The 115,343-nt window shown below is 34.2% G+C and carries 120 protein-coding genes, 5 pseudogenes and 2 other annotated features (2 of these 127 running past the window's edge); of the genes and pseudogenes, 26 read left to right on the plus strand and 99 right to left on the minus strand.

The window, feature by feature from the left end; all coding sequences use genetic code 11:
• The 8 genes and pseudogenes from MHH96_RS21640 to MHH96_RS21675 form a co-directional block, all read right to left on the minus strand.
• On the minus strand, nt 1-667 hold the 5' portion of the coding sequence (locus tag MHH96_RS21640) for a class I SAM-dependent DNA methyltransferase (protein ID WP_047941321.1). Its footprint begins 80 nt before the window's first position; the window shows 667 of its 747 coding nt (coding positions 1-667); it begins with the start codon at nt 665-667; its stop codon lies beyond the left edge, outside the window.
• Nucleotides 664-1,020 carry a ribosome silencing factor gene (gene rsfS, locus MHH96_RS21645; protein WP_047941322.1) on the minus strand — a complete coding sequence of 119 codons (357 nt, stop codon included), beginning with the start codon at nt 1,018-1,020 and terminating at the stop codon, nt 664-666. The genes MHH96_RS21640 and rsfS overlap by 4 nt, the downstream gene beginning before the upstream one ends.
• On the minus strand, nt 1,021-1,590 hold the full coding sequence (gene yqeK / locus MHH96_RS21650; RefSeq protein ID WP_047941323.1) for a bis(5'-nucleosyl)-tetraphosphatase (symmetrical) YqeK: 570 nt from the start codon (nt 1,588-1,590) through the stop codon (nt 1,021-1,023).
• Nucleotides 1,580-2,149: a nicotinate-nucleotide adenylyltransferase gene (locus MHH96_RS21655; RefSeq protein ID WP_047941324.1), complete on the minus strand. Its 570-nt coding sequence runs from the start codon at nt 2,147-2,149 to the stop codon at nt 1,580-1,582. Before MHH96_RS21655 ends, yqeK begins: the two co-directional genes overlap by 11 nt.
• Nucleotides 2,150-2,171: 22 nt before the next feature.
• Nucleotides 2,172-2,465 carry a ribosome assembly RNA-binding protein YhbY gene (yhbY, locus tag MHH96_RS21660; RefSeq protein ID WP_016202941.1) on the minus strand — a complete coding sequence of 98 codons (294 nt, stop codon included), beginning with the start codon at nt 2,463-2,465 and terminating at the stop codon, nt 2,172-2,174.
• Nucleotides 2,459-3,295: a shikimate dehydrogenase gene (gene aroE, locus MHH96_RS21665; RefSeq protein ID WP_047941325.1), complete on the minus strand. Its 837-nt coding sequence runs from the start codon at nt 3,293-3,295 to the stop codon at nt 2,459-2,461. The genes yhbY and aroE overlap by 7 nt, the downstream gene beginning before the upstream one ends.
• A 43-nt stretch (nt 3,296-3,338) precedes the next feature.
• Nucleotides 3,339-4,442 (minus strand): ribosome biogenesis GTPase YqeH, encoded by a 1,104-nt coding sequence (gene yqeH, locus MHH96_RS21670; protein ID WP_047941326.1) that lies wholly within the window; start codon nt 4,440-4,442, stop codon nt 3,339-3,341.
• 3 nt (nt 4,443-4,445) lie between these two features.
• Nucleotides 4,446-4,985: pseudogene (locus MHH96_RS21675) on the minus strand (YqeG family HAD IIIA-type phosphatase); the annotation flags it as partial.
• Between the two features lie 555 nt (nt 4,986-5,540).
• Between MHH96_RS21675 and MHH96_RS21680 the strand changes: the two are divergent.
• Entirely contained in the window at nt 5,541-5,681 is a 141-nt protein-coding gene (locus MHH96_RS21680; RefSeq protein ID WP_016202937.1) for a sporulation histidine kinase inhibitor Sda, read from the plus strand.
• A 68-nt stretch (nt 5,682-5,749) separates the two neighbouring features.
• On the opposite strand, the gene MHH96_RS21685 is transcribed toward MHH96_RS21680, so the two are convergent.
• Nucleotides 5,750-6,556, minus strand: coding sequence for a phosphatidylserine decarboxylase (locus tag MHH96_RS21685; protein ID WP_144546685.1), 807 nt, complete (start codon nt 6,554-6,556; stop codon nt 5,750-5,752).
• Nucleotides 6,557-6,683: 127 nt separating this feature from the next.
• On the opposite strand from MHH96_RS21685, the gene pssA reads away from it, so the two are divergent.
• Nucleotides 6,684-7,223, plus strand: coding sequence for a CDP-diacylglycerol--serine O-phosphatidyltransferase (gene pssA / locus MHH96_RS21690; protein ID WP_047941329.1), 540 nt, complete (start codon nt 6,684-6,686; stop codon nt 7,221-7,223).
• Between the two features lie 156 nt (nt 7,224-7,379).
• Here pssA and MHH96_RS21695 read toward each other — a convergent pair whose 3' ends face one another.
• The 4 genes from MHH96_RS21695 to MHH96_RS21710 form a co-directional block, all read right to left on the minus strand.
• Nucleotides 7,380-9,161: a M3 family oligoendopeptidase gene (locus MHH96_RS21695; RefSeq protein WP_047941330.1), complete on the minus strand. Its 1,782-nt coding sequence runs from the start codon at nt 9,159-9,161 to the stop codon at nt 7,380-7,382.
• Between the two features lie 236 nt (nt 9,162-9,397).
• The gene (locus MHH96_RS21700) at nt 9,398-9,598 is read right to left on the minus strand and encodes a hypothetical protein (RefSeq protein ID WP_047941331.1); all 201 of its coding nucleotides are present in this window, start codon (nt 9,596-9,598) and stop codon (nt 9,398-9,400) included.
• Nucleotides 9,599-9,719: 121 nt separating this feature from the next.
• Entirely contained in the window at nt 9,720-10,484 is a 765-nt protein-coding gene (locus MHH96_RS21705; protein ID WP_047941332.1) for an N-acetylmuramoyl-L-alanine amidase, read from the minus strand.
• Between the two features lie 163 nt (nt 10,485-10,647).
• Nucleotides 10,648-11,103 (minus strand): hypothetical protein, encoded by a 456-nt coding sequence (locus MHH96_RS21710; RefSeq protein WP_144546687.1) that lies wholly within the window; start codon nt 11,101-11,103, stop codon nt 10,648-10,650.
• A gap of 311 nt (nt 11,104-11,414) precedes the next feature.
• On the opposite strand from MHH96_RS21710, the gene MHH96_RS21715 reads away from it, so the two are divergent.
• Entirely contained in the window at nt 11,415-11,735 is a 321-nt protein-coding gene (locus tag MHH96_RS21715) for a hypothetical protein (protein ID WP_047941334.1), read from the plus strand.
• Between the two features lie 137 nt (nt 11,736-11,872).
• Here the strand turns inward: MHH96_RS21715 and MHH96_RS21720 are convergent.
• Nucleotides 11,873-12,265: pseudogene (locus tag MHH96_RS21720) on the minus strand (sigma-70 family RNA polymerase sigma factor); the annotation flags it as partial.
• A 17-nt stretch (nt 12,266-12,282) separates the two neighbouring features.
• Nucleotides 12,283-13,782 carry a recombinase family protein gene (locus MHH96_RS21725; protein ID WP_341117992.1) on the minus strand — a complete coding sequence of 500 codons (1,500 nt, stop codon included), beginning with the start codon at nt 13,780-13,782 and terminating at the stop codon, nt 12,283-12,285.
• A gap of 392 nt (nt 13,783-14,174) precedes the next feature.
• Here MHH96_RS21725 and MHH96_RS21730 point away from each other — a divergent pair, with 392 nt between their 5' ends.
• The 5 genes from MHH96_RS21730 to MHH96_RS21750 all read left to right on the plus strand — a co-directional run bounded on the left by MHH96_RS21730 (nt 14,175) and on the right by MHH96_RS21750 (nt 17,519).
• The gene (locus tag MHH96_RS21730) at nt 14,175-14,603 is read left to right on the plus strand and encodes a CBO0543 family protein (protein ID WP_341118145.1); all 429 of its coding nucleotides are present in this window, start codon (nt 14,175-14,177) and stop codon (nt 14,601-14,603) included.
• Between the two features lie 217 nt (nt 14,604-14,820).
• Entirely contained in the window at nt 14,821-15,309 is a 489-nt protein-coding gene (locus MHH96_RS21735; protein ID WP_341117994.1) for a hypothetical protein, read from the plus strand.
• A gap of 525 nt (nt 15,310-15,834) precedes the next feature.
• Nucleotides 15,835-16,332, plus strand: a complete 498-nt coding sequence (locus tag MHH96_RS21740; protein ID WP_341117995.1) for a hypothetical protein — start codon at nt 15,835-15,837, stop codon at nt 16,330-16,332.
• A gap of 189 nt (nt 16,333-16,521) precedes the next feature.
• The gene (locus MHH96_RS21745; RefSeq protein ID WP_341117996.1) at nt 16,522-16,662 is read left to right on the plus strand and encodes an SHOCT domain-containing protein; all 141 of its coding nucleotides are present in this window, start codon (nt 16,522-16,524) and stop codon (nt 16,660-16,662) included.
• A gap of 143 nt (nt 16,663-16,805) precedes the next feature.
• Nucleotides 16,806-17,519: an Ltp family lipoprotein gene (locus MHH96_RS21750; RefSeq protein ID WP_321198357.1), complete on the plus strand. Its 714-nt coding sequence runs from the start codon at nt 16,806-16,808 to the stop codon at nt 17,517-17,519.
• A gap of 92 nt (nt 17,520-17,611) precedes the next feature.
• Here the strand turns inward: MHH96_RS21750 and MHH96_RS21755 are convergent, their stop codons facing one another.
• The gene (locus MHH96_RS21755) at nt 17,612-17,839 is read right to left on the minus strand and encodes a WYL domain-containing protein (RefSeq protein ID WP_412973485.1); all 228 of its coding nucleotides are present in this window, start codon (nt 17,837-17,839) and stop codon (nt 17,612-17,614) included.
• A 107-nt stretch (nt 17,840-17,946) separates the two neighbouring features.
• On the opposite strand from MHH96_RS21755, the gene MHH96_RS21760 reads away from it, so the two are divergent.
• The 3 genes from MHH96_RS21760 (at nt 17,947) to MHH96_RS21770 (ending at nt 19,933) form a co-directional block, all read left to right on the plus strand.
• Nucleotides 17,947-18,276 (plus strand): YolD-like family protein, encoded by a 330-nt coding sequence (locus tag MHH96_RS21760; RefSeq protein ID WP_095259006.1) that lies wholly within the window; start codon nt 17,947-17,949, stop codon nt 18,274-18,276.
• Nucleotides 18,277-18,290: 14 nt separating this feature from the next.
• The gene (locus tag MHH96_RS21765; RefSeq protein WP_095259007.1) at nt 18,291-18,653 is read left to right on the plus strand and encodes a hypothetical protein; all 363 of its coding nucleotides are present in this window, start codon (nt 18,291-18,293) and stop codon (nt 18,651-18,653) included.
• Between the two features lie 398 nt (nt 18,654-19,051).
• Nucleotides 19,052-19,933 (plus strand): hypothetical protein, encoded by an 882-nt coding sequence (locus MHH96_RS21770; protein ID WP_095259009.1) that lies wholly within the window; start codon nt 19,052-19,054, stop codon nt 19,931-19,933.
• A gap of 531 nt (nt 19,934-20,464) precedes the next feature.
• Here the strand turns inward: MHH96_RS21770 and MHH96_RS21775 are convergent.
• Nucleotides 20,465-21,202 (minus strand): annotated as a pseudogene (locus MHH96_RS21775) (PBSX family phage terminase large subunit); the annotation flags it as partial.
• Nucleotides 21,189-22,109: pseudogene (locus tag MHH96_RS21780) on the minus strand (terminase small subunit). The pseudogenes MHH96_RS21775 and MHH96_RS21780, both read right to left, overlap by 14 nt.
• Before the next feature lie 137 nt (nt 22,110-22,246).
• Here MHH96_RS21780 and MHH96_RS21785 point away from each other — a divergent pair.
• Together MHH96_RS21785 and MHH96_RS21790 are read left to right on the plus strand one after the other, a co-directional pair.
• Nucleotides 22,247-22,567 carry a transposase gene (locus MHH96_RS21785; protein WP_341117997.1) on the plus strand — a complete coding sequence of 107 codons (321 nt, stop codon included), beginning with the start codon at nt 22,247-22,249 and terminating at the stop codon, nt 22,565-22,567.
• 82 nt (nt 22,568-22,649) lie between these two features.
• On the plus strand, nt 22,650-23,438 hold the full coding sequence (locus MHH96_RS21790; RefSeq protein ID WP_445669012.1) for an IS3 family transposase: 789 nt from the start codon (nt 22,650-22,652) through the stop codon (nt 23,436-23,438).
• A gap of 48 nt (nt 23,439-23,486) precedes the next feature.
• Here MHH96_RS21790 and MHH96_RS21795 read toward each other — a convergent pair whose 3' ends face one another.
• From MHH96_RS21795 to MHH96_RS21850, 12 genes are all read right to left on the minus strand, one after another.
• Nucleotides 23,487-24,119, minus strand: coding sequence for a hypothetical protein (locus MHH96_RS21795; protein ID WP_341117998.1), 633 nt, complete (start codon nt 24,117-24,119; stop codon nt 23,487-23,489).
• Nucleotides 24,120-24,128: 9 nt separating this feature from the next.
• Nucleotides 24,129-25,076 carry a hypothetical protein gene (locus MHH96_RS21800; protein WP_341117999.1) on the minus strand — a complete coding sequence of 316 codons (948 nt, stop codon included), beginning with the start codon at nt 25,074-25,076 and terminating at the stop codon, nt 24,129-24,131.
• Nucleotides 25,077-25,129: 53 nt separating this feature from the next.
• A complete protein-coding gene (locus tag MHH96_RS21805; protein WP_341118001.1) occupies nt 25,130-25,363 on the minus strand; it encodes a hypothetical protein in 234 nt (77 codons plus the stop codon).
• Nucleotides 25,364-25,494: 131 nt separating this feature from the next.
• Nucleotides 25,495-25,710, minus strand: coding sequence for a hypothetical protein (locus MHH96_RS21810; RefSeq protein ID WP_341118002.1), 216 nt, complete (start codon nt 25,708-25,710; stop codon nt 25,495-25,497).
• Nucleotides 25,711-25,713: 3 nt separating this feature from the next.
• Nucleotides 25,714-25,947 carry a hypothetical protein gene (locus tag MHH96_RS21815; protein ID WP_341118003.1) on the minus strand — a complete coding sequence of 78 codons (234 nt, stop codon included), beginning with the start codon at nt 25,945-25,947 and terminating at the stop codon, nt 25,714-25,716.
• 6 nt (nt 25,948-25,953) lie between these two features.
• Nucleotides 25,954-26,142, minus strand: coding sequence for a hypothetical protein (locus tag MHH96_RS21820; RefSeq protein WP_445669001.1), 189 nt, complete (start codon nt 26,140-26,142; stop codon nt 25,954-25,956).
• A gap of 93 nt (nt 26,143-26,235) precedes the next feature.
• Nucleotides 26,236-26,940, minus strand: a complete 705-nt coding sequence (locus MHH96_RS21825; protein ID WP_341118004.1) for a hypothetical protein — start codon at nt 26,938-26,940, stop codon at nt 26,236-26,238.
• Between the two features lie 125 nt (nt 26,941-27,065).
• Nucleotides 27,066-27,875, minus strand: coding sequence for a hypothetical protein (locus MHH96_RS21830; protein ID WP_341118005.1), 810 nt, complete (start codon nt 27,873-27,875; stop codon nt 27,066-27,068).
• Between the two features lie 197 nt (nt 27,876-28,072).
• On the minus strand, nt 28,073-28,822 hold the full coding sequence (locus MHH96_RS21835) for a UPF0489 family protein (protein WP_341118006.1): 750 nt from the start codon (nt 28,820-28,822) through the stop codon (nt 28,073-28,075).
• A gap of 24 nt (nt 28,823-28,846) precedes the next feature.
• Complete coding sequence (locus tag MHH96_RS21840) at nt 28,847-29,563, minus strand: hypothetical protein (protein ID WP_341118008.1); 717 nt, start codon at nt 29,561-29,563, stop codon at nt 28,847-28,849.
• A complete protein-coding gene (locus MHH96_RS21845; protein WP_341118009.1) occupies nt 29,505-29,705 on the minus strand; it encodes an XtrA/YqaO family protein in 201 nt (66 codons plus the stop codon). The genes MHH96_RS21840 and MHH96_RS21845 overlap by 59 nt, the downstream gene beginning before the upstream one ends.
• Nucleotides 29,706-29,794: 89 nt before the next feature.
• A complete protein-coding gene (locus tag MHH96_RS21850; protein WP_445669002.1) occupies nt 29,795-30,022 on the minus strand; it encodes an ASCH/PUA domain-containing protein in 228 nt (75 codons plus the stop codon).
• Nucleotides 30,023-30,160: 138 nt separating this feature from the next.
• Between MHH96_RS21850 and MHH96_RS21855 the strand changes: the two genes are divergently transcribed.
• Entirely contained in the window at nt 30,161-30,562 is a 402-nt protein-coding gene (locus MHH96_RS21855; protein ID WP_172867332.1) for a VOC family protein, read from the plus strand.
• A 98-nt stretch (nt 30,563-30,660) separates the two neighbouring features.
• Here the strand turns inward: MHH96_RS21855 and MHH96_RS21860 are convergent, their stop codons facing one another.
• From MHH96_RS21860 to MHH96_RS21880, 5 genes are all read right to left on the minus strand, one after another.
• Complete coding sequence (locus MHH96_RS21860) at nt 30,661-31,434, minus strand: DNA-methyltransferase (protein WP_341118011.1); 774 nt, start codon at nt 31,432-31,434, stop codon at nt 30,661-30,663.
• 101 nt (nt 31,435-31,535) lie between these two features.
• Nucleotides 31,536-32,093, minus strand: a complete 558-nt coding sequence (locus MHH96_RS21865; protein ID WP_341118012.1) for a hypothetical protein — start codon at nt 32,091-32,093, stop codon at nt 31,536-31,538.
• Between the two features lie 53 nt (nt 32,094-32,146).
• Nucleotides 32,147-32,650 carry a DUF1064 domain-containing protein gene (locus MHH96_RS21870; RefSeq protein ID WP_341118013.1) on the minus strand — a complete coding sequence of 168 codons (504 nt, stop codon included), beginning with the start codon at nt 32,648-32,650 and terminating at the stop codon, nt 32,147-32,149.
• Nucleotides 32,651-32,876: 226 nt separating this feature from the next.
• On the minus strand, nt 32,877-33,446 hold the full coding sequence (locus MHH96_RS21875) for a DnaD domain protein (protein WP_341118014.1): 570 nt from the start codon (nt 33,444-33,446) through the stop codon (nt 32,877-32,879).
• Nucleotides 33,447-33,625: 179 nt separating this feature from the next.
• The gene (locus tag MHH96_RS21880; RefSeq protein ID WP_095259024.1) at nt 33,626-34,504 is read right to left on the minus strand and encodes a recombinase RecT; all 879 of its coding nucleotides are present in this window, start codon (nt 34,502-34,504) and stop codon (nt 33,626-33,628) included.
• Between the two features lie 665 nt (nt 34,505-35,169).
• Between MHH96_RS21880 and MHH96_RS21885 the strand changes: the two genes are divergently transcribed.
• The 5 genes from MHH96_RS21885 to MHH96_RS21905 all read left to right on the plus strand — a co-directional run bounded on the left by MHH96_RS21885 (nt 35,170) and on the right by MHH96_RS21905 (nt 38,404).
• Entirely contained in the window at nt 35,170-35,583 is a 414-nt protein-coding gene (locus tag MHH96_RS21885; protein WP_341118015.1) for a helix-turn-helix domain-containing protein, read from the plus strand.
• Between the two features lie 248 nt (nt 35,584-35,831).
• Entirely contained in the window at nt 35,832-36,320 is a 489-nt protein-coding gene (locus MHH96_RS21890) for an ImmA/IrrE family metallo-endopeptidase (RefSeq protein ID WP_341118016.1), read from the plus strand.
• Nucleotides 36,321-36,380: 60 nt separating this feature from the next.
• Complete coding sequence (locus tag MHH96_RS21895; RefSeq protein WP_341118017.1) at nt 36,381-36,923, plus strand: ATP-binding protein; 543 nt, start codon at nt 36,381-36,383, stop codon at nt 36,921-36,923.
• 2 nt (nt 36,924-36,925) lie between these two features.
• On the plus strand, nt 36,926-38,011 hold the full coding sequence (locus tag MHH96_RS21900; protein ID WP_341118018.1) for a hypothetical protein: 1,086 nt from the start codon (nt 36,926-36,928) through the stop codon (nt 38,009-38,011).
• Between the two features lie 24 nt (nt 38,012-38,035).
• The gene (locus tag MHH96_RS21905) at nt 38,036-38,404 is read left to right on the plus strand and encodes an ASCH domain-containing protein (RefSeq protein ID WP_341118019.1); all 369 of its coding nucleotides are present in this window, start codon (nt 38,036-38,038) and stop codon (nt 38,402-38,404) included.
• A gap of 41 nt (nt 38,405-38,445) precedes the next feature.
• On the opposite strand, the gene MHH96_RS21910 is transcribed toward MHH96_RS21905, so the two are convergent.
• The gene (locus MHH96_RS21910) at nt 38,446-38,829 is read right to left on the minus strand and encodes an ASCH domain-containing protein (protein WP_341118020.1); all 384 of its coding nucleotides are present in this window, start codon (nt 38,827-38,829) and stop codon (nt 38,446-38,448) included.
• Nucleotides 38,830-39,143: 314 nt separating this feature from the next.
• Nucleotides 39,144-39,482 (minus strand): annotated as a pseudogene (locus MHH96_RS21915) (sigma factor); the annotation flags it as partial.
• A gap of 350 nt (nt 39,483-39,832) precedes the next feature.
• Here MHH96_RS21915 and MHH96_RS21920 point away from each other — a divergent pair.
• Nucleotides 39,833-41,764: a fructose-bisphosphatase class III gene (locus MHH96_RS21920; RefSeq protein ID WP_047944050.1), complete on the plus strand. Its 1,932-nt coding sequence runs from the start codon at nt 39,833-39,835 to the stop codon at nt 41,762-41,764.
• A 217-nt stretch (nt 41,765-41,981) separates the two neighbouring features.
• Here the strand turns inward: MHH96_RS21920 and MHH96_RS21925 are convergent, their stop codons facing one another.
• From MHH96_RS21925 to MHH96_RS21945, 5 genes are all read right to left on the minus strand, one after another.
• The gene (locus tag MHH96_RS21925) at nt 41,982-42,119 is read right to left on the minus strand and encodes a YrzI family small protein (protein ID WP_082138421.1); all 138 of its coding nucleotides are present in this window, start codon (nt 42,117-42,119) and stop codon (nt 41,982-41,984) included.
• Nucleotides 42,120-42,140: 21 nt separating this feature from the next.
• Nucleotides 42,141-42,293 carry a YrzI family small protein gene (locus MHH96_RS21930; protein WP_082138420.1) on the minus strand — a complete coding sequence of 51 codons (153 nt, stop codon included), beginning with the start codon at nt 42,291-42,293 and terminating at the stop codon, nt 42,141-42,143.
• 26 nt (nt 42,294-42,319) lie between these two features.
• On the minus strand, nt 42,320-42,460 hold the full coding sequence (locus MHH96_RS21935; protein WP_095258117.1) for a YrzI family small protein: 141 nt from the start codon (nt 42,458-42,460) through the stop codon (nt 42,320-42,322).
• A gap of 949 nt (nt 42,461-43,409) precedes the next feature.
• Nucleotides 43,410-43,733, minus strand: a complete 324-nt coding sequence (locus MHH96_RS21940; RefSeq protein WP_047944105.1) for a cupin domain-containing protein — start codon at nt 43,731-43,733, stop codon at nt 43,410-43,412.
• A 482-nt stretch (nt 43,734-44,215) separates the two neighbouring features.
• Nucleotides 44,216-44,467 carry a hypothetical protein gene (locus MHH96_RS21945; protein ID WP_061800755.1) on the minus strand — a complete coding sequence of 84 codons (252 nt, stop codon included), beginning with the start codon at nt 44,465-44,467 and terminating at the stop codon, nt 44,216-44,218.
• A gap of 474 nt (nt 44,468-44,941) precedes the next feature.
• On the opposite strand from MHH96_RS21945, the gene MHH96_RS21950 reads away from it, so the two are divergent.
• Nucleotides 44,942-45,730: a MerR family transcriptional regulator gene (locus tag MHH96_RS21950; protein ID WP_047944044.1), complete on the plus strand. Its 789-nt coding sequence runs from the start codon at nt 44,942-44,944 to the stop codon at nt 45,728-45,730.
• Between the two features lie 126 nt (nt 45,731-45,856).
• Here MHH96_RS21950 and MHH96_RS21955 read toward each other — a convergent pair whose 3' ends face one another.
• The 3 genes from MHH96_RS21955 to MHH96_RS21965 are packed head-to-tail and all read right to left on the minus strand — an operon-like array spanning nt 45,857 to nt 48,936.
• Nucleotides 45,857-46,960, minus strand: a complete 1,104-nt coding sequence (locus tag MHH96_RS21955) for a Gfo/Idh/MocA family protein (protein WP_047944043.1) — start codon at nt 46,958-46,960, stop codon at nt 45,857-45,859.
• Nucleotides 46,961-47,011: 51 nt separating this feature from the next.
• Nucleotides 47,012-47,749 (minus strand): ThuA domain-containing protein, encoded by a 738-nt coding sequence (locus MHH96_RS21960; RefSeq protein ID WP_047944042.1) that lies wholly within the window; start codon nt 47,747-47,749, stop codon nt 47,012-47,014.
• Nucleotides 47,750-47,775: 26 nt separating this feature from the next.
• Nucleotides 47,776-48,936: a Gfo/Idh/MocA family protein gene (locus tag MHH96_RS21965; protein ID WP_047944041.1), complete on the minus strand. Its 1,161-nt coding sequence runs from the start codon at nt 48,934-48,936 to the stop codon at nt 47,776-47,778.
• 133 nt (nt 48,937-49,069) lie between these two features.
• On the opposite strand from MHH96_RS21965, the gene MHH96_RS21970 reads away from it, so the two are divergent.
• A complete protein-coding gene (locus tag MHH96_RS21970; RefSeq protein WP_047944040.1) occupies nt 49,070-49,873 on the plus strand; it encodes a helix-turn-helix transcriptional regulator in 804 nt (267 codons plus the stop codon).
• Between the two features lie 555 nt (nt 49,874-50,428).
• Here the strand turns inward: MHH96_RS21970 and MHH96_RS21975 are convergent.
• The 6 genes from MHH96_RS21975 to MHH96_RS22000 all read right to left on the minus strand — a co-directional run bounded on the left by MHH96_RS21975 (nt 50,429) and on the right by MHH96_RS22000 (nt 55,622).
• A complete protein-coding gene (locus MHH96_RS21975; protein ID WP_061800758.1) occupies nt 50,429-50,968 on the minus strand; it encodes a hypothetical protein in 540 nt (179 codons plus the stop codon).
• A gap of 695 nt (nt 50,969-51,663) precedes the next feature.
• Nucleotides 51,664-51,903 (minus strand): YrhC family protein, encoded by a 240-nt coding sequence (locus MHH96_RS21980; RefSeq protein WP_082138418.1) that lies wholly within the window; start codon nt 51,901-51,903, stop codon nt 51,664-51,666.
• 180 nt (nt 51,904-52,083) lie between these two features.
• Nucleotides 52,084-53,217, minus strand: coding sequence for a bifunctional cystathionine gamma-lyase/homocysteine desulfhydrase (locus MHH96_RS21985; protein ID WP_047944038.1), 1,134 nt, complete (start codon nt 53,215-53,217; stop codon nt 52,084-52,086).
• On the minus strand, nt 53,218-54,141 hold the full coding sequence (gene cysK / locus MHH96_RS21990) for a cysteine synthase A (RefSeq protein ID WP_341118021.1): 924 nt from the start codon (nt 54,139-54,141) through the stop codon (nt 53,218-53,220).
• Between the two features lie 136 nt (nt 54,142-54,277).
• Nucleotides 54,278-54,970: a 5'-methylthioadenosine/S-adenosylhomocysteine nucleosidase gene (mtnN, locus tag MHH96_RS21995; protein ID WP_061800761.1), complete on the minus strand. Its 693-nt coding sequence runs from the start codon at nt 54,968-54,970 to the stop codon at nt 54,278-54,280.
• Between the two features lies 1 nt (nt 54,971).
• Nucleotides 54,972-55,622 (minus strand): class I SAM-dependent DNA methyltransferase, encoded by a 651-nt coding sequence (locus tag MHH96_RS22000; protein WP_061800766.1) that lies wholly within the window; start codon nt 55,620-55,622, stop codon nt 54,972-54,974.
• 232 nt (nt 55,623-55,854) lie between these two features.
• Between MHH96_RS22000 and MHH96_RS22005 the strand changes: the two genes are divergently transcribed.
• The gene (locus MHH96_RS22005; RefSeq protein WP_061800767.1) at nt 55,855-56,067 is read left to right on the plus strand and encodes a YrzA family protein; all 213 of its coding nucleotides are present in this window, start codon (nt 55,855-55,857) and stop codon (nt 56,065-56,067) included.
• Between the two features lie 38 nt (nt 56,068-56,105).
• Here MHH96_RS22005 and MHH96_RS22010 read toward each other — a convergent pair whose 3' ends face one another.
• The 39 genes from MHH96_RS22010 to MHH96_RS22200 all read right to left on the minus strand — a co-directional run bounded on the left by MHH96_RS22010 (nt 56,106) and on the right by MHH96_RS22200 (nt 100,859).
• Nucleotides 56,106-56,744 (minus strand): DUF1510 family protein, encoded by a 639-nt coding sequence (locus MHH96_RS22010; protein WP_053215773.1) that lies wholly within the window; start codon nt 56,742-56,744, stop codon nt 56,106-56,108.
• A 131-nt stretch (nt 56,745-56,875) separates the two neighbouring features.
• Nucleotides 56,876-58,639 carry a peptidoglycan D,D-transpeptidase FtsI family protein gene (locus MHH96_RS22015; protein WP_061800770.1) on the minus strand — a complete coding sequence of 588 codons (1,764 nt, stop codon included), beginning with the start codon at nt 58,637-58,639 and terminating at the stop codon, nt 56,876-56,878.
• A 95-nt stretch (nt 58,640-58,734) separates the two neighbouring features.
• Entirely contained in the window at nt 58,735-59,211 is a 477-nt protein-coding gene (gene greA, locus MHH96_RS22020) for a transcription elongation factor GreA (protein WP_047944032.1), read from the minus strand.
• A 410-nt stretch (nt 59,212-59,621) separates the two neighbouring features.
• A complete protein-coding gene (gene udk, locus MHH96_RS22025; RefSeq protein WP_047944031.1) occupies nt 59,622-60,257 on the minus strand; it encodes a uridine kinase in 636 nt (211 codons plus the stop codon).
• A 5-nt stretch (nt 60,258-60,262) separates the two neighbouring features.
• Nucleotides 60,263-61,531 carry a peptidase U32 family protein gene (locus MHH96_RS22030; RefSeq protein ID WP_341118024.1) on the minus strand — a complete coding sequence of 423 codons (1,269 nt, stop codon included), beginning with the start codon at nt 61,529-61,531 and terminating at the stop codon, nt 60,263-60,265.
• A 21-nt stretch (nt 61,532-61,552) separates the two neighbouring features.
• On the minus strand, nt 61,553-62,482 hold the full coding sequence (locus MHH96_RS22035; protein WP_095322641.1) for a peptidase U32 family protein: 930 nt from the start codon (nt 62,480-62,482) through the stop codon (nt 61,553-61,555).
• Between the two features lie 2 nt (nt 62,483-62,484).
• A complete protein-coding gene (locus MHH96_RS22040; RefSeq protein WP_047944028.1) occupies nt 62,485-63,126 on the minus strand; it encodes an O-methyltransferase in 642 nt (213 codons plus the stop codon).
• 306 nt (nt 63,127-63,432) lie between these two features.
• On the minus strand, nt 63,433-64,581 hold the full coding sequence (gene mltG / locus MHH96_RS22045; protein ID WP_082138417.1) for an endolytic transglycosylase MltG: 1,149 nt from the start codon (nt 64,579-64,581) through the stop codon (nt 63,433-63,435).
• Nucleotides 64,582-64,762: 181 nt separating this feature from the next.
• Nucleotides 64,763-65,050: a DUF1292 domain-containing protein gene (locus MHH96_RS22050; RefSeq protein ID WP_047944340.1), complete on the minus strand. Its 288-nt coding sequence runs from the start codon at nt 65,048-65,050 to the stop codon at nt 64,763-64,765.
• A 12-nt stretch (nt 65,051-65,062) separates the two neighbouring features.
• Nucleotides 65,063-65,479 carry a Holliday junction resolvase RuvX gene (gene ruvX, locus MHH96_RS22055; protein WP_047944339.1) on the minus strand — a complete coding sequence of 139 codons (417 nt, stop codon included), beginning with the start codon at nt 65,477-65,479 and terminating at the stop codon, nt 65,063-65,065.
• A 4-nt stretch (nt 65,480-65,483) separates the two neighbouring features.
• The gene (locus tag MHH96_RS22060) at nt 65,484-65,750 is read right to left on the minus strand and encodes an IreB family regulatory phosphoprotein (protein ID WP_047944338.1); all 267 of its coding nucleotides are present in this window, start codon (nt 65,748-65,750) and stop codon (nt 65,484-65,486) included.
• Between the two features lie 74 nt (nt 65,751-65,824).
• Complete coding sequence (gene alaS, locus MHH96_RS22065; protein ID WP_061800775.1) at nt 65,825-68,452, minus strand: alanine--tRNA ligase; 2,628 nt, start codon at nt 68,450-68,452, stop codon at nt 65,825-65,827.
• An 85-nt stretch (nt 68,453-68,537) separates the two neighbouring features.
• Nucleotides 68,538-68,769, minus strand: a binding site (T-box leader).
• Between the two features lie 59 nt (nt 68,770-68,828).
• The gene (locus MHH96_RS22070) at nt 68,829-69,908 is read right to left on the minus strand and encodes an AI-2E family transporter (protein ID WP_047944336.1); all 1,080 of its coding nucleotides are present in this window, start codon (nt 69,906-69,908) and stop codon (nt 68,829-68,831) included.
• A 288-nt stretch (nt 69,909-70,196) separates the two neighbouring features.
• On the minus strand, nt 70,197-70,328 hold the full coding sequence (locus tag MHH96_RS22075) for a YrzQ family protein (RefSeq protein WP_082810098.1): 132 nt from the start codon (nt 70,326-70,328) through the stop codon (nt 70,197-70,199).
• A 54-nt stretch (nt 70,329-70,382) separates the two neighbouring features.
• Nucleotides 70,383-70,571 carry a hypothetical protein gene (locus MHH96_RS22080; RefSeq protein ID WP_047944344.1) on the minus strand — a complete coding sequence of 63 codons (189 nt, stop codon included), beginning with the start codon at nt 70,569-70,571 and terminating at the stop codon, nt 70,383-70,385.
• Nucleotides 70,572-70,865: 294 nt separating this feature from the next.
• Entirely contained in the window at nt 70,866-73,292 is a 2,427-nt protein-coding gene (gene recD2, locus MHH96_RS22085; RefSeq protein WP_341118025.1) for an SF1B family DNA helicase RecD2, read from the minus strand.
• Between the two features lie 43 nt (nt 73,293-73,335).
• Nucleotides 73,336-73,986 (minus strand): tetratricopeptide repeat protein, encoded by a 651-nt coding sequence (locus tag MHH96_RS22090; RefSeq protein WP_047944334.1) that lies wholly within the window; start codon nt 73,984-73,986, stop codon nt 73,336-73,338.
• A gap of 157 nt (nt 73,987-74,143) precedes the next feature.
• Entirely contained in the window at nt 74,144-75,259 is a 1,116-nt protein-coding gene (gene mnmA, locus MHH96_RS22095; RefSeq protein ID WP_061800780.1) for a tRNA 2-thiouridine(34) synthase MnmA, read from the minus strand.
• A gap of 47 nt (nt 75,260-75,306) precedes the next feature.
• Nucleotides 75,307-76,449 (minus strand): cysteine desulfurase family protein, encoded by a 1,143-nt coding sequence (locus MHH96_RS22100; protein WP_047944331.1) that lies wholly within the window; start codon nt 76,447-76,449, stop codon nt 75,307-75,309.
• A 143-nt stretch (nt 76,450-76,592) separates the two neighbouring features.
• Nucleotides 76,593-77,012, minus strand: a complete 420-nt coding sequence (cymR, locus tag MHH96_RS22105; RefSeq protein ID WP_047944330.1) for a cysteine metabolism transcriptional regulator CymR — start codon at nt 77,010-77,012, stop codon at nt 76,593-76,595.
• Nucleotides 77,012-77,695: a YczE/YyaS/YitT family protein gene (locus MHH96_RS22110; protein WP_341118026.1), complete on the minus strand. Its 684-nt coding sequence runs from the start codon at nt 77,693-77,695 to the stop codon at nt 77,012-77,014. The genes cymR and MHH96_RS22110 overlap by 1 nt, the downstream gene beginning before the upstream one ends.
• 268 nt (nt 77,696-77,963) lie before the next feature.
• The gene (locus MHH96_RS22115; RefSeq protein ID WP_341118027.1) at nt 77,964-79,106 is read right to left on the minus strand and encodes an amidohydrolase; all 1,143 of its coding nucleotides are present in this window, start codon (nt 79,104-79,106) and stop codon (nt 77,964-77,966) included.
• Between the two features lie 41 nt (nt 79,107-79,147).
• On the minus strand, nt 79,148-79,948 hold the full coding sequence (locus tag MHH96_RS22120; RefSeq protein ID WP_061800786.1) for a GNAT family N-acetyltransferase: 801 nt from the start codon (nt 79,946-79,948) through the stop codon (nt 79,148-79,150).
• 18 nt (nt 79,949-79,966) lie between these two features.
• Entirely contained in the window at nt 79,967-81,088 is a 1,122-nt protein-coding gene (gene menC, locus MHH96_RS22125; protein ID WP_047944342.1) for an o-succinylbenzoate synthase, read from the minus strand.
• Between the two features lie 430 nt (nt 81,089-81,518).
• Complete coding sequence (locus MHH96_RS22130) at nt 81,519-83,753, minus strand: helix-turn-helix transcriptional regulator (protein ID WP_095258107.1); 2,235 nt, start codon at nt 83,751-83,753, stop codon at nt 81,519-81,521.
• Between the two features lie 153 nt (nt 83,754-83,906).
• Nucleotides 83,907-87,014, minus strand: a complete 3,108-nt coding sequence (locus tag MHH96_RS22135; RefSeq protein WP_341118029.1) for an alpha-mannosidase — start codon at nt 87,012-87,014, stop codon at nt 83,907-83,909.
• 6 nt (nt 87,015-87,020) lie between these two features.
• Nucleotides 87,021-87,851, minus strand: a complete 831-nt coding sequence (locus MHH96_RS22140) for a carbohydrate ABC transporter permease (protein ID WP_047944325.1) — start codon at nt 87,849-87,851, stop codon at nt 87,021-87,023.
• Between the two features lie 10 nt (nt 87,852-87,861).
• The gene (locus MHH96_RS22145) at nt 87,862-88,764 is read right to left on the minus strand and encodes a carbohydrate ABC transporter permease (protein ID WP_201781404.1); all 903 of its coding nucleotides are present in this window, start codon (nt 88,762-88,764) and stop codon (nt 87,862-87,864) included.
• A 106-nt stretch (nt 88,765-88,870) separates the two neighbouring features.
• Nucleotides 88,871-90,244 (minus strand): extracellular solute-binding protein, encoded by a 1,374-nt coding sequence (locus MHH96_RS22150; protein ID WP_047944323.1) that lies wholly within the window; start codon nt 90,242-90,244, stop codon nt 88,871-88,873.
• 313 nt (nt 90,245-90,557) lie between these two features.
• Nucleotides 90,558-91,841 (minus strand): replication-associated recombination protein A, encoded by a 1,284-nt coding sequence (locus tag MHH96_RS22155; protein ID WP_047944321.1) that lies wholly within the window; start codon nt 91,839-91,841, stop codon nt 90,558-90,560.
• A gap of 97 nt (nt 91,842-91,938) precedes the next feature.
• Nucleotides 91,939-92,889: an ABC transporter permease gene (locus MHH96_RS22160; RefSeq protein ID WP_047944320.1), complete on the minus strand. Its 951-nt coding sequence runs from the start codon at nt 92,887-92,889 to the stop codon at nt 91,939-91,941.
• A complete protein-coding gene (locus tag MHH96_RS22165; protein WP_047944319.1) occupies nt 92,889-93,806 on the minus strand; it encodes an ABC transporter ATP-binding protein in 918 nt (305 codons plus the stop codon). Before MHH96_RS22165 ends, MHH96_RS22160 begins: the two co-directional genes overlap by 1 nt.
• A 17-nt stretch (nt 93,807-93,823) precedes the next feature.
• Complete coding sequence (locus MHH96_RS22170; RefSeq protein ID WP_047944318.1) at nt 93,824-94,516, minus strand: ABC transporter ATP-binding protein; 693 nt, start codon at nt 94,514-94,516, stop codon at nt 93,824-93,826.
• Entirely contained in the window at nt 94,517-94,894 is a 378-nt protein-coding gene (locus tag MHH96_RS22175; RefSeq protein ID WP_047944317.1) for a GntR family transcriptional regulator, read from the minus strand.
• A 6-nt stretch (nt 94,895-94,900) separates the two neighbouring features.
• Nucleotides 94,901-95,662, minus strand: a complete 762-nt coding sequence (locus MHH96_RS22180) for a hypothetical protein (RefSeq protein WP_047944316.1) — start codon at nt 95,660-95,662, stop codon at nt 94,901-94,903.
• A 252-nt stretch (nt 95,663-95,914) separates the two neighbouring features.
• Nucleotides 95,915-96,682: a tRNA threonylcarbamoyladenosine dehydratase gene (locus tag MHH96_RS22185; RefSeq protein ID WP_047944315.1), complete on the minus strand. Its 768-nt coding sequence runs from the start codon at nt 96,680-96,682 to the stop codon at nt 95,915-95,917.
• A 432-nt stretch (nt 96,683-97,114) separates the two neighbouring features.
• On the minus strand, nt 97,115-98,884 hold the full coding sequence (gene aspS, locus MHH96_RS22190) for an aspartate--tRNA ligase (RefSeq protein WP_061800799.1): 1,770 nt from the start codon (nt 98,882-98,884) through the stop codon (nt 97,115-97,117).
• A gap of 110 nt (nt 98,885-98,994) precedes the next feature.
• Complete coding sequence (gene hisS, locus MHH96_RS22195) at nt 98,995-100,269, minus strand: histidine--tRNA ligase (RefSeq protein ID WP_047944313.1); 1,275 nt, start codon at nt 100,267-100,269, stop codon at nt 98,995-98,997.
• Nucleotides 100,270-100,367: 98 nt separating this feature from the next.
• Nucleotides 100,368-100,600, minus strand: a binding site (T-box leader).
• A gap of 82 nt (nt 100,601-100,682) precedes the next feature.
• Nucleotides 100,683-100,859 carry a hypothetical protein gene (locus MHH96_RS22200; RefSeq protein WP_047944312.1) on the minus strand — a complete coding sequence of 59 codons (177 nt, stop codon included), beginning with the start codon at nt 100,857-100,859 and terminating at the stop codon, nt 100,683-100,685.
• A 202-nt stretch (nt 100,860-101,061) separates the two neighbouring features.
• On the opposite strand from MHH96_RS22200, the gene MHH96_RS22205 reads away from it, so the two are divergent.
• Nucleotides 101,062-102,606, plus strand: coding sequence for an N-acetylmuramoyl-L-alanine amidase (locus MHH96_RS22205; protein WP_053215790.1), 1,545 nt, complete (start codon nt 101,062-101,064; stop codon nt 102,604-102,606).
• Nucleotides 102,607-102,746: 140 nt separating this feature from the next.
• On the opposite strand, the gene dtd is transcribed toward MHH96_RS22205, so the two are convergent.
• From dtd to MHH96_RS22240, 7 genes are all read right to left on the minus strand, one after another.
• A complete protein-coding gene (gene dtd, locus MHH96_RS22210; RefSeq protein ID WP_047944311.1) occupies nt 102,747-103,187 on the minus strand; it encodes a D-aminoacyl-tRNA deacylase in 441 nt (146 codons plus the stop codon).
• Nucleotides 103,188-103,199: 12 nt separating this feature from the next.
• Nucleotides 103,200-105,395 carry a RelA/SpoT family protein gene (locus MHH96_RS22215; protein WP_047944309.1) on the minus strand — a complete coding sequence of 732 codons (2,196 nt, stop codon included), beginning with the start codon at nt 105,393-105,395 and terminating at the stop codon, nt 103,200-103,202.
• 298 nt (nt 105,396-105,693) lie between these two features.
• Nucleotides 105,694-106,206, minus strand: a complete 513-nt coding sequence (locus MHH96_RS22220) for an adenine phosphoribosyltransferase (protein ID WP_047944308.1) — start codon at nt 106,204-106,206, stop codon at nt 105,694-105,696.
• A complete protein-coding gene (gene recJ, locus MHH96_RS22225) occupies nt 106,197-108,560 on the minus strand; it encodes a single-stranded-DNA-specific exonuclease RecJ (protein ID WP_341118030.1) in 2,364 nt (787 codons plus the stop codon). The genes MHH96_RS22220 and recJ overlap by 10 nt, the downstream gene beginning before the upstream one ends.
• A gap of 215 nt (nt 108,561-108,775) precedes the next feature.
• Entirely contained in the window at nt 108,776-109,075 is a 300-nt protein-coding gene (locus MHH96_RS22230) for a LapA family protein (protein WP_047944306.1), read from the minus strand.
• A gap of 130 nt (nt 109,076-109,205) precedes the next feature.
• The gene (gene secDF / locus MHH96_RS22235) at nt 109,206-111,458 is read right to left on the minus strand and encodes a protein translocase subunit SecDF (protein WP_047944305.1); all 2,253 of its coding nucleotides are present in this window, start codon (nt 111,456-111,458) and stop codon (nt 109,206-109,208) included.
• A 360-nt stretch (nt 111,459-111,818) separates the two neighbouring features.
• Nucleotides 111,819-112,124, minus strand: a complete 306-nt coding sequence (locus MHH96_RS22240; RefSeq protein WP_047944304.1) for a post-transcriptional regulator — start codon at nt 112,122-112,124, stop codon at nt 111,819-111,821.
• Nucleotides 112,125-112,384: 260 nt separating this feature from the next.
• On the opposite strand from MHH96_RS22240, the gene spoVB reads away from it, so the two are divergent.
• Nucleotides 112,385-113,929: a stage V sporulation protein B gene (gene spoVB, locus MHH96_RS22245; protein ID WP_047944303.1), complete on the plus strand. Its 1,545-nt coding sequence runs from the start codon at nt 112,385-112,387 to the stop codon at nt 113,927-113,929.
• Between the two features lie 84 nt (nt 113,930-114,013).
• Here the strand turns inward: spoVB and MHH96_RS22250 are convergent, their stop codons facing one another.
• Nucleotides 114,014-114,655, minus strand: a complete 642-nt coding sequence (locus MHH96_RS22250; RefSeq protein ID WP_047944302.1) for a DUF421 domain-containing protein — start codon at nt 114,653-114,655, stop codon at nt 114,014-114,016.
• A 198-nt stretch (nt 114,656-114,853) separates the two neighbouring features.
• Here MHH96_RS22250 and MHH96_RS22255 point away from each other — a divergent pair, with 198 nt between their 5' ends.
• Nucleotides 114,854-115,231 (plus strand): TIGR04086 family membrane protein, encoded by a 378-nt coding sequence (locus MHH96_RS22255; protein WP_082138430.1) that lies wholly within the window; start codon nt 114,854-114,856, stop codon nt 115,229-115,231.
• A gap of 67 nt (nt 115,232-115,298) precedes the next feature.
• Here the strand turns inward: MHH96_RS22255 and yajC are convergent, their stop codons facing one another.
• On the minus strand, nt 115,299-115,343 hold the end of the coding sequence (gene yajC, locus MHH96_RS22260; protein WP_047944300.1) for a preprotein translocase subunit YajC. The gene runs 258 nt beyond the window's last position; the window shows 45 of its 303 coding nt (coding positions 259-303); the start codon falls outside the window, past its right edge; the stop codon is at nt 115,299-115,301.

Consider the following 115,343-nt stretch of genomic DNA (forward strand, 5'->3'; position numbering starts at 1 on the left):
ATAAAGTAAACCCTGTTTGTTCGAGCCATTTCGAATACTGTTCAACAGAATAAGTTCGTTGAAAATGGAGTTCATCATAACGACGATACAAACCTGAGGCTTCATCCAATTCAAAGAAACTTAAATCATGTTCGACGCTATTAGGATATTCTCCTTCATAGCATTGCCATATAAGGCTTAAATCCTCATCATTGACTGTATAGGTTTGATTGATAAATAATTGATTCATTTTATATAAGGAATGTACATCAAATATAAATAAGCCTTTTTCATCTAAATGGGCATAAACACTTTTAAAAGTGTTTATGACTTCTTCTTCCGTTCTTAAATAATTGATGGAATCACAGCAAATACAAATAAGATCGAAAACAGGTAAGCCCTCTAGCTGAGACATATCTTGTTCTATATAAAATACTGATTCTCCTGCTTCCATCGTCTTCGCTTGAGCAACACTCAGCATATCCTCCGATAAATCAACCCCAGTTACATTATAACCAGTCTGGGCCAGCCTAATCGATAACTCTCCTGTTCCACAGGCTAGGTCTAAAAGGTTTGCTCCATTAACTTTATAATCATCTGCTGCCTTTTTGATAAGCTGTATCCACTTTTCATAAGGTACATCATTCATTAATCGATCATAAAGATAGGCAAACTGCTCATAACTCATTGACTGATCACACTTTCCACATTTTCCACTGGTGCATCTCCCCAAAGACGTTCTAAATTGTAATAGGTTCTTTCATCCCGGTGAAAGACATGGACAATAATATCTCCTAAATCAACTAAAATCCATTTTGCCTCATTATAACCTTCAAAACGTTTAACCGTAACTCCAAGTTCACCAGACTTTTCTTTAATTTCATTCGCAATAGCCTGTACTTGCTTGTCAGAATTACCATGACAGATTACGAAATAATCAGCAACAAGAGATATACCTTTCATATTTAGGGCAACAATATTCTCTGCTCTTTTGTCATCAGCTGCCTTTACAGCAGTCCATAATAAAGTACGTTCATCCATTCAATCAACCTCCATTTTTATACAATAACTGTTATATGTTTCAAAGCTTAAAGGAAATACAGCTCGATTATTCCGAATAAGAAACATAATCGTGTTTTTCACCGCTTGCAAAAAGGCTCTCTCCAAACTCACTTCGGCCAATTCTCTTACTTCATCTACTCCTGGAAAAGCTCGGCCAGGTTCAATATAATCGGCTAAATAGACTATTTTTTCTAGCATACTCATTTCAGGTCTTCCTGATGTATGGTATCTAATAGCATCTAATATTTCTCTATCTTTTATTCCGACTTCTTTCTCAACTAAAAAGGCACCGACTGGAGCATGCCAAAGTTCAAAATGAAATAACAAAAGATTAGGATCCATATTTTGCTGTATGATAATCTTTTTCATTTCCTCCTTTGGGCGGAATTTTGCGTAATCGTGAAAAATCGCTGCTATTTCAGCCTTTTTAGCATCTCCACCATACTTATTCGCTAACTTAATTGCTGTTTCCATTACACCGATTGTATGAATATAACGCTTTTCCGTTATTTGTTCTTTTACTATTTGTAATGCTTCTTCACGATTCATATAGACGATTCTCCTCAATATATCTCTTTACTTCATCTCTGACTAAAAAGGAAATGGTTTCCCCTTCCTTAACTCTTTCACGAATTAAGCTCGAAGAAATATTTATATCAGGAACCTTTACATACTGCACTGGGTATTCCGTTTCTAGTTGATATTTTGGGCGGTTTACACTTATGAATTGTACGATTTCCATAAGTTCTTGAATTTTATACCATTTTGGCAAATATTCTACCATATCGGCTCCAATTATAAAATAAAAATCATTGTTTGGGTAAGCCTCATTTAAAAGCTTCATTGTATCATACGTATACGATTTTCCCTCTCTGTCTAATTCCATCGTTTCGATGCGAAAAGAGGAAGTAGATTCTATCGATAATTGTAACATTTCTACTCGTTGAGTATTTGTTACTGTCCCTGTTTTTATTTTATGTGGAGGTTCTTGATTTGGCATAAACCATATTTCATCTAATTTTTTTGCGTGCAGTACTTCATTTGCTATAATTAGATGCCCTATATGAGGAGGATCAAACGTCCCTCCTAATATTCCAACTTTTTTCAAAAAAATCGCCTCTTCTACCGACTTATGATGGTAAATTTATCGTTTTATTTTCTTTTGATTCTTTATATAATACAATTGTATTTCCTATAATTTGAACTAGCTCACTTTTTGTTCCGTTTACTAACTCACTTGCTACCGTATCTTTATCTTCATCACAGTTTTGCAAAATACTTATCTTTAATAGCTCTCTTACCTCTAAAGCTTCACTTATTTGTTTAATCATATTGTCATTAACGCCACCTTTTCCTACTTGGAATATAGGGCTTAAATGGTGTGCCTTTGCTCGTAAAAACCTTTTTTGTTTACCTCTTAACATGATGATCCTCCTAATTGTGTTAAAACATTTTGTCTCATTCTAGCTGTATCTGGGAAAATTCCTTGCCATTTCTCAAATGCTAAAGCTCCTTGATATACAAACATATCAATCCCATTTTGGGTTATAGCGCCCTTGGCTTTTGCATCTTTTAATATTTTTGTTTCTAATGGATTATAGATAATATCACTAACGAATGTGCCCTTCTTCAAATTGCTTACTTGAATAGGCGAAGCATCTATCTTTGGTGACATTCCAATGGAAGTTGTTTGGATGATAAGTTCATATTCCTCAAGATTTTTTTCCACTGAAGCAACTTCCAGTATATTAGTTACGACTGGAAAAGGACAGGCTTCTTTCAGCCTTTCTGCATTTGAAAGCGTACGATTACAAATATCTATTTGGTGTACTCCATAATTAGCTAATGAAAAATAGATCGCTCTTGCGGCACCACCACTACCAATAATCAATGTTTTTTTCTGCTTCAAGTCGGTAAGCTGGTCTAATAGACTTCTTAAATACCCATCTCCATCCGTATTATACCCAACCCACTTTCCATTTTTACAAACCACCGTATTAACAGCGCCAATTGCTTCACTCAATGGGTCTAGTTCGTCCAAAAAGGGAATGATTGCTTGTTTATGGGGGACGGTCACATTAAAGCCATCTATATTACTATCCCTCAAACTTTTTAGTCCCATTTCGAGCATCTCTGTTTTAATATGCATTTTTTTCATTTCAGCATCGAAACCATAGAAATGAAAAAGGTCATTATGCATAACAGGTGACATCGAATGTTGAATTGGATCACCAATTACTGCATAGTTCTTCATAAATAGCCGCTCTCCTTTTCCCCTTGCTTTATTGCAAAACAGATTATATTAATGATTTACGCAACAAGGCATGTACCCCTTTAGGCACATAAACAGAAACTTGAATATTCGGTTCATTCATCGTTATCCAGCCTAATCCGGAAAACACAATATCTGTTTTTGGTTCTTTTATAGAAAAATCATGCCTTACCAACTCAGGAAAAGCATCCAAATGCTCTCTTTTAGGAGGTGTCAATAATTCACCCGCATGTTTTTTATACAGCTCGTCTGCTTTTTCCAACTTCGTCCGATGGATTGTTATTTCATTAGAGAAATAGCATACAAAGCTACTGCGCTCGCCTTTTACAAAATCAAATCGAGCCAGGCCGCCAAAGAATAACGTTTGTTGATCGTTTAATTGAAAAATTCTTGATTTTATTTCTTTTTTTGGCGTAATAATTTTTAAATCCTTTTTATCTACAAAATGAGCCATTTGATGGTGATTAATAATTCCAGGGGTATCCACTAGATATTTACCATCCGACAATGGAATTTCAATAATGTCTAGCGTTGTACCAGGAAAATGTGATGTAGTAATTACATTTTCTTCTCCAGATACCTCTTTTAGAATTCGGTTAATAAAAGTAGATTTTCCTACGTTTGTGCAGCCCACTACATAAACATCTTTTCCGTTGCGATGATATTCAATAGCATCCAGTACTTCTTTAATATTCTTTCCTTTTTCTGCACTGACAAGGTATACATCCTCTGGTCTTAATCCTAAATCCTTCGCTTCTTTTTTCATCCAATTGATAACCTTCTGATGTTTCACTGATTTTGGTAAAAGATCTACTTTATTTCCTATTAGTATAACTTTATTGTTCCCAGTAAAACGATGAAGGCCAGGTAGCCAGCTTCCATTGAAATCAAAAATATCTACTATTTTTACAATTAAGCTGTCACTTTTCCCTATTTCATTTAGAATCTTTAAAAAATCATCATCTGTTAAAGAAACATCTTGTACTTCGTTATAATGCTTTAAACGGAAACATCTTTGACAAATAACCTCATCTTTTTCTAATGAAGAAGAAGGTGCATAGCCTAATTCATTCTTGTTCTCTGTCTGAATAACTACTCCACAGCCGATACAATGTATTCTTTCTGTCACGTATTAATCCTCCCAAGTTAATTTTCCGTTTCTACGAAACCAATTTAAAATTCTTCTTTCGATTCTACGATTAATTCTGGTCATAAACCCATCTGTTTGCGCAACAGGCACGACTAAAATGGTATGAAACCCACTACGATTCCCACCTAGAACATCTGTTAATAATTGGTCCCCAATTACAACTGCTTCTTCTTTTTTTATATTCATTTGCATGATAGCTTTTTTAAAAGCACGGCCAAGCGGCTTTCTAGCAGCAAAAATAAAAGGAATATGCAACGGGTCAGAAAATGACTTTACTCTTGCTTCTTTATTATTGGAAACAATTGTGACTTTAATGTCATTTCTCTTCATTTCTGCAAACCATTCAATTATTTGTGGAGTCGCAAGCGGGCGATCCCATTCTACTAACGTATTATCTAAGTCTGTTATGATGCCTTTTATTCCTTTTTTCTTTAAATCATCTGGGGAAATTTCAAATATATTTTTAACAAACTGATTTGGCAAAAATTGATTTAACACTAAAAAACACCTCTTAACTCTTTCATTTCTATAGTTTAACCAGTATGTCTTCCTATTGTTATGGTAACCATTTTTGCGATAGAAGAAAATAATATTATACCGTTTTTCTTCTTAAAGAAGATACCATATTCTTGCTTTTTTTAATAATAGCAAAATAATTTTCGACAAAATACGCATTTTTCAACATATGTGGATAACATTATACACATAATACCCATTGATTTACATATAGTCCACATAGTTCTCAACAAAATAATCACAGGTTATCCACTGAGCGCTGTGGATAAACGAACAGTTGTTCTCTATGTTTATTTTTGTTAAAGTAAGGATACAATATAATATCCAAAAAACTTCCAAGATTAATTTACTAAAAAAGAAGATTAAAAGTGTTTTCTACATAGCAAATTTTTTACATAGACAAGCTCGTTTTCTGATAAACATTGTCGATTGATCCATCTTGTATGCACTTTTTAATCAGCAAATTTTTTTAAAACCTTATTTCAACACTGAAAACAACTACATTTATATATGTTTTCTATGAAAATCTTCTCATTATATTCGAATGGAGGTGTTTCTGGCATGCGAAAACTGTCAGATGAATTATTGATTGAGTCCTATCATAAAGCAAGGGAATTAAATTTAAGCCCTGAATTTATTCGTCTCATCGAAACAGAGATTCACCGACGTTCTTTAAGCAACAAGATAAAAGTCTCCTCTTAACCCAATAAAAGTAATTATATATTCCATTTGAAAACAGCCTTGTACAAGGCTGTTTTTCTTTTAAACTATTAATTTTTGTATTCATTGCGCTTTGCGAAGCTCTCTCCAATAACCTCTCCTATTTTAACTGGATATGGAATGGAATGAAAGCCTTTCTGTTTAAATGTATTTTTTTCAAATAGTAACACAACAGTTGAACCAAATGAAAAATAAGCTATTTCCTCTCCCTGAACTACGCGGTCTTTCTTATGGTTTAGGACGATAGAGTTAATAAACATGGCACCAACCTTCACAATACAGATCCCGTTTCCTTCCTCTGTCTTTAATTCCGTTATAGACCGATAATTTTTGGAGAGGGTGGATTTACCCCACTTTAAACCATATTTATTAACAGGATACGATTTATTTCCAAGTGTCCAACGATTTGTTACAGTACCTGTGACAGGACAGTGAATGCGATGATAATGACTTGGGCTTAAATAAAATATTAAATAAGTTCCACCAATATATTTATCCACTGTTTTTTCATCCCCAAGCATTTCATGAATAGAATACGTTTTTCCTTTAACTAAAATAGAGCTATCTTCTCTTACTTCTCCAATATCCTCAATCACTGCATCAACAGGACTAATTATTTCTCTATGATCAGCATGAATATTTCGGCAGTTGGCTTTTAATTTTCTAATAAAAAATTCATGCAAGGATCCGTATTCCTTTAGTTGTTTGTCCATTTCCTCTATATTTATTTTATAAACTTTTGCAAAGGAAGGAATTAAATATCGGCTCCATCTAGAATAAGCAAATTTCTTAATCATATAGGAACTCCATCTTCCATTTGTCAGTTCAATACAAAGTCGATAAATTGTTTCTTTCAATGAAGCAATCCTCCAATAAATAAAAATTTTTCTTTACGAATGATCATATACTAATTAGAATTATATATGATTATATAAAAAAATGGTTGTATGAAATGCAAAACATTTCATACTAGGAGTGAATCTAATGTTTTTACATGGAGTTTTAGAACAAACTATCAAGAAAATTAAAACTCAACTCGCTAATGTGTTAACTTTAACAAATATTTCATTAGGTGCTTTTGCAATTATCTATAGTTTAAAGGGACATCTCCAATTAAGTCTACTGCTTATTTTTATCGCTGCATTAGCAGATAGACTGGATGGAATGACTGCCAGAAAATTCAATATCGAATCAGAGCTTGGCAAACAGCTTGATTCTATGAGTGATATCATTTCATTTGGGGTAGCACCGGCATTATTAGTGTACCAAGGTATTTTATTTGAGTTGGGAGCACCAGGATCTTTCTTTACAGTCCTTTATATTGTGTGTGGCGCTTTTCGATTAGCTCGATTTAACATTACGGAAAGTCATGGTTTTTTTACAGGCCTGCCGATAACTGCAGCTGGATGTATTTTAACCTTTAGCTGTCTATTTTTCACTTTTATACCGAGCCATATTTATTTATTTCTTATGCTTATTCTTTCCATTCTGATGATTGGAAGTTTCAAATGGAGAAAAATCTAAGCATTTACTAAAGCTATTCATCAAAAAATTAAGACCTCCTACACACCAGCAGCTTTTGGTATGTAGGAGGTCTTTTATCTACATTTTTCCTTTTAAACGAATGCCTGTAATTCTATTCCTTACTGTATCCTTTGAAAAATCAGATTAAAAGCTCTTTCATTCATTCGTTAACGCTAAAAATTCTTCTACATCCTTAATACAAAGATCTATGGCACTATTCCAGAAATCCTCTTTTGTTAAATCAATTTGAAGGTGCTTAAATGCCAATTCTTCTACTGTCATGCTTGCTGTATCTCTTAATAGGGCAATGTATTTCTCTTCATAGCCTTTTCCTTCATCCAATGCTTTTGCATAGATTCCAAGTGAAAATAGAAAACCAAATGTATAAGGGAAATTATAAAAAGGTACACCTGTAATATAAAAATGCAATTTTGAGCCCCAGAAAGAAGGATGATATTCATCTAAAGCGTCCCCATATGCTTCTTTTTGTGCGTTAAGCATTAACATATTTAATTGCTCTTTTGAAATTAATCCATTTTGACGTTCTTCATAAAATCTTGTTTCAAAAAGAAAACGAGCATGAATATTCATTAACAATGCTATAGATCGCTGAATTTTATCTTCTAATAAGACCAGCTTTTCATCCTCTGATGATGCAGCCTTTAATGCTGCATCTGATACTATCATTTCCGCAAATGTAGACGCTGTTTCTGCCACATTCATTGCATAATTTCTATTTAATGTGTGCATATCCCGCATAGCGTATGTATGAAAACCGTGGCCCAATTCATGGGCTAAAGTTGAAACATTTGACGGCGTACCAGAATACGTCATAAAAATGCGTGACTGAGCACTTTCAGGGAAATAGGTGTGAAAGCCCCCTGGCCTTTTCCCTTTTCTATCTTCTGCTTCAATCCATCTCTCTTCGAACGCTTTCTTTGCGAATCCTGACATTTCCGTACCAAATTGCTCGAAATGTTTAATAATAAATTCGGCACCTTCTTGGTAAGACATTTTTGTTTCTATTTTACCAAGAGGAGCATCCAGATCATACCAGCTTAATTTTTCTAATCCTAACAATTTAGCTTTTCTATTTAAAAATTGTACAAATGGCTGTTTTTTCTTTGAAATTGCATTCCACATTGCCTGCAATGTTTCTTCTTGCATCCGATTAATCGCTAACGGTTCTTTTAAGAAATTAGTCCAGCCTCTCATCCCATAAACATTTAATCGGAAACCAGCTAAATGGTTTAATGTTTTGGCAAGAATTTCCCCATTTGCGTCCCATGCTTTTTCCCATTCTCTAAACACCTTTTTTCTAACTGCGCGTTCAGGATTTGAAAATTTATTGGCAGCTTGTCCAACGGAGAGATTTTCTTCATCAAAAGGAATCTGAATTTTCCCAACGACGGTATCATACATTTGGCCCCAGCCATAATAGCCATCAACACTTAATTTATTTATCAATGTTTCTTCTTCTTCAGATAATTTTTCTTTAGCAGCCGCTCTTCTTTCTGACAGCACAAAATAAAGTTCTTCTAGATTATTTCCTTTAAATAAGGAATCCCATTCCATATCACTATATAAGGATAATTTCCCATCAAGAACCGTTAACACATTTTGAAACACAGCACTTAATTCAGTTACTCTACCTCTTAATGTACTTGCTCCTTTATCCTCCATATTCTGCGCCTCTAAACAGCTGACAAAAGCACCTGCTTGTCTTACTTTTTTTACGACAACTTCAAACTGATTCACAATTTGCTGCAAAGAATCTTTGTCCGTCTCCTGTAATGGCTCATACTTATGTACATATGCTGATAATTTTTCGATTTCATCCATTGACATAGCTAAATGCTCTCTAAACTCTTGAGAATTACTTCCTCCAGGAAATAAACCCTCTAAATCCCATGTAGCTTGATATTCTTCTATCTTCACTTTTCTCCACTCCTTTCACTGCTACTACTATGTCATTATAGTTTGACTATCGAAATATTTCCATTCTTTCTGTAAAAATAGTAAAATATTTCTGATAACAAAAGAAAAAGCATCGTTATCTTAAAAAGATACATGATGCTAGAGTCGATATGAAGCAGCTTGCTTGTATTGTCCATTATTTCATCAGCAATCACTATATTTACTATTCCAACATCTAAATTTTTTTTCTATTTCCCTTAGCGATAAAAACTACCAAATGCCCAAAAACCCCAAAATAAAATGATAACAATAAAAAGAATGATTAAAAATGCGTACCAGAAACCACCATATACACCGCCATAAGCAGGATAAGGGGCACCATAGCCAAATGGTGCAGGTCCCATTCCACCAAGCGGAACAGCTGCTGGTACTTGGTTTGGGTATCCATAACCAGCCATTTATTCTCCTCCTCTCTTTCTATAAAATATTCTTAATTTGTTGTGAATGTTTTAGGCAATTGTCCCGTTTCTAACTTTTTCCTATATATCCACTAATTATTTAAAAATGTTATTTCTCTTTCTAAGGAGATATAAACGTATGAAATCCAGCTTCCTTCGCTTTTTCTGCTAAACGCTCCGCATTCGTTCTATTACTAAATGCACCGATTTGTACTTTAAACAGATTGTTTTGAAATAAAATAGCTGTATCAAATCCCTTTTCAGCTGCTTCCATTGCTTTTTTTTCTGCGTTTTCCTTTTCCTTAAATGCTCCAATTTGTACACGATAGATTGGTGATTGACTTTTCTTCTTCTGCAGAGAAAAGGCCGTTTCTAATCCTTGGACATGCCCTCTTGCAATCTTCGTAATAAAATTACTATCTTTTAGCTGATTCGCATCTGCTACTGTATCAATGAACCCATTTTCTGTTAACAAAGCAGGCATGATTGTTTCTCTTAATACGTGAAAATTTGCTTTTTTCTTTCCTCTATCATTAAATCCTGTCTCATCTATAACTACCTTATGAATATCATTCTGATAAGTGGTCGTAGGTGCGCCAACTCCCGGATAAATATAACTTTCGAAGCCATTACCCCCACCAGCATTTACATGAATAGAAAGATAAAAATCAGCATTCCAGTTATTGGCAGTTTTCACTCTTGCGGGTAAACTTACAGTTGAATCATTATTGCGACTCATCCGAATTTCCACATCTTCATATTCATTCAGAAGAAAACTTCTAACCTGTCGGGCAATACTTAAGGTAATATTTTTTTCTTGCAGCCCATTTCCAACTGCACCAGAATCTGAACCACCATGACCAGGATCGATAAAAATTTTAACCATGCTTTTCACCACCTTTCTAATAGTATAGATAGGTGGTGAAAATTCGCTTGTTTAAAAGCCTATATATCGAATGTTAGATCTACCCCTATTATCTCCGGGAAACTGCTTGCATAATAGGCAGAGCTGAAAAGATAGATAATTTTTCTCTCTTGATTTACTTCTTTTATGAAAAGATAATACTCTCTCTTTCTGTATTCTCGATAAATTTCACCTCATGAATGGAATCATTTTCATCACAATAATATATGGACTTACTGATAATGGAATTCTCATCTTCTCCAAAACTAAAAAACACGATAAATTTAACCATTCCTTTTTGCAGACCTTCTATGTCGATGCTGTCATTTTCAGCAGTAAATTGATATGGTGTTTTTAAACCCAAGTCAAATCTCCAAACTTCATTGTTATATAATTCCCCACTTACTACTTCATGCTTCATCGTTAAATAGGAGTTGATATCAGCTTTTTTTTGCATACTTCTTACCGTATCTTTTAGCTCAGAAATGGAAATTTCGGCACCCTCTTGATATGCAACACCCTGCAAATCATCTATATTAGGAATGGGCCAGAAATTGTTAATAAAGGATATCAATAATGTAATGAATAGTATATGTCTCATAAACACAGGTCTTCAACCCCTTCGATAAACTTTAATCTTTTCTGCTTTGCAGCATCTTTATATTTCATGTATATTACAAATGTTATAAAACATTTACAAGAAGTGAAAATTTTTGTGAGACATTTTTTGCATTCTAAGTTTGTTAATGTTCCCTTCTCATTATAAAAAAAGGAAGGCCTGTACCTTTCTAACGATATGATTTACCCACTCCAAAAATGATTAAATTTTCCAATTATGCAGTCATTCCCCCTTTTCTTATTCGCATACTTCTAAAGGACATGCATACAATGTATGGAAGGAGGAGAGACAAAATGAAAAAGATCTCTTTAATATCCATTATCATTCTATTGGGTTTTATTGCTTACATAGAAACACCAACCGCAAAAATTAACAAAAATAATGTTCTCTTTTACGGAGCTATAAAGGAAGAGCAAGAAGTTAGCAGTAATGGAGATGAAATATTTGGAGCTCCGGATCTTGAATATAAATTAGAAGAAACAAAAGAAGAAGATGGGTTTATAGTGGAAGTTTACCGTGAATATGAAATTTATAAAAATCGGCAAGGCGAAGTTGTAAAAACGGTAGCAACCGACAATACAGAATCCCTTCATTACGCAAAATATAAAAGATAGAAAAAGCCGCTTAGTCAACCTTAAAAAACTAAGCGACTAAGCTGCTCTTCTATCCTTTAAATACGTTATCGATGTGTCTATATAAAACGATTTCCTCATAAGAATGCAAATCTATAGAACATCCTTATGTAAAGTTTTTATTCATTTTTCCGCTTTTTTTCCTTTTCTGCTCGATAAAATTCATGGAACATTTTCATTAATGCTCTTTTCTCTATTCTTGAAACATAGCTTCTTGAAATCCCTAATTCTTTTGCAATTTCTCGTTGCGTCTTTTCCTTCTTTAAATCTAGACCAAACCTGCCGATGATTACTTCTTTTTCTCTTTCATCTAAAACATCAATATATTCCTTTACTTTCTCAAGCTCCATATTCAACTGAATCGTATTGACAACATCTTCCGATTCTGATTTTAGAACATCAATAAGACTAATTTCATTCCCCTCTTTATCCTGACCAATTGGATCATGCAGGGAAACATCCTTTTTGGTTTTTTTCAAAGCTCTCAGGTGCATAAGGATTTCGTTCTTGATTACAATAGGGTACAGCGTTAAAAGATTTGTATATTTATAGTCTCACTGTCTACAACAATTACTTCTTTAATTACCCTTCTCAATATTTCTTGTTTATGTTCAAAAGAAAATTCGTTTTTCTTATTCTTCATAAACATATTGATTGCAGATTCCAAGGCAACCACACTTGGTTCTTTACCTGCAGCTACTTCATTTTCATTTAACATTTCGTTATACTTATCTTGTAACTTCTTTTCTTTTATTTGAAGATTTCTTATTTGTTCTTTGATTTCTTCCAGATCCATATCATCATCTTCACTTAGGCTGACAAGTTGGAATAAACGCTTGCGGCCCTTTTTAGCTTTTTCTATTTCTGCTAAGACATATTCCATTTCTTCTTTTAAATGGGTCTTTTCATCTTGTTCTCTAAATTCAGCAATTTTCTTTGGATCGCTGAGTAAATCCACTATAGTGTCCCACACATACTTATTTAATTTGTTTTCGCTTATCTGTTTACCGCATCCCTTTGATTTTGAACCAGCATAATTTTTGCGACATGTGTAAATAAAAAAATCTTTACCATGCGATTTCGTTTTTTTACCTGTCATTGTTCCTCCGCAACGATCACATCTTACTAAACCAGATAATAAATACTGATGAAAGCTTACTTTTGTTTTGCGTCTTCTCCCCTGCTCTAATAGGGACTGGGCATATTCAAATTGTTCTAGTGAAATAATTGCAGGTATCTCCGTTTTTAACCATTCTTCTTCCGGCCTGATTTTTCCATATTCCACTTTTTCCCCTGCTTGTTTTTTTACATAATTACCAACCGTATCATATTTGTTTTGAAAATAATTACCTGTGTATGCTTCATTCATCAATATTTGACGAACTACTTGCCGATGCCAGACCTTTGCACCACGTTTTGTTGGAATACTTATATCTGTTAGGTGTAGAGCAATACCATTTATACCCTGAAATTTACTGTTAGGATTGGTGTAATAGTCAAAGATCATCCTGACTACCTTTGCTTCCTCTTCATTTATTTCGTATGTTTCTTTCTCTTTATTATAATGGTAGCCATATAAATGATTGTTTTTAACAACCTTACCAGACTTGGCTTTTCGATATCTTCCTGTCATAGTATTATGTTTAATCTTAGCTTTATCAAATTCAGAAAAGGCACCCCTAACTTGGAAATACAATTGTCCTTCAGCGTCGTTTTTGTAATCACTTCTGACAAACTGTAACTCTACGTTATTCTTCTGCAGTGTCTCCGTAATCATTAGCTGTACTAATAACTTTCTAGATAACCTGTCAGGATCATAACATATCACTTTATGAATAAGTCCATTTTCAATATCGTCTTGTAATCTAGTCAAAGCAGGTCTATTCATTATTTCGCCAGTTATTCCTTCATCAACGTATTTTAGGTATTCTTCATTTCCAGCTAATTGAATGCACTCTTCAATCTGGCCGTTTATGCTGAATCCCTTTAATTGTTCCTCTGTCGACACCCTTGCGTAAATTCCTATCAAGTTTATTTTGCTCCTCTCTATATTTCTTTACAATATAATGATAGCAATCTTGGATAACTTTGTCAGTATTAGGACCTTTGATAATGTTGACCTTCATGTTGTCATCACCTCATTAATCTATATGAAGTGATGGCTCGTACTTATTAGTCCAAAAAAATTCCTATAAATGATCTTCAGCTTTGCTTACTTTGACTATCTAGTACTCCGCGTTATATTTAGAAGTCTTTTTCCGTATATTCTGTTGAGATTATTTTATTATACAACCGGGAAAGATAGAGAAATGGTTTAAGTGAAAATATTTACCAATAATTGCGCTCTTGAAATAAATAAAATTCAGTTCTGAGGAAAAGATAAAAATAAAAAGGAAAAATAATATGATTTTTAATGTCATGATGGTCTTTATATTGCCTTGGATTGTAGGGTGCTTTCATCTTTACAAAAAGGATAGATTGATAATCCCGCTCATTGGCTCATTTTTTTCAGTAATAGCATTTACTGTAAATGAATTAGGTTTTTATTTGAACTTTTGGAAGGTAAATTCCTCTAATAATACATTTTCCTTTCTACCATTTAATTTAGGTATTTATCCAATATTAGCAAGTTACTTAATATTTTTTATTAAAAGAAGGAAGAGTCCTTTTCTTTATATCTTTTTAATATCATTATTTACAACTTTACTTGAAGTGATATATGTCTTAACTGGAAAGATTATTTACGGAAATGATTGGAATTTTATGTTTACCTTTTTTTCCTATCTGTTTCCCTATTATCTCGTATATAAATATTATGTTTTTCTTAAAAGGAAGAACGTTTTAAAATAAAAAATTTAAAGACCGTATGCTTATTTTAAAACTATACGGCAGTATTCCTTTAACTATTTATTTGAGTTCTTCTGGTAATACCGGTGCAGTTTTATTGAATAGGAAACCTAGGAAATTGAGCTATTTAATTCTAGTTTAATTAGTTATTTAATTAAAACAATTATGTATTGTTAGATTCATTCAGAAAATCTACTATAAAAAAGGAAGAAAACAATTTATGGTCTTGCTTACTATTTCAATAATCTTATTTAATTTCATTGCATATAAGAAAAATAAAATACCTACAATGAACAGAAAAGTAAGTCTATGGACTTTTACTATTGCCTTTCAGATCAGTTTTGATATGATTATTGAATTTAAGTACGGAGGGTATTGGTATTTTGATAAAGGTGTAGATTGGTTTGGAGTTTTTGCACACACGATTTTAATTCCTCCAATCAATATACTATTTATAAGCTACTTTCCATTTAACCACAGTATTATTAAAAAGGCATTATATATTGCTTACTGGACAGCAGGGATTACAATGTATGAAGCACTGACTTTACTCCCTAAACCTTTGGGCTATTTTCATTTAGGCTGGTGGAAATTGTGGTTTGAATTTATTATTGTACCTATTCTCCTACTTATGATATTGGGTTATTATAAATGGATTAGTAAGTTAGAAATGATAGCATTGAATATTAACAAAAGGAGCAATAAATAATATATTCTTTAGATTCTTAAAAATATTCCTCTGATTCAAACAAGTATTATTTTTTGCGTCCGGTGAATATAGCTTAGTTCTTATTATTCCAAAAAAACTCCTATTTAAGGAATGTACTATATCGTAAGCTTTGCTTACTTTACCTATCTAGTACTCCCGTATATATAACTTCGCTTATTAAATAATTGATGTAATTCTTTATAAAATGTGTTGAGTTTGTCTTATATAACAAACGGGGCAGCATTCCTGTAATAAGTGAAACGTTTATGGTAGAAAAGTGGCAGGTTAATGGAACAAAAAACAGGATTTCTTAGTTATTTTGTCGAAATGGATTAATAATCGTGAAAATGGGGTGAATCGTAAAATAGGGGCAGGTTAACGTAAATAAAGTATAAATCAATTAAGGGAGTTTAGGGGGAAATTATGTTAATTTCTACAATAATTATGGGCTGGATAGGAATTATAATTTTCTTAATTATTGTTTTTACATTTCAAAAGATGGCTAAAAGTAACGAGTTTGCATTTATGCACATATTGATGGCTTTAATGTATGCAATGTGGTTACCTTTACCATTGGCATTAAATCAATTATTTAATTCGGAGTCCCTACAAGTAGGCTCTATATTTGGATTAGCATATTTATTTATGCTAATTATTTCAATGTCTCTTCAAACAGGACACATTACATATATGGTAAAACATAATGATGATAAATCTATTACAGAAAGTCAAGGTAATTATATGATGGCAACATTATCTAATCCATTTGAACTAGTAGCTAATATTTTTAAATGTATTTGGTCAGTATTTCTATGCATCACTTTCTGGAAAGATGAACAAGTGATAATGACAAGTCTTATGTTTTTATTTAGTTTACTTCTTTTTTATTATTTATTTATAATGCTAGATACAAGTTTATTAAAACGAGTTAAGGTTTTATCAAAGGTAAAAGCGAATCCATTTATTATTAATCTTGAAACACTATTTTTCTTCATTATTTTAATGAGTTATATTACATTTTAATCTTCAAGGAATGTGAAGTGTTACACTTAAACTAAACGGGTTCGTTTGTTAATTAAAAGAAAAGCCCCCTCTATTGAGTAGGCTTTTCTTATGCGTGCAGCTTATAGTGCTTAGTAATGAAGGAGGCAGCTATATAGAATACATTAATCTCCTTATTATCCCGGTCTATAAATCCCTTTATTCTTGAGTATGAAAAGTGGTCAGAATTCAGAAAACAAACAAGAAATTGATACAGCAAGTGAAATTCGTAAATTTAAAGAATTACTTGATGATGGAATTATTTCAGCAGAAGAGTTTGAAGACAAGAAGAAACAACCATTGGATTTATAAAAAGAAGCCCTTCTCAAACGAGTCGGGTCTTTTCTATCATTTTCCTTTTGTCTAGTTTTGTCGAATCTATAGTATTATTTTCTCTGTAAATGTAAAATACTGTTGCTAGATAGATAAATACAGGAAATTAGGGGGAAGTCAACTTGGCTAAGAAAGAGAAAGTAAAAAAACCATTTTATAAAAAGTGGTGGGTTTGGTTATTAGCGGTCATCATTATCGGTTCCTTAGCAAATATGGGCGAAGATTCTGATCAAACCGCTCCAACTACAGACGAAAAGACAAGTGAAGAAGTAGCTTCAACAAATGATAGTAGTGAAAAAGCTGGAAAAGAAGAAGCTGAGAAGAAAGCAGCCGAAAAAAAGGCTGCAACTGAGGAAGCCGAAAAGAAAAAAGCTGAAGAAGAGAAAAAAGCCAAAGAGGAAGAAGAAAAGAAAGCTAAAGAAGAAGCAGAAAAGGCAAAAGCTGAAGCTGAGGAGAAAGCTGAAGAAGAAGCAGAAAAGGCAAAAGCTGAAGCTGAGAAGAAAGCTGAAGAAGAAGCAGCAGAGAAGAAAGCTGCGGCCGCTGGAGTTGAAGGTGCTAATGCTTTAAGTGCTGCTAGAGGATATATCGACTACACTTCTTTCAGTCATAAAGGACTTGCTGATCAATTATCATTTGAAGGCTATTCACAAGACTCAATTAACTATGCTATGGAAATAATGGACACGGAAGTAGATTGGAACGAACAAGCAGAGCTGACAGCACAAAGCTATCTGGATTACACAAGTTTTTCACAGTCTGGACTTGTTGACCAACTAGTATTTGATGGATTTACTAATGAACAGGCACAGCACGGAGCAGACTTTGCATTTCAATAATAATAGTAATCCCCACTTACAAAGAGCGGGGATTTTTTTGTGCATCGTTTATAAAGTTCCAATGACTAAGTCAAATGGTTTTTCAAAAAGGCTTATGCATGCAATAATTCCCCCTTCTCTTTTTTGAAGGAAGCAGCTAAGATGGAATCAACTTTAAAGATACGTGGCTGTTTCTTCGCTAAGCAATATGCCTTTATATATGTTTCGGTTACTCTATTTACTAAAATTGATCTTTGAGACACTGAATTATCTTTCTTAATATAGATAATCTCAATTGGTTTACCTTCCACAAATGCTCTTTCTAGTTGCTTTATCATCATAAACTACCTCCCTTTTGGATACATTATATACGAACGTTCGTTCGAAAACATACCGAAACCGAACAATTGTTCTTATATAATTATCCTATCGAAAAGGAGTTGGGGATATGTTAAAAGACCGGGGTACTAAAAAGTGGGTAGCGATGATGCTGCCTGAACATGTAGCAGGAGTAAAAGAAGTTATTGAGAGCCAAAATAAGATTGAACAGCCTGTTTTAGATGAGGATAAATTAAATGATATAGACATACTAATACATGAAGGCATGGAATATAATCAACTGCTTAAATTTAGCCTTTTTAACAACGGTTATATAGATACTTTGATTGGCCGTACTGTTTATATTGACTACCTTAATAACCAGCTGCGTATTCAAGACGAGAAAGATTATATACATTACATCTCTTTTAGAAAACTTGTGGACGTAGAAAAAGCATAAATGGAGCAGATGTTATGAGTAGACTTAATGATGAAGAAAGAGACATTTTTGAGAATGCTATATACTTACCGATGCTTCATACTGTACTTGATCGAGATTATAAAGTAGCTGAGACTACACCGTTTAAACTCAATCAAGCCTATCTAAACTTAATCGAACACACAATGAAACAGGTACAAAAAGATATGCGAGAAAATAATAATAAGATGTCTAAAAATAAATGGAAATTGGTCAAGGGTGAAAGTGATGAAGCTTTTACGGAATATAATTTTTATATCAACGGATATCATGAAGTACATCGATACTTTAACTACAATCTAAGAAATAACACAGAAAAGTTACTTAATCATTATTTTTTACATCGGTATACAGATTAGTGATCTAGTGGAAACCATTTTGGGTGCTGAGCTATTATTTCTTTTAAAGTTCCATAGTCGATTGTTTTTCTATAACAACCGCATTGTTGGTGTGTTAGGGTATGTACTGCATCTACATATATTTTTTCGTTCAACAAAATATTCCTATTGCAAATTGTGCAACGGATTTGATTATTATATATAAAATGGCTTTTAGATAGTCTTATAACACTCATATTTTCTTTCCTCCTTTCTATAAGAGGCTTCTTTATTTTCTAGGTGGATTCCTTTTCGTTCACAAAAAATACTAAATATATGGATAAATCTATCAGTATTGAAAACTCAAGCTATCAATCTATTGACTTATCTTGTAAACGCTGTATAATATATCCATAAATACAAAAAAGTGAGGATATAGTGTGAAAAAACTTTCGAAATTACTATTATTTGTTGCAACTGTTTTTTTCTTTTCTACAGTTACAGAACCAATTTCATCTTTAGCTGATAGTCCGCCAACGCAAAACTTTGAAGAAGAATTCTTTAATGATAAAGGAAATTTAGAAGATTTAACCTATAAAGAATTAGATAATTTAAGTGATTCAGAGCTTAAAGATTTAGGCGTATATACAGGTGAGGATGCAGAAGAATTTACTGAAGAAATACTTGATGGTAATTTTGATTTTGAAGCTGCAGTTGAGGATTTAGATATCTCTAAAATGGATTATGCAGAGAAAGATAAATTCTTGAAAATTGTTAAGGAAACAGCTACTATTTCTGGAACTGATGAAGTAGAATTATTAGAAGAAGCACTTATAAATCTTTTCGATGGAAGTTCTGAAACTTTTAATGATTTAGAAGCCACTCAACAGGAGCTAGAGGAGAAATATGAAGAACAATTGAACACAGATGATGATACTTTATTTTCCAAAATAGAAAATTTCTTCGCTGCTGATAAAGCTTATGCTGCTAAGAAAAAAGGAAAGATTGCCGTTGGAGTCAATCTTGCAGCGGCAGCATTTAACGTAGTAATCTTCGGAGTAGTTGGAGGAACAGTATTTGGCGTAAAGAATTACATTAAAAAGAAAGGAGCTAAAAAAGCTAAAGAAACTCTATCGAGAGTCGCTACAGCACAAGCTAAAAAACTTAAAATTAAAACAATACGAGGTGTGTCAATAGCAACAATAATTGGTGTAGCTATTGATTTTGCTCTAAACTATTATAATCCAGGAAGTATAATAGCAAATATTATTGATAGTAAAGATTGGTATAAAAAGAATGGATGGATTGATATCACAAAATGAGATATTTAGGATATTTATTATACTTCATTATTGCGACTATTTTATTTTATTACACAAGTGAATTTGTATCAAATCAAGAAGATGGTTCTGTGGGACAATACGCTGGCAGAATTATACGTGTGTTGATTCTCCTTTTGACTGGATACTTAGTAGCTCTTAAAATTAAAAATAGAGCATAAGTCATCAATGGATTTTATTAAAAGTATCAGCATGAATGCTGTCTAAATAGCATTCATGCTGATATTTTTTTCATAGGGTACATTATAGAAACTCCATCCCCATTACTTTATGCGGATTATTTGTTTTGGATAAATAAGGTTTTCATTTTTGATACTTGGATTTAACTTCAAAATAAATATATTTTCTACTAATGTTCTATATCCTTAAAAAAATCATTCCTCATTCCTCCTTAATTAGTAAATAATTTCTCATGTTCTGGAAAAATCCTAGAGTATATATGAATAAATTTCGTCTGTTTGCATTTTTATTACTTATTATGTGATATTTGTAACTACACCTTAAGAATTTTCACATATTATTGAAATGGTTCATATTGTATACCATTTCGCCTAAACCTATTACTTCTCCGTTGTACATCCAGCGCCAGTAATCATAATCATTTTCTTTGTACTTCTCGATTTTCCTAATCATCTGGGCAGATAGGAAACCTTTTGCATCATCGAGATATGTTGAATGATGGATAAAATAATCATCATCAGAAGACTTTCCATCTAACCTTTAATAATCCAGCTATACGGATTTCTAGGTGGGTTATAAGAGAAATATACCTTTACCTCTTTTTCTTCAATCTCTTGACGGATGAATGTATCTTCTACAATATCTATATCTTCAACACCAGCAAATTCTGCAGCTTCTTCAAACCACAATGCCATTACATAACCTTTTAGCAATCTTTGCTGACTTTAGTTTCATTGGATCATCACAGCCATAGAAGTAAAAGGCTGTATTTGTTGCCTTATGTTTTATCATTAATGGACTCTTACCAAAGTAAAATTCCTCTTCTACTTTTAGCATATAAATGGCCCATTTTATTTGCTCATAAATAGAAGTCGATAGATACTTACCGACTTTTCTTAAACATACAACATTGCCTAATGGATCATTTAAAAAATCTATAACAAGCTTTAAGCTAATTACAGACGATTTCATGGAAGAACGTCCACCTTTTGCAATTATATGAGATTGTTCGGCTAACCATAAGGAGTAGAAGTTCTTATTGATGAGGTCGGTTATCTTAATTAGATTCATCTTCTAATACCTTCCTCATTTCATCCTCGTTTGTTACGATAACCGTTGTAGATGAATCAACATTATCAATCTTTGTTTCCAGTCTAACCTTTTCAATCTCTGCTTTAAGCTTTTCTTCCTGTAAACGTTTCTTATCATTCTCCGATAACAAATCAAAGTACTTAGATAACATCTCTAAAGCTTTCATTTTATCTGCAAGTTTAACGGATACTCCATCTTTATCTTTTTTCACTTCGGTTATAATGGTTCCATCAATTTCCTATGAATCAATAAAATCTACGTAGATCGCTTCTACCATGATTGGATTGCCATCTTCATCTTCCAAAGGACCAAAGGCTCCCATCGCTTGGACTTCTTTCTTACCGAATTTTGCAAAGTCTGTTACATCTGCGAAAGCTATATCAATGTATTTTTGAAGTACATCTTTAGCACCTAATTTCAAGTCATTCATCTGTTCTTCTTTTATTCTATCTATTTCTTTTGCAATCTTAGGATTTCTTAGATGACGGTGCCCTTCTACCATTGCAGTCGAATAAGCACAACCATAAGCCTTCTGATATGCCTTAGTAGCATTAAAGTATTTAAGGTGATAAATACAAAAAAGCCTTTGTTTGTCTGTCAGTTCATCCGACTCAATCAAAGGTTCTTGTTCTTCACTATTCTGTTTTCTCTGCTGCTTTTGCTGTTTGTTATTCTTTTGTTGTACAACATTCTTTGTTTTATTCTTTTTTTGTTGTACAACATTGTCTTTTTTATCTTGTCCCCATTTATCCCGAGACTTCCAGACAGCTACTTTCTTCTCGTCTATATCGAGTTGATTTGCTATCTCTCTATTTGTTATTTCTCCGTTGCGTTCTTTCCATAAATTATACGCTTTATCTCTGTTTGGATCTCTTGCTCTCGCCATATTACATTCACCTGCTACCTCCAACTTTGCTTTGAAGAAAAATAAACACCTAATATGATATTATCCCCTTTAAGTAGACAATGTTAAAAAAACTACAGTACGCTGTAGATAAACATTTACTTAAAGGGGATTTTTCTATGTCTAGAAAAAATAATACGTATTCAAGTGATTTGAAATTAGAAATTGTACAAGCCTATTTAACAGGCAATGAGAGTATGCAAAAAATTGCGAATTGTTATGAAATTCGTAATGTTTCTCAAGTGAAGGCTTGGGTTAAGAAATTCAAAGAAGTAGGCTCAATTGAAGCCTTTGAACGTCTACCATCGGTAGGTTCTGGCGCAAAAGGTGTGAAGAATCCACTAAAAGGTAAAAGAATTCATTTTAAGCATGTCGAAGAAGAACGTGATTATTATAAGGCTCAGGTTGAATACCTAAAAAAGCAGTATCCAAATCTGTAAACGGAGGAATGCCTACTTTCCCAATCGTTATCACATTATCGAAGAAATGAAAGATTGTTATCCAATTACTTCGCTCACTGAAATGGCAAAAGTAGAACGTTCAGGCTATTATAAGTGGCTCAAAAATGGCAAGGTATCATTACGTAAACAGGATGATATCCTTTTAAAGGAGCACATTTTAGCGATTCATCAAACGCATAAAATGTATGGTTACCCCCGTATGAAAATCGCTTTACGAGATAAAGGATTTCATGTAAATCATAAGAAAGTTTATCGGTTAATGACTGAGCTGGGTATTCAATCGATTATCCGTAAAAAGCGTAGAGTATGGGGAAATCGTATATCGCGTGTATTTGATAATGTGTTAGAGCGTCAATTTAAAGAGCGTGTAGAAAATGAGGTACTCGTGACAGATATTACGTATCTACCAACGAAAGGTGGTTTTCTCTACTTATCGGCTGTGCAAGATTTATATAACAACGAAATTGTTGCTTGGAAGATTAGCGAACGTAACGATTTAGAACTAGTCATGGATACGCTACAGGAATTGACGGCAAAAAGAAATGTGTATCGAAGCATCATTCACTCCGACCAAGGCTTTCAATACACATCAATTAAATATCATCAAACAGTAGAACAACTTGGCATGATAGGCAGTCATTCTCGTAAAGGAAACCGCCACGATAATGCTTGTATAGAGTCATTCTTTTCTCACTTTAAAAGTGAGTGTTTGTATCTGTTACACGATAATTCGGAAGTAGCAGTGAGACAAGCTGTTGAACAATACATCTATTTCTATAACTTCCAACGCTTCCAAAAACGACTCAACCACCTGGCACCGATAGAATATCGACACCAGATGGCTGCTTAGTCTTTTTAAAGCTGTCTACTTGACAGGGGTAAGTCCAATATATGGTGTTTACTCATCATTTTTTTTAAGTTGTTCTATAGCACTTGCTATAGCATGACTTGAAAACAACTGGTACAAATTGTATATAAATGATTTCATTTCAATAAGCGCATTTACTATAAAAACTATATAAATACTCACAAAAACAGAAAATAACTTATTATTTAGTTCCTTATTGAAATATACAAAATACCACCCTTCAGGCAAATTACCTAAAATAATACTAAGTAGAAAATTTATTATAATAATTGTTAAGTACAGAATTGAAATAGAAAAGAAAAAATAATTATATTCTTGAAATTTACTTCTATCATTTTCGTTTGCTCTCATTAAAGCCATTAAAGTTCTACCATTTGTTAGAGCCTGAAATATTGCATATCCAGTTATTATAATAGCAAATATCGGAATGATTATAATATACACGTTATTTATTATTTCTATCGTAGATGTAATCCCATCAATGTTCTTAACAAGAAATAATGAGTAGAAATTGTATATTATTATAAAAAGTATAGTTAACCACAGAATTCTTTTTAAAGAAGGTTTTAAACTATATATACTTTTTAAAAATAATTTTAATGACGTATCATCCTTCATGATATTATCTATAGATTTAATTAACTTTCCTTTATTACCATTCATGATAGCCTCCTATTTATTATTGAAAAGGCTCTCCAATTTTGAAAAAAACTTACTATAAATATTATTATTCTCTTCACTCGTATCATTATATTCTTGTTGATTTATAACTTTACTAGAAATTATATCCGCATTCTCATGAAACGGTAAGTTATCATCAATATCAATTTGGGTACTTTCACTAAAATCCTTATCACGTAATGTCCTTGCTGCACCGTTACCATATATGACCTTGAGTGTAGGTTTTACTGTTCCTTTTGTATCTTTTAAGATATCACCCATTTTTTTATGGTTTTTAGGATTATTGAATTGTGCATTTCCGGTTTTACTATCCACTTCATATAACATTTCTCTTAATTCATTAAATAAACCATTAGGTGATATATCTCCATTAAGTGGATAAAATCTAAGTACAGCTTTCTCAATTTTTTTTACTTTCTTTAATTCTTCCTCAATCTTTCCTTCATAAGGAATTGTTACTACATTCAAATTAGGTCTTGGAAGTTTTTTTTCATTTTTATCTACACTTGCATTATGATTATTCACAAATGTCTTTAAAATAAAAGAAGCTGTTCTATCAAAATCGCTAACAGTAGGACTACCCTTTTGATTTTTCACTAAGGCCATCCTATGGTTCTTCAAATTTATAATAAAATATGAAAAAGGATCTGAAGGAATCTTATCATTAGTGGTTACTAAAACACCATTCTCATCATACCTTGTTTTAATATCAAGGTGCGTTTTCTTAACGAACAATCCCATTAAAACAAAAACACCATTCTTAATACTTAACTCTACACCTTCAAACAAGTAATCATTATCATTCCGTTTATTTTTATATACTATCCCATCTCGAAAGGCTGGTAATATTATATCTTCAAAATGATTTAGTAAGGGTTCATGTTCTTTTCCAAATGTACAATTAAAATTCGCTATATTTAAATGTTTTTTTTCTATCATAGTAATTCCCCCCCTCCTTTATCCATTCGACAAAAGGAGATATTTCCCTTCATTTATCTAACCAAACTTTGTACCCACGATAAATAATTTGTCGTAAAAGAATAATACAAACCAGCCAATAATGCTGCAATTGCAAGAAAGTTAGCTAACGGCTTCGGTACTCTTATTAACTTCAATAAGATATAAACTAAAATAAATGCTATTGCTCCAGTAAACATCACTATTCCAATTTGGATAGCCATTCCATTAACGGTATCCCCGACAGGACTAAAATCAATTTTTTCCATAAAACAACTCCAAATGTTATATCGGGTAATTATGGAAAAGTGGTTGTTCTTTTTACTTTACCGAAGGTAATGCTCTCTAACGAAATTAGAGGAAGCAGCTTATTAACAGCCTCCCCGTCCTACCTTCCATTTTACACTGCCGATTTTTCACCATGCAAAAGTTTGGAAAAAGTCGTATTTGTGCCGATTTGCGCCTTAATTTCAGCTCTTAATTTAACTACAGAATCTCTAGAAATCTCTAAATATACCGCTATTTGCTGCCGAGTCATTCCGCTTAGCATACAATCATAAACAATTTTCAGTATTTCTTTGTCTAAGAAATCTCCAGCGCTCTCAATAGCAAACACTTTTCATTGATATTCTTGCAATCTCATTATTTGCTTTTGTTCTCGAATATCCATGTCCCTCAATTCTTCTTTGCTCTTGCCAGAACTTCCATGAGGTAATGTTGCTTCAACCCCATATTGAGCCACTACCCAGGATCGTATAGGTACAGATTTCCCATAAATAATTCTTTGTAGCCTTTCAATTTCTCTTTTCATCATTCGGTAATCCCTAATTAATTCTGCGATATTTATCTCCATTCATAATTACCCCCTTTGTCTTAATGCACCATTATGTCTTCTATATGTTGGCTTTCCCATGCCCATTAGCTCTTCTAAGTCTCTATGTGAAAGATCTTCTTCCTTTTTTGCAACTGATTTTTTCTTAGGTGATTGAGTCTTAAGATGTTGTTTTTCCCATTCTTTAAGCTGTGTTTTTAATAGTGGATTCATCATTATCACCTCTTATGGATAAATAAAAAAGGACACCAAACGAAACGGTGCTAACCGCTTGTTCAGTGTCCTCCAGTTGACTGGTAGAATTTATTATTAATACAATAAGTATTTATCAAGTATATCAATAATCTCATTGTCAGTTGTAATTTCTAAAGTTTCATCCTTTAATACACTTATAAGAAAAGATAAATCTTCGGAATTAATATCATTAGCTAAAATTAAGCCTTCTAAAACTTCACAAGTATAGTTATTAAGAAATCTTTTACTCCATAATTTACTATTATGCATTATTCTAGTTGATTGTTCTAAACCAAAAATATCTGTTAACAAAGTCCAAATTCCATATAATTTTTGACTACTTTTTATATAAGAATATATCACATCATCCTCTATTTTTGATGACTTTAGTATATCTAAGGAATAATCCAAGAAAAAAAAACAAATACTTAATCGACTAGCTTCTATTTCCTTTTCTTTCTCATCAAAAACCGCTACTAAACTGTTATGCTTCAATACAGAGCTCATCAGTTTTGAATTTCCATAGCTTATTTTGATTGAGATATTCGTTATTATATTTTGTATATCTATTTTTTTCTCAACGACATATCCTTTTTTATAGGGGATTTTTATTTGTGTTTCTAGTAAAGAGAGAATTTCATATAAGTTAGGAGCAATTATTTCTTGATATATAGTTTTGGCTTCTTTCTCCTTTTCTCTTTTCAATGAAAACCAATGAGATAAAACTTGCGCAACTATTGCTCCAATGAATGCTGAAAATAGCGGTAAATATTTAACCAATAGATCCCTCCTAATTATAAATTTATCTTATCCTTCACCTGTAAATATAATTTCTTAATCTATAAAAAAATATAATTCTGATAAACAGCCAACACCTAATCATACTTTTAATTATAATTGACATCTTACAAAGTATTTTTTCTTTTATGATTAATTAACCTTAAAAAATTCTTATGTATTGCATTCTTAATAATATCGTTAGAATACTCGTATTTATTTTCGTATTCAGGTGATAGGAATTCACTAATCTTATAAATTCTTTCACTTAGGCTTGAAATACTAAGATTTTTATAGCTTGAAATAAAACCAGAAAGATTGTTCTTAATTTCTCCTGTTAAAAAAATTGAGACATAAGAAGAATTTATTTCTATTTCGCTTTCAATTTCGTTTTCTGTAATATGATAATCGAATCCCAATTCCTTTAGTTCCTCTAACAAAGACTTTAATTGCAAATCTTCTTCATAAACATAAACTTCATTTACAAAAATCTTATCTAAGTTTAAGATTTTTGATAAGAAAAAGCGATGATTTCCATCTCCACATATATAATATCTATCCTCATGTTTTTTATATGCTATATACAATTTTGTTTTATCAATCCTTGAGTTCATATTCACATAATAGTCTGGATTAATTATATAATTGTATATATTAATATCTGCACGCTTTAATTCCTCTAATACTTCATATAAATTTTTGTTGTTGTACCTAGAATGTCTAGTACCAATAATTTTATTAGGATTTATATATATATCAGTTAATATATCCGTTTGGTACTCCCAAACTTTAAGCTCGTATTCTTTTATGAAATCATCTTTTATTTGATGTATTCTACTATTATCAATAAGTTTATTTATCAATAACTTTTCTGAATTTGTTTCTATTTTCAAAATACTATTCCATATTTCACGTTCCTTTAACTCAATCTCCTTCAATAAGGTCACTCTCTCTAATATATTAATTTAGTTTTAAATTTTTCATCCTAGAAATACTTATTACTTTCTATTTTACCAGATTAAGTCCTTTTTACCTATTTCTAATTACCTAAATACACATTTAATAAGGACACTAAACGAAACAGTGTTAACCGCTTGTTCAGTGCCCTCCAGTTGGCTGGTAGAACAATATATTTTTATATTTCAATTATATACTCTTTTATAATATCCAACATGTAATCTGCAGATTTAGGAGTGTATCCTGGCGATTGACAAAACACCAGATAATCAAATTTTTTAGTAGTTTCAAAGTTTTTCCATGGAGTTAGTTTAAAAGGGATTTCATTGTCAGTGCTTATAGGTTTAATTCGTCCATCAACTATTGCTGGCAAGGCCAAACCTACATCAATTTTACGATCATATGCTTTAAATTGGAAAAAGTTTTCTTTGGTATCAAAGTTTTTAACATGCATTTCCAAAATATCATTGTCCCATAACGAATGTAATACAAACTCTACGTTTTTGATCCACCCACAAGCTAGAGCATAAGATAAATAGTTACCCATTTGCACTTTTTGAATATCTAAAATTCCCCTTCTTTCTTCTATAGGGTAATTGATTAAGTCTTTCATGATATAGACATAACCCGCATCTCCTAGACCTGTGTCTGAATGAGCATCAATATGTGTAACTGCAAAAGGCTTTTTTAATTTACTTAATTGTATTAGTTCATCCCAAAAAAAGAATGCCTCATTATGATTTGTTATTATTCTCCCTTTTATCGGATTTTCTTTATTTAATAAACATTTATTTTCAAGAAAATTTCTAAACTCGTTTTCTCTCCAAGGTTTATAATCCTCATCATTTAATCTCTCATTATCAGAAACCCAGTGTGCTATATCATCCAAAAAAAAGTCCATGTCTATATCCAATATTCTTTGTTTCAAAAATCTTCCCCCCCCTCCTCAAACTTATCCCTTATTACTTTTCCTCAAATCTTTTTCTTCATCAATATTTTCATCTAAAACATTTAAAATTAGATTTATTCTATTTTCACCCCGATGTGAAAGAAAAAAATAATAAATTGCTATACAGAGAAAAGACATTATTCCTCCCCATATATAGTTAATATTTAAAAGAGTTAATAAATAATCGTTTTTTATCCTTCCTTGTATTAACGCTTGTATAATAAAAATAATAAAACTTAATATGGTTGCTCCAACTGTTTTATAATAAACTTTCTCAGATTGCCTATCTTTATATGCTTTAAAATAGGCTCTCATTGACCTTAAATCTTTTATTCTATTACTTGTACTTGTTTCACTTAATATCGCTTCCTCAATTTTATTCATATTTACCGGTATACTTTTTGAACCTTCTTCCTTAAATAAATGGCGAATATAATTCTCTCCACCATCTAAGTTTTCTGTCCAATCGTACAATGTTGTATATTTTTCTGATTTTTCTCTCTTTATTTCCTTTTTAAAATATTTTTCAGACCAAGGTATTATATAAATAATAACAAATATAATTATAGACATGTTTGTAAAAAGTAACTCAATTACTTTAATTTGAGTCTTGCTCCAAATTAAGAAAAAAACACCCCAACATAAAAAATGAATAAAAAATTTAAAAATCTTCTCCTTCATCAAACTTAACCCTTTTAACTTTACCTTGATATGTAACAATCTTCGTCTCTCCATGTTCCGGCAGCTGAGTAAATTTAGCTCGTCCATCACACACAACAATGGCAAAGCTTCCTTTTTGTTCCATTATATCAATTTCCAGGCGCATTGTACTAGTATTTATCTCTAATTCTTTAAGTCTCATGAGGATCACTTCCCTAAATTTATTTATCTGTTAATCTTGTTTGTTGGGTAATCCTGTAGTTTATATTTTCTCTTCTTGACTTTGTAATCTTATTTAATTCCCATCACAACATAACCTTCTTGTTGTACATAATCAGTAATATAAGTGATCTTCCTATCAAGTACTCTACCTGTAAACTTCGCTTCAGAAGGGAGATATTCTTGAAGTAGCAATACATCTCCCACCTTATAATTACGGTCATTTTTTCTTATCTCAAAGCTTTTGGTTTCTTTTGAAACCGAATCGAAATATTCTGGCTGTATTTTCAAATGATGCATTACCATTTTCCTTCACCATTCCTTTCTGCGGATAAGTTTCGTATGGTCATTAAACTTTTATATTATTTGAATAAAATAAAGGAAATTTTATCTTCTTAGCTAATAATTAAATAACGATTAATTTTAGGAGGTCTTATAATGGGTAAATTCACACCACATGTTGCAACCTTGGAAATTCCAGTTTCAAATCTAAAAAAATCACTAGATTGGTATTTAGCTATCTTTGACGTAAAAATTCATTATCAAGATAGTGTTACTGCTATGCTTACATTTGAATCTAAAGGGGTACCTACAATCTACTTAGTAGAAACAGAGAAGTTAAACAACCTATCTTTCAAAAATACACATACAGAAAATGTACATAGCATCATTGATTTTTTCACTTCCTCATTAGCTGAGTTTCATAGTTGGCTTAAAGAGCAAGACGTACTTGTCGGTACATTAAATATTGATCCCAACCACGGCTATGGGGGTTTTAGTTTTCAAGATCCTGACGGAAATTTACTTGGTGCAACAAATGTTTTGCATCCTGGGCAATAAATAAACTGCTTATCATATTAGAATTTCATATTATTTCTTTATCCTCTGTATTTTCCAAAGCATATCAAGTGGTAAAATCACTTGATATGCCTCCATCATTAAATATGTGTTTCTATCTTTACCATAGGTAATCCCAGATTTTTTCTATTTTCATTGATGCGTTCTAACCCAACCTCGCAATATTCTTTCTGTAATTCAAACCCTATCCATCTTCTATTTGTATTGTCACAAGCTACCGCCGTTGTAAATCCACCCATGCAATTATCCAAAACTATTTCCCCTTCATCTGTGTATGTTTTAACGATGTACTCAAATAGTGATAAAGGCTTTTGAGTGGGATGAAAGGTTTTACTATCTCTTGGGAAATCCAAAATGCTCTTAGGAAAGTTCTTATATCTTACATAATGTGATTTTGTTAATGTTGCATTTCGTTCGCCCAAAACTTTCATTTTAGGACTCTTTTTCACTTTCTTAGCTTGTATTGGTATTAAGCCCTGTGGATGATAAGTTGGTAATTTTTTATAAAATACACATACATTTTCATGATTTTTCAATGGCATACGGTTTGCATTTTGAAATCCTGTTATATGATTACCTTTCTTCCAAATCCACTCGTATCTAAACCACTTCATATTTGATGCAATTAATGCTGTAGTAAACGGTTGACTCGCCGTAAGAACGATAGCACCATTTTCCTTAATTACCCTTTTGTATTGTTCCCAAAGTGGTTCAAACGGAATAACGCTATCCCAATTACATTGTGTCGTTCCGTAAGGAAGATCACATAGAATAAGATCGATTGAATTATCAGGAATAGACTTCATTCCTTCTAAGCAATCCATTTGATAAATAGTGTTTTCTTTTAAACTCATTTTCTTTTCTCCTCTCAAAGATGTATAATAGGTATATCACGAACACCTGTTCTATCTTTAAGAGACTTTTAAAGTCTCTTATTCTATTAATCCCTCTTCTTTTAATCAAATAGGGATAACTGTTCATATCCATTTATAACTGGTTCTGTGACAACTATTTGCTCCTTCTCACTAAACACTTGGTTATACGTGTCTAGTACTTCCTCCATCTCTCCAAACCAATGGAGTGGAAAACATCCTCTAAAACCTTCGAATTGTCCGTTTTCGTATTGATCATAGAAGTAGCAGCTATCCACCAAATTAATCTTTAATTTCTGTTCTGGATACTCCACTTTCAAACGAATAAAATACTCTTTTAGCTCCGTTCCTCTATATCCTGGCTTCCTCCATACCAGCTGTGCTTTATAGACCTTCTCTTTGTCATAATCACTTACCAAACATGGTCCTTTCGGTTCTGATGGCCATTCTTCTTTAATCTTTTTTATGATTTGAAAACACCTTGATTGGTAACAGCCCTTATGCGCTTTACTATCTGGGAATACCGATACATAAAAGTAGTTAGGACCATTAGGAAATAAAAAGTATGTTTGGCCCTCTATTAGTACTGTTGTATTGGCAGTATCCACGCATATTCCTTGAATCATTTCACTTGTATTCATATCTTTTACCTCTTGGGTATAGCACCCCATGTTGCTTGCTATACGGATTTTCCTTACGTACTTCTTGTTTGCCTAATCCTTCCTCGTATACTGTTAGGACTTGTAATACTTCGCAATCGAGACTGACTGCTTTTGTTACTACGACTCTTCTTGCCACTAACAGCACCCTTTCTTAGTTTTTTTAGTTTATCTAGCTCAATAAAGCCCAATGATTCCTCATAAGCCAGCACCTTTAGTGGAATATCGAACTTGTATTCATAAATCTTTTTCTTAAGCAAAAACTCTTTTGTTTCTGCTCCTTTGATGTCGATTACTTCCACGGATCCATCCAAGTTATGAATCTCAAAATCTGCTACATATTCAATCTTCCGTACTTTCGTTCCATCTGGTTTGATATATGCTTCCTGAAGAAGAAATCTAGGTTGGCATTTAAAAGACTTGATTTGTTTTGCTTGTAATAACCATTTAAGCTGTATGTAATACGTCGCTTCTGCTTGGCTGTCAAAGGTTATTCCATCAACCACAGTCTTTTTATTACCGTACTTACTTTTAGCCATTTGATTACTCCTTTCAGGTCCTCTATAACGCTTTTATTCGCTCTTCTAATTCTCGCTTCCGTTTTAAAAACTCAGCAACCTCTAATGTTTTTTTCTTCAGGTGCGTTATTTTTGCCAATCCAATCTGGTACTATTTCTTTGCGAATGGGAGCGCGCTGATTGGTTTGTTTCTTCTGGCGCATAGCTTCAAAATCGTGTTGTTCTTTTTGAACAGCTGCAACCGTTCTTATTCCCTTTTAGACCAGCTGTTTAAGATAGACCTGGCATAAGGGTACTTGGCCCCAATCTCAGATGCTTTCCTGAATGCTAAGCACACAACTTCTTCTTGAAGACCATCTTGGTCTATGAAACTATTTATCTCTTGAATCTGAATAGGTGAAGGTTGTCCACTAAAACAGATCATGTATTCATCAAAATAATTGGAACGCTTAGTAGCAGCAGATGTATTTGTTTCGTTTGGTTTAGTTTCTTTTCTTTTATTTAATGCGGAACTATCCGCGGAATTATTTTCCGTAGAGAAGAAGGAAACAACTCTATAAATAGGAGCCTTCCCTCCCTTTCTGGAAGTAAATTCAATTCTGTTTTTTTGCTTCAGTTCATTTCTTACTTTTCGAAGGGTACGATCAGTTAAACCTGTCTTAACGCATAACACCGATTCTGCCACCGTAAATGTTTCTGCCCATCCAGCCTTATTATTTATGTGCATCAACGCATACCATAAATTAATTGCTGATGGCGACAGTTTATTTATTTCCAGCCAATCATAGAATGCATTAAGCTCCTTTATGTAGTTCATGTTGTTTACCCCCTCCTATCTCCTATAACATATCGCAAAACCATCTCTAACAGATTTCACAACATATTCTGGATAATGTCGCATATACAGTAGGACAAATATCTTTAAATGGTCCCTATCCTGCGCTTCTTTAAACAGTCTTTCTGGCAAGAGCACACGATAAGGAACTTTATTACCTATCATTTAAAATCAATACTTCCTTGATCAAAACTAGGCTTTTCTTCTTTTGATTCATTATCTACTTCATAATCAATAATGTTTTCATTATCATTTATTGTTGGTTCATCTACTTCATCGGTAATATCCTTTAATTCACGTTCTTCATTTTCGTCTTCTGAAACAGCCTTCTGCATTTCAACAGAAAGAATTCCCCATTTACTTAGCATATTTCTCACTACCGTTTTCATGGCCATTGCATCATAATCAGACTTCCATACGTTATTCATAGCCTTCTTATCCTTCATCTTATTGTGCTTAATACGATGAGCTTCTACTTCATCTCTTGTCCAATAGACTGTCTTTTCAAAACCGTTTGTTAGTTTAAAAAAACCGCAATAACCAATTACCTTTTCACTAGCCTTTCCGTCTAGGTCTAGCTTCAGTTCCTCCGTAATTCTGTTCCAACTCTTTAACTCACCTTCATATATAGGACTAACGTTAATATTCTTATATTGACCTGTTCTAAGGGCCAATTGGATATAGCCTTTGTATCCTAATTGAAACTGTGCTGCTTTCACTCCTTTTTTTGAGTCGTAGAAAGGAACAATCCATGCATAACCGAGGTTCTTGTCCACTGGTAAGTCTAATGATGCAGCAACCATTGCACTCGAGATAATAGACATTGGTTCTGCAGCTTGAAGCCCTGGATCTCCGTTATATAAGTTGAGAATGGAAGCCATAAACTGTGGTGCTTTTTTTGAAAGAACTTGTTCAAATTTCTTTTGCATGGTCGGTGTATTTAGTAACGATTTTAACCCTAAATTTTGTACTGATACTTGCTGTGGTGTTCCACTTTGTTTATTCGCTAACTGGTTCTTTAGCGCTTGGTTAGTAGCCATTATTTAGCCTCCTTCACTGCAAATTTACGAAAGGAAGAAGGTTTCAACACGTTCTCATAAACTTCTGGATACTTTTCTTTAAGTGTCTTAGTATCCACTCTGTTTTGAACTTGATTCATCCAAGAAACTATGAAGTTACTTTCACTTTGGTACCATCTTTCTTTACTAACGTTTAACAAACTAGAGTAATTTTCCACTTCCTTTATTGCAATTTGGCTTAAAGATTGAGAGTATCTCCAATTAGAACAGGAAATGTTTCACTTTCTATCCCGAGTTAGATTCATGTTTCTTTACACTGCAATCGGTATCAAAAAAAAGAACCCAATCAAATTCAATAATTGTTGCTATTTCCTTTGCTACTTTTACACTCGGTCATCTAACACCTAATTAGATTTGAGAATAGTAAAGTCTCTTGATATTTGCTTTTATATTGCAACTTCTTCTTAAGTAAGATTCGCATTATTTCTTTTTTCAAGAAGCCATTTTCTAGCTTCCATCCTCTCAACTCCTTTACGTTTTATAGCGTTTCGCCACTTTATATTTTTATAATTAAGTAGCTATTTGCTACATCTAAGTGTTTTTTGTACTTTTTCGCAACAATTATTTTTTGTAGCTATTTGCTACAGTATAATCATTTTTATAAGGACTGAAATGGAGATAAAAATATGTTAGGTGATAGATTAAAAGTTCTACGTGCTAGTCGCAAATTAACACAAGAAGAATTAGCAGAAAAAATCGGTGTTACCCGAGGAACTTATGCACATTATGAAATTAATAAAAGACAACCAGATTACGATACACTAGTAAAAATTGCTAAATTTTTTGATGTATCTACAGACTATCTTATTTCAGGACATAACAATATAACCATCTCAGGTCAGCAGATTAACCTTAGTGAAGAAGAATATAAAATTTTCGAAGAACTGAAGAAGCACCCTATCCTTTTCCATGACCTTGCTAAAGATCCAGAAAAGAAAATAAAAGAGCTTATCAGGTTACAAAAAGCTAGAGATATGTTTCTAAAAGAAGATGATGATGAGAAAAAGGGAAATGGATTTGGAGAATTAGATGATGAATAACACGATTACTTGTAATCGTGTATATTTTTAACATCCATATGGTAATTAAGTACTAATTTTGGATTTACAGGAAAATAGGTCTATATTCTTTTCTTTTCAAAATAGTCCTTCAACCTCCTTCCAAAATTAATTGAAATCTATGAAAACATCTACTATAGGAGTTAGACAATCCAACAAATCAAGACAAACACAGATAAGCAAATATAGTCCTTTCGCATTTTAACTACCTGCAACCAGATGAAATTGATATGTACGATATTTGCTGGCGATATGGAGTCAATATCAAACCATTAGACGTTAACTTCTTTGACCCTAATTTTGATTATGAGTCTATCAAACATCTAAAATCCTACGCTATTCCTGACTCTGTGGGTAGACGCGGCACCATCTTCATTCGGCCAGAGCTTGACCCTATTGAAAAAAGACTTCTTCTTGCAGAAGAATTTTGTCATTGCTATTCCCACTATTCTTCACAGCTATTAACTGATGAGTATATTCGCAACAAACAAGAACACCAGGCGAAAAGGATGGCTGCCTATTTGCTTATGCCGAATAAATTCTTAAAGGAATTATACAAAACAGCCATCAATGAACCAATCCTGATTTCTGACATTGCGGATCACTTCCTTGTGACAGAGGAATTTGCACACTATCGGTTAGAGTTGATTTATCAACATAAGGTAGATGGGTTTGTACAGATAAAAGAGAGATTGTGGAGTTTAGAGCTTTTAGAATAATGGAACATAAGGGATTTTATATTGCGAACTACTAATAAATAATAAAAGGAAGGACATAAAATGATACGTACTATATTTATTGCAGGTATTCATGGCACAGGAAAGACGACATTAGGAAAAGAATTAGCAAAGACTCTAAATTACCCCTTTGATAGTTCTAGTAATATCATAAAAAGATTTGCAGAAACAAATTGGGATTCACAAAAAAGAGTGGAAAATATAGTGTTAAATCAAAATGCTTTAATAGATGGTATTAAACACTTTTATTCTGAGGATGAGACTATCTTATTAGATGGACATTTCACCCTGTTAGATAAAAACAATAAAATTACTAAATTACCTAAACAAACATTTGAAGATTTAAATATAAAATCCATTATTCTTTGCACAGCTAATCCTCGTATTATAGTAGAAAGGTTAATAAGTCGAGATACAAACAATAATATTACTATAGAAGAAATATTATTGTTTCAAGAGTCAGAAAAAAGTCATGCGACATATATTGCCAGTCAATTAGACATCCCAATAATATCTCTTGAAACAGATAAAAAACAACCAATTGATACTGATACTATTCTCAATCAGATCAAAGGAGGTATATAACTATGGAGTTAAAGTCATATGATGTATTAAGTGTTAAGCAAAGAAAATTTTCTGAGATAGATCTAGATGATATGTTCTTTGATACATTAAAAACTGATTATCCTGAATTCAGCAGTTGGTTCTCCAAAAAAGGGAAGGAAACTGCTTTTGTAGTTAATAATGACGCGGGTATTCAAGCATTTTTATATATGAAAGTTGAGCACACTGATGAGGATTATTCACAGTTTATTAAACCTCTTTCCCCAGCTAAACGTTTAAAAGTTGGCACTTTCAAAATTACTTTAAATGGGCGTTATTTAGGTGAACGCTTCTTTAGAATTATTTTAGAGCATGCCATAATAAATGATGTTGAAGAAATATATGTGACCATTTTTCCCAAAAGAGATGAACAAAAATTACTAATTAACTTTATGGAACTATTTGGTTTTGAGTTATATACAAATAATAAAGATACAGATGAATTAGTTTATATTAGAAAGATGAAAACAATTATTGAAGAAGAACCAAGCTTAAAGAATTATCCTTACATTTCAAGTACTTTAGAAAGAAACTACTATATGTTAGCAATTGATACTCTATATCATACAAAATTAATACCGGACTCAATTATTAGGGAAGAAAATCCTAACGAGTTTACGAGTGATATTACAGCTGCAAATGCTATTCAAAAAACTTACATAGGAAATTACCGAATTAGTCCCCAACCAGGTGATATTATTATATATTATAGAGCAAAACCTGCAGGTGATAATAGACCTGCAAAATATGCTGCTACTTTAACTGGTTTTGGAATAGTATCAGAAGGCCATAAAAGAATTAGCTCATATGAAAAAGTAAATGAGCTTGTCTCAAAACGAACTGTTCTGACTCAAAAAGAAATTAAAGATAAATTAGCTAAAAATAAAACTGTAAATATATTAAAATTCTTTGACGTATACTCCTTTAAAGTTAGACCTATTAGAAATTTTCTACTCGAAAGTGGTATACTTATATCAAATCGAGATTATCCTTCTAAGAAGATAACTGAAGAACAATTTGATATGGTATTAAAGGAAGCAAAATTTAATAAAAAAGATATTTTCATATAATATCTAAATTGGAGATAGTAGCTTATGAGTAAGATTATATTATCTATTCATCCACATCATGTGGAGAAAATAATAAGTGGGGAAAAACGCTTTGAATTTAGGAAGGTAAAAGCAAAAATTCCTCCTGAAAAAATTATAATATACTCTACTTCACCAGTTTCACAAGTAGTAGGTGAAGCTGAAGTAGAAGATATTCTAATTGATACACCTGAAAAACTTTGGAAATTAACATCTATTTATTCAGGAATAGATAAAAAGTTTTATGAAAAATATTACCAAGATAAACAAAAGGCAGTCGCTTATCAATTAAAAAATGTAACTGTTTACCCAGAACCAAAGAACTTAATGGAATATGGAGTAAGTGCTGCCCCTCAATCATTTGTGTATATATAAAATAAAAGGTCGATAGTTAGATTTTCCAAACTGTCGACCTTTTACAAATTTATATGATATTCCTTATTATTTTCACTTTTCACTATTATAGGATCAATTTCCAATAAAATAACTCCTAATAATTTTTCATCTTCTTTATTGTATATCTTATAAATTTTATCTAATGAACTATTTATTGTTTCATCTAAAAAACCTATTGAGTATAATGACATTTGATTAAATATGTCTCTAAAAGAATTAAAACATCTCATATCCTTTACTACTACAGAAATATATTGATTTGGAAAGGAATAATTTCTAAATTTAATAATGTCGCCTTTTTTTATTTTTCTTCTTTTTTCATCATTAAGTCGAATTTCATATTTTTTTATTTTCTTTCTTACAAGCTCAAAATATTCATCATGTAGTTTCATTTCAAAATGCACAAATTTCTCCCTCCTTATTTAATTAATAAACTTTTTAGTTTAATTCTCATTCATAAATTTATCACCTCTTAAGAACGTACGTTTTCATTCTTACGATATAAAACAATTTTACTACTTTTCTAGAACCATTGCATTAGTAATTGACTTATAAATTAATATAAATTTTAATAATAATCTATATTGCTTTATAAAAAGTAAAAGATTTTTATTATTATATATTACTTAAAATGAGTTAAAATAGTTATATTGTTTCTAATACACATAATGGGTGCTTATTAAACAATTAACTCGCCCTCCCCTACTGTAATGAAGTTTTCATTCTCAATACATCGGGCAGCATAAGTAGCTAATTTTGTTCCTTTTCCTTCAGAAAAGCTTTCTATCCCTTTTATTAGTCCAATGGTTCCAATCGAAATTAGATCCTCAGAATCTTCACCTGTATTTTCGAATTTTTTTACAATATGAGCAACTAAGCGTAAATTATGCTCTATTAACATATTTCTTGCATGCGAATCTCCTTCAGCCATCAATCGTAAATATTTTTTTTCATCACTCGCTGATAATGGTTGGGGAAATGCATTATTCTTTACATAGGACACAAGAAAAACTAATTCTTTGAGTAAAGCCCCAATTGACAATAAGATTCCAGACATTTTTCCACCTCCACATTCAAGGACATTTGCCTATACTTCATTACTATGTGAAAAGAGAGTAGGTTTTGCACGTCCAAACGACAATAAACTTTGGAAAATATATTTTATTTTGGTTTATAGTCTGCATATAGTGGGTATCAGCAGGAAATACCTTTCTACGATAAAAAGGCAGGCTGTAAAGGTGCTATTTGCTGCTAGTAATTCACAGGCTGAACATAGAAGATCTCCTTGTTCGATACGAAGCTATGCATTATTTTCCATTTATTATTAAAATCTTATTAAATTCTCTTTATTACCTTGTATAATACATATATTAATAACTTTTTTTCTATTACTCGGGGGTGGACCAAATGGATACGAAATATTTAGATTTGCTTACAGAAAAATATGATTCGGAAGAAAAAGTAGTAACAGAAATCATTAATCTGGACGCAATATTAAATCTTCCTAAGGGAACGGAGCATTTTGTCAGCGATTTGCATGGTGAGTTTCACGCTTTTCAACATGTGTTAAGAAATGGTTCAGGAAATGTGAAAGAAAAAATTCGCGATTTATTTAAAGAAGAGCTTTCCAGTGCTGAAATCGATGAATTCGCCACTTTGGTTTATTATCCAGAAGAAAAATTGAAAAGAGTAGTGAATTCATTTGTTCATACAAAAGAACTGGATCAATGGTATGCGGATACAATTGAACGAATGATTCGCTTAGTTTCTTATGCATCCTCCAAGTATACCAATTCAAAAGTTCGAAAAGCATTACCACAACAGTTTGTTTATATTATTGAAGAATTATTATATGAAAAAAATGAATTAAATAATAAAACAGATTATTATTCAAGCATTATTAACAGAATTATTACACTGGGACAAGCTAATAAACTAATTATCGGACTTTCCTATACTATTCAAAGACTGGTTGTCGATCATTTGCATGTTGTTGGTGATATATACGACCGGGGGCCATACCCTGATAAAATCATCGATACATTAATGGATTATCATTCCGTGGATATTCAATGGGGGAATCATGATGTTCTATGGATTGGTGCATATGCAGGATCTAAAGTCTGTCTTGCTAATATTATTCGGATATGTGCTAGATATGATAATTTAGATATTATCGAGGATGCCTATGGGATAAATTTACGTCCGCTCTTAAACTTAGCAAATAAGTATTATAAAGATAATAAAGCTTTTCGTCCAAAAATGAATGCCAAAGAAAATACAGACGAAAATATTTTACAAATCACAAAAATTCATCAAGCTATTTCTATTATTCAATTTAAACTTGAAATGCCTATTATTAAAAGACGACCTGATTTTCAAATGCACCACCGCCTGCTTCTAGAAAAAATCGATTATGAGAATAATACCATTGATTTAAATGGCAGAATTTATTCACTAGAAAATACCTGTTTTAATACAATCGATCCGAAAGATCCATCTCTCCTCTTAGAAGAAGAGGAGCAAGTAATCAATAAATTGCTTTTTTCGATTCAACATTCTGAGAAACTAGCAAAACATATTCATTTTCTTATAAATAAGGGGAGTTTATATTTAAGATATAATAGCAATTTATTAATCCATGGTTGTATTCCATTAAATGAAGATGGAACAATGAAATCGATGTGTATTGACGGGAAAGATTATCGAGGAAAAGAATTATTTGATCTTTTTGAATATTATTTGCGTTATAGCTTTAATCATCCTGAAATAACCGATGACTTTGCAACAGATTTAGTTTGGTATTTATGGACTGGGGAAAATTCCTCGTTATTTGGCAAAAAAGATATGACTACATTTGAACGATATTTTATTAAAGAAAAAGAAACACATAAAGAAAAAAAGAATCCTTACTACTCCTTACGGGAAAACGAAGAGGTATGCCGCCATATTTTGGAGGAATTTGATTTAAATCCTGATCAGGGGCATATTATAAATGGTCATACACCTGTTGCGGAAATTAATGGAGAAAACCCAATTAAAGCGAATGGAAAAATGATTGTGATAGATGGAGGATTTTCCAAAGCCTATCAATCCAAAACAGGAATTGCCGGTTACACCTTATTATATAATTCCTATGGCATGCAATTGGTTGCCCATAAGCGCTTTACTTCAAAAGAAGATGTGTTAGAAAATGGTACCGATGTCTTATCGGTAAAAAGAGTAGTAGACAGAGAATTAAAACGAAAAAAGGTACTTGAAACAAATGTAGGGCAAAAATTACTAGAGCAAATGAATGATTTAAATCGATTATTAGAGTATCGCTATTTAAAAAAATAAGAAAAGAACAAGTAGTGTGGCTTTCTATTTCCCACTGCTTGTTCTTTTCGGTATTCTTCTTTCTGGTGAACTTCTGTTTTGTGAACTTGTTACATTACATTTCTTTTCCTACGTTAGTCTGTATCTTTATCCGCCCATAAGATTGATTGTCGACTCTGTAAAATAATTAAAAACATTTTTATCCACCTCTCCTTAATTTATATTTTTTCTATTTTTCTTAGAAACGTATTATTGAATATTGTTTTCTTCTATTTTCTTCCATGATTTCTTCAATCATTTGCTGATGAGTAATTTCTTCTGCTGTCATCTTTTTGGGATGAACGGTAATGGTAAAAAACAGCATATTTATTATCATAGTTATTACCTCCTATTATTATTAGTAATGGAAATTCGAAAAATATCCAGAACGAATTTGCTTTGTTTTCGTTTCTTCGAATATTTGCTCGATTTTTTGTAAATGATTTTGTTCTTCTTCCGTCGGTCTTTTCCTATTTATAGTTATGGTAATAAAGAAAATATTTAAGGTCATGTCTTCACCTCCTAAACGTGAATGTTTTACAACCTATAGCCCATTTCATGTAGTTTTCTGCGATTTTCTTCTATTCTCTTTTCCATTTCAATTTCTTGTAAAAATTCTGCATTTGTATATTGCTTTTTCTTAAACGTAACTGTTAAAAAAATTAGATTTAATGTCATCTTTTTTACTCCTAACTTTAAATTTTTCCATAAATGGAATTTTTTTCTTGTGAGTGCACAAAAAAACCGCAAATAGACTGATCTGCGGCTTAAAAAGGGCATAATAAAACCGCAGGACACGACTACCCTGCGGTTGGATATTTTTAGTTAAATGAAAACTAAGATAAATAATCCCATTCCGAAGCGGTTGAATTCGTGTACGTTAAATATTCAATTAGTACTACATTGTTTAATTCTGGTAAAATTCTGATCATTTTATTCAACCTCCTTCGATTTTTTTGTTCTCACATTGGTAATTATATCCTCGAATGCCAATCTTGTAAACCTTTTTTTGAAAAAATGGATATTCCACTCGCTTTTTTAGGGTTTTTTGTTATTTCTGCCTGCTGTTCAAATGGAAGAAATAATGTGTTTCATTGTGCAGTATGTTCACAAGGCTTCGAGCCAAAAACTTGAGGAAGTATCTGATTGCAAGCGGAATTTTTGTAGAATGAGGACAAGGAAAACACGTTCTATTTTTGCTGGTAGCAACATTCAAATTTGTCTTTTTCAAGTTCTTTTTTTGGGTCTTATCTCCTGTTCTTAGAAAATGGAAAATTCATGGTATGGAATTTTTATTATAAAGAAAATTATATTCAATCATAATCTCTCCAGCTTTTCCCTTTCCAAACCAAGCTGATAAAGAAAAATTATAAAAGTCAAAAAGCCTTTGGTTCTTAAAGAATATTAATTCAAAATAGCGCTTAAATATTATCATAATTGTATTTGTAATTATTTTTGTCATCATTATTTTTTTAGCTATGGCAAAACAGTAAAAGATAATTCAAAAATATACCTCAAAAATTTTTAGTTAGAATAAGCCGATTCTCCCTAAAAGAAATCGGCTTATGATATTGGAATCTGGATGAGCATACGTTTTTTGATTCAAGCTGCATCAAGGTATTGGCACTTAATAAGTGGATCCATTTATATCATTATCTTTTTTCTCGAAACAGAGATTCACAGTTCTACCATTAGACCGGGTTCTATGTTGTGTATGTGCTGGTACATTAAAAATTTCACCAGGTAGTAATTTAATAGTCTTATTGTTTTCTAAGTCGATTATGAGTTCTCCCTCTAGAACCATAAATAATTCGTCAGTGTCATGTTCATGCCAATGAAATTCACCATCAATTACAGCAATTCTCAAAACATGATCATTGATTTCAGCTACTATAAAATTCTTATAATCTGTTATATCAGTAACTAAATTTAATAAATTAATCTTTTGCAATAAACTTTCCATGTGAATCATCTCTCTTCAAAATTAAATTTTTAGAACTTTAATAATCTCATCAGCTGAACAGCCTTTAAACAAAATTTTATGGGTAATTTATATGTTAAAGGTGGAAGAATATTTTACTAGATATATTTCTTTTAAAACAACCTGCCTATGCAGATAAAAATAAAATGAAAAGTAAATAATCTTGTTATTCTTTTTGTTTACTTTTCCATATGCGAAAAAATAATATTCCCCAACCAATCATGATTAATAAATTAAAAATTTTGAGCCATAAGCTAGAGGTTGGTAATAACATTCCCCAAATAAAATAAACTAACATCATAATAAGTAATATAGCAACTAAAATTTGATTCTTTTTACTCATAATAGGCACATCACTTTATATATATTAAAAAAACTACCAAAACAAAAGTTTTAGAGATTTCACTTAACTGGTGAGGTCTTTTTTATACAAAAAAATAAGGCACAATGCCTTATTCTTCTTCATAAGGTTTATGTTTGATTTCAATGGTACGTTGGTCATCGAAACCAACTACAGGATGTAGATTATAAGATGTGTGTTCAAAATCTACATGAGAATTAGAAACTGTAAAGATAGTAATTGTTTCATTATCTGAGTCAACAACTGAGTATTTAAATTCATTGGCTAAATCTTTGAATAAGGAATATTCTTCGTGGATTGTTACAACCCAATTATAACCTATTGTAAATTGTTTTGTTTTCATAAATACCTCCAAATATGGTCATTTATACCTTTTATTGTAAGTGATTTGGTGAAGTTTGGCAATTAGAAGATTTACTATTTGGTATCTTTTTTACTATGTTTTTTATTATTTTAAAGTAAACTGAAATCATTGGTTGGTCATGGTGATTAGTCTTATTACCAGAAATTAATGCTGTGTCTCATGCATTAGAATTTAAGCCTAAGTTAAAAGAAATGATGTTAGGGGGACGACAAGGTATATTAACTATTTTTAATGAAAAAAAACAAGAATAATGATAAATTCGAAAAAAGTTGCAATGTATTATAAAAAAACTAGTTGGATGTTGTAATTACTGGCAGCTAATGTATCAGATTTGGTAATAAACAGACAATCATTAATTTAAATTTTCCTAATAATAAAATTAAAATTAAAAAAGCCCTTGCTTTTGACGTAACGTCAAGTGTTAAAGTTCAATATGAAAGGGAGTGATAACAAATGTCAATGGAGAAAAATTACTCTATTGGAGAATTTGCAAAGCTAACTGGAGTCACTGAACGAACACTGCGTCACTATGATCAGATGGAGCTATTGAAACCTTCTGGATACACAGAACATGGACATCGAATCTATAACAACAATTCCATCGCTCAGCTTCAAAAAATATTAATACTAAAGTTTTTGGATTTGTCACTTGGAGAAATTTCAGAATATCTTAAGCAACCGGAGCAAAATTTAGCAATGACACTGGTCAATCAGGCACAGATGCTGGAAGAAAAGCGAAAACAGATTGAAACGGTTTTACAAGCCATTACCCGCGTTCAAAGTATCGTTTCCGGACCCGAACCCATCAATCACGATTCGTTGCTTGTACTCATTCATGCTTTGAAAAATGAGGAGGCTCGAAATCGTTGGATTAGTGAACATTCGTCCGATTCGGTGCATAATAAGCTACACTCGCATACGGTGCAACTTGAATTAGAAAAGGAAATGGCCACATGGACTGGTAAAATGAAACGATTTATTCAAGAAGGAAAGGCACCTAATGATACTAACGTTCTTGCACACATCGAAGAGATGATATCTGTTATGAAACCTAAAGTAGAACCACTATTAGATGATGTAGCGAGAAAACAGCTCGAAAATAATGAAGGTTCTTTTGAGGAGCCAAATCCTTACTTATTTCCTAGTGCTTTTAACAAAGAAGAAGAGATGTTTATAGGAAAGGCTATGGATGAATTGATTCGCAGTAAGGTATATCTTAATCGGCAAGATAATAGTAATTGATTACGTTCATCAAATTTTCTCCAGCAAGGAGATAAAGGCAATTTATTGTTTAGTCTTTAATTTTAACCCTGTACTTCGATAAAAGCTCGAAGTACAGGAGAAGATATTTTTATTTTGCTCGTGTTTTTAATCGAATTCCTCTTCCTTTCCCTCTAAGGGCAAGGATTTTGGGCGGTCGCATGTACTTTTCATCAGATAATGCTGACCATTATCTGATGAATCATGGAATCCATACATTGCTTCTAAAACGTGATAGGCTAAATCACTATTTGCGCGATATTTTCCACCTTCAATAATTGCTCTGGCCATGTCAGCAACGCCTAGACCTCTATTATTTTGGGTATATCCATAAGTAAGAGGAACTTCTTTAAATTCTTTTTCGTCACGTTTTCTTATTTTCACAGGACCGCTGAAAGTGTTAGGGTCAGGAACAAGTAATGTACCTTCACTTCCATAGACTTCAATAGGAGGTAATGATGTACCGCCGAAGGCATCGAAGCTTGTTGTAATGCTTCCAATTACACCTGAAGCGAAATCAATCACTCCTGAAATATGCGTAGGTATTGATACTTTTAATTTTGTGCCTGCTTTTGGTGTGCTAAGTATCGTTCTTTCTGGATAACTAATGCGAGTGGAACCAGAAATTCGTTTAATCGGTCCTAATAGAGCCACTAATGCTGTTAAGTAATACGGTCCCATATCAAACATAGGACCGCCGCCAGTATCATAATAAAAGGCAGGGTCTGGATGCCAATGCTCATGACCACGGCCAATCATAAAGGCAGATGCACCAATTGGTACTCCTATTTCTCCTTGCTCAATCAGATTAACAGCAGTTTGAATACCAGCACCTAAGAAGGTATCTGGCGCGCTACCAACAAGAAGATTATGCTTTTTAGCAGCTTCTAAAATTAGTTGTCCTTCCTCGCGTGTCACAGCAAGTGGCTTTTCTGTATAGACATGTTTACCGGCCTCTAATGCCTGGATGCTTACGGAGGCATGCGCTTTAGGAATTGTTAAGTTTATCACTAGTTCTATCTCTGGATCCGAGAGTAGTTCTGCAACGGAATAGGCCAATGGTATACCGAATTTTTCGGCTTGAGAACGGGCACGCTCTGTATCTAAATCTGCACAAGCCACAAGCTCGAGATAAGGAAGCTTCGGGCAGTTTTCCATATAAATGGAACTGATATTTCCACAACCAATGATGCCAATTTTAAGTTTTCTCATAAGAAATCCTCCGCTTCATTATGTTTCTTATAATATTTGCTGTATCCTTCCTTATTGACTGTCCCCCATACCTGTATAGTTACGTACGTTTTCATAACTAGAAGCCGTGTCTACATTTTCAATACGTTTTTTTCCTTCAGAGGCCCATAGAAATCCGCGGCGCATAATGAGTGAAACTTCTGGCATAGCAACGATATTAGCTTGATGCCCTAATGAATTATAAAACACATTTCCCAAGCCCCAGCGTTTGGTCCAAACTACAGGCATATCTACTGCTTTATTGGCAGAGTGTGGTCCATGAATAACCGGGAAGCGGGTGGTAGCGAGCACTTCAACGGCAGGATCGTAATGAAGATAATATTGCTCACTAGTAACTTTAAAATCCGAGAGCCCCTCTAATAGTGGACTAGAAGTATGTTTTATATTGACCATGTACTCTACGCCATCATTTCCAGGATGGGCAACCCAATTACCGCCAGTCATAAATTGCCAGTCAACATTATTACGAAAGGAATCACACATTCCACCATGGCATCCAGCTAGACCAACACCAGAAGCTACTGCTTCAGAAATATTTAAGATATACTTTTTTTCAATTTCTCCCATTGTCCAGTGGGGAACAATTAGATCTAACCCTTTTAATTTTTCTTTGTCTGCGTAGGAGTCTAATGAATTAGATACTTCTACTTGGAAGTTCTCTTCTTCGAGGATTCTTTTAAAAATTTCTGCTATCTGTTCAGGCTGATGACCATCCCAGCCACCCCAAACGATTAATGCATTTTTTTTCATAGTATAAGCAACTCCCTTAACTTTTTTTAAACGTCAGAAATTCGTATCCATTGACGATTTTGAATGGATAAATCAACGGCTTCTAAGACTTCCTGGCACTTTACACCATCACGGAAGTTCGGAACAGGCTGTCGATCTTGCCGGAAGGATTCCATAAGTTCAACCATCTCGTGAATAAATGTATGCTCATAGCCAATCGTATGCCCTGGCGGCCACCAATTTTCAGCAAAGGCGTGCGAAGGGTCAGTTGCTAATACACGGCGAAATCCTTGCACATCCTCCTTATCATCTGTGAAATACACTTGTAGCTCATTCATTCGTTCAAAATCGAAGATAACGCTTCCTTTACTTCCGTTGATTTCAAAAGAATTTGTACAGCGATGCCCTGTAGCAAAACGGGTAGCTTCAAAGCTTCCTAAAGCACCGTTCGCAAAACGAGCCAAAAATAGTGTCGCGTCATCTACAGTCACTTCAGCTTTTTTATCACTATCACTACCTTTTGCTGATAAGCCCATCATCTGTGAAGGAATTGGCCGTTCTTTTATAAAGGTCTCATTCATACCGATAACTTCTGTAATATCTCCGATTAAATAGTGAGACAGATCTATGAGATGCGCTCCAAGATCCCCATGAGAACCGGAACCAGCAATTTCCTTTTGAAGTCTCCATGCTAGAGGGAAATTGGGATCTACAAGCCAATCCTGTAAAAACCAAGCACGGAAATGATAGATCTCTCCAAGACGTCCTTCTTCTATAAGTTTCTTAGCGAGCATAACAGCAGGGGCAAAGCGATAGTTAAATCCAACCATATGTTTGATACCAGCAGATTCCACTAAATCAAGCATTTCACGTGAGTCTTCCAATGTAAGCGCTAACGGTTTTTCACAAAAAACATGCTTGCCGGCCTTAGCAGCGGCAATAGTAATTTCTTTATGTACATTACTAGGTGCGTTTATATCGATTAAATCAATGTCATCTCGTTCTAGGAGGCTCTTCCAGTCGGTTGTATATTCCTCCCAGCCAAATTGTTTGGCTGCAACTGTCACACCATTTTGATCTCGCCCACAAATAACCTTCATTTCAGGATGAACAGTATTTGGGAAAAAGAGTGGAAGATCCCGATAAGCGTGACTGTGTGCTTTACCCATAAATTTATAGCCGACCATTCCAATTCGAAGTTTTTCCATAGCGTGTCTCCTTTTCATATAATAAAATAACGATGTTACCAATAAATCTATCATCAATAGGTTTGACACAACAAGTAAAAACTTATATAATCCTAGACAAAATTTAGTATTCACTAAAGGATGGTTTTTTCGTATGTTAATATATGAAGCACACCATTTTAATTTAATAGCAAACTATCAAACGGTTGATTTAAACTTTCCAAGTCATCTGCACCGTTGCTTTGAAGTATTATTCCTCCTTGAGGGAGAAATGGAAGTTATTATTAGTCAAAAAAATTATCATGTGAGGGCTGGACAATTTTTATTAATATTGCCTTATGAAATTCATTCATTTATTACAAAATCTCATTCTCGTGCTAATATTTGTGTCTTTTCGCCTGAATATGTCCCCACTTTTTATAAGATGATAGAAAATAGTTCCCTGAAAAATCCGATTTTCAACCTATCATTGGCAGCCAATACCCTGTTCACTAAGGCGCTTTTTAACGATAATGCAAATCTTCTTGAACAAAAAGCATCTCTTTATCTGTTATTATCTGAGCTAATGGAACAAACAAGCTTAATTCAAGGAGAAAAGCAAGATCAAGATTTATTACATAAATTATTAACTTACATCCAGAATCATTTTACCGAAGCCATTTCTTTAAAAAATATCGCTAGTAACTTGGGGTACAATTATAATTACTTATCGAAATATTTCAACAACAATGTTAATATGTCTTTTGTTGATTTTTTAAACGGAACAAGAGTGAATCATGCATCCTATCTTTTAATTTATTCAGATAAAAATATCTCGGAGATAGCTTTTTTATGTGGTTATGAAAGTATACGTTCATTCAATCGAAACTTTCTAAAGATAAAACAATGTACACCAAAGGAGTATCGAGAAAGGCACCCTCGGCAGTTTAGTGATCTGGATCCTTTTCTTACTATCTGATTTCTAAATCAAGGTTTTAAGGTATGAGACTTTTAGTTTGTATGCATGTGCTTTTGACATTCCACGCAAGAAGTTTTGATCTGCTTAAGTAAATGAAATGGACTTGGAAAAGAAAAATAAGACTGTCCACTTTTTGCGGACAGTCTTATTTTTAAACAGTTGATGAAGAGGAAGAATAGTCTTTCCATTCGGCTATATAGAAGGGAATAAAGGACAATAAAAAAGAAGCTCGTAGCATCCACTAAGTTTATTTCCTTTGTATAGAACTTATGGCAGCTCGGTTCTTCTGTTATTTAATCTATTACTTTAAAATATTTGAAGCAATTACAACGATAATTATAACAGAGAGAATAAGTATGGCTGTCCTTTTGTTGTCTTTCATTTAAACACCTCTTATAAAATAACAAGTATTATAAATTTCATAAAGATAACCATTAACTATATTGCGCTATTCTTCCCCAGAAGACTTATATATATCCAATAGCGTTAATCCATCTTGAATCAACGAACCTGGTTACTTTACATGTAATGCTGCAAATAATTTTACTGATAAGATTAATTTTTTAAATTATCCAGTATAACATTTATTACTTCTGCTGCTTGTAAGGTACCATCAATAACAAAGTCTGCATCAGGTTTAATTGTTTCAAGCATATTTAGATAACCACGCCTACCTCTAGAAGTGTAATTTTTCATCTCCGATAAAATATCCTCCGTTGAGCTATTGCAAAAATCTCTAGTTACTCTCCGTGCCAATGCAATGTCTAATGGAGTATCAATAAATATGGAGAAATCAATGAATTTACTTACTTGACTATGTTTATAAGAAAATGGAAAGTCTAAGATTATATAATCAAGCGATTCCGTTAATAAAACTTGTAAGTCCTTTATTAAAGGACTTACATCCCAATCATTAGCGTCTCCTCCATTATCTACCCAGTTAATAATATCATCTGGACCATTGAAATTATATTCATCAAAGAACAGTATCTTTGAATTATGTAATTTCTGATTTAATAGCTTGGTTATTGTTGTTTTTCCTCCTCCAGATACAGCAGAAATGGCAATAACAAATTGTGTTTTTTCTTTTATCATATCGGCCTCCATTCACTTTAATAATATATTTATTCTTTATTAATCCAAATTTTCCCTGCTTGCGCTAATCTGCCCTGTTTATTATATAAGAATATTTTCCACACAACACTAGAGGAACTGCTTTAATTGATCAATAAGCGCAGTTATATAGGGATAACCTAATAGTTAGTAAACAAAGCCTATGACTTTCTTAATAAAGGCCTTAAATAGTCAAATTTTCAGACTACTAAGTACAAGCCATTACTTCATATAGATTAATGAGGTGATGACAACTTGAAGATCAACATTATCGAAGGTCCTAATACGAATAAAGTTATCCAAGATTGCTATCATTATATTGTAAAGAAATAAAGAGAGGAGCAAAATAACCTTGATAGGGATTTACGCAAGGGTGTCGACAGAGGAACAATTAAAGGGGTTCAGCATCTCAAGTCTCTTTTCATTGACCAGCAAACACTCTTTTACCTTTTTTCTCGGTCTCTCTTCCTTCCGGGCACAGAGCCCGTTTCTCTGTTACCTTCTCCCTCTTCTCCTCTTCCTTTCAAGCGCAGATCGTGATAACAACAAACATCATAAAGCAATCTTTAAACAAATAAAAAACCCAAACAATTATACGAAGTTTCCACAGCCAATTCCTATAAGTTCGGGTGTTGCTTTAGCTGGCATCTCATTGTCTAACATCCTTTTCCTCTCCATCACGATTCTTTCCATTTATCCAAAAGTTTTTTTAATTTCTTCGCTTTGGCAAAGAATAAAATCGAAACACTTAAGAAGACAATCGAAGTAATAAGCATGCCCTCATTATAACCTGTTACCTTATCCATTTTAGGAATAATTACTCCTATATAAAAAAATGCTCCAACAGCTAGCAAAACGGTGCCAAATTGCTGATAATCAGATATCTTATCTGTTAAAATTTTTATCTTTTTCTCCATTTCTTCCCCTACTTTCTACTAAACTATATAATTACCATAACATAGGAATAGTAGAATAAGCTTTATGAAATCAATAGCTAAATTGTGATATTATGGAAATATTATTGTTCTCCATCACGATTCATCCATAAAAAAGAGATTTACAAATAGGTTTACTATCCATAAATCTCTTGTCAATCATTATTGTAATGCCTGTTTTAGATCTTCCATTAAATCTTCTACATCTTCTAATCCAACGGAAATTCTCACAAGACCATCTGTTATCCCTAGCTCTGCTCTTCTTTCAGCAGGAATGGAGGCATGTGTCATTCTTGCTGGAACTGAGATTAAGCTTTCTACAGCCCCTAAACTTTCTGCAAGTGTAAAATACTTCACTTTATCTAACAGCTTATCAGCATTTTCGGCACTTCCCACATCAAAACTTACCATTCCTCCAAAACCAAGTGCTTGTTTCTTGCTAATTTCATGATTTGGATGTGCAGGCAGTCCTGGATAATATACTTTTGTAATGGCTGGATGTTTTTCTAGAAATGCAACGATTTGTCTTGTATTACTTTCATGCTCTTCCATTCTAATTCCTAGTGTTTTCATCCCTCTTATTAATAGCCAAGAATCATGTGGTCCTAACACACCTCCTGTTGAATTTTGCACAAAATGAAGCTCTTCTCCTAATTTTTCGTCCTTTACAACAACAAGGCCGGATACCACATCACTATGACCACCAAGATATTTTGTGGCACTATGAAGGACAATATCCGCTCCCAATGTTAATGGCGTTTGCCAATAAGGAGTAGAAAAAGTATTATCAACAATCGTTAATAATCCATTTTCTTTTGCGACTCGTGAAACGGCTTCAATATCTGTGATTTTTAATAAGGGATTCGTTGGTGTTTCAATATACAAAGCTACTGTATTTTCTTTTATAGCCTCTTGAATATTGTTAATATCACTTGTATCAATAAAGGTTGCCTCTATTCCAAACTTATTTAGAACCTTTGTCATCACACGGAAGGTTCCTCCATATACATCGTCTGTTAAGAGGATATGATCCCCCTTCTTAAATAGCATCATAACCGCAGTAATTGCCGCCATACCAGAACTAAATGCAAAGCCCCTTGTACCTTCTTCTAAATCCTTGATAAGCTCTTCTAATGCATGGCGAGTAGGGTTTCCAGTTCTAGAGTATTCAAAGCCTTTATGATTGCCAATTCCGTCTTGTTTATAAGTGCTTACTTGATAAATCGGAACGTTGACTGCTCCTGTGTGCGGGTCTCCAGGAATTCCACCATGTATTAATTTTGTTTTTCTTTTCATTTAAATCCCTCCATTAAATATTTTTTTGCTCATATAACGATCACTTGAGTCTGGAAAAACTACAACGATATTACTGCCACTTTCTGCTCTCTGCGCTTCCTGTACAGCGGCATATAAAGCGGCTCCAGAGGAACTTCCTACAAGCAAACCTTCTTTTTGAGCTGCAAGCTTCACATACTCAAATGCATCTAAATCAGAAACGGTATAAATTTGGTCAAAATAGCGGGTATCCATATAGCCTGGTATGAATTCCATCCCAATTCCTTCCGTTTTATGTGGTCCACTTTTCCCACCATTTAAAATAGAGCCTTCTGGTTCTACTACTACCGCTTTGACAGCTGGATTTTGTTCTTTTAAATAGCGGGCTGTTCCCATAAAAGTACCGCCTGTGCCAGCACCAGCAACAAATATGTCAACCTGATGATTTAATTGCTCCCATATTTCTGGCCCCAGTGTTTTATAATAAGTATTTGGATTTGCTTCATTTTCAAATTGTCCTGGTACATAAGCATTAGGTATGTTCCGCTGCAACTCTCTCGCTTTTTCAATTGCCCCTTGCATGCCTAAGGAAGTAGGCGTATGAATTATCTCCGCCCCTAATGCCTTCATAATTTCCTGCTTTTCGATACTAAATTTTTCAGGAACACAAACTATTACCTTTATTCCTGTATTTAATGCGGCAAGAGCTAGCCCAATACCTGTATTACCGGCAGTAGGCTCGATAATGGTTCCACCTTTAGTAAGCTTTCCACTCTTTATCGCTTCTTGAATTAATTCATAACCCAGTCTATCTTTTATGCTTCCACCCGGATTACAAAATTCTAATTTCGCATATAAATGAACATTTTTAGGTAATGAAAAATGAGTCAATTCAAGCATTGGTGTATGACCTATTAACTCATGTACATTTCGATAAACATTCAAACTCCACACCTCCCACTTATTTTCCCCCTATATAACAAGTTTCTTCCTAACCAAAAAATTCTTTAAACTTATTATTCACAGTTGTTTACTCGCATTTAAAAAGAAAGAAAGGAAGGGTTTCCCCTTCTGTCCTTCTTTATATTCTTTCAACTATTCCTAATACGAGATTTGCTGAATGAACAGCCGCCTTTTCTAAATATTGGTCAAAAGATAAATGGGATTCCTTCCCAGCAATATCAGATAAAGAGCGAATAATAACAAATGGAATATTATGTTGATAAGCAACCTGAGCGATTGCAGCTGCTTCCATTTCAACAGCTTGAAGATTCTCAAATTTTGATTTAATAAAGGCTGCCTTTTCTGGTTGATTGATAAAAGAGTCACCAGTTGTAATTAAACCTGTTACTACAGAATGATTGCCAATTTCCTTTGCACTTTGTTCTGCTGCGGCAATTAACCTTTCATTCGCCTTAAAGCTTGCTGGCATTTGTGGAACTTGGCCGTATTCATAACCAAAAATAGTGGCATCTACGTCATGATGACGTACTTCATTCGAAATAACAACGTCTCCAACTTCAAGTGTTGGATTTAATCCTCCTGCTGAACCCGTATTGATTAAATAGTCTGGTTTAAATGTTTGCAATAGAATTGTTGTACTCATTGCTGCATTCACTTTTCCTATGCCGGAACGAAGTAAAACAACCTCTTTCCCAAATAATTCACCTTCAATAAACTGAAATCCAACGTTTGTCTGTTCTTTTTTATTTGCTATTTTTGCACGTAATAAAGTTACTTCTTCTTCCATTGCACCGATTATTGCGATTTTCAATTCACTTACCTCTTTCGCTTATTTTTTCCCCTTCCATCATCCATACAAAGTCGTTCATCTTCTCAAAATATGTGGAAAAACCGTTCTTCTCTAAAATTTCAGTTAGAATGGGAATTGTTGTATAATACTCTCTTTGCAAGTCTTCTGCTAAATGATGCTGCTCTTTCTCCTTGGCATTCTTAATTGCCTCATTGTACGCATCTTTAGTGACATACATGGTATCTGCAAACACTATTTTACCACCTAAAGGGAGGAGATTACTATACTGTTTAACCGCTTCTTCTTTTTCTTGATCGGTTAAGTGATGAAAAGCATAAGTACTTACAAAAGTATCTGGTTGGTGATCTAGTTTAAAGTGAAGAAAATCCCCATCTATTATTGTTGCTTTTGTATTAATTTTCTCCAGCGCCAACTTCCTCATCGCAGGCGATGGTTCTATGGCAGTAACCGTTAAACCCTTCTCAATCAGTTTAACAGTTAGATTTCCTGTACCTGACCCAAATTCAACAACATGCCCTGTGGCGCGTTCTGCCACCATTTTTAATATATAATCGTACTTATGAAAAACAGCTTCGTATTCTTTATTGTTAGTGAGACTGTCATCGTAAGAATCCGCCCATTGTTCAAAAATCTCAAGAAACTCTTTTCCCATAGCATTGCACCCCTGTTATCTTAAATATATAATTCCTATAAGTATACTATGGTTTTAAATATTTCTTGTTCTTAATTTATCATATCTTTCTTTTTGTAATCAAGATGTTAAAAATAGTAAGTTTATTCCCTATTTTCAATCTTTTATCAGACTGTTTTTATGTATTATTATTATTCCATTGTCTTCTTATGTTATGATATTTTTACTGTTAGGAAGAAAGGAAGTTTTAAGCATGAATATCCAATTAGAAATGATAGAAGATAAGGTAGAGTTTTTTGAAGGAGAGAGTCTAAAAGCAATCGAGAAAAAAATCAATGAACAAGTAGAAGTCAATAAAGCTATATTGCTATCAGTACACTCTGTCGCCCATCAAGTTACTTTACTAGAGAATGGTCGGCCTTATTACACAGCCGTTGTCCATTTTAAAATGAAAAAGCAGTTTTAAACAAAAAAAGAACTGGAGCTTTATTCTCCAGTTCGAGTTTAACGAATATTTAAGTCTTTTATTTCTTCTACCTTCGTTGGTTTCCAGCCACTTCCATCTACCCATTCTATATATACTCTATATTTTTCAGATTTATCTTTAGATGATACTGTTCCAATAGACTTCTGAGGATCATGATTGTTATTACCAAGGAACCAAACAGTCATATTCCCGCTATCTAAGCCGGTTGCATAAGATAATGCTTTAATTTGTTCGTTCCAGTCTACCCCTTCTGAATAAGTAGCTACATGCTCTCCTGTTTGGGATGTTCCAACAGGCTGCCAGGAAGTATTCTCAATCGTTTTAATAACATTCGAGTCACTGCCGCCTTCTGTGACAATTTCCTCCCCATCAGATTCCTTTTCCTCTTCTGAAGTAGTGTTCTCCTCTTTATTATCTGATTCAGTCGTCGAAGCAGCTGTTTCATGCTCATCCGATACTTCTTGTCCTGATTTCGGTTCGTTTGCTTTATTTTTAGCTGTATTTTTTTCATCATTTGTATGAAAAATAGAATACGATACGAATACAATTAGTATAATCACAGCAACGATTAATCCATTTAAAATAAGATTCGTTTTCTTTCTTTTGGAACGTTGTGCGTATCTTGTTTTACCTTCATTATTTATTTCATTACTCAAGGTGTTTCTCCTCCTATTTCCTTTCCATTTCCTCTTTATATAAGTTGATTTAACTCTTACTTTTCTTCTTTCACTGTACATATTTTAACATGGCAGTACACTTTTAGAAAAGCAGGAACCCTATCGGAGTATTAGGGGGCTGCATTTTTCTGCTTTTTATCGATTCCTTTAACCACCTCTGCAAATAGTTGATTGACCCCGCCTTCATCTGAATAAACATCTAAATTCACTGTTACTAAGGCATATTTAGGCTTCTCATAAGGAAAATAACCTGCAAACCATTTATTATGTAACTGCTTCTCCTCTTTATATACGCCAGTTTCTGCGGTTCCAGATTTTCCAGCAACTTTATAGGGTAGCTCTTGAAACCATCTGCCAGTTCCTTTATTGTTTGTAACAACTTCTCTTAGTAATTTTTGGAGTCTTGAGGCGGTATAAGGAGATATTTTTTCTCCATCTAACTCTTGCTTATCAAAGGAGTAAAAGGTTGTGCCATTTTTGTATTGAATATCTGAAACAACTCTGACACTTTCCTTTTCTCCTCCTCTAGCAATAGTCGCCATCATATTTGCCACTTCTAATGGTGTAACCCGTACCTCATGCTGTCCGATTCCCGTTAATGCAACATAGTTCTTATCCCTTTTCGCTTCCTCATTCAAAAAAACTCTTCCCATTTCTTCGCCACTAAACTGTTTAAAATCAGTAGAATGAAAAACACTGCCTCGCCACCCCACTAGACTAGTCAACGATAATTTAGCTGCATATTCCTCGATTAAATTCTCATCGATATCACTTAACTCCTTCGCTATTGTCCCAAAAGTATTGTTACAACTAACCGCAAAGCTTTCTGTAAAGTTTAACATCCCATGCTGATATGTTAAATCTTCTTCGCCATTGATCTTCTTGCTACAATCATATTGCTTATTGTTATCATCCAATTTATGATCGATTGCAGCTGCTGCAATGACTGTTTTAAAGACAGAGCCGACAATCTGCTGTTTTAGCATATAGTTATTAACTCCGTCTGTCTGATAAGGATCTGCTTCATTTATCTTCGGCCTAGAAACCATTGCAGCAACCGAATTATCCTCTAGATCTAACAGAACTAGTCCACCCTTCTTTATGCCTTGCTCATCTACCAAGTCTTCTGCCATCTGCTGTAAATCCGTGTCTATGGTGGTGCGTACATTTACAGGATAAAAGGGATTTGCTGGTTCCACATATTTAACATTTAAGCCAAAGAGTGGTCCTCCTTTTGCATCCACATGATAGACAAGCTTCGATTCGCCATCAGGCAAAAGAAATTCATCAAAGCTTCTTTCTAAGCCTGTTAATCCAATTAATGTTGAACCCCCCAGCTTTCTATCAGGATATCGCTTTCCTAATTGCTCTTCATTTTGACCAGTGATTCCTAGCAGTTGTTCAGCGATAGTATTATTGATATGAAACTTTTTCTCTGCTGCAAAAACACCTGGAATCTTCAGTTGATTGATAGCAGACATCTGCCTGCTTGTTAATTCCAATGGTTCCTTTCCTCCAAAGACTACCGGATCTTTTGCATCGATTATGCTATTCTTTACATTGTATTCACTTGTCCCAATAATATCCGCTACTTTTTTGCTATCCCAATCCATTTTATTTAAAAAAGGAAATAATATTAAAACTGCTTTTGTCTGATGTGTAAGTGAATTTCCATGTTTATCAAGAAAGGTTCCACGACCATTATCCAAAAGCATTTCTTGTGATCTTTGTTTTACACTTGCTTCCACCAAATTAATATTATGCTTGGTAAAATGATTTGTCTCTATTAACTGCACTTGTATTAGCCTTCCTAGCAATATACATAAAGCAAATAAAAAAAGGATACCGATGCCAACTATTCTTTTTCTCCACATAAATAAAACACCTCATCAAGAGTGTTGACGAGGTGTCTCATTTATAAACAAGTCAGTGATAACTTTTTATTCGGTTATCCATTCCATTAAATTACTTATTTAATTGTAACGATTTGTACATTCATTTCTCCACCTGGAGTTTGTACAATTACTTTATCGCCAACTTTTTTGCCAATTAAGCTTTTAGCAATTGGAGAATCGTTTGAAATCTTCCCTTCGAATGGGTCTGCTTCCGCACTACCAACGATTGTATATGTTTCTTCTTCACCGTCTGGAAGCTCGACGAATGTAACAGAACTACCAAGGGAAACCGTGTCGCGATCCAGCTCATCTTCCGAGATAATTTTCGCATTTCGAATCATATTTTCAATCGTAGTGATACGTCCCTCCACAAAGGCTTGTTCTTCCTTTGCAGAATCATACTCTGAGTTTTCGGATAAGTCACCGAAACTACGTGCAATTTTAATACGTTCTACAACTTCTTTACGTTTAACTGTTTTTAACTGTTCTAGTTCCTGTTCTAATTTTTCTTTACCTGCTAATGTCATTGGAAATTCTTTTTCGATTGCCAAAATCTTCACTCCTTCAAGTATGGGATTAATGAATAGCCATGAAGCTATTTGTAAAACCCCTAATAAATATGTATTTAAAGATAATAGCACGACAACTTAGAAATGGACGCGCTTTTTTTTCTAATAGAATGAGTTTAATACGGATTGAAGAAAAAAGAAAGCATTTTCTATTAGATTGTCTGTAATGATTTAACATTTTTTCACTATTTAGTGATTTTTGTTAAAAGAATAATTATTTTATGAAATTAAAATAGGATAAAATAATCAAATATCATTACAGAAAGCTTCTTTTTACTCATCCCGTTATTTTACCCCATTGGTTTCTTACATAATCCATATTTGGAAAAATAGGCTGTCTATAATGGAACAGCCTATCTGTCAGAAATTTTGCATGAATACTATCTATTGTTTCATAAAAGCGATTTTTGTTCAAGAATTGTTTGAATTTTAGTAACCATAAGATCAATGGCGACGTGATTATGACCGCCCTCTGGAATTATAATATCTGCATATCTTTTGGTTGGTTCAATAAATTGATTATGCATGGGACGAACTACATTAACATATTGTTCAATTACAGAGTCAATCGTTCTACCTCTTTCTTTGATATCCCTCATTAATCTTCTGATAATGCGTAAATCCGCATCTGTATCAACAAATAACTTCATATCCATTAAATCACGAAGACCTTCATCCTCCAGTATGAGGATACCTTCCACAATGATTACATCCTTAGGTTCAACTAAGATCGTTTCATCAGAGCGAGTATGCATAGCATAATTATATACTGGCTTTTCCACCGCTTCATAATCTAATAATTTTTGAATATGATCAATTAATAATTCTGTATCAAATGCTAATGGATGGTCATAATTTGTTTTTAATCTTTCCTCAAATGGTAAATGAGATTGATCTTTATAGTAATAATCCTGTTCGATCATTAAAATCGAATGTCCTTTAAAATGGTCAAATATAGCTTTGGTCACACTTGTTTTTCCAGATCCGGAGCCACCTGCGACACCAATAACTACTGGTTTCGGCTGCATGCTGATTAAAGCTCCTTTCGCATCATATTATTTGGATAAACAGGGTGGTCCACTTTAAATTTAACAATTTGTAAGGGATGTCTTGCAGCATCGATTTCCTTCCCGTCTGCATCCCAAATTTTATCAACAACCATTGTAAAATTATCAATTTCCGGACCAAAAAACTCCACTTCCTGCCCCTGTTTGAAGAAGTTTCTTTGTTGTAATGTTACTATTTTTGTCTCTTCATTATAATCGAGCACTAAACCAGCAAAGTCAAAAGTGGTCTTTTTGCTATGATTTCCAAACATTTGCTCTTTATACCCTGGCTGACCTTCAAAGAAGGCAGGTGCTGTATCTCGATTTGCACATTTATCTAGTTCTCTCAGCCATTCCTCTTGAATGACAAAATGATCTGGATCTGCACAATAGGCATCAATCACTTTTCGGTATACACTAACAACTGTAGCAATATAATGAATGGATTTCATTCTACCTTCAATTTTTAAACTGTCTATGCCTAGTTCAATCATACGTGGAATAGATCCGATAAGCTTTAAATCTTTTGGACTCATCGCAAAAGGAGCATCACCTTCAGAGAATAAAGGCTTTTCCTCCGCACCATCTAGCTTGTACAAATCATAATCCCAGCGACATGACTGACAACAACCGCCGCGGTTAGAATCTCGAGCAGTCATATGATTACTCAATGTACAACGACCAGAATATGCGATACACATTGCGCCATGAATGAACGTTTCGATTTCAATATCTACTTTTTCTTTCATTTCTTTTATCTCTTCTGCACTTGTTTCACGAGCAAGCACAACCCGTTCTAATCCTTCTTCCTTCCAATACTGAACTGCCTTCCAGTTAGAAAGAGATTGCTGTGTACTTAAATGTACTTCTATTTCAGGTGCTACTCTACGGCATGTCTCGATAATTAATGGGTCTGCCACAATAATTCCATGTACACCTGCTGACTTTAAGCCCATTAAGTAATCTTCTAAACCGTCAATATTTTCATTATGTGCAAATATATTGGTAGTAACATATATTTTGGCTTGATATTTCTTAGCAAACTCCACTCCCTCTTTCATTTCTTCAAAAGTGAAGTTTCCAGCATTCGAACGAAGTCCATATTCTTGTCCACCAATAAAGACAGCATCTGCACCGTATGTAACAGCAATTTTTAATTTCTCTAAATTACCAGCAGGCGCTAGCAGTTCCGGTTTCTTTACAATTACTCTTTTTCCATCTCTTATTTCAGAAATAGGATCCTTAACTAATGTCATTTTCCCTTCTCCTCCACTTGTTTAGTAAACCGTTTCTTTAAAGAAAAATCCTGTATCCAATGGTCTATTAGGTGGTTGAATTTTTTCTATCTCAGCAAGTAAATGATCTTTTTCTTCTTCATATCGATCTGGATCATTTAAATACAAAGTCATTGCTTGATGATATAGTCCAGTAACAGCAAGAATATAGCTTGGTTCTTTCAAAAGACCGTCGATTTTAAATGAATCAATGCCAGCATCCAATAGGTCTGAAAGCTCATCAATGATACAAATGTCATTTGGACTCATAATATGTGTCCCATTTTCATCCTGAAAAATCGGGTATTTGTTTTCTCTTTCTTTATCATGCAAGAAGAAGTTCTTATCTGATTTGCTTGCTTCCAATTCCACTTCTTTCCCTTGATATTGAAAGTAATGTTCTAGTAAAGTACGTTTTGATTGAAACATCGTTGTCATTCCATGAACTTGGATTTCAATCTCCACTTCTGCATTTTCTTTCGTCTCAATGATGGCATCCATGCTAATTTCTCTTGCAAGGACCGCTCTTTTTGCACCTTTTCGTCCCCAATAATTACACGTGTACCAGTTTGTCCCTGTTGTTTCTGTATTCCAATGCAGTTTCATATTTGGTGCAACTTCTCTGGCAAGCATTAAAACAGCTGGATCCCCATAATATATTGCATCCGCATTTACAGACACTAAAAACCGAAGATATTCTGTTACATCTTCAATTTTATCATTATGAAAAATTGCATTTACAGCCACATATACTTTTTTCTCTCTTTGGTGTGCGATTTCAATCGCCTTTTTTACATCGTCCCGATTAAATTCACCGGCTAATCTCAAACCAAATTTTTGTTCACCAATAACAAAAGCATCTGCCCCATTATCAATAAGCGGCTCTATATCGTTTATACTGGTTGGCGTTACTAGTAATTCCGGTTTTTTCATTCTTATCCCCTCTTTTTACTAATTGCAATACCGTCTCCCACAGGCAAGATTGCTGTGTGATAATCCTGATTTCCCATAAGCCATTGATTATAATTTCTTATTTTACGTACTAATTGACGAAGGTTTCTACTATCTATCTCTTCTGCTGCCACTAAACCATGAAACAATATATTATCTGTATACACGATTCCGTCATTCGATAAAAACGGACTGTAAAGATCGAAAAACTTTTGATACTGTCCCTTTGCAGCATCGATAAAGATAGCATCAAACGGCCCATATTGCTGAACTATAGAACCTAATTCAAGGGCATCACCTTGTAATAGGACAATTTGTGCTTCAAGCTTAAACTTTTCGACATTTTCCTTCGCTACTAAATACCTTTGTTCATCTCTTTCCAACGTAACTATTTGAGACGATGGTAATGCTTCCGCCATTCTTATTGCCGAATATCCTATCGCCGTGCCTACTTCTAATATTTTTTTAGGCTGCTGAATTCGTAGTAATTGTAATAATGTTTCAATCCCTATTAACTCCATAATGGGAACTTCATTTTGTTTCGCATATTGTTCCATTTCACTTATCTGGTTATTTCTTTCTGGAATTAAATTTTCAATATACTCCAGGATTTGTTTATTTTGCAAGGATGAGTCCCTCCTAATTAATCCATAAAGCCCTATCCTTTTGTCTTCTACCTAAAAATAGTTAGCTTCTTATTAAGAACCTAACACATCAAAAAAGTGTATATAATTTGGGTATTTCATTAAAGGTATACTCAAAAACACTTGTACCATTTTATCATAAAATATAGTAGAATGCTAATAAATCTTCAGATATCAACAGCAATCTACATAAAAGATGACAATTTTTCGAACAATATAACGTAATTTTAAAAAAAGACTACAGTCCAAACATCTTTTTGTTTGACTGTAGTTTTTTGGTGAAGAATGTTAGTCATTCGTAATATATTTTGCTTTCAATTCATTATGTTCATTAAGCGATTTAGAAAAGTACACTTTTCCATCTTTCGAAGCTAAGAAATAGAGATAATCTGTATCATCCGGATGCAGTGCTGCTTCCATAGAAACAGTTCCTGCATTGGCAATTGGTCCAGGTGGTAAGCCTACATTTTGATAGGTATTATAAGGCGAATCTACCTCTAGATCTTTATAATAAACTCTATCCTTATGCTCTCCTAATGCATAAAGTACCGTCGGGTCTGTTTGCAATGGCATCCCTTGTTCGATACGATTATAGAACACACTGGCAATTTTCTTTCTATCCACATTTTTGGTTGCCTCTTCTTCAATTAACGAAGACATTGTTAAAAATTGATGGACGGTTAATTTATCTCGTTCAATTTCCGTTTCATATGCTTTTACTACACTTTCTGTTTTATCAAGCATAACGGAAATAATCGCTTCCAATGTTGGCTTTTCTTCATAATAAGAATAAGTAGCAGGAAATAAATAGCCTTCTAGCGGATATTTGATATTTTTCGCCCAAATTTCTGTTGTTAGTAAATCTGGATATTTGGCCATTAACCCTTTGATAAACGCTTCATCGTTTAATTGTTTCCAAATCTCTTCTTCCTTTTGATTTGTTTTCTTCGCGATAATAGCGGAAATTTCTTTTAATTGTCTTCCTTCAGGTATTGTCATGGTAAAGACAGGTTCTTGCATAATTTTTCCGGTTTTCAAGCTGTCAATAATCTCTTGAATCGACATAGATGGATTCATATGATATTCTCCAGCCATGAAGTTCGACTCATTTTTAAATTTCACATAATATTTAAACACCTTTGCATTTTTTACGAGCCCCTTATCTTCCAGTAATTGAGAAATAGTGCTCACGCCAGAACCGATCGGAACTTCCACTACAATATCTTTATCACTATCTGGATTAACTGGTTTTAATGCTGATTTTATGTAAAAATAACCAGACGTCCCTACCACTGCTACAATCATAATTAATACTAAGGCAACAATGACCACGACTCTTCTGACTAATTTGGCTTCTTGTTGTCTCTGATTTAAATTAGCTATAAATAACTCCTTCTTACTATTTATTGTATTGTTCTCGTCTTTATTATTCGTCAATCTTTTCCCTCCTTGACACTCACCACTCAAACATTTTTTACATATCTCGACCTATTATACTATATTTTGCTAAGGAAGTTGTAGCTTTAAGTGAAATTTACATGCTACTCAAAGCGGAGACTAGAAGTGCACAAAAAAATAAAAAAGAGCCCAAAAGGACTCTTTTTTCATCTATCTGTTATTACTCTTCTTCTTGTTCAGCAAGGAATGTATTTAACATTTCTTCGACTAAATCCCATTCTTCTTCTGTTTCAATTGGAGAAAGTTCACCATCGCCTGTTTCTTCATTTGGAATGAAGGAAGATGCGTGGATATCGATTTCTTCATCATCGCTTTCATCTCCAAGAGGATAATATAATACATATGATTTTCCAAATTCATCTGATTCAAATGTAAATAGAATCTCACATAATTGTTCATTTCCTTGTTCATCTACAACTGTAATTGTATTAGTCTCGCCGTGTTCCATATTTCCACCTCATTATTTTTGACTGTCTAAATATCCTTGCAAAATGATAGATGCAGCCATTTTATCGATTACTTTTTTACGTTTTTTTCTACTAACATCTGCTTCCAATAGAATTCTTTCGGCAGCCATCGTTGTTAGTCGTTCATCCCAAAAAACAACCGGCAGTTCAAATCGTTCTTCTAAAAGCTGCCCGTACATTTGACTAGCTTCTCCACGAAAGCCTATGCTGCCATTCATATTTTTAGGAAGTCCAACCACTATTTTACCTATATCATACTCAACAATCAAGGACGCAATACGTTCAAGTCCAAATTGTTCTTTCTCTTCATCAATTTTAATTGTTTCAATTCCTTGTGCTGTCCATCCTAAAGCATCACTAACAGCAACTCCTACTGTTTTTGAGCCAACATCTAAGCCCATTAATCGCATACGTCTATTCCTCTCGTTGCTGTTTTAAATAAAACTTTACAAGTTCCTCAATAATTTCATCACGTTCTAATTTTCGGATGATATTGCGTGCATCCATGTGACGGGGAATATAAGCGGGATCCCCAGAAAGTAAATAACCAACAATTTGATTAATTGGGTTATAGCCTTTTTCTTGCAGTGCATCGTATACTTGATAAAGTACTTCTTTTACATCATGTTCATATGGTTCTTCTGGAAAATTGAATCTCATTGTTTTATCAAATGAGCTCATTTTGAACACCCCATTTCCTTTTCGAACAATTTCTGTTAAGAGTTATCTACATTTTACACTACTTGTCCTTAATATCAAACGGATTTTACATATTCTTGTACAAATTCTAATGCTTCATTTAATTTAGAAGGATCTTTACCGCCTGCTTGAGCCATATCTGGACGGCCCCCTCCGCCGCCTCCACAAATGGAAGCTACTTCTTTTACTATCTTCCCTGCGTGGAAACCTTTATCCATTAAATCTTTGGTTACACCTGCAATAATATTTACTTTTCCTTCATTGACACTTCCAAGTACTAATACGACAGAATCTATTTTTTGTTTTAATTCATCTGCCATTGTACGAAGATTATTCATATCTACATTTGGGATAGAAGCTGCTAATACTGGGACTTCATTGACTAATTTTACTTGATCAACCAGATTTCCTGCTTCAATATTGCTTAGTTTTGCAGCAAGTGATTCATTTTCCCGTTGTAATTGCTTTACTTCTGTAAGAAGACTGTCAACGCGAGTAGCAACATCTTTGGGACTTGTTTTTAATTTATTCGCCGCTTCTTTTAATAAGTGGATTTGATCTGTCAGTTGTTGGTATGCTGCTTGTCCAGTTACTGCTTCAATACGTCTTGTTCCTGCACCAATTCCAGCTTCCGAAACAATTTTAAATAAACCAATTGCTGAAGTATTATCAACATGACAGCCGCCGCATAATTCTAAGCTATACTCACCAACTTGAACAACACGTACTACTTTTCCATATTTCTCACCAAATAAAGCCATTGCACCCATTGCTTTCGCTTCTTCGATATCTTTGTAATCAATTTGGACTGCTATACTTTCCCATATTTTTTCGTTAACGATGCGTTCAATCTCATCTAATTCCTCTGCAGTAATTTGCCCAAAATGAGAAAAATCAAAACGTAAACGATCTGGTTGTACAAGAGATCCTGCCTGATTAACATGTGTTCCTAGAACGTCTTTTAATGCCTGATGCAATAAATGAGTTGCTGTATGGTTCTTTACTATTTTGGAACGATTTTTACTATCCACTTTAGCTGCTAATCGATCATTTAACCTAACAGCTCCTGTTTCAATTATTCCTTTGTGTAAATTTTGACCATTTGGCGCTTTCTGAACGTCTTCCACCCTAATTGTTACATGATCGGATTTTAACATTCCTTTGTCAGCAATTTGACCACCGCTTTCAGCATAGAATGGCGTTTTATCTAATATAAACTGGATTTCATCGCCTGCTTCTGCACTCTCTACTTCTAGACCATTTTTTAATAAAGCCACGATTTGCGCTTCAGTCGACCACTGGTCATAACCAATAAATTCACTTTCTACTTTAATATTGCCTAACACTCCACTTTGAACTTGCATGCTGTCAACTTCTTGACGTGCTTTGCGGGCCCGATCCCGCTGACTTTCCATTTCTTTTTCAAAACCTTCATGATCAATTGCCAGACCTTGCTCCTCTGCATATTCCTCTGTAAGTTCAACTGGGAATCCATATGTATCGTACAAACGGAAAATATCTTCTCCAGCAATAACTCCATTGTCTTTTGCTTTCTCCATTACTTCTGAAAGAATTGCAAGACCTTCATTTAATGTTTCATGGAATCGTTCTTCTTCACTTTTCATTACTTTTTGAATAAATTCTGTCTTTTCTTTTACAGTTGGATAATAATCAACCATAATTTCTGCAACTACTGGAACTAATTCAAACATAAATGGTCTGTTAATATTAATTTTCTTTGCATAACGAACTGCTCTGCGCAATAAACGTCGTAATACATAGCCTCTACCTTCATTTGATGGCAGAGCTCCGTCTCCTATCGCAAAAGCAACTGTACGTATATGGTCTGCGATTACTTTAAATGCTTCATCGCTTAAAGAATCCTTTCCATACTCGGCATCTGCCAATTGTTCAGTCGCACGAATAATCGGCATAAATAAATCTGTATCAAAGTTTGTTGGAACATTTTGAACAACAGACGCCATACGCTCCAAGCCCATACCTGTATCAATATTCTTCTTTGGCAGTGGTGTATAAGTGCCGTCTGGATTATGGTTAAATTCAGAGAAAACAAGGTTCCATACTTCTAAGTAACGATCATTTTCTCCACCTGGATATAATTCTGGATCGTTGATATCATTTCCATATTCTGGACCACGGTCATAGAATATTTCTGTATTAGGGCCACTTGGGCCTTCACCTATGTCCCAGAAATTACCTTCTAAGCGAATGATGCGATTCTCCGGTATGCCAATTTTATCTCTCCATAAAACATATGCTTCTTCATCCTCAGGATGGATGGTTACAGAAAGCTTCTCTTTATCAAAGCCAATCCATTTTTCATCTGTCAAGAACTCCCAAGCCCATTCGATTGCTTCTTCTTTAAAATAATCCCCAATCGAAAAGTTACCAAGCATTTCAAAGAAAGTATGGTGACGCGCTGTTTTGCCTACATTTTCAATATCGTTAGTGCGAATTGATTTTTGTGCATTTGTTATTCTAGGGTTTTCAGGAATAACACGACCATCAAAATATTTTTTTAAAGTAGCTACACCACTATTAATCCATAATAATGACGGATCATCATGAGGGACTAAAGAGGCACTTGGCTCAATCGCATGCCCTTTGCCCTGAAAAAATTCTAAAAATTTGCTTCTTATTTCTGCACCAGTTAAGTTTTTCATCACATATCCTCCTATTTTTTCTTATGTATTTGCTACAACCACTAAAGTTTACCGTTTTAAGGCATAAAAAAAACTCCCATCCCTGGACAGGGACGAAAGTATTGCTCGCGGTACCACCCTGATTATGGATAAAAATATATAAAAATAATAAAAAATAATATCCATCTCTCAATATTCCTTAACGCGGAAAACGGCAGTGATTAGCTGCATTCAAGAATTAGCTTTCAATTATCCTTCACCTAGAACTCCTTTCAGCCAAAGGGAATTCCTCTCTTTAGAGTGGTCTATAATCTACTTATTTCTCTCACCATTTTATCGATATATGCTTCATTCGAATTATACTGATTATTAGGCAGTATTGTCAATATTGGTCCATTTATATACGTTTCATTTCTCGTTCTTTTTTTCCAAAATGGGTTTTCATATGAATGATGGCCACTTTTACAATTGATAATAAAGGAACTGCTACAATCATTCCAATCATCCCGCCTATCTCTTCTCCTAGCAATAGCGCAAACATAATAAACAGAGGATGCATATGAGTGCTTTTCCCTACTATATATGGCGATAATATATTTCCTTCGAGAAATTGCAGAATAATAATGATAATCACGACAATAATAATCATTTTCACAGAAACAGTACTTGCTACAATTAATGCTGGAACAGCTCCGATTACCGGTCCAAAGTATGGAATGACATTAGTTATTCCTATGATCATTCCTAATACAAGGGCAAATTTCATATGAAATATCAGAAAAAGAATCATAGAAATAACTCCAATAATTGTACAAACTAATAATTGTCCTCTTATATAGCTGCCTAATGATTCATTTACATCCTCTAAAAATAAGCGAGCACTATTGCGCCATTTATTAGGAATTAATCCATTAAAGCCTTTTCTTACCGCATTTATATCCTTTAACATATAAAAAGAGATAAAGGGAATAAGCATAATTATAATCGAATAATTGACAATCCCCATGGCCCCATTAATTACTTTATTCAAAAGGGATTCCATTTTCCTTTCAAATATGTCAATTCCACGGTCAACTTTATCCTGTAGATTGAGCGGCCAAGACTCCATTTTATTTTGAATCGAATCAATTAAATCTTTATATCGCTCTGCAAGTTTTGGAGCACTAACTGTCAGCTCTTCCAGCTGATCAATAAGAATTGGGATACCTTTATAGATTGCATATCCAATCCCGCCAAAAAATAAAATATAAATAAATGCAACAGACAATCCTCTATGTAAACCTTTTTTATGTAATAATTCTACTATTGGATGAAGTAAGTACGTAAAAAACGCACCAATAATAAAAGGAGTTATAACCTTTGTTATAAGACTTAAAATGGGTAACCATATCGGCGATAGTTTTATAAAAATAAATAAAACAATAAAAAGTAATAAGGTAAATCCTAATCGATAATACCATTTTATTCTTATATCCATTTCCTTTCCTCCCTCCTTAATGTATTGTGAGAGATAATAGGAATTTTTATGCATTTTTTATCTAGTTCTCCATTTCAAATAAACTCTCTTTGTAATCGACTTATGTTTGCTTCCGTCACATAGTGTGGCTGCTGCACAATGGAAAGCCTGCTTGACTATAATTTCAAAACATAATAATAAAATGAAAAAGCCCAAGCACTGATACGAAATTTTTTTGAGTTCTTCGTATCAGTGCTTGGGTTAAAATAGGGCAGGAATTCTTTTCCAGCCTTATCTTCTGACACACCATTAAAACATCTTCATTACTTTTCTCTGCACTTTTTTCAGTTGTTTTTGACTTATCATATTATTTTTTTGCATATAGCTAAGTGCCACTACACCAGCTCCAATAGCTATTGCTGTATTTATCGCTTTACCCATTACTTTGCACCCCTTTTATATGGAAGTGAGCGCCAAGATTACACAAAGACAAACTTAGCTTAATCGACGCTCTTCTTCGTCAAATAAGTCGTCTAAAGAACTTAAGCTTCCATCTTCTTCTACTTGATGTGTATGAATAATCCCTTTCGTAAGCGATAATTCAATAAAGCAATTCCAGCAGTAATATTGATTGATTCCAATTTTCCCAATATCTTTGCTCTGACAATTTGGACATTTGAGCATAGGAAACACCTCATCTTTATTCGTTTCATGAAATATTCCACTTAACATGAAATTTCCAGGTAAGTATTCCCATTATGCTCTATATCCCGTCCAAATATACCAGTGTTTTTAGGAGTTGGCTGTTTTTATTGGCAAGTTAGAATCCAACTGGATTTTTTCGAAGAAGATAGCATTACTATTTTTCACCTAGAACTTAAAAACATGTAGTACAAACATTGGCAAAAAAAATCCCCTAATATGGGGATTTCTCTTTTAAAAATAGAGATTTTCTTAAAAAGTTTGTACCTAAGTAATTTAGGATTCGGATGCTTCCATAAAATCATATGGGGTGATATTTTCCATTCCGATCATTGGATCGATTTGATTGATTTTACCTTCATACAATAAATCAAATGACTTCTCTTTTGTCATTTCCATCGTCTCGTCTGGTTGATATACATCAGCAAATGCCTCTTTGATCTTTTCTTTTAAGGTTGTTTGCCGGTTTAGTTCATCATTTCGGCTGACACCTAATTCCATTGCTTCCAGTTCTCCACATAGAATCAAAAATTGTTTACTTCTAGTTATTCCGGTGTAAATTAAATTTCTTCTTAACATGCGATAATAACTTTTAACAACGGGCATGATGACGATTGGAAACTCACTGCCTTGCGATTTATGGACAGAACAGCAATATGCCAGCGTAATTTGATTTAAATCCTGTCTCGTGTAGGTTGCTTCTATTCCATCAAACGAAACAATAACCATGTCTTGCTTTTCCGTATTTTCCTTCGCATAAAAAATCGATACAATCTCACCCATATCACCATTAAAAACATTGCTTTCTGGCTGATTGACGAGTTGAAGGACTTTATCACCGATACGGTATGTAACCTCTCCAAATTTCAGCTCTTTTCTGGTGCCATCGGGATTAGGATTTAATATTTCTTGTAAGATAGCATTTAAGCGGTCAATTCCTGCTGGTCCTCTATACATCGGGGCCAATACTTGAATATCCATTGGCGCGAAGCCTTTGTTTTTCGCATTCAAAACAATTTTTTCAATTGCCTGCGGAATTTGACTGGAAGAGCACTTTATAAAAGATCGATCCCCTTGGGGCACAAGAAGATTAGCCGGCAGCTGGCCCTTTTTCATTTCATGTGCCAGCTCGATTATCGATGATCCTTCGGCTTGTCGATAAATATCTTTCAACTTAACCGTAGGAATACATGCTGAATCAAGCAGATCTTTTAATACTTGGCCCGGCCCTACTGATGGCAGCTGGTCTTCATCTCCGACAATAATTACTTGAATATGTTCAGGCAAAGCCTTAAATAATTGATGGGCTAGCCAAATATCAACCATCGATGTTTCATCGACGATGAGGATTTTCCCCTCCAAAGGATGATCCTCATCCCGTTCAAATGTTCCAGTGCCATTCCAGCCCAGCAATCGATGAATAGTAACTGCTGGTAAACCTGTCGATTCCGCCATTCGTTTAGCCGCTCGGCCAGTTGGCGCCGCAAGAATAAACGGATAGGGTTCATCGTTTTTATAATCATTAGGTTCTAAAGAACAACCGTGCAATTCACCATATAATTCAACAATTCCCTTTATGACAGTTGTTTTCCCCGTTCCGGGACCACCTGTCAATATTAGCATCGGGGACATAAGCGCTGTTTGAATCGCCTCTCGTTGAGAGGGAGCATATTGAACACCGATACGGTCCTCTAAGTTTCCTAACGCCAGCAGAAATTCCGATTCTGGAAATTGGTCTTTATATTCAGATTGCTCCATTACTCGCTTTATATTTCGTACAAGTCCTTTTTCTGAAAAAAACAAAGAAGGTAAATATATTTTTTTATCCTCAACTATTATTTTTCCTTCTTCCTCTAGCTGAATAACCTGATCTGCTATTTGCGAAAATTCTATCTCCTCTTTTTGATTTTCTTCAAGCAGCGCTTTTACTTTTTCTAGTAAAAATTCCGCATGGAGATAGACATGGCCTTCCTGATTACTGCTCAGCTCTAAAATATACAAACAGCCAGCCTTTAATCGATCTGGATGATTCCCAGTAATTCCAATCTGAGATCCAAGGTCATCTGCTTTTCCAAAACCGATTCCTTCAATATCCTCCACTAATTTATATGGATTTGTCTGGACTATTTCTAGCGTATTTTCTTTATATACCTGATAAATTTTCATCGACAATTGCGGACCAAACCCATATTGATTTAGTGAAACCATCGCTTGCTCTAACCCTTGATTTTTCATTAATGTATCATAGAGGATTTTCGCTTTATCTGATGCAAGTTTGGGCACTGTCTCTAAAATCGATGGCTGATTCATGATTTTAGAGATTGCTTCTTCTCCTAAAGTATCCACAATATTCTCTGCTGTTTTTTCCCCAATCCCTTTAAATAAGTTGCTCGATAAATAAGCAATAACCCCTTGCTTTGTTTGTGGCATTTCTTTTCGAAAGGAAGTCGCCTGCAGCTGTAAACCGAATCTTGGATGCTCTTTAAAATCACCAAAGTAAGTATACGTCTCTTCTTCGTTCATCTTTGGTAAATAGCCAGTAATTACCGCTTCTTTATCGTCATAATCATGATTCGTTTCATCAACTCGTATTCTTATCACGGAGTAAAGATTCTGTTCATTGTGAAAAATGGTAACAAGATGCCGTCCCTTTACATACTTTTTTTCATTTTCAAAAAGATCCAAAGAGTTCTGCTCGTTCAACTGAATTCCTCCTTTCTTCCTTTATATTTCATGTCTCTTTCCCTTACTTTTCTTCGATAATTTGCTTTCCGTAACCAGCAAGAAGATGATCTGGCTGAATTTCCAGCGCCTTATTGAACATTTCAACTGCTTTCGCTGTTTTTTCTTTAAAACCATAGGCAACGCCTAAATTGTAATAAGCATCTGCATGAGTGGCATCCAATGCTATACAGGATTGAAATTGTGTGATTGCTTCTTCAATATATTCATTCTGTGCCAAACAGAGCCCTAGCTGAAAGAATGCCTCCGCATCTTGACTATTAAGTTCCACTGCTCTTTGAAAATAAGGAATTGCCAGTTTCCCTTTATCTAATCCAACATAAGTAAGTCCAAGCATAAAGAAATTATCACTTGTTTCGAGGCCCTTTTCTAATGCTAGTTCAAACATATTCTTTGCGGATTCTAAATTTTCTTTTTCATAATAAACGGTCCCTGCACTATAATAGGCTGCTGCCGTTGTATCATCTATTTCAATCGCCTTTTGGTAGAAAGATAATGCCCTTGTATCATCTCCTAAAGCTGATAAAACATTGCCAAAATTAACATAAGAAACAGCATTGTTCGGATTCTTCTCAATCTCTTCCATAAAAAACTTTGCTGCTTCTTCCCATTTACCTTCTTGCATATATTGTATTCCTAATTGACTATTATCCATCTTAAAACACTCCATTTCTTATTGGTAGTATAGCATATTTTCTAATCAAAAAATGAGAAAAGCAACTAGCAAATCCTCTTATTACAGGAGAATTGCCAGCTGCTTTTTGCCATATGTAAAAACTGTCGACTAATTAATGTTAGTCGACAGTTCATCCTTAACCTACATATGTTAATCTTTCATTATCACGGAACACTTTATCAATCGTTCCTCCGCCTAAGCATTCTTCTCCTTGATAGAATACAACTGCTTGTCCTGGCGTTACCGCACGAATTGGTTCGTGGAAGATAACTTTGACTGTATTTTCATCGATAACCTCTACCGTCACTTTATTATCTGGTTGACGGTAACGGAATTTAGCTGTGCATTCAAATGATGTACCAATGCGATCTTTTGATACCCAGCTAACATTGGTCGCAATAATGCTGTCAGAATAAAGCAATTCGTGGTGGAAGCCTTGTCCAACATATAAGACATTTCGTTTTAAATCTTTGCCTATAACAAACCAAGGTTCTCCACTTCCGCCGATGCCAAGACCATGTCTTTGACCGATTGTATAATACATAAGTCCATCATGACGGCCAATTACTTCTCCATTCATTGTTTCCATATTTCCTTTTTGCGCAGGAAGATATCCGCTTAAGAATTCTTTGAAATTACGCTCTCCAATGAAACAGATACCTGTGCTGTCTTTTTTGGTTGCCGTTGCTAGATTTGCTTTAGCAGCAAGTTCGCGAACCTTTGATTTTTCCATACCGCCAATAGGGAACATTACTTTGCTTAATTGTTCTTCTGTTAGTTGATTTAAAAAATATGTTTGGTCTTTATTATCATCTTTCCCTCTAAGCATGCGCACTTGACCATCTTCTCTGACTACTTGTGCATAGTGCCCTGTTGCAAGATAATCAGCTCCAAGACTCATTGCATGCTCTAAGAAAGCTTTAAATTTAATTTCTTTATTACACATTACATCGGGATTAGGTGTTCTCCCCGCTTTATATTCATCAAGAAAATAAGTGAACACTTTATCCCAGTATTGTTTTTCAAAGTTCACCGCATAATAAGGAATCTCTAACTGATTGCAGACACGAATGACATCTTCATAATCCTCTGTTGCAGTGCAGACACCGAATTCGTCTGTATCGTCCCAGTTTTTCATGAATATACCGATAACATCATAGCCTTGTTCTTTTAAAAGTAGTGCAGCAACTGATGAGTCAACTCCACCAGACATTCCTACTACTACACGGGTATCTTTTGGTGCTTTTTCCATTTTCCATTTCCCCCTTAGCCCTTCCCTTTACATGGAAGGGAAGGTTATCATTTTGTCAGACGGTTAATGATTTTGACTAACTCATGACCGACCTTTTCTATTTGTTGTTCCGTATTATTTAATCCAAAGCTAAATCGAATGGAATTTTTTGTTCTTTCCGATTCTTTGCCAAACATGCTTACTAACACATGAGAAGGTTCGATTGATCCAGCAGTACATGCAGAACCACTAGAAGCAGCAATACCCGCTAAGTCAAGATTAACTAACATTGCTTCCACATTTGTACCGGGAAAGCTTAAGTTTAAAACATGTGGCAAGGTATTATCAACTAATCCGTTTTGCTTAAAAGAAATATTATTATCTTTTAAGATACCTGTAAGGATTTCTTTATATTTTTTAAACTGCTCTCTCTTTTGCAATCTATTTTGTTGAGAAATTTCTACTGCTAGCTGAAAGCCTGCTAAAGAAGGAACGTTCTCAGTGCCAGCTCTTCTTTTTTTCTCTTGTTCTCCACCAAATAATTGAGGATTTAGTTTAATGCCGTTTTTAACATATAAAAACCCTATTCCTTTAGGACCATTAATCTTATGAGAAGAAACAGATAAAAGGTCGATGTGCTGTTCTTTTACATCAATATCTTCTAAACCGTAGGCTTGTACCGCATCTGTATGGAAGACAGCAGGATGATTTTTTAACAATAAGCCAATTTCTTTTATCGGTTGAATCGCACCCACTTCATTATTGCCATACATAATCGTAACAAGAATTGTATCTTCTCTTAATGCTGATTTGAATTCATTCAAATCTATTAGTCCGTATTCATTTACAGAAAGATAAGTAACCTCGTAGCCCTTTTTCTCTAATTCTTGGCAAGCATGTAATACGGCATGGTGTTCAATTTCCGTTGTGATAATATGTTTTCCTTTTGCTTCTTTTCCTTCTGCAATTCCAAAGATAGCGTAATTATCTGCCTCTGTACCACCGCTAGTAAAAATAATTTCATTTTCGTGAGCACCTATACTAGAAGCAGCTACTGCTCTAGCCTTATCCAATATATTTCTTGCCTGTCTTCCATAGGCATGAATACTTGAAGGATTGCCAAATTGATCTTTCATGACTTCATACATTCTATCGATTACTTTTGGATGCATGGGTGAAGTTGCCGCATGATCCACATAAATATGTTCCAAGTTATTCACCTACAATTAATTAGTTGTGATCATTTCAGTTTTCTATTTTTGCCCAATACTTAAAAAAAATCATACAAAGAGCTTTCTACACACTTGATTGCTATTATACGGAAACAGCCATCATTTTTCTAAAATGCAGCTTCTTAAATATAAAACATATAACCATCTGTGCTATCATCTTCTTGATGGTTAGCTAGGTCTTCAATTGTGGTTGAATCTAATACATCTTTTACGGCATCTCTGATTTTCATCCATAGAGCTTTCTTGGCTGGTTCTTCATCTTCGATTCCCTCGACAGGGCTAATAGGCCCTTCTAATATACGAATAATGTCTCCAGCGGTAATTTTATTAGGTTCATCGCCTAATACATATCCACCATACGCTCCACGAATACTGCGCACATAACCAGCATTACGCAATGGAGCAACTAATTGTTCCAAATAATGCTCTGATAAATTATTGGTTTGAGCAATTGATTTTAATGAAATCGGTCCCTCTCCGTGCTTCTTTGCTAATTCCATCATAATAGTTAATCCATATCTTCCTTTAGTAGATATCTTCATTATTTTGCCTCCCGCTCCATATTATGTTGGTGAATATTATTCACCGTTCTTTTATTTCGGTCCAATATATAGTTCGTCCATTTAGTACACTGTGGGATACTCCATCCCGCAACTCTTCCTATTAAAGCAGCATAGATAATCGTTCCCCATGATACAGGTCCACCAAGTATCCATCCTACTATTAAAACAATTGCCTCCATCAATAATCTCGTTCTTGCAATACTCCCGCCAAATTTTTCTGATAAGACTATCATAAGACTATCTCTCGGTCCTGCACCAAGTTTCGCAGAAATATAGAATCCCATTCCATAGCCCATTATAATCAATCCAATTAAAAACATAATCCATTTTTGATAAAGGGTCGCAGGGGTATTCATAAAGGGAAGAAGTAGAAAAATATCAATAAATACTCCTACTAACACCATATTTAATAAAGCACCAAAAGGAGGAAGTTTTTTTGAAAGGATGGCAACTATCAATAGGATTAAAAAACCAACTATTATTGCCCAGCTGCCGATGGTCAGACCAAACTGAATATGCAATCCAATATTCAAGACATCCCATGGGGCTGAACCTAAATTTGCTGTAATAACTAACACAATGCCTAATGACATAATCAAAAGCCCTATTATAAAAATAAAAAGTCGTTGAACTGGTTTATCTTGGCCTATTAATGATTTCATCTGGTGCCCCTTTTGCTATCCCTATCGTAAGTGTTTTTTCTGTATAATTGCCATTAAGCATTATAGCATAATTACTTTTATAATTGTTGCAGTAAAGACCTGATATTCATTCTTTATCCAGTATAATTAGTTTATATCCTATCTATTCAATAGGATATCATATTTTTTCGTTTTCGCTAAACTTGCTTTTTTTATTGCTGTATATAGAAGCATCTCTAGATTAAAAAGAAGGAATTCCTCCTTTAGCAAAAGAAGAAATCCCTTCAATCTATTGTTTTTCTTCCATTAATTTGACTGTCGATAAAGCCATAATTTTTATCCCATGCAGTAGGCTTTCTAACTGAAAATACATGTCCGGATGATGTAATCCGGGCTGTAAATCTGTGCCTAAGCCAATCATCGTTGTTTGCAGTTGTTCCTTTACTTTCGCATAATAATGAAAATCTTCTCCACCAGGTGTTACTGGAGGCTTTACAAGCCCTTTCTCTCCTAGTATTTCTTTAATACTCTTAGCTACTATTTCTTCCATCGATTTATTTGGTCTTGCGGCTGGCATGTCGGATAGTAGTTCTAATTCTACTCGAGCTCCATTCGCTTCACCTGCAAGTTTCACTTGGCTTTCAAGTCTGGAAATCAATTGTTCCATCGCTTCATTGGTTTGGGCACGAACATCAATGCCAAACTCCGCATAATCGGGAATAATATTAAAATTCTTTCCTCCCGCCTGGGCAAAAGTCATTTTCGCGGAGGCAGGTATAATCGGATTTAGTGGAATAGAACGAATAGCCATATTAATAGCTGTAAGACTGTCGATAACATTTATCCCTAAATGCGGTCTTGCGGCATGTGACTGCATTCCATACAGTTTTCCTTTAAAGCTTGCCGCTGCTCCATGGTAAATTGCAGGAGAACATTCTCCAAATTTCATTTCTTGAATTGGTCGTACATGTAAGCCTAATAAATAATCAAGATCATCTAAAAGCCCTTTATTAATAAAGGAAATTGCACCTGCACCAGTCTCTTCAGCTGGCTGGAACAGGCACTTAATTCTCCCCTTTGGTTCTTGGCCTAATTCCTTCAGACATCTTAAAGTAAAAAGCAAAATCGTCGTGTGTGCATCATGACCACATGAATGATTGGCCTTCCATTCTCCCTTCACTTGCTGCCATAACGCATCCATATCTGCTCGAAGCCCTATAACAGGATTATTTTCTTTCCCCCATACCCCAACGATCCCAGTTTGATCATCGAATAATTGATAGGGAATAGATAATTTCTCCAATTCATTTTTTATAAATTTCGTCGTTTCAACTTCTTCCCAGCTTATTTCTGCATTATTATGAAGAAACTGGTACATAGCTATTATCTGTTCCTTTTTCCTGTCTACCCAGCTGTCTATTTGTTCGTGCATTTTCCCCCTCCTCGTATATGTAATTCGTAATTCAAATGGCTTCATTCATTCTCTTTGTTTAAGCTTACAATATAATAATTCACTGGTTCATTTGTCTTTTGAAAGCTGTGAATGATATATCCCCTTACAAACAATTTGGTAAAGACATTTCTATGCATCATACGCCACGTTTCGGCTGCAGCAAAATCTATTTCTTTTATTGTATGTATATCTTTAGGAACAGGAACCTTATAGGTATTCGCTTTTATGGATAGGACATCAAAAGATAAAGGAATAGGGATTTCTCCCCTTGTTTCCCAAGTAACAAGGGAGTGAATTTGCTCCCCTTCCGGATGACGATTATCCGATCGTTTCCCAATGTCCCACTCTAACAATAACCTGTCTGAAGGAAGACCGCCGTTTAATTCATCCTCCATGTCTCCATAATGATTAGAATAATATGTTTTCACTACCCCTCCTAGTTTCGCTATATTTAGATTAGCATTCCGTGATTCTAGCGGGTCAAAAGTCCAGATAATTTTCGTATAGCCACGTTCCAAGGCCATTTCCTTTTGTTTTTCTTTCATTTTAAAGCCCAAACCAGCATTTCTATCCTCTTCCTTCACTGCCATCATATGGGACACTAAATAGATTTCCTTTTGATGAAAACCAGGGAAACTGTAGCAAAAGCCTACTAGTTCCTCTTTCAAAAAAGCCCCTATAATTATTCCTCCATTTTGAATGGAGGCAACTAAAAATGGAAATGGAGTAGTATTCGTCCTGCCCCAAATTGAATTTTGAAGGGAAACTACCAGTTGGATTTCAGCTTTTTCGGTTACTTCTCTTATTATATAAGGATCCACTGTCTTTGTTCCCCCTTATTAAATAAATGGATTAGCATATACCTTCTTAGAAATTAAATGTTGATTAATCACTGTTTCGTTTAAGTCGAACCCAATGCCGGCTCCTTTTGGTACTTCTATTTTTCCTGGCGTAGACAATGTGACTTCTGGACAAATAATATCTTTTTTCCAGTATCGATTCGATGCAGATGTATCCCCAGCAATAGTAAATGCCGGAAGGGAGGTTATCGCGATATTATGCGCTCTTCCGATTCCGCCTTCCAGCATGCCGCCGCACCATACAGGAATATCGTGTTTTTTACATACATCATGTATTTTCTTTGCTTCCGTCAAACCGCCGACACGGCCAATTTTAATATTTATTATCTTACAGCTTCCTAATTCAATCGCTTTTCGAGCATCTTCTACAGAATGAATACTTTCATCCAAACATATAGGTGTTGCGAGCTCACTTTGCAAAATAGAATGGTCAATAATATCATCATATGCTAATGGCTGTTCAATCATCATCAACTTAAGTGGATCTAATTCTTTGATTCGCTCAATATCTGCTAATGTATAGGCAGAATTCGCATCTGCCATTAGCGGGATGTCATAGCCAAAGGTTTGTCTTATTTTTGCTAAAGGCTCTAAGTCATAGCCAGGTTTAATTTTCACTTTTATCTTTTTATAGCCCTCGTTCAAAAAGCGTTCCACTTTTGTTAAAAGCATATCAGTAGTTGGTTCGATTCCAATACTTACCCCTACATCAATCGACGTTTGAACACCTCCAAGCGCTTTTGAAAGAGAAATACCTTGCTGCTTACTATATAAATCCCATATTGCTCCTTCTAAAGCAGCTTTTGCCATATTATTTCTTCTGATTGGAGCGAATCTTTTTGTAACTTCATCTGGATGCGTTATCTCGTCTTTTAACAAGAGGGGAATCAAAAACTCGTTTAGCATATAGATAACAGTTCCAGTTGTTTCCTCACTATAAGTAGGATCAGGTAAAGCGACAGACTCTCCATACCCAATGTGCTCTCCACTATATATTTTAATGATAAGAAAATCCTTTTCTAACAGTTCGCCAAAACTTGTCTTAAACGGACTAACCAGGGGCATTTTTACATGTTGGACTTCGATTTTATCAATTTTCACCATTTCACGTCCTTCTCGTCTAGTATCATTCTTCTATTTTAATAGTAATTTGGATTATTGGTAGAAATTTATTTAAAAAATCGAAATATCTACTAAAAATTTTTTAACATAAATGAAGTGGGACAAACAAAATATATAATAAATTAAGTCGAACAATCTCTAATTTAGTAGCGAAACCAACTCGTTCCATCATTTTTTTTAAAGAATATATAATTATTAGGAAATACAAAGCAGCTTGAATACACGGAGACTCCTATGGGAGATTCGAGAAATCCCAAGCCCTGCTGGAAGCTTGGCACTCGCCCCATGGAAAGCGAAGTGTATTCAGGCTGCGGAACCTTTTTTCTAAAATTAATAAAACCCCGAACAATTATACGAAATTTTCTTAGTATGTACGTATAATTACGCGGGGTTATTTGGTTGAGAATTCTTATGTTTTAGCCATTTTATTGATAACATATTTTCCTGGTGTTATTCCTTCATGCTGCTTAAAAATCCTAATAAAAGTATTCACATTTTTACAGCCAACCATTTCGCCAACCTCGGATACCATATATTTACCTGATTCCAATAAAATTTTTGATTTTTCTACCTTTAATTGATTTACATAATTTTTAAACGAGGATTTTAAATGATCTTTAATCAACTTGCTAACATAGGATTCACTTAATTGAAAATGATCTGCTACTTCCCCTAAAGATAGATCGCTTGTGTAATTTTCTTGAATATAACGAAGAACATTTTCTACAGTGGAAAGTTTAATGGAATGTTTTTCTTCTAAAAGTAACATTAACTCATTGAATATATCGATGAAGGTGTTCTTTAGTATCTCGATATCTGTACTGTTTAAATGAAAGAATAGAGCTTTATTATCCTTTAAAAAATCGCTAAAAGACAGATTACATTTATTCAAGATTCTCTTTATCGTATTGATGAGAGCATTTCGAAAATCATAAATATTATAGATATCCATGCTTTCTTCTCTAAAATTTGTTTCAACTATCTCATTTATCAACTTCTTGGCATACTTCAGCTCTCTTTTCTGCATAAAATTTATTAAAATGCTTTCCGTTTCTACACTATAGGAATAATCCTTCCCAGATGATAATGGAATATGGCTGCTGCATAGAGATTTTGTATCAATAAAAGAATATTTCTGTTCCATAAGTTGAAAGGAAGTTTTAAATATTTTTGGTAATTCTATTAACGATGAAAAGGCTTGCGAGAGGGTAAAAACGATTTCTACTCCTAATTCTTGCTCTATCCTCCCAATCATTCGATGTAAAACATCTAAAATTAGGTGCTGATTTTTTTCTGCAAAAAACAAACAAAAATGTTTATAATCAATGGGAAAAGAAATAAATTTTTGATTGGTTTCTTTTTCATTAAATAAAGCTAATACTTTTTTTCTTAATGTTAAAATATTCCCTTCACTCAAATTGGATTCCCATTCAGAAATCCCCTGCATGGATATAATCACAAGAATTCCACCTTGACAGAATGGATCTAATTGGAGAAGTTTCAACCTTCTCTCCATATTCTGCTTATCATAATTTTCATAAATAATGTTTTTGAGAAAGTTTTCTTGCAAATCAACTAATGAGCTTTGTTGGAGCTGTACTAAGTTTTGATTGGTTTTATTGATAGTATGAATTTTAGAGATAATATAATCCAACTCATTTTTTATATAACTGTCCGAACTATTCTTTTCCTCTCCACTTTTAATATTTTTGATAATTTCTTCAATGGGTGAATAAGATTTTCTGCTTAAGGTGGTAGTTAGAACAAAACCTAACAAAAGGAGCACAAATAAAATTACTCCGATACTTGTAAGGGTATGAATGGGTAATCCAATTCCTGTATGTACATTCGTTATATATAAATAATGAATAGTTGGTATCGCATTGGAACGTTTTTGATAGCCATTGTATTGATTAACCGAACGATAAACAATTTGATTTTCATGGGTTTTTTTCACCGGTAAAAAACTAGCAAGTACGTTTTCTCCCTTTATGGTAGTAGAGGCTAAGGCAGACTTATTAACAATCGCAAGAATACTATTCGTATCTGGTAAATTGCTCGTTAATAAGTCCTTTTTCTCCCACACAATGAAAAAATAAAGATATTGCTTTTCCTGCTGATAATAGATTTTATTGACAATAACCAGTTTATCTTTGGCGTCATAACACTGTAAATCATTGTTTCCTTTTGAATCCATAAAAGCTTCTAATTCTGTGAAATTTTCATCCATGTGAATAAATTTCATATAGTCTTTAAACAAAAAATAACCATCTGAACTAGTTACATCTGTCCCATAATCTTTTAAAACAGCAAGATTAAAACCTAACTGATCATTTGAAAAATGATTGCCTGTTAACTCATTAAACAATTTACTATATATACTATAATTAAACTGATTTTCCTTTAAAAATTCTGCAATAACATCTTGCTGGGATAACAGCTTGACTACATTTAAGGAAACATCTAGGCGATAGTCAATTATATTACTTTCTCTTTCCAAAAACATTTCATTTAATTTATTTATTTCTAGCCGATTTTGGGAATATTCTTGCGAGATTGTCACAAATAAAATAATAGAAGTATAGATAATGATAACCACGGAGAATGATAGAAATAATTTCTTAAAAATAGTTTTCCGAAACATAATATCCCCCTCTTTTTGTTATTATTCCAATTATATTTTCTAAGTTATAATAAAAAACAATATTTAGAAGAGGTATGTAAACTTATGGTATAAAGATGATTAATAGGTGGGAATAAGCCTTCCACCTATTAACCGCTAAAAAAATGATTAGCTTTATACAATACGTATTGTTTTTATTTCATAGGGACTTAACTCCAATGTAATATTTCCCTCTATATCCACAGGAGGTTCCATGTCTTTCTCCAGCAAATTTGTTTCATTCCATTGTCGACAATCAAATAATGGTTCTAAAGTTAGCACTCTATTACTTCCTAGGTGGTCATGCACTCGTAATATAATCCCTTGACCATTTTCCGCCGCTTTAACAACATCGATGTATACGCTTTCTTTTGTATGCCATTTAAATAGTATCCGATTCACTTGATTCCCTTTTAATATAGATAATGGCTGATTTAGAGCCCAAGCTTCTTCAACCGTTCTTCCATCTACGAAATCTCCTGTATGTGGTAGAAGACTATACGTAAATTCATGCATTCCTATATCAGCTGATGGGTCTGGATATATTCCCCCTTTTAATAAGGTAATTCTCATTGTTTGGTCTTTTATATCATGGCCGTACTTACAGTCATTAAGTATACTGACTCCATAGTCCCTTTGTGAATAGTCCACCCACTGGTGTGCTACTGTCTCGAATTTCGCCAGATCCCAGCTGGTATTCCAATGTGTAGGTCGCTGGACATTACCATATTGAATATCATACGTTGCGACAGTATTGCGAATATCGACATCAAATCCTGCTTTCAGTAATTGTTCCCTTTCTTTCCAATCTGCCTTTGTAATAAAATCTATTCGACGTGAATGTTTATAAACCTGCATATATTGAATAATTCTCGAAGTACCAAATGAATAAACAAATTCAACCTTTGCGTATAGGTTGTTTTGTTCGATAATGGTAATCGATTCTGCGGCTAACTCGTTATATTTTTCTTGATAAAAAATATCGATATCCCATGCATTAAAGTTCATTGGTTTATCTTCAAATAATTGAAGCCTGTTCCCAAAGCCATTTTCTTTAAGTACCTCGCGATGATACTTTTTATCATAAATGCTAATTAACTGTCCTTTCTCATTCCAGCGAATTAGATAATTATTCGTATCTATACCGCTTTCTACTGCTTTTATAAAAGGAGCTTCCACTCTTTTTACTTCCATCGGCTCAAATTTCAGAATACAAGTTCCGAAAGCTGGAATAGTCGGTGTCTGGACAAGATATCCTTCTTCACACGGCACTGCTTCCAATTCTTCTCCAGAATCCGTTAAAAATTTGCCAGATTCCTTTTTATCAATTATTACTAATTCCTTTCTTACCCAGCCGGCCGAATTAAAGACAGTCCATTGATTTATTGCTGCATCATCTAACCGTGCTAAGAGTTGGGTAGAGCTTTCCATCGCTTCTTCTATCTCTACCTTATGATCTTGATAAACTTCTTTTATAGATGAACCAGGAATAATATCATGAAATTGGTTACGCAATAACACTTCCCATATATTCGTTATTTCTTCCTTTGGATAATGAATTCCTTTTGAGACTTGTACAGCTGAATACAAAATTTCTAGTTCTCTTAAAGTTAACTCTAATCTGCGATTCATTTTTTTGACAAAGGCTTGAGATGTATAGGTTCCTCGATGATATTCTAAATATAATTCCCCATCCCATGTATGAACGTAATTATCTGCAGAATCAATAGTGTCATGAAGCTGTTGAAAAAATTCATCCGCACGCCCTGTTTTCACATGTGGAAGACCCGGGATTTTATCCATACGACGGCGATTTTCTAACATATCTCTTGTGACTCCACCGCCACCGTCTCCATACCCATACGATACAAGCAGTTGTTTATTTACATCTTTATTCCGATAAGCTTTATAGCTGCCTAACACTGTTTCTGGTTCCAACTGTCCATTATAAGTATAAAACCAGCGAGATGCCCATTGATTATCTACTAAGTCTTTTCCTGGTTCTGGTGTAGTAATAAAATGGGTTAACACCTCTGATCCATCTATCCCCCGCCAGACAAAAGTATCATGTGGCATCCGGTTGTATTGATTCCAGCTTATTTTTGTCGTCATAAATGTATCTATCCCACTCTTTTTTAAAATCTGAGGCAATGCCCATGAATAACCAAAAACATCTGGCAGCCATAGATAGTGGACATCTTTATGGAATTCTTTTTTTATAAATTGTGTTCCATGGAGAATTTGCCGAGTTAGTGATTCACCAGATGGTATATTACAATCAGCTTCCAGCCACATAGCACCATCTATTTCCCAACGGCCCTCTTTTATTCTATTTTTTATTTGTTCATAAATCTCCGGATAATCTTCTTTTATATATTGATAGAGTTGGGGCTGAGTTTGTAAAAAGATATAGTCTGGATATTGCTTCATTAACTGTAGAACAGTCGAAAAACTACGTGCGGCTTTCTCTCTTGTATGCTTCAGTCTCCATAACCAAGCGACATCAATATGGGTATGACCAATCGCGGTGATTGTCACTAACTCGCGCTTTTCTAAAGCGTCTATTCCTTTTTGCAAATTATCATTAGCTAAATTTATACTTTTATAAAATGCAGGACTCCCTGGATAGGACCAGTCGATATATTTCATGGTTTTTTCTAATAAAGTCAAAAGTTCATATCGTTTTGGGTCATCCTCCTTTAATTGTTTAATCGTTTTTAAAACACAATCTGCGGTAAAATATAAATCATCACATTCTTCATTTAAAATGGTATATTCAGCCATCTTAAATGTATGTGATTGGATTTGCTCAGGACCACCGCCTTCTAATCCGGACCATAATTTCAAGGAAAGTGTTACTTCCTTTCCGTAATAACCAGGGTCAAGAAAGACTTCTTTATGATTAGAGTCAACGCCTTGGTATGGTTGGCCGTCCACAAAAAGCAAGGATTCAAATCCGGAGTTATAGCCGCCGCCTGTTCGACCAAAGTCCAATAGTAAGACTATCCTTCCATCTGATTTAGGAACTTTAAACGTTGTTTGAATCCATAAATAATAGTCCCTTCCTTCCCAAATATCGCCTAACGAAAAGTCTTGCCACTCAGTCGAAATACTAGGTGGATATTTCTCGGCTCCTTCTATACTTTCTTTTGCTTTCCAATTGTTAAGACTTTTTCTTTCCATGTAACGGTAAGGATTTAATTCTTTCATTCTAGCTTCTAATTTTTCGATTGTATAAAACATAGCACCCTATCCTTTCGTAGCTCCACCTAAACTGAAGCCCTTTGACATGAAATTTTGTGAAATTGTATACAAAATAACAACAGGCAGTGTATACATTACTGAAAATGCTGCCAACCTGCCGTAATTAACCATTCCAAAGTTACCGAAAAATTGAAAGATCGTTACAGAAGCCGGCAGCTTTTCTGGACTTTGAATGAGGATATAAGGAACAAAATAATTTCCCCAGCTGCCTGTAAAAGTAAAGATAGCAACTGTGAATATTCCGGGAAGCATTAAGGGAGCAACAATTTTTTTTATTCCTTGAAAGATAGATGCTCCATCGACCCAGGCTGATTCTTCTAAATCCAAGGGAATAGAATCCATAAAATTCTTCATCATCCAAATACCATATGGCAAGGAAGAAGCTGTTAAAAAAAGCGTCATCGCTATCAAGGAATCTTGAAATTTCAAATAAAGAAATAACTGAAACACCGGTACAATAACGGCTGTCATTGGTAAGGAAGTCATGAACAAAATGGTCATCATAAAACTATTTTTATATTTTAATGTATACCTAGACAATGGATAAGCAGCCAGCACACATAAAATCACAACCAACAATGCCTGTGAAGTCGATATTCCTATTCCAATAAAAAACGAACGCAAAATCGCAGCTTCAGATAATATTGACTTAAAGTTGTCTAAGGTTATCTTTTCTGGCATCTTCAGTGCCTGAATTGCCCCTGGATCCACTGATGCAAATAGCATCCATAATAACGGCAGCAAAAACAAAATTGCCAGAATAGACAGGATTAAATAATGAATAAGTTTTTCCACTCTATATCCTTTTTGAACCAACTCACTTCACCTACACTTTCACTTTCAAGGTTTTCATATATATGAAGCTGGCAATTGCACCCAATACTAATAACACAAAGGAAATCGCTGTCCCATAGCCTAACTGATAACTGACAAATGCCTGTTTATACATAAATACAGGAAGCGTTGCTGTACTTACCCCTGGACCTCCTCCAGTCATTGTATAAATTAAAGCAAATACTCCAAGTGTTTGCAGCGTAACTAACATCATATTTGTGGCGATTGTTCCTTTTACCATAGGGATGGTGATATAGCGAATAACCTGAAATCGACTGGCACCATCCATAATGGCTGCTTCTTCCACATCTTTTGGAATATCGTCTAAAGCTGCTTGAAATACCATCATGGAGAAAGCAGTTCCTCTCCACATATTCGCAATCACAACACTCACCATTGGGAAAGTAAATAGCCAGGCAATCGGTTTAATATCAAAAAGACTCAACAGCCAATTAGCAGTTCCGCTTTCACCAAGAAATGCCACCCAGCAAAATGCTACCACAACTTCTGGAGTTACCCAGGCGGCAATTATGATTAAACCAACAATTCTTCTAAATGTTTTATTTTTCTCTTTCATTAAAAAGGCGATCAAAAAGCCAAAGAAACATTGTCCGAGCACCGCTGAGAAAAAAACAAAAACAATTGTATTCCACACACTGACACGGAAGTCGGGATCTTGAAACATCCGGGTAAAGTTTTCAAATCCTACAAACCTTAGCTGACTAGCTTCTGCACCAGTCAGAGCTAAGTTTGTAAATGAAAAAAGTAATGTTAATAGCATCGGCCCAATGAAAAATATCAATAATAAAAGCCAGGTCGGAGCGAGAAAAATAGCTGCCTTAACATGATCCGACTGTCCTTTTCGTTTCGGCTTTTTTCCTAATACTGCTTCCAATTTCATCCCACCTTTAAAAAGGTTATCACTATAACAACAGGTGATGACCATACAAGGAATAGGGAGTAAATTTCCCTGCTGGTCAAGTGTTCAGCCTTTTGTACAGTTATTTAACTACGTTTTCTTCGCCGACAATCCTGATTACATTGTTTGCATAATCCTCGGCAGCTTGTTTTGGTGTCTTGCTACCAGTTGCGACTGCCTCCACCATCGTTTGTATTTCTACGGAAACATTCGGATATTTGTCATTAGCAGGACGGAAATGAGCATTCTTCAAATACTCCGTTGCTTCCGAAATGAAATTTTGTTCTTTATAGGCGGGAACTTCCGCTGAATCATCACGTACTGTTAAGTTTCCTTCTGCAACAGCGCGAGCTGCCTGCTGTTCTTTCCCACCTAAAGCTTGGATAACCTTCCATGAAGCATCTGGATTTTTTGCTTTAGATGGAATTGCCCATGTCCATCCTCCAGACATAGTCGTAGTGCCAGGCTCTTGTCCATTTTGAGTCGGCATGGCCGCAAAACCAAATCGTTCCGTGACATTATCCATTGGAACTGCTCCAGTTTCTGTATAATTACCTGTATTCCAAAATCCATCTAATATAATTCCTGCTTCATCATTTGGGAACTTTTCTTGGAATAAAACGGAACTATAGTTGCTGTTAATGGCAATAGATAGAGGCGGTCCTAATTTTTTCTGATTATATACTAGATCAATAAATTGTAAGGATTCTTCTATTCCTTTTGTATTCACGTGCCATTTCTTTGTATCAGCATCAAATAACACATCGTCTGTCCCGTAGAGCAGCATTTCAAAAGTCTGCATCGATACGGATTCCCCGTTTGCTTTAGCTACTCCCATAGAAAGAGGAATAACATCCTTAGCTGAATCTTTTATTTTTTCAGCAGCTTCTATAATCTCATCCCAGTTTTTAGGCTGCCAGTCTTCCGGCAGACCAGCTTTTTTGAAAACATTTTTGTTATACCATAACCCGCGAGAATCAGATGTTCCTGGAATGGCATATAATTTCCCATCTTCTCCAATCGAACCTGACTTTAAATTTTCTGTATAATATTGCCATTGATCCCAATCACGCACATAATCATCAAGTGGTAAGAGATAGCCTGCATTCGCATCTGAATTTAACATAAAGGAGTCTTCTGCAACCACATCAGGTGCTGTACTTTCTGATTGCATCGATAAAGCCACTTTAGAAAAATAATCCCCCTCACTAGCTGTAATCGGCGATAAAACTATTTTTATGTCTGGGTTTTCTTTTTCAAATTCTGGGATAAACGTGTTTGTTAAATATTTTTTTAATTTATCATGCTCTCCTACATCTCTCCATGTAATTTTAATCTGGGTTATTCCATCAACCTTCCCATCATCAGATGTTGAATTACTTTCGCTTGAACAACCAATTAATAAAAACGGAATACATAAAAGAAGCAAAAATACTTTTTTAATCGACTTTTTCATTTTTTCAACCCCTTGTTTTTAATTATTCGTTAGTGAAATAACCGCTCACTAAAATGTAAGCACTTTCAATTTAATCTTTAGACGCCTCTTTTTCAATCTATAAAATAAAGGAAAGTCAGTATTTTTCTTAGATAATTGAAAAAATGAAGATTATAACAAAAAATATAGATTGGCGGAAACGATATTTATCTGCCATCTCTTGAAAATGTTTGTTTAGAAATTTTAAAAAAACCTTAAAAAAGAAGCCTAGTTAAATGACTGCCTTACCATTCGTGCGTGTCATTTAACTAGACTCCATTATATAAGTCTATGCTTATTTATTTTTTTTAAATCCTTTAAGCTTATCATATATTGCCCCCAGCTTCTTCTCCTCACCAGCTTCAGTTGGATGATAATACTGAGTTCCTTTAAGTTTTTCCGGGAAATATTCTTGATCAACCCATCCACCAAACGTTCCAATTGGATAGTCATGCGGATAAATATACCCAACATGTCCTAACTTCTTGCTTCCTTCATAATGACCATCCCTTAAATGCATAGGGATATCCCCGACTCTGCCATTGCGGACATCTGCTATGGCGGCATCTATTGCTTTATAGGCTGCGTTCGATTTAGAGGATAAACACATTTCCACTACCGCTACAGATAAAGGAATTCGCGCTTCTGGTAAACCAAGTCGCTCACTCGCCGTCACTGCTGCTAAAACATTATTGCCGACAGATGTATTGGCAAGGCCAACATCTTCATAGGCAATGACTAACAATCTCCTATTTACGGCAACTAAATCTCCTGTTTCTAATAAATGAGCGAGATAATATAAGGCGGCATCTACATCACTACCTCGGATACTTTTCTGCAGACTAGATAATAAATTATAGAAATGCGAGCCTTTTTTATCCCCAAAAACACCGACCTTTTCAATCATTTGGTCAATGGTATCATCCTTGATAATAAAAACGTCGTCCTCTTTATCAGATGAATAGACAATAGACTCTAGAAGAGTTAATGATTTTCTTGCATCTCCATTAGTGCCTTTTGCAATTTTTGCAATTTGTTCCTTTGAAATTTGAATGGACAGATTCGCAAGCCCTTTTTCATCTTGTAATGCTCGATGCAATAATTCTTCAATATCATCATCCGTTAATCTTTTTAACTGCTTGATTTGTCCACATCTACTGCGAATCGCAGGATTTACATCATGGTAGGGATTTTCCGTCGTAGCACCTATTAAAACAATATCCCCTCTCTCCACATGAGGAAGTAAATAATCCTGCTGCGCTTTATTAAAACGATGAATTTCATCTAAAAAAAGAATGACTTTCCCTGTCAATCTTGCTTCATCCACTACCGCTTCCACATCCTTCTTTCCTGATGTAGTAGCATTTAGTGCAATAAAAGGTAATTTTGTTGTACCAGCAATAGCAAAGGCAATCGAGGTTTTCCCAATGCCAGGCTCTCCATACAATAACATCGATGGAACATGACCATTTTTAATCATTTTATATAAACTGGTTGTTTTTCCGATAATATCCTTTTGCCCGACTACTTCATCAAGATTCGTCGGGCGCATTCGATAAGCAAGTGGTTCCCCGTTCATTTATACACCTTCTTGTTTAACTTCTTACATCCATTATAACGTAAAGATAGGAAAGAAGAAAAATAGAATGAAGTCCATAAAAGACCTCATTCTATGATTACGCCGCAACATCTCTCTTCCTAAACACCCAAAAAGCTAAGCCGATGAATACGACAAAATAAATAACGAGCATAGTAATCGAGAAAGACAAAGTCATGCCGCTCACTAAAGGAGTTCCTTCCAAATATTGCGTTAAATCAGTGTTGGCAAATAATAAATATTTCGCCCAATCAAACCAGTTCGCTAATAATAAAGTGACTGTATTACCCATAAACATTAAGAAAATCGATATCCCAATTGCGAGTGAACTATTCCGAAAAACGGAAGAAATCATAAATGCCATTGTAGTGAGCATAAATAAACTGATCGAATTTAATCCATAATAGCTTATTAAATGCATGAGAATGCTTTGTTCCTTCACTACCCCATTGGAATAAAATAAATATGGATACACTTCTTTCGGCAGTCCAAACAGAATGGCACCTAATATAAAAGAAAAGGCAAAGATGATAAAAATAGTTAAAAACCCGAAAAGTAATACCGTTAAATATTTTGATAATAGAATCTTTATTCTGCTTAATGGACGAATAAGGAGAAGTTTTATCGTTCCCCAATTAAACTCGTTTGCTACGATTCCAGCTGCAATAATAATTGTAAATAAGCCTGCAAGACTAAGAAGTTGGATACTATCAGCAACAAAATCCCATGCAGAGTATTCTACATTTGTACTAAAATTATGTGTAATTCTATACTCGTTTATAGCTATTTCTTTTGTATAATAATTCCTTGTTTCTTCAGGAAGGTGTTCATCTTCCAGCTGTTCATTATAGCGCTTATTTTCTAATTCAAGTCCATGTTTCCAGTTCTCATTATCAGGGACAGAAAATCCACTTGATTGATATTTATTAAAAGCACCAAGCAATAAAACAGCAATTAATAAGAGCACGATCATTACTAATGTTGCTGGACGTTTCCATATCTTCATCCATTCATTTCTTATTAGCTGCATTAATTCAGATCCTCCCTGTGGTTAGTCAATTCTAAAAATCGATCTTCTAATGTTTTCGATACTTCTTTTATGCCAAAAATCTGAACGTCCTGTAAAGCAAGTGCTTTTATTATTCCAGGTATTTGTTCTTTTGTTACCGTAATATGAATTCCCTGCTCTTTTGGCATAACTTGCACTTCCGGCATCATTCCATGTATATGACTTATGGCTTTATCAACAGGATGAAGCTCCATTTCAAATACTTGCTCTACCGCTACAAAGTCCTTTACTAACTGGACATCGACCAGTTTACCTTCTTGAATAATGCCGATGCGATCACACATCATTTCCATCTCTGATAACAAGTGACTAGAAACAATAACTGCCATGTTTCTCTCTCTAGCTAGCATTCTTAAATGGTCTCTTATCTCTCTTATCCCTGCAGGATCTAATCCATTCGTTGGCTCATCTAAGATTAATACTTTAGGATCATGCAAAAGGCTTTGCGCAAGGCCTAAACGTTGTCGCATTCCAAGTGAATAAGTGCGAACTTTATCATGAATTCGATCTTTTAAACCAACTAATTCAACTGTCTCCATTATTTTTTGCTTTGATATACCTTTCACCATTCGAGCATAGTGCAGAAGATTTTCATACCCACTCAAAAATTTGTACATTTCCGGGTTCTCTACAATGGCTCCAACATGCTGGATTGCTTTCTCAAACTGATCGCGAACACTCTCCTTGCAAATTATGATATCCCCATCACTCATATTAATGAGACCAACAATCATCCGGATCGTTGTTGTTTTCCCTGCACCATTTGGACCAAGAAAACCAAATACTTCTCCTGCTTCTACTTGGAAACTCAACGAATCAATTATTTTTCTTCCTTTGATTATTTTTGAGACATTTTTTAATTCCACTACGGATGTCACTATTTTTTACCAGCCTTTCATTTGTTTATATTTGCCTTCATCCACTCGATAATGGATTGACCTTTTTCTTCCCTTAAATCCTCTACTGAAAGATTGGCGATTACATTCCCATTATTTAAAACAACTATATTATCTAAAATGGATTCAACCTCTACTATCTCATGTGTTGCTATCACAACGGTCTGTTTTTCAAAATCAATATAGTTTAATAATCCTTTAACGATTGATTCCCGCACCAGTGGATCTAAACCTGAAAAAGGTTCATCGAGTAATAAAATTGGCGCTGACCGAGCTAAACAAAGAACAAGCTTCAGTCTTCCTCTGTTTCCCTTCGAAAGATTCTTTATTTTTTTATGTTGCTCTAACTGCATAAATTCTAGTAATTCTTGCGCTTTGCCAAGCTGAAAATCATGAAACTGCGAGGCTGTAAATCGTATCATTTCTTGAATAGTAAAAGATTCATAAAAACGGTCTAGCTCCGTTAAATATGAAACATCCTCTGCAATTCTACGCGTAGCATTTTTTCCATTGACTAACACCTTGCCATTAGTCGGCTGGACAAGACCAGCAATCATTTTCAACGTGGTTGATTTTCCACTTCCATTTGTACCAAGAAGACCATAAATTTTTCCCTCTTCTAAGGTTAAATTTACATTTTCCACTGCATACTCTCTACCATATCTTTTGGTTACATTGCGAAATTGTATCATTTACTTTTCACCCTTCTTCTCTTGAAGATAGATTTCTAATAACTGAACCATTTCTTCTTTTTTGATTCCTAGCTCTTGCATATTACGAATAAACTGTTCCAGTAAATCATGTTGAAGCTTTGTTCTTAGCTCCTCTATAATATCTTCTGATTCGGTTATAAATGTACCCTGACCTCTTCTCGTTTCCACAATCTTCATCCTTTCCAATTCACCGTACGTCCGTTGAATCGTATTTGGATTTACTCCAGATGCAATAGCCATTTCTCGAACAGATGGCAACTTATCTCCTGGCATCCGTTCATAGCGTGCAATTTGCTGTGTAATTTTTTCTACGATCTGCATGTAAATTGGTCTGGATGATTCAAATTCATCTGCCATGGTAATCTACACCTCCACTTTCTTTTCCAATAACCAAGAAGCTATTAGAAATAAGAAGAAGAGTGTTAGAATATATCCGCATAATGAAAAAATAGATATCTCTGTTGTTTCTATAGAAGCCTTAAAAAAATCCCGACGTGCTTCAAAAGCAAGTGTATTGTCTACAGAAATAACTGATTTCCTTTTAAGAGCATCAATAACCGGGATTCTATTAAACCAGTAGACAGCAATATTCCAAATATTCCAAAGAAGGATTAAAACGACCCAGCGTATTTTATTCAACCATACGATTTTTTTCATGCTGTGATAAAGTGTCCATGAGAAAAAGACCCAGCTGCTGAGGTATATGGATATTCCTAATAGGATTAAACACATAAAAAATAAATTTGTTTGATTGAAAGCTAGTTTCAATTCTCCAACATACATACTAATCACTGCCACACTAAACATTAAAAACAATGATATTATCGAATACAGGATTCCTGTAATCCATTTTGATAAAAGAAGTTTTATGCTGCTGTTTGGATTATGAAGCCATAATTGTGTTTTCCCTTCTATATTCAAAGAAGTTAATAAAAAAGATGGAAGATAAAACACATGCGCAAAACAGAAAGTGATGGCAAAAATTGCGACCAACATAATTGTTTTGTAATAACTAGATAGTACAATAGACGTTATCAATCCCAAACTGACAATAATAATACTCGTGTACAGAAAAGGAAGACCAAGCTTTAAATCTTTTTTTAATAGCCCATTAAACGTATTCACTTAAACCACCTCATTGTATTAGTGTATTATCTACATAGTACACTAATACTCCGATACTAGTCAATAGGCTTCGGCTCTTTTTCTCACCATTTAGATGAACGAAAAGTCACCATAATCTCCATGTAAAAAACCAAAACAATTATACGTAGCTTTTCATAGCATTTTCGTATAATTGTTTTGGTTTAAAGGAAGCTAGACACTTATGTTCCAATCTCTTTTCAATCAAGAAACATTTACCGCCATTTTATGGTATTATTTCTCATCTTTTACACGTGTGATTTTTATCTCTTTTAGCAACTCTTTTACGACATGGCTAGCCATTATTAACCCAGCCACTGAAGGAACAAACGCATTAGAAGAAGGAGGCATTTTCGCCTTTCGAATTGGCGCATTATCTTTTCCGACCACTTTACGAACATCTTCACGAATTACAATGGGACTTTCATCTGAAAATACGACGTTAATCCCTTTTCTAATTCCTTCTTTACGAAGTCTTGTACGAATAACTTTTGCAATTGGATCTGTGTGTGTTTTACTAATATCTGCAATTTGGAAACGAGTAGGATCCATTTTATTTGCAGCGCCCATGCTTGAAATGATTGGAATATTTCGGTTTAAACACTCTTTCATTAAGTGAATTTTATAAGCAATCGTATCAGATGCATCTATGACAAAATCTAAGCCATAAGCAAAAATTTCTTCATACGTTTCTTCGGTATAAAACATTTTCAATGCAATTACTTCACAGTCTGGATTAATATCTGCAATACGTTCTTTCATAATATCTACTTTAGGACGGCCAACTGTAGATAATAATGCAATTACCTGTCTATTGACATTCGTAATATCCACATCATCCTTATCAATTAAGATTAATTTTCCTACGCCTGAACGAGCTAACGCTTCTGCAGCAAAGGAACCAACGCCTCCGATTCCTAGAACAGCAACCGTACTGTTTTTCATTGTCTCTAGCCCTTCTTTGCCAATGGCTAGCTCATTTCTCGAAAATTGATGCAACATCTGTTTTCAACTCCATTTAATTTTTCCTACCAGCTAATTATGTTTACATATTCCCTTATCAGGAATTCTCATTCTGAAAGAATAAAATTATTACTTAAGAAATATAACATAAATTTTTATCAGCTACCACTCCCCTTTCCTTGTTTCCCGATAAGAATTAAATTTTTTCTATTGAATGATAGGTATAAATTTTGCAAGTACTAAAAGAGAGAGTTGGAACAAAATATGTAATAAGTAAAGAGAATCAATCTCATAGCTAAACCTCATGGGCTAGCCAGTTGGAAAGCGATGCGTATTTAGCTCCAGAAAAGAATCACAAAACGTCTTTTTCGACATAAAAAAACGAACAATCATACGAAATATTGTTGATATCTCCGCATAATTGTTCGGGTCTATATTTGGTGGAATACTTCTATTCCAGTCTCTTAATCATTATTTATTCAGTTTCAAAGATAAATGTAAATCTGTTAATTGGTTTTCACTTACTTCACTTGGAGCATTTGTCAAAAGACAGCTTGCACTTGCTGTTTTAGGAAATGCAATCGTATCACGAAGATTCGTGCGCCCAGATAGCAGCATAATTAAGCGATCTAAACCAATTGCAATTCCTCCATGTGGTGGAGTTCCATATTCAAACGCTTCTAATAAGAAACCAAATTGAGCATAAGCCTCTTCCTTAGTAAATCCTAATAAGCTAAACATTTTTTCTTGGATTTCTTTTTCAAATATACGTAGAGAACCACCGCCTAGCTCATAACCATTTAACACAATGTCATAAGCTTGTGCTTTCACTGCTTCAGGATTAGTATCCAATAATTCTAAATCCGCTCTTTGAGGCATTGTGAATGGATGATGTGCTGCATAAAAACGGCCTTCTTCTTCGTCATATTCAAATAACGGCCAATCTGTCACCCATAAGAAATTGAATTTACTTTGATCAATTAAATCTAGCTCTTTTGCTAATTTTAAACGCAGTGCTCCTAATGCATCGGCAACGACATTCTTTTTATCAGCTACGAATAAAAGCAGGTCTCCTGCTTCAATATTTAACGCTTGCTCAAAGTCTTTTTGCTCTGTCTCGGAAATAAACTTAGAAATAGGCCCTTTTAAGCCGTCTTCTTCAGCTTTTAACCAAGCAAGACCTTTTGCTCCATACACTTTTACAAACTCTGTCAATGCATCAATATCTTTACGAGAATAGTTTCCACTTGCATTCTTTACATTTATTGCTTTTACTTGACCGCCTGTTTCAACTGCTGAAGCAAATACTTTAAAGCTAGATTCTTTCACTATTTCAGAAAGGTCAACTAATTCCATCTCAAAACGAGTATCTGGTTTGTCTGATCCATATCTACTCATTGCTTCATCATAAGGCATTCTTGGAAATGGGAGCGTCACATCGATATTCTTAACTTCTTTCATGATTTTTGCCATCATTGCTTCCATCATGTTCATAATATCTTCCTGACTCATAAAGCTTGTTTCCAAATCAAGCTGTGTGAATTCTGGCTGTCGATCTGCACGTAAATCTTCATCACGGAAACAACGAGCAATCTGATAGTATCTCTCTACTCCACCGACCATTAATAATTGCTTGAAAATTTGTGGTGACTGAGGCAATGCATAGAATTCACCTGGATGAACTCGGCTAGGTACTAAATAATCTCTTGCCCCTTCTGGCGTACTTTTTGTTAAGATTGGTGTTTCAATATCCAAAAACCCTTCACTATCAAGAAAATCTCTCATCACTTTTGTGACTTGATGACGCATTTTTAAGGTTTCAAACATAACAGGTCTTCTAACATCTAAATAGCGATATTTTAAACGTACATCTTCTGTAACATCCGTTTGATCAGAAATAACGAATGGAGGAGTTTTTGCTTCATTAATGATTTTAATTTCATCGGCGATTATTTCAATTTTTCCTGTTTTAAGGTTTTCATTGACTGTACCTTCTTGGCGCGCAACTACTTTTCCTTTTATATCTAATACAAATTCATTTCTTACCTTATCAGCGATTTCGATGGCCTCTTTATTTATCTCTGGATTAAATACTACCTGAACGATACCTGTACGGTCACGTAAATCAATGAAAATCAGCCCGCCTAGATCACGTCTTTTTTGCACCCATCCTTTTAAAACAATACTCTCACCAATCGATTTTTCTGTTACTTCACCACAAAAATATGTTCTTCCAAACATGAAGTATCCTCCCTATAATCAACATTTGTGTATTCACATTTTTATCTTCCTAACGACTCATTCAGATGCTTTCTTTGCTTTCCTATTAAAAACAAAGAAAACATCCTTGCTTAGAATGAGCCAAAGTCTTTTAGCGCACTTACAAGCTCTGTAAGCGGAATTTCTTTTTGTTCTCCTGTTTCTAACTGTTTTAAATTAATTTTGTTGTTTTGCAATTCATTTTCTCCTAAAACAGCGACATATTTAGCGTGAAGACGATCAGCTGCTTTAAATTGGGCCTTTACTTTGCGATCAAGATAATCTCTTTCAGCAGAGAAACCAGCCTGTCTAAGTTCATTTACTAATCCTACCGTGTAATCCTTTGCTTCTTCTCCTAATGAAACTAAATAGCAATCCACCTTCTTTTCAATAGGTAGTTCGATTTTTTCCGCTTCAAGGGCAGAAAGTAATCGTTCTAAACTCATAGCAAAGCCGATTCCAGGAGCTTCAGGGCCGCCTAATTCTTCTGTTAAGCCATTGTATCTGCCTCCACCACATAATGTAGTAATGGCGCCAAATCCTTCAGCTTCACTCATTATTTCAAAAGCTGTGTGGTTATAGTAATCCAAACCTCTAACTAAATTAGAGTCAACAACAAAGGGAATGTTTAAAGCCGTTAAATATTTTTGTACCTTTTCAAAGTATGCTTTTGACTCTTCGTTTAAGTACTCTAGGATGGATGGTGCAGACTTCATTAATGGATGTTCATGATCCTTTTTGCAATCTAAGATTCTCATTGGGTTTTTCTCTAATCTTGTTTGGCAATCATGACAAAATTCCCCGATGCTCGGTTTAAAGTGTGCAATTAGCGCTTCACGGTGAGCTTGTCTACTTTCTTTATCACCTAAACTGTTAACAACTACCTTTAACTTTGATAATCCCATTGTTTGATAAACGGAATAAGCAAGTGCAATCACTTCCGCATCAATAGCAGGATCTTTACTCCCAATTGCTTCCACACCAAACTGGACAAATTGACGAAAACGTCCAGCTTGTGGTCTCTCATACCGGAACATTTGCCCTAAATAAAAGAGCTTAATTGGCTGAGATGCATATCCATGCATTTTATTCTCCACAAATGAACGAACAACCGCCGCTGTTCCCTCTGGTCTTAATGTTAAGCTTCTTTTTCCTCGATCCTCAAAAGTATACATTTCCTTTGTAACAATATCCGTTGTGTCCCCAACACTTCGTAAAAATAGTTCTGTATGTTCAAATATAGGAGTGCGGATTTCGCTATATTGATATCGATCACAAAGTTGTTTAATTTTCCCTTCAATATACTGCCACTTTTCTACAGTCCCTGGCAAAATATCTTGGGTTCCTCTTGGAATATTAATATGCATTTTATGTATCCTCCCTGCTATTAGAAAAGCGTCTGATATCCGCGCTTTATTTGTAATATTTCAAATAAAAAAATCTCGTCCCTTGCATCCATCTGAATACAAGGGACGAGATTTTTCCCGTGGTACCACCCTAATTGAAGATTTTCTTAAATCTTCCACTTTGCAGTTAACGCCTGCGCACGTTTCTACCTACTAATGAAGAATATTTTCAGAAGAAAGCCTCCCTGAGTGTTCTTTCTCTAAGTCATCATGTAGAAATGCTTGCAGCCTTTATGACATTTCCTCTCTGTTCATGTGTCTCTTAGATACTCTTCTCGATCAATGGCTTTACTAGATTATTTATTATTATTTAATTAATAATAAATAGGAAAGATTGTATTGTCAATAGGATATGAAAATGATTTCCCGCTCTATTATAATTTTCCTAGTTGTTTCTTTAGCTTTTTTACTTCCCCTAATGAAAGTCCGAATTCAGAAGCTAGCTCAATCGCATTTGAATTTCCTTCTCTTTGAATAAAATCGTGAAAATCGACGCCTAGTAATTTGGAATCAATTTCACTAGTTGATGAACTTTTTTCACCAAATCTCATGCATTTCACCCTTTTTTCTGTTATTTTTTTATAGTATTACCATGAGAGGCTAAAAAATTTCATCAAAAAATAGTTTCTTGTCTAAATTTGATTACAAAAAATAAGAATAGCATAAAGGAATATACCTTCAAAAAGTAGAATCTTATTGTATGTGAAATTATACTAGTCAGCTTTAGACAATTACGGAAGGAGTGCAGCTTGTTTGAAGAATATAAGATGGATGCTATTACTTTTAGTCAGCATCTTCTTCATTCCTACACAGTATCAACTTGTATCAGCAGAAAATCAATCAACTGTTCAAGCTAATATGGTCATAAACGTTAGAGAAAATCCAGGGCTTGATCAAAATGTTATTGGGAAAATGGAGATAGGAAAAGCATATCCTTTAATAAAGGAAGAAAATGATTGGATTGAAATTCAATATACTCCCTCTTCTACTGGATGGGTAGCCGCCTATTTAGTAACAAAAAACGGACAAAGTACAAATGAAGGCCCAATGGAAAAAGAAGAAGAAACAATTACTTCCCATTCAAACAAAGCCACGATTACAGAGAATGGTCTTCGCTTAAGAAAAGGACCAGGTACAAATTATCAAGTGATTACCACTTTAGGTGAAGGAATTGAAGTCACCATCCTTTCCACAAATAACGATTGGTATCAAATCAGTACAGATTTAGGGTCTGGATGGGTTCACAATGATTATCTCCTGTTTGAAGATTCTTCTATTCATACAGAAACAGGAGTACAAGAAAAGCCTAAACAGGAAATAGCTACTGTTACAGAAGATCAGATTAATCTTCGCAGTAATCCATCTACTAGTGCAGAAATCATCGGAAAAATCAGCATTGGCACTGTAATTACTATAATAGCAGAAGAATCTAATTGGGCAAAAATTCAATACTCTGGTAATATCGGCTGGGTTCATAAAGATCTTTTAAAGAGCAGCGATATAGAAAGCAGAAAAGGAAAAACAATCGATAAGAAAGTTAAACTTCTCTACGATAGAACAAATATTAGAAGCGATGCAACCGTCAATTCAAAAATCTTGCTTGTCGCAGATAGCAGCGAAACCTTTCAAGCAGTAGAAATAATTGATGATTGGTATAAAATTAAACTTGCAGACGGCGAATTTGGATATATTGCGGAATGGCTGGTTGAAGATTCAGCATCAAATGATCCCCAAATTACCAATACTACAGCTACAAATGATTTAAAGGGAAAAACAATCGTTTTGGATCCTGGGCACGGCGGAAAGGATAGTGGCACAATAGGCTTTGTCGGAACACTTGAAAAGACATTAAATCTTCGTACCGCTAAGTTACTTGCTAATAAACTAGAAGCCTCTGGAGCAAAGGTAATCCTAACTAGAAAAAACGATCTATTTATTCCGTTACAAACAAGGGTCGATATAAGCCATTTCTATCATGCAGATGCTTTTATCAGCCTCCATTATGACAGCATCAGTGATCGTTCCGTAAATGGTGTTACAAGCTATTACTACACATCAAATCAGAAAAAATTAGCTACCAGCATACATAAAAGTATCATTGAAGCAACAGATCGAAAGGATAGAGGCGTTAGACAAAATTCATATGTCGTCCTTAAGCAAAATAGACAACCTGCCTCTCTGTTAGAATTGGGATATCTAAGTAGTCCTGCTGAAGAACAAACGTTACTTTCTAACAAGTATCAAGAGACCATTACTACAGCTATCTATAATGGCTTAGAGAATTATTTTAGTTATTAAGCCTGTTAAATGAATGGTCATATAAGAAGCAAATAAAAGCCAAACAATCATCTGAGCTTTCGTGATTGTTTGGCTTTATTTCTATCCAGATTACTTATGGTCTAACCTTTTTTAATTGTATAGGAAGCATTCATTTAACATTATTTACTATCTAATATTAATGTTACCGGTCCATCGTTTATTAGCTGGACATCCATCATCGCACCAAAAATACCTGTTTCAACAGTTAGACCATGGCTGCGTAAAAGTTTATTGAATTGATCATATAACACCTTTGCCTGCTCTGGTTTAGCGGCATCCATAAAGTTAGGTCTTCTTCCTTTACGTGTATCTCCATATAGGGTAAACTGGGAAATCGATAAAACGGCTCCCTCCCTATCTAAAATACTTTGATTCATTTTCCCATTCTCGTCTTCAAAAACACGAAGATGGGCAATTTTATCTGCAAGGTATTTAGCCTCTTCCAATGTATCGCTATGTGTAATACCTACAAGAAGAACGAATCCTTTCTCAATAGCGCCAACTATCTCTCCGTCTACTTCTACTTTTGCTTCTCTTGATCTTTGTAATACTACACGCACATTTAAGACTCCTTAGTTCATTATTCTTCGTACAGAATAGACATCTGGAATTTGTTTGATTCGATCAACAACTTTTTGAAGATGATTGACATTTAGAATCATAATACTCATGTTAATCGTCGCAACTTTATTACGGTCAGACTTACCAGATACGGCCGATATATTTGTTTTCGATTCATTAACTGCCTGGAGAACCTCATTTAATAAACCTCTTCTGTCATAGCCGCTTATTTCAATTTCAACATTATATTCTTTGCGGTTATTTAAATTCGTTTCCCATTCAACAGGAATTAGTCGTGCCTTCGCATCATCTGTGTCAATATTTGTACAGTCTGCCCGATGAACGGAAACGCCTCTTCCTTTTGTAATAAAGCCAACTATGTCATCACCTGGAACAGGATTACAGCAGCGAGATAAACGGATTAATAGGTTATCAATTCCCGTTACTCGAACACCAGAAGCGCTCCTTTTATTATTGGAAAAAGACTTTAATTCCGCAACTGCATTTGAAATAGTTGAAATCTGTTCTGCATCTCTTTTCTTCCGCCATTTTTCTGTTAACCTATTGGCCACTTGGAGTGCTGTAATTCCATTGTAGCCTACAGCCGCATACATATCTTCTTCTGTCATAAAATTAAATTTTTCAATTACTGCCTTCACATTTTCGGGTGTAAGAATTTCTTTCAAATCAAATTCCATATTACGAATTTCTTTTTCAACTAATTCTTTCCCTTTTTCGACATTTTCTTCTCTACGTTGTTTTTTGAAAAATTGTCTAATTTTATTTTTTGCTTGGGATGTTTGAGCTATTTTTAACCAATCTTGACTTGGTCCATACGAATGTTTACTCGTATGAATTTCAACAATATCGCCTGTTTTTAACTTGTAATCAAGGGTGACCATCTTGCCATTCACTTTTGCTCCAATCGTTTTATTTCCAATTTCTGAATGGATACGATAAGCAAAATCAATTGGTACAGAGCCAGAAGGTAACTCAAACACGTCTCCCTTTGGTGTAAAAACAAAAACCATATCTGAAAATAAATCAATTTTCAGACTTTCCATAAACTCTTCGGCATTCACGAAATCATCTTGGAATTCTAATATTTCTCTAAACCATGTTAATTTTTCTTCCAATGAGGATCCTTCATTTACAGATTTTCCTTCTTTGTATGCCCAATGAGCTGCAATCCCGTATTCAGCAATTCGATGCATGTCTTGTGTACGAATTTGCACTTCTAAAGGATCGCCCTTAGGACCGATAACAGTTGTATGGAGAGACTGATACATATTAGCCTTTGGCATCGCAATATAGTCTTTAAAGCGCCCAGGCATTGGTTTCCATCTTGTGTGTATAATCCCTAGTATGGCATAGCAATCTTTAATACTGTTGACGACAATTCTTACTGCTAATAAGTCATATATTTCATTAAACTGTTTATTCTGTAAAACCATTTTGCGATATATGCTGTATATATGCTTTGGTCTTCCGGAAATATCTGCTTGAATTTTTACTTCTGCCGTTCCTTCACGAATTTCAGTAACTACTTCATCTAGGTATTGTTCTCTTTCTGCTCTTTTCTTTTTCATTAAATTTACGATACGATAATATTGCTGTGGATTCATATAGCGTAATGCAGTATCTTCTAGTTCCCATTTAATAGTAGAGATTCCTAGACGATGAGCAAGTGGGGCAAAAATCTCCAATGTTTCATTTGAAATACGACGCTGCTTTTCTGCAGGTAAATGCTTCAATGTTCTCATATTATGAAGTCTGTCTGCTAATTTAATTAGGATAACACGAATGTCCTGCGCCATCGCTACAAACATTTTACGATGATTTTCTGCTTGTTGTTCTTCATGTGATTTATATTTAATTTTACCGAGCTTCGTTACACCGTCAACGAGCATGGCCACTTCACTGTTAAATGCTTTACTTATATCTTGTAAAGTAATTTCCGTGTCTTCAACAACGTCATGGAGAAAACCTGCTGCTACTGTTGCTGGATCCATTTCTAAATCAGCCAAAATTCCTGCTACTTGGATTGGATGAATAATATATGGTTCCCCAGATTTTCTATATTGTTCACGATGAGCCTCTCTTGCATAGTCATAAGCTTTTTCAATAAAAGCTACGTGCTCTTCGTTTAAATATCCTCTAGTCTTATCGATGACTTGTTCGGCGGTTAATACTTGATCGTTCGCCATGTAATCACCTTTCATATTACAATTATATTATTAAAATTTAGCATATTTTAGACATTCTTTCTATCCTACTACTTTTATGCAAGATTACAAAAAAGAATAAAATTTATTTTAGAATGATTATTACTATTATCGAAAAAAAAAGGGAGATTGTAAAGGGATTGGAAGTAAATTTTATACGGAAAGAAAGAAAAATGTCGAATGAAGGCGATTTCTACCTATTCCTAGTAATTTTTTCTTTCTTTTCTTTTCGATTATGAAAAAGAGCGCTTAATCAGCGCCCTTTTTTCATGTATGTGGATTAATATTCCATTAAAGTTAAAATATCATATCCGTCTAAATTTTTACGTCCTTCAAGATAAGACAATTCAATTAAAAATGCAATACCAGCAACAATCCCGCCAAGTTCTTCGACTAATTTAATTGTCGCCTCAATTGTACCGCCTGTCGCTAATAAATCATCTGTGATTAAAACACGTTGACCTGGTTTAATCGCATCTTTATGGATTGTTAATACGTCTTTTCCATATTCCAATCCATATTCTACTTTAATCGTTTCTCTCGGTAATTTTCCTTCTTTACGAACTGGAGCAAAGCCAACTCCAAGCGAATAAGCAACAGGACAGCCAATGATAAAGCCTCTTGCTTCTGGTCCTACAACAAGATCAATTTCTTTTTCTTTTGCATACGTTACAATTTGATCTGTTGCATATCTATATGCATCACCATTATCCATTAATGTTGTTATATCCTTGAATCTGATCCCTTCTTTTGGCCAATCTTCAACGATCGTAACATATTGTTTTAAATCCATTCTTTTACTTCCTCCTCATTATTGACGGATTTCTTTAGAATAAGATCAAACCAATTTTTAAGTTGTTCATAAGATGAATAAATTAATTCATTTTCCAGCTCAAATTGCGCTTGTTTTTGTTGAAAAGAGATAGATTCTGTTAAATCTCTTTTTGGAACATTCTTATTCAGTGAAATAAATCCATCCTTCATTGTAACAAAATTTAATTCAAAAAACACCTTTGACATAAAATCTACCGTTTCTTTACTCCAGCCTTTTCTTCTAGCAAGCTCTCCACCGAATTTTTGGAGGTGAAAATTCCCCTGTTTTGCTAAAAAAGCATAGAACCATTTAAAGTGATCACGAGTTGGCATTGTACTAAAGAAGTCACTTTGTTGTTTATAAAAAACAGCATATATTCTTTCAGGGGCATTGTTAGTTAACAATGTTTTTAGCATATCCAAACTAGGGGGATAATCTGCCAGTACCATAGCATTATTCATTGATTCTAGGAATGCTCCTTGCTCTATTGATTCAATTACCTGATAAGAGACTTGTTCATCCATATCCTTAGGAACAGAATCTTGATGAAAAAAAATCCACTGGGCATTTTTAGGCACTACTTCGTATAATTGATTCACTTTTCTTAAACTGCGATAGTCAAACAGCTGCCAATGAGCAACCTCCATATCTTGAATAAAGATTTGCGGTTTTTTACGATTATTCCATTCGTTTATCGAAAGCTCCCCTAATACAGAAACTTTTGCACTTGGAGAGATATGATCACATAGGTCTCCAATTCCAAATCCTATTCCATCTAATTCAAAATCATTATCTTTTAATATAATCTTTAAATGGTTTTGATTGGAACCTATTTTCCGCATATTGTCGATTTCTAGATCACAGAAGGTTAATTTTGGCTTGGGATTGTCGACTCCAAATGGGGCGAGCATTTGCATTTCCTCTATTGATTTAATAGATATATCACTAATTGAAAAACTGCCATCCACCTTTGTTAATGGAATGAGATTTTCTTCTGTTAATTGTTCAAATGCTAATCTATTTAAACTATCTCTAAGAACTTCTACATCTTCTATTTTTAAAGACATTCCTGCAGCCATTGGATGCCCACCAAAATGAGGTAGAATATCTCTACACGTCGATAGATTTTTATATAAATCAAATCCCTCAATACTGCGAGCAGATCCTTTTGCTATTCCCTTTTCCTTGTCATAACTTAATACAATCGTTGGTCGATAGTACTTTTCTACCAATCTAGAAGCAACTATCCCAACTACGCCGGGGTTCCAGCCTTCTTTCCCTACAATTAGAACACGATTTTCATTTAATGGATAGAGCTCGTCCACTTGTTCCATCGCTTCCAATGTTATCTGATTTACAATCGCTTGTCTTTCCTTATTCGTTTCTTCCATTTCTAATGCTAGTTCTTTTGCAATCTCTGAATCATCCGTTAATAATAAGTCAACAGCCGGATCCGCATTTCCTAATCTGCCAATAGCATTAATTCGCGGAGCAAGCATAAACCCGATTGTTTCTTCATTAATCGTATTTTTGTCGATATTCATTTGACGATATAATGCATTTAAACCGATATTATCCGTTTCTTGCAGTGCCTTAATTCCTTTTTTCGCAAGAAGGCGATTTTCTCCTGTTAAAGAGACAAGATCAGCGATTGTTCCAATTGCCGCAAATGGCAATAAATGATGGGGAACTTTTCCGTAAAGAGCGTGAGATAACTTGAAAGAAACGCCTACCCCTGCTAACTCACGGAATGGATATCCGCTGCCTTCTATCTTCGGATGAATAATCGCAAGTGCCTCTGGCAATATTGGTCCAGGCTCATGGTGATCGGTAATGATTAAGTCTATTTCTAATTCCTTTGCCACTTCCGCTTCATGAACAGCAGCAATACCCGTATCGACTGTAATAATCAATTGAACACCAATGCTTTTAGCATAGCGAAAAGCCCTCTCATTAGGGCCATATCCTTCGGTAAATCGGTTTGGAATATAAAATTGTACATTGGCTCCAAGATCCTCTAATGTTTTCATCATAACGGTTGTGCTAGTTACTCCATCGGCATCATAATCTCCGAATATAAGAATTAATTCCTTGTTAGTAATTGCCTTTTGTATTCGATCTACGGCTATATCCATTCCTAAAAGCAGGAAAGGATCATGAAAATCATTATTATCATCAAATAAAAAAGCTTTTGCTTCCTCTGGTGTATGGTAACCTCTTTTCAATAAAAGTGAGGCAACAATTGGTGCTAGTTTTAACTCTTCTGCTAATAGTAAAATATTTTCTTTATTTGAAGTTTCTTCTTGTATCCATCTTTTTTTGGAACGTAACATTCAATCACCTCAATCTAACTATTATACAAGTTAAAAGAAGTCCTTTCAATGCAAGAAGAATGGAAAAACATGTGGTTGTTTTTATAATTACTTTTTAATATTAAAAAAATTGTTCAATTATCATTCCAAATAACTAAATAGACAAAAAAGATGTCTGAGAAGAAATTAATCGAAGTAAACACTCCCAACGAATTTCTCCTTGCAGACATCCCTTTTTATTTTAGATCTGTTAGAACCTTTTCCTTCTCTTTTTTATCATCCGATTTTTGTTCTAATGCCTTTTTTTCTTTTTCCAATGTTTTAATTTTACGCTGCAATGAATAAATACGAATAATTCCAGCAGAGCCAATGATTAATCCACCAAGAAGAACAGAAATTAATATAACTAAAATAAGCGGCCATTCCCCTTCTCCAAATAAGTAATTAACGGAAACCGGTTCGACATTAATAACTGCAAAGACCGCAACGATTAAAGCAAAAATAATTCCCCAAAGCATATTCCATTGAAATTTCATTTACTTCCCTCCCTTTGTATTTTTTGGTTCTATTATTTCCTATTTTCCATCTTTCCACTATCATAAACAAGGATTTTTTTAGCAAATATACAAAAACCCGCTCCTTTAGGAGACAGGCTTTTGTTTTGTCTTATACTTGTGGCTCGTCTGAAATTGGACGTTTTTCTTTATACGTAATTAAGACACCTTTTCTCTTTAATTCTCTCTTCTTCCAGACATACCAAAGCTGGGATGCAATAAAGATAGAAGAATAGGCACCGCCAATTAAACCAATTAGTAACGCTAAAGAGAAGTTTGTGATTGCACTGCTTCCAAATATTAATAAAGCCACTACACAAATCACAACCGTTATTACAGTGTTTATCGAACGTGCAAATGTCTGTCTAATACTTCTGTTGATAATATCTTTAATTTCTTGTGGTGTTTTGATTCGCTTCTTCTTCGCTAAATTTTCTCTTATACGATCAAAGGTAACAATCGTATCATTAATCGAGTAACCGACAATCGTCAACACGGCAGCGATAAAGGTAATATCTACTTCTAGTCGTGTGAGACTGAAAATCACGACAATAAAGAAAGCATCATGCAGTAATGCTAATACAGCTGCAAGACCCATATATACTTCAAAGCGAATTGCCACATAAATAATGATTCCGATGGAGGCAAAAATTATCGCTTTAAAGGCATTTTTAGCTAGTTCTTTCCCAACAGTTGGTGATACACTGCTGACGTTCGGATCATGCCCATACGTCTTATTAAACTCTGACTTTATCGTATTAATTTTAGCTCGACTTAAATCACCCTTAATACGAATAGCAGCAGTATCTTGCTTGTCACCTGAAATTACGATATCGTCTGCTTTTACATTCAGCTTATCTAAGTGATCTTCAATTTCAGCAGTTGTTAATGCTTTATCTGCCATAACTTCTATACGAGATCCACTTGCAAAATCAATTCCAAGATTAAGCTTGAATATAAACATAATCACAATTCCCGCCACAATTAAAACACTAGAAATTGTGAAAAATACATTTTTATATTTTACAAAATCAAGACGATCAAATTTGGTTGGCAATGTTAAAGTATCGTAATTTTCGCTAATATGTTTAATGTCTTTACGATTGACTCCAAACCACGTAATTTTTTTATCAAACAATTTACTTTTCACTAGTAAACCGAGTAATAATCTAGAACCATATACAGCAGTAATAAAACTTACTAATATACTAACAATTAAGAGTGTAGCAAACCCTTTTACTGAACTTGTCCCATAAATAAATAGAACAATCGAAGCTATAATGGTAGTTAAATTTGCATCAAAAATGGTTCCGATGGAGTTTTTATTACCTGCTTGAAAAGCAGCTCGCAGCGACTTTCCTACCCTCAGTTCATCCTTAATTCTTTCATAGGTAATGATATTAGCATCTACGGCCATTCCAACACCGAGAATAAGTGCCGCAATTCCTGGAAGTGTTAATACCCCTTTCATTAAATCAAGAACCAACAGATTTAAATAAACATAGATGGACAATGTAATGATAGCAACTAATCCAGGCAGACGGTAATAGAGAAGCATAAATAAAAATACTAGGCCTACACCAATGATACCCGCATATACTGTATCTTTTAACGCTTGATCTCCAAACTGTGCGCCAACACTTGTCGAATATTCTTCCGTCAATTTAACCGGCAATGCACCAGCATTTAATAATTCAGCTAATCTGGTCGCCTCATCTACTGTAAAATTACCAGTTATAGATACAGTATCCGAGTTAATCACTTCACTTACCATCGGTGCAGATAAGAATTTTGGTTCTTCTTTCGCTGCTTCCGCATTATAAGAATCCCCTTCTTCAAAGTCTAACCAGATGACTAACGGACTACCTAAAACTGATTGTGTTATTTCTTTAAACTTATTTGCATCTTTTAGTTTTAAAGAAACACTAGGTTTTCCATACTGGTCAAATTCTTGACTTGCTCCTCCCTGCACTAAATCAGAGCCATCTAGTAATTTCTTATCTTGAATATCTCTGAATGTTAGGTTAGCTTCAGTTGAAAGCATTTCTCTTGCTTCATTTTGATCTGTTATACCAGCAAGCTGCACTCTTATTCGGTCTTTTCCCTCTATTTGAATAACAGGCTCGCTTACTCCTAAAACATTTATCCTTTTATCTAAAGCTTGAGCTGTGCTTTTTAAAGCGGCTTCATCAATTTTCGCTTTCCCCTTTTCCAGTGGTTCTACTTTATAAAGAACTTCAAATCCACCTTGAAGGTCTAATCCAAGCTTAATATTGTCCAAAATTTTATTTGTTGTTCCTCCCATTAATCCTGCCGCCAAGACAATGATTAACAAAAAAGCAACAATTCTACTGCGTTTAACCATTATGTATTAATCCTCCTCATGAAATACAAAGCAGAAACTTCCTCAACTAATACTAGCCATATTCATTGTTATTTATCAAAAATGATGTCCTCTTTTAATATGAACCTTGCAATCAGCTGTTATTCTATTTCTGCGGCTCACTTCTTTCCAGTAATTAAACTAACAATTTCTTCTATAACTTAGAATAAACTCATTATGGAACAGTTTATCATGACTGTCAATTTGTATAGAAAAATATACTAGTAAAGTTATTCTAATTGTCACATAAAGTTAACGACTTGTCTTTTATTACCACCATCTCCAAACCATCATCAACTATAAAAAAGAATAATGGAAGAATTTCTGATTAATAAAACTCCTTTACTTCAGTAATTCTTTTTTTTCTTCTTCTGATAAGACAGAGAATAGATCTGCCGTTTTATATGCCTCGATAGTGGCAAAGTTCATATAGTCTACTACCTTAACATTCAGTATATCCTGTACAAGCTCCGAAATTCTGATATCTTGAGCGGGCTTTCTCCATTTTTTATTCGTTAAAAATGCCCATAGCTCGTCTTCCTTAATAGTCTCATAGCCAAGTAAATGAAACTCTTCTAACTTGCTGTTTAATACAGGTTTAACTTGTGAACGATATTGGTCATATATGTGTGTTGATGTTGACGACATTCCTATTCACTCCATTACAGTCATTTTATCTTACTTTTAAACATGGGAGCTATCTCCTTTTACTTCTATACCTCCATAATGCTAAGTAAACCATTTTACCTAGAAAAAAATATGATTCCTTTTTCATACTAACAATAAAATATCGTCTCTTCCTTACAACAAACTTACTTTTATAAAAAAACCTTGTCATGCTTTGTCCACTCTGTTGCATATAGATAATTGTATAGTATTATTCGCTATTTGAGAAGGCAGGTAATAGAATGTCTAAGTTTTTAAAAGGAACAATGATTTTACTTATAGCAGGATTTATTACTAGAGTTCTTGGATTTATAAATCGAATTGTTATCGCACGATTTATCGGAGATGATGGTGTTGGACTCTACATGATGGTTTACCCGACAATGATATTAGTTGTAACCATCACTCAGCTTGGACTGCCTGTAGCAATCTCTAAGAATGTAGCCGAAGCCGAAGCAGCAGGGAATTTACGAAAAGTAAAGAGCATCTTAATCGTTTCCTTAAGTACAACTTTAGGTCTAACAGTGATCTTTACTCCAGCTTTATTTCTTTTAGCACCCTATCTTTCTCAAACCCTATTTACAGATGAAAGAACTCTTTTACCACTTCTTGCGATTACGCCAATTATCCCAATAATCGCTGTTTCATCTGTTTTGAGAGGGTATTTTCAAGGCAGACAAAATATGAAGCCAGCTGCAATTTCTCAAGTGATTGAACAAATCGTTCGGATTGCGTTAATTGCGACTTTAACAAAAGCCTTTCTGCCTCTTGGAGTCGAATATGCTGCTGCAGGGGCAATGCTCGCTTCTGTTCTTGGAGAACTAGCGTCTTTATTCTATTTACTAGCATCATTTAAATGGAAAAAAAAATTTCATTTGCGGAAAAAATTCTTCCAATATGTACATAATGGAAAAAATACTTTCCAAGAACTAATGACAATTGCTTTACCAACAACAGGAAGCCGAATGATTGGCAGCATCGCTTGGTTTATTGAACCCATTGTTGTAGCACATAGCTTATCATTAGCTGGTCTTACTGCTATCAATGCAACAAAACAATATGGAGTATTAACTGGTTTTGCACTCCCACTCTTAATGCTGCCATCCTTCTTTACTCAATCATTATCAACATCTCTTGTGCCTGCTATTAGTGAAGCAAAAGCTAATAATCAACTAAAGCTAATCGAACATTTATTACAGCAAGCACTCAAATTCACCTTTATGACAGGTGGACTTGCCATTGTAGTCCTATATGTGTTGGCTGAGCCTTTAATGACCGTTATGTACGGAAGCACGCGAGGCACTTCCTTTATTCAGCTAATGGCACCGTTCTTTATTCTTAATTATTACCAAGGTCCACTTCAGGCTACTTTGCAAGCCTTAAATTTTGCTAGAGCAGCAATGATTAACAGCTTTATCGGAGCAGCCGTTAAAACAGCATTAATTTTTATTCTTGCAAGTCGACCAGAGTTTGGAATTTTCGGAGTAGCTATTGCCTTAATTGTTGGGTTTGTTTTAGTAACGATCCTTCATTTTGCTACAATATTAAAAACAATTAGTTTCTCGATTATTGTGAAAGATTATATAAAAATGCTGCTTGTTATTTTGCTGACTGCTTATCTTGGCTCTCTTTTAGTCAAAACAATAACGTTCCCTTCCATTCTGATACAAATCATCAGTATTACTAGTATAATCTGTATCTTTTATATCATATTGCTTTTTCTTTTCCGTTTAATGAACAAAAAAGATTTAGCAAAAATCCCTTGGATTGGTCCATTTTTTTCTTAAAACTTTTTCAACTGTAGCAACCAATGAGAATTCCGCTTCTCACTGGTTGCTTTTTTACTGAAAGATTTCACTGTTGTTCTTTCTTTAATGATCAATCACATCAATATAAAATTCACCGTCTTGATAACTGCAAAAGGAGATGTTTTTTATATTAACATATCCTTTATCTTTTAATTGCTGTCTTAACCATAGATTAGTTTTTCCTATTCTCTCTAGGTTGCTCTCTTGAATAATTCCATCCATAATTAATGGAATAGTAATAGATGACTTATTTTCTTCTTTTTCAAATACAGAAAGTTTACCTGATGTTTCTAATATGGCAAACTCTACATCTGCAATATTGCGGATATTTTTTTCTCTAAGCTGAATTAATAAGTCATCATAATTATAGCGCTGGCTTCTCATTGCTTTTTCGTCAATTTTACCATTTTTGATAATTAATGTTGGTTCTCCCTCAATAAAATCACGCATTTTTTTGCTTTTTAAAGAAAAGAACGCAAGAAGCACTTGAATGGCTAGTAGGATAAACATTGGAAATAGCGTTGGTAAAATGGGATCCTTATAATCTTCTATAGCAACAACAGCAATTTCTGCGATCATAATGAATACAACAAGATCTAGTATGCTTAATTCCCCTATTTCCCTTTTTCCCATCATTCGAAAAATAAGAACGATTAAGAAGTAGATCAAAATCGTTCTAAACAAAATGATCAAATACTGGTCCACATTATCTCCTCCGATCAAATATGTTCTCTTTTAATCTGCTCCATACGATAAAAATAATACAGAAAAGTAGCAGTATAAGGATGAGAGAAAAATGTGTTTTTAAATATTTTTTAATTCTATTTTCTTCCTTCCCGAATATGCTTGTACTAGAGAACTTTTATAGAAAACTTTAAATGTTTTGGAAAGGAGAGGTTTACAATCGAAGAGAGTAAACATGTTGGCAGTTCTGTTTTATACGGTCTAATTGCCATTTTCATTATGTTAATAGCAAGCAGTTTGTTCTTTTCCCTATTATTAAGATTTACATCTATTCAAGAATCATCCCTGCGATATATTATTACAGCCGTATCCTTTATAACTTTATTTGCAGGTGGTTTTATTTCCGGCGGGAAAGGTAAGGAAAGAGGTTGGTTTCTTGGGGGACTCACGGGGTTCATCTATTCCATCATCATTTTTTTATTTTCCTTTCTAGGCTCTGACCAACTATTTACGATAGAACAAACCATTTATCATGTATGTTATACCCTTATTTGTATGATGGGAGGTATTTTGGGGGTAAATCTTTCCAAAAAATAAATAACTAAAAATCCTTCGATAAAATACAAAAGTGCAATCTTATTTTTTAAGACTGCACTTTTTTTACTTATTGTTCTGTTTTTTCTAATGTTGGACTAGCTACTGCAGCAGA

The organism is Niallia sp. FSL K6-0212, from assembly GCF_038007605.1.
GTDB classification, from domain to species: Bacteria; Bacillota; Bacilli; order Bacillales; family Cytobacillaceae; genus Niallia; species Niallia circulans.

Coding starts and splice junctions, on each gene's coding strand:
- rsfS (WP_047941322.1), bottom strand. CDS start 1,020: ATGGATGAACGTACTTTATTATGGACTGCTGTAAAGGCAGCTGATGAC.
- yqeK (WP_047941323.1), bottom strand. CDS start 1,590: ATGAATCGTGAAGAAGCATTACAAATAGTAAAAGAACAAATAACGGAA.
- yhbY (WP_016202941.1), bottom strand. CDS start 2,465: ATGTTAAGAGGTAAACAAAAAAGGTTTTTACGAGCAAAGGCACACCAT.
- aroE (WP_047941325.1), bottom strand. CDS start 3,295: ATGAAGAACTATGCAGTAATTGGTGATCCAATTCAACATTCGATGTCA.
- MHH96_RS21680 (WP_016202937.1), top strand. CDS start 5,541: ATGCGAAAACTGTCAGATGAATTATTGATTGAGTCCTATCATAAAGCA.
- pssA (WP_047941329.1), top strand. CDS start 6,684: ATGTTTTTACATGGAGTTTTAGAACAAACTATCAAGAAAATTAAAACT.
- MHH96_RS21700 (WP_047941331.1), bottom strand. CDS start 9,598: ATGGCTGGTTATGGATACCCAAACCAAGTACCAGCAGCTGTTCCGCTT.
- MHH96_RS21705 (WP_047941332.1), bottom strand. CDS start 10,484: ATGGTTAAAATTTTTATCGATCCTGGTCATGGTGGTTCAGATTCTGGT.
- MHH96_RS21710 (WP_144546687.1), bottom strand. CDS start 11,103: ATGAGACATATACTATTCATTACATTATTGATATCCTTTATTAACAAT.
- MHH96_RS21715 (WP_047941334.1), top strand. CDS start 11,415: ATGAAAAAGATCTCTTTAATATCCATTATCATTCTATTGGGTTTTATT.
- MHH96_RS21730 (WP_341118145.1), top strand. CDS start 14,175: ATGGTCTTTATATTGCCTTGGATTGTAGGGTGCTTTCATCTTTACAAA.
- MHH96_RS21735 (WP_341117994.1), top strand. CDS start 14,821: ATGGTCTTGCTTACTATTTCAATAATCTTATTTAATTTCATTGCATAT.
- MHH96_RS21740 (WP_341117995.1), top strand. CDS start 15,835: ATGCACATATTGATGGCTTTAATGTATGCAATGTGGTTACCTTTACCA.
- MHH96_RS21745 (WP_341117996.1), top strand. CDS start 16,522: ATGAAAAGTGGTCAGAATTCAGAAAACAAACAAGAAATTGATACAGCA.
- MHH96_RS21755 (WP_412973485.1), bottom strand. CDS start 17,839: ATGATGATAAAGCAACTAGAAAGAGCATTTGTGGAAGGTAAACCAATT.
- MHH96_RS21760 (WP_095259006.1), top strand. CDS start 17,947: ATGTTAAAAGACCGGGGTACTAAAAAGTGGGTAGCGATGATGCTGCCT.
- MHH96_RS21765 (WP_095259007.1), top strand. CDS start 18,291: ATGAGTAGACTTAATGATGAAGAAAGAGACATTTTTGAGAATGCTATA.
- MHH96_RS21785 (WP_341117997.1), top strand. CDS start 22,247: ATGTCTAGAAAAAATAATACGTATTCAAGTGATTTGAAATTAGAAATT.
- MHH96_RS21790 (WP_445669012.1), top strand. CDS start 22,650: ATGGCAAAAGTAGAACGTTCAGGCTATTATAAGTGGCTCAAAAATGGC.
- MHH96_RS21795 (WP_341117998.1), bottom strand. CDS start 24,119: ATGAATGGTAATAAAGGAAAGTTAATTAAATCTATAGATAATATCATG.
- MHH96_RS21800 (WP_341117999.1), bottom strand. CDS start 25,076: ATGATAGAAAAAAAACATTTAAATATAGCGAATTTTAATTGTACATTT.
- MHH96_RS21805 (WP_341118001.1), bottom strand. CDS start 25,363: ATGGAAAAAATTGATTTTAGTCCTGTCGGGGATACCGTTAATGGAATG.
- MHH96_RS21815 (WP_341118003.1), bottom strand. CDS start 25,947: ATGGAGATAAATATCGCAGAATTAATTAGGGATTACCGAATGATGAAA.
- MHH96_RS21820 (WP_445669001.1), bottom strand. CDS start 26,142: ATGATGAATCCACTATTAAAAACACAGCTTAAAGAATGGGAAAAACAA.
- MHH96_RS21845 (WP_341118009.1), bottom strand. CDS start 29,705: ATGAGACTTAAAGAATTAGAGATAAATACTAGTACAATGCGCCTGGAA.
- MHH96_RS21850 (WP_445669002.1), bottom strand. CDS start 30,022: ATGCATCATTTGAAAATACAGCCAGAATATTTCGATTCGGTTTCAAAA.
- MHH96_RS21855 (WP_172867332.1), top strand. CDS start 30,161: ATGGGTAAATTCACACCACATGTTGCAACCTTGGAAATTCCAGTTTCA.
- MHH96_RS21860 (WP_341118011.1), bottom strand. CDS start 31,434: ATGAGTTTAAAAGAAAACACTATTTATCAAATGGATTGCTTAGAAGGA.
- MHH96_RS21865 (WP_341118012.1), bottom strand. CDS start 32,093: ATGAATACAAGTGAAATGATTCAAGGAATATGCGTGGATACTGCCAAT.
- MHH96_RS21870 (WP_341118013.1), bottom strand. CDS start 32,650: ATGGCTAAAAGTAAGTACGGTAATAAAAAGACTGTGGTTGATGGAATA.
- MHH96_RS21875 (WP_341118014.1), bottom strand. CDS start 33,446: ATGAACTACATAAAGGAGCTTAATGCATTCTATGATTGGCTGGAAATA.
- MHH96_RS21880 (WP_095259024.1), bottom strand. CDS start 34,504: ATGGCTACTAACCAAGCGCTAAAGAACCAGTTAGCGAATAAACAAAGT.
- MHH96_RS21885 (WP_341118015.1), top strand. CDS start 35,170: ATGTTAGGTGATAGATTAAAAGTTCTACGTGCTAGTCGCAAATTAACA.
- MHH96_RS21890 (WP_341118016.1), top strand. CDS start 35,832: ATGTACGATATTTGCTGGCGATATGGAGTCAATATCAAACCATTAGAC.
- MHH96_RS21895 (WP_341118017.1), top strand. CDS start 36,381: ATGATACGTACTATATTTATTGCAGGTATTCATGGCACAGGAAAGACG.
- MHH96_RS21900 (WP_341118018.1), top strand. CDS start 36,926: ATGGAGTTAAAGTCATATGATGTATTAAGTGTTAAGCAAAGAAAATTT.
- MHH96_RS21905 (WP_341118019.1), top strand. CDS start 38,036: ATGAGTAAGATTATATTATCTATTCATCCACATCATGTGGAGAAAATA.
- MHH96_RS21920 (WP_047944050.1), top strand. CDS start 39,833: ATGGATACGAAATATTTAGATTTGCTTACAGAAAAATATGATTCGGAA.
- MHH96_RS21925 (WP_082138421.1), bottom strand. CDS start 42,119: ATGATAATAAATATGCTGTTTTTTACCATTACCGTTCATCCCAAAAAG.
- MHH96_RS21930 (WP_082138420.1), bottom strand. CDS start 42,293: ATGACCTTAAATATTTTCTTTATTACCATAACTATAAATAGGAAAAGA.
- MHH96_RS21935 (WP_095258117.1), bottom strand. CDS start 42,460: ATGACATTAAATCTAATTTTTTTAACAGTTACGTTTAAGAAAAAGCAA.
- MHH96_RS21945 (WP_061800755.1), bottom strand. CDS start 44,467: ATGAAAACAAAACAATTTACAATAGGTTATAATTGGGTTGTAACAATC.
- MHH96_RS21950 (WP_047944044.1), top strand. CDS start 44,942: ATGTCAATGGAGAAAAATTACTCTATTGGAGAATTTGCAAAGCTAACT.
- MHH96_RS21955 (WP_047944043.1), bottom strand. CDS start 46,960: ATGAGAAAACTTAAAATTGGCATCATTGGTTGTGGAAATATCAGTTCC.
- MHH96_RS21960 (WP_047944042.1), bottom strand. CDS start 47,749: ATGAAAAAAAATGCATTAATCGTTTGGGGTGGCTGGGATGGTCATCAG.
- MHH96_RS21965 (WP_047944041.1), bottom strand. CDS start 48,936: ATGGAAAAACTTCGAATTGGAATGGTCGGCTATAAATTTATGGGTAAA.
- MHH96_RS21970 (WP_047944040.1), top strand. CDS start 49,070: ATGTTAATATATGAAGCACACCATTTTAATTTAATAGCAAACTATCAA.
- MHH96_RS21975 (WP_061800758.1), bottom strand. CDS start 50,968: ATGATAAAAGAAAAAACACAATTTGTTATTGCCATTTCTGCTGTATCT.
- MHH96_RS21980 (WP_082138418.1), bottom strand. CDS start 51,903: ATGGAGAAAAAGATAAAAATTTTAACAGATAAGATATCTGATTATCAG.
- MHH96_RS21985 (WP_047944038.1), bottom strand. CDS start 53,217: ATGAAAAGAAAAACAAAATTAATACATGGTGGAATTCCTGGAGACCCG.
- MHH96_RS22000 (WP_061800766.1), bottom strand. CDS start 55,622: ATGGGAAAAGAGTTTCTTGAGATTTTTGAACAATGGGCGGATTCTTAC.
- MHH96_RS22005 (WP_061800767.1), top strand. CDS start 55,855: ATGAATATCCAATTAGAAATGATAGAAGATAAGGTAGAGTTTTTTGAA.
- MHH96_RS22015 (WP_061800770.1), bottom strand. CDS start 58,639: ATGTGGAGAAAAAGAATAGTTGGCATCGGTATCCTTTTTTTATTTGCT.
- udk (WP_047944031.1), bottom strand. CDS start 60,257: ATGCAGCCGAAACCAGTAGTTATTGGTGTCGCAGGTGGCTCCGGATCT.
- MHH96_RS22030 (WP_341118024.1), bottom strand. CDS start 61,531: ATGACATTAGTTAAGGATCCTATTTCTGAAATAAGAGATGGAAAAAGA.
- MHH96_RS22035 (WP_095322641.1), bottom strand. CDS start 62,482: ATGAAAAAACCGGAATTACTAGTAACGCCAACCAGTATAAACGATATA.
- MHH96_RS22050 (WP_047944340.1), bottom strand. CDS start 65,050: ATGGAACACGGCGAGACTAATACAATTACAGTTGTAGATGAACAAGGA.
- ruvX (WP_047944339.1), bottom strand. CDS start 65,479: ATGCGATTAATGGGCTTAGATGTTGGCTCAAAAACAGTAGGAGTTGCT.
- MHH96_RS22060 (WP_047944338.1), bottom strand. CDS start 65,750: ATGAGCTCATTTGATAAAACAATGAGATTCAATTTTCCAGAAGAACCA.
- alaS (WP_061800775.1), bottom strand. CDS start 68,452: ATGAAAAACTTAACTGGTGCAGAAATAAGAAGCAAATTTTTAGAATTT.
- MHH96_RS22070 (WP_047944336.1), bottom strand. CDS start 69,908: ATGGATATAAGAATAAAATGGTATTATCGATTAGGATTTACCTTATTA.
- MHH96_RS22075 (WP_082810098.1), bottom strand. CDS start 70,328: ATGGGTAAAGCGATAAATACAGCAATAGCTATTGGAGCTGGTGTAGTG.
- MHH96_RS22080 (WP_047944344.1), bottom strand. CDS start 70,571: ATGCTCAAATGTCCAAATTGTCAGAGCAAAGATATTGGGAAAATTGGA.
- MHH96_RS22090 (WP_047944334.1), bottom strand. CDS start 73,986: ATGGATAATAGTCAATTAGGAATACAATATATGCAAGAAGGTAAATGG.
- mnmA (WP_061800780.1), bottom strand. CDS start 75,259: ATGGAAAAAGCACCAAAAGATACCCGTGTAGTAGTAGGAATGTCTGGT.
- cymR (WP_047944330.1), bottom strand. CDS start 77,012: ATGAAGATATCTACTAAAGGAAGATATGGATTAACTATTATGATGGAA.
- MHH96_RS22110 (WP_341118026.1), bottom strand. CDS start 77,695: ATGAAATCATTAATAGGCCAAGATAAACCAGTTCAACGACTTTTTATT.
- MHH96_RS22115 (WP_341118027.1), bottom strand. CDS start 79,106: ATGCACGAACAAATAGACAGCTGGGTAGACAGGAAAAAGGAACAGATA.
- MHH96_RS22130 (WP_095258107.1), bottom strand. CDS start 83,753: ATGTTTCGGAAAACTATTTTTAAGAAATTATTTCTATCATTCTCCGTG.
- MHH96_RS22135 (WP_341118029.1), bottom strand. CDS start 87,014: ATGTTTTATACAATCGAAAAATTAGAAGCTAGAATGAAAGAATTAAAT.
- MHH96_RS22150 (WP_047944323.1), bottom strand. CDS start 90,244: ATGAAAAAGTCGATTAAAAAAGTATTTTTGCTTCTTTTATGTATTCCG.
- MHH96_RS22155 (WP_047944321.1), bottom strand. CDS start 91,841: ATGAACGGGGAACCACTTGCTTATCGAATGCGCCCGACGAATCTTGAT.
- MHH96_RS22160 (WP_047944320.1), bottom strand. CDS start 92,889: ATGCAGCTAATAAGAAATGAATGGATGAAGATATGGAAACGTCCAGCA.
- MHH96_RS22170 (WP_047944318.1), bottom strand. CDS start 94,516: ATGATACAATTTCGCAATGTAACCAAAAGATATGGTAGAGAGTATGCA.
- MHH96_RS22175 (WP_047944317.1), bottom strand. CDS start 94,894: ATGGCAGATGAATTTGAATCATCCAGACCAATTTACATGCAGATCGTA.
- MHH96_RS22185 (WP_047944315.1), bottom strand. CDS start 96,682: ATGTTGCATCAATTTTCGAGAAATGAGCTAGCCATTGGCAAAGAAGGG.
- aspS (WP_061800799.1), bottom strand. CDS start 98,884: ATGTTTGGAAGAACATATTTTTGTGGTGAAGTAACAGAAAAATCGATT.
- hisS (WP_047944313.1), bottom strand. CDS start 100,269: ATGCATATTAATATTCCAAGAGGAACCCAAGATATTTTGCCAGGGACT.
- MHH96_RS22200 (WP_047944312.1), bottom strand. CDS start 100,859: ATGAGATTTGGTGAAAAAAGTTCATCAACTAGTGAAATTGATTCCAAA.
- MHH96_RS22215 (WP_047944309.1), bottom strand. CDS start 105,395: ATGGCGAACGATCAAGTATTAACCGCCGAACAAGTCATCGATAAGACT.
- MHH96_RS22220 (WP_047944308.1), bottom strand. CDS start 106,206: ATGGATTTAAAACAATATGTTACGATCGTTGAAGATTGGCCAAAAGAA.
- recJ (WP_341118030.1), bottom strand. CDS start 108,560: ATGTTACGTTCCAAAAAAAGATGGATACAAGAAGAAACTTCAAATAAA.
- MHH96_RS22230 (WP_047944306.1), bottom strand. CDS start 109,075: ATGAAATTTCAATGGAATATGCTTTGGGGAATTATTTTTGCTTTAATC.
- secDF (WP_047944305.1), bottom strand. CDS start 111,458: ATGGTTAAACGCAGTAGAATTGTTGCTTTTTTGTTAATCATTGTCTTG.
- MHH96_RS22240 (WP_047944304.1), bottom strand. CDS start 112,124: ATGTCGTCAACATCAACACACATATATGACCAATATCGTTCACAAGTT.
- spoVB (WP_047944303.1), top strand. CDS start 112,385: ATGTCTAAGTTTTTAAAAGGAACAATGATTTTACTTATAGCAGGATTT.